This window comes from Mycobacterium sp. ACS4331 (assembly GCF_001667265.1).
In the GTDB taxonomy this organism is placed as follows: domain Bacteria; phylum Actinomycetota; class Actinomycetes; order Mycobacteriales; family Mycobacteriaceae; genus Mycobacterium.
In genome coordinates this window covers 1-93878 of record NZ_LZHW01000028.1, presented here as the reverse complement: position 1 = coordinate 93878, position 93878 = coordinate 1, and the positions used below count along the sequence as shown (strand labels likewise).

95 protein-coding genes are annotated in these 93878 nt (G+C 67.8%); 55 read left to right on the top strand and 40 right to left on the bottom strand.

What is annotated here, in order from left to right; all coding sequences use genetic code 11:
- Window positions 1-107: 107 nt before the first annotated feature.
- On the bottom strand, window positions 108-827 hold the full coding sequence (locus tag A5727_RS07650; RefSeq protein ID WP_068247069.1) for an SDR family NAD(P)-dependent oxidoreductase: 720 nt from the start codon (window positions 825-827) through the stop codon (window positions 108-110).
- Window positions 828-875: 48 nt separating this feature from the next.
- Window positions 876-1460: a TetR/AcrR family transcriptional regulator gene (locus A5727_RS07645; protein ID WP_068247065.1), complete on the bottom strand. Its 585-nt coding sequence runs from the start codon at window positions 1458-1460 to the stop codon at window positions 876-878.
- 115 nt (window positions 1461-1575) lie between these two features.
- Here A5727_RS07645 and A5727_RS07640 point away from each other — a divergent pair, with 115 nt between their 5' ends.
- Together A5727_RS07640 and A5727_RS07635 are read left to right on the top strand one after the other, a co-directional pair.
- Window positions 1576-2865: a cytochrome P450 gene (locus A5727_RS07640; protein ID WP_068247062.1), complete on the top strand. Its 1290-nt coding sequence runs from the start codon at window positions 1576-1578 to the stop codon at window positions 2863-2865.
- Between the two features lie 7 nt (window positions 2866-2872).
- Complete coding sequence (locus A5727_RS07635; RefSeq protein ID WP_068247059.1) at window positions 2873-3061, top strand: ferredoxin; 189 nt, start codon at window positions 2873-2875, stop codon at window positions 3059-3061.
- Between the two features lie 51 nt (window positions 3062-3112).
- On the opposite strand, the gene A5727_RS07630 is transcribed toward A5727_RS07635, so the two are convergent.
- The 3 genes from A5727_RS07630 to A5727_RS07620 form a co-directional block, all read right to left on the bottom strand.
- A complete protein-coding gene (locus A5727_RS07630; protein ID WP_082949655.1) occupies window positions 3113-3868 on the bottom strand; it encodes a L,D-transpeptidase in 756 nt (251 codons plus the stop codon).
- A gap of 266 nt (window positions 3869-4134) precedes the next feature.
- Window positions 4135-5136, bottom strand: a complete 1002-nt coding sequence (locus A5727_RS07625) for a magnesium transporter CorA family protein (RefSeq protein WP_157521274.1) — start codon at window positions 5134-5136, stop codon at window positions 4135-4137.
- Between the two features lie 53 nt (window positions 5137-5189).
- Window positions 5190-5897 (bottom strand): DUF427 domain-containing protein, encoded by a 708-nt coding sequence (locus A5727_RS07620; protein ID WP_068247056.1) that lies wholly within the window; start codon window positions 5895-5897, stop codon window positions 5190-5192.
- Between the two features lie 128 nt (window positions 5898-6025).
- Here A5727_RS07620 and A5727_RS07615 point away from each other — a divergent pair, with 128 nt between their 5' ends.
- Window positions 6026-7216 carry an acyl-CoA dehydrogenase family protein gene (locus tag A5727_RS07615; RefSeq protein ID WP_068247053.1) on the top strand — a complete coding sequence of 397 codons (1191 nt, stop codon included), beginning with the start codon at window positions 6026-6028 and terminating at the stop codon, window positions 7214-7216.
- Here the strand turns inward: A5727_RS07615 and A5727_RS07610 are convergent.
- From A5727_RS07610 to A5727_RS07600, 3 genes are all read right to left on the bottom strand, one after another.
- The gene (locus tag A5727_RS07610; RefSeq protein WP_068247051.1) at window positions 7206-7727 is read right to left on the bottom strand and encodes a TetR/AcrR family transcriptional regulator; all 522 of its coding nucleotides are present in this window, start codon (window positions 7725-7727) and stop codon (window positions 7206-7208) included. The genes A5727_RS07615 and A5727_RS07610 overlap by 11 nt on opposite strands.
- 139 nt (window positions 7728-7866) lie before the next feature.
- The gene (locus A5727_RS07605; protein ID WP_068247049.1) at window positions 7867-8697 is read right to left on the bottom strand and encodes a thioesterase family protein; all 831 of its coding nucleotides are present in this window, start codon (window positions 8695-8697) and stop codon (window positions 7867-7869) included.
- Window positions 8697-9509 (bottom strand): SMP-30/gluconolactonase/LRE family protein, encoded by an 813-nt coding sequence (locus A5727_RS07600; protein WP_068247046.1) that lies wholly within the window; start codon window positions 9507-9509, stop codon window positions 8697-8699. Before A5727_RS07600 ends, A5727_RS07605 begins: the two co-directional genes overlap by 1 nt.
- 78 nt (window positions 9510-9587) lie before the next feature.
- Here A5727_RS07600 and A5727_RS07595 point away from each other — a divergent pair, with 78 nt between their 5' ends.
- The 12 genes from A5727_RS07595 to A5727_RS28355 all read left to right on the top strand — a co-directional run bounded on the left by A5727_RS07595 (window position 9588) and on the right by A5727_RS28355 (window position 21026).
- Window positions 9588-10292, top strand: a complete 705-nt coding sequence (locus A5727_RS07595; RefSeq protein WP_068247104.1) for an NIPSNAP family protein — start codon at window positions 9588-9590, stop codon at window positions 10290-10292.
- A gap of 7 nt (window positions 10293-10299) precedes the next feature.
- Complete coding sequence (locus A5727_RS07590) at window positions 10300-11529, top strand: cytochrome P450 (RefSeq protein ID WP_068247043.1); 1230 nt, start codon at window positions 10300-10302, stop codon at window positions 11527-11529.
- A 2-nt stretch (window positions 11530-11531) separates the two neighbouring features.
- Complete coding sequence (locus A5727_RS07585) at window positions 11532-12509, top strand: zinc-binding dehydrogenase (protein WP_068247040.1); 978 nt, start codon at window positions 11532-11534, stop codon at window positions 12507-12509.
- 4 nt (window positions 12510-12513) lie between these two features.
- On the top strand, window positions 12514-13299 hold the full coding sequence (locus tag A5727_RS07580; protein ID WP_068247037.1) for an HpcH/HpaI aldolase family protein: 786 nt from the start codon (window positions 12514-12516) through the stop codon (window positions 13297-13299).
- Window position 13300: 1 nt separating this feature from the next.
- Window positions 13301-14233, top strand: a complete 933-nt coding sequence (locus A5727_RS07575; RefSeq protein ID WP_068247034.1) for an acyl-CoA dehydrogenase family protein — start codon at window positions 13301-13303, stop codon at window positions 14231-14233.
- A complete protein-coding gene (locus A5727_RS07570) occupies window positions 14230-15408 on the top strand; it encodes an acyl-CoA dehydrogenase family protein (protein WP_082949654.1) in 1179 nt (392 codons plus the stop codon). The genes A5727_RS07575 and A5727_RS07570 overlap by 4 nt, the downstream gene beginning before the upstream one ends.
- A 10-nt stretch (window positions 15409-15418) precedes the next feature.
- A complete protein-coding gene (locus A5727_RS07565) occupies window positions 15419-15814 on the top strand; it encodes a nuclear transport factor 2 family protein (protein ID WP_068247031.1) in 396 nt (131 codons plus the stop codon).
- Window positions 15811-16530, top strand: coding sequence for an SDR family NAD(P)-dependent oxidoreductase (locus tag A5727_RS07560; RefSeq protein WP_068247028.1), 720 nt, complete (start codon window positions 15811-15813; stop codon window positions 16528-16530). The genes A5727_RS07565 and A5727_RS07560 overlap by 4 nt, the downstream gene beginning before the upstream one ends.
- A 4-nt stretch (window positions 16531-16534) precedes the next feature.
- Window positions 16535-18049 (top strand): flavin-containing monooxygenase, encoded by a 1515-nt coding sequence (locus A5727_RS07555; RefSeq protein WP_068247025.1) that lies wholly within the window; start codon window positions 16535-16537, stop codon window positions 18047-18049.
- On the top strand, window positions 18046-18969 hold the full coding sequence (locus A5727_RS07550) for an alpha/beta hydrolase (protein WP_068247022.1): 924 nt from the start codon (window positions 18046-18048) through the stop codon (window positions 18967-18969). The genes A5727_RS07555 and A5727_RS07550 overlap by 4 nt, the downstream gene beginning before the upstream one ends.
- Before the next feature lie 424 nt (window positions 18970-19393).
- The gene (locus A5727_RS07545; protein ID WP_068247019.1) at window positions 19394-20791 is read left to right on the top strand and encodes an HNH endonuclease signature motif containing protein; all 1398 of its coding nucleotides are present in this window, start codon (window positions 19394-19396) and stop codon (window positions 20789-20791) included.
- A gap of 112 nt (window positions 20792-20903) precedes the next feature.
- Window positions 20904-21026 carry a hypothetical protein gene (locus A5727_RS28355; protein ID WP_286150035.1) on the top strand — a complete coding sequence of 41 codons (123 nt, stop codon included), beginning with the start codon at window positions 20904-20906 and terminating at the stop codon, window positions 21024-21026.
- 28 nt (window positions 21027-21054) lie between these two features.
- On the opposite strand, the gene A5727_RS07535 is transcribed toward A5727_RS28355, so the two are convergent.
- The 4 genes from A5727_RS07535 to A5727_RS07520 are packed head-to-tail and all read right to left on the bottom strand — an operon-like array spanning window position 21055 to window position 24432.
- On the bottom strand, window positions 21055-22599 hold the full coding sequence (locus tag A5727_RS07535; protein ID WP_082949653.1) for a class I adenylate-forming enzyme family protein: 1545 nt from the start codon (window positions 22597-22599) through the stop codon (window positions 21055-21057).
- Between the two features lie 7 nt (window positions 22600-22606).
- The gene (locus tag A5727_RS07530) at window positions 22607-23086 is read right to left on the bottom strand and encodes an SRPBCC family protein (RefSeq protein ID WP_068247010.1); all 480 of its coding nucleotides are present in this window, start codon (window positions 23084-23086) and stop codon (window positions 22607-22609) included.
- Window positions 23077-23973, bottom strand: a complete 897-nt coding sequence (locus tag A5727_RS07525) for a TIGR03620 family F420-dependent LLM class oxidoreductase (RefSeq protein ID WP_068247007.1) — start codon at window positions 23971-23973, stop codon at window positions 23077-23079. Before A5727_RS07525 ends, A5727_RS07530 begins: the two co-directional genes overlap by 10 nt.
- 36 nt (window positions 23974-24009) lie before the next feature.
- Window positions 24010-24432, bottom strand: coding sequence for a TIGR03668 family PPOX class F420-dependent oxidoreductase (locus A5727_RS07520; protein ID WP_231991984.1), 423 nt, complete (start codon window positions 24430-24432; stop codon window positions 24010-24012).
- A 26-nt stretch (window positions 24433-24458) separates the two neighbouring features.
- Between A5727_RS07520 and A5727_RS07515 the strand changes: the two genes are divergently transcribed.
- Window positions 24459-25382 (top strand): TIGR03564 family F420-dependent LLM class oxidoreductase, encoded by a 924-nt coding sequence (locus tag A5727_RS07515; RefSeq protein WP_068247003.1) that lies wholly within the window; start codon window positions 24459-24461, stop codon window positions 25380-25382.
- 25 nt (window positions 25383-25407) lie between these two features.
- Entirely contained in the window at window positions 25408-25881 is a 474-nt protein-coding gene (locus A5727_RS07510; RefSeq protein ID WP_231991983.1) for a YybH family protein, read from the top strand.
- Between the two features lie 109 nt (window positions 25882-25990).
- On the opposite strand, the gene A5727_RS07505 is transcribed toward A5727_RS07510, so the two are convergent.
- Genes A5727_RS07505 through A5727_RS07495 form a run of 3 tightly spaced genes read right to left on the bottom strand, consistent with a single transcriptional unit; the run spans window position 25991 to window position 29053 of the window.
- Window positions 25991-26794 (bottom strand): HugZ family pyridoxamine 5'-phosphate oxidase, encoded by an 804-nt coding sequence (locus tag A5727_RS07505; RefSeq protein ID WP_068247000.1) that lies wholly within the window; start codon window positions 26792-26794, stop codon window positions 25991-25993.
- A 14-nt stretch (window positions 26795-26808) separates the two neighbouring features.
- Window positions 26809-28392: a phytoene desaturase family protein gene (locus A5727_RS07500; protein WP_068247092.1), complete on the bottom strand. Its 1584-nt coding sequence runs from the start codon at window positions 28390-28392 to the stop codon at window positions 26809-26811.
- 31 nt (window positions 28393-28423) lie between these two features.
- Window positions 28424-29053, bottom strand: coding sequence for a TetR/AcrR family transcriptional regulator (locus tag A5727_RS07495; RefSeq protein WP_068246997.1), 630 nt, complete (start codon window positions 29051-29053; stop codon window positions 28424-28426).
- 266 nt (window positions 29054-29319) lie between these two features.
- Between A5727_RS07495 and A5727_RS07490 the strand changes: the two genes are divergently transcribed.
- The 7 genes from A5727_RS07490 to A5727_RS07460 all read left to right on the top strand — a co-directional run bounded on the left by A5727_RS07490 (window position 29320) and on the right by A5727_RS07460 (window position 36227).
- Window positions 29320-30297 (top strand): esterase family protein, encoded by a 978-nt coding sequence (locus A5727_RS07490; RefSeq protein ID WP_068246994.1) that lies wholly within the window; start codon window positions 29320-29322, stop codon window positions 30295-30297.
- 170 nt (window positions 30298-30467) lie between these two features.
- Window positions 30468-31586, top strand: a complete 1119-nt coding sequence (locus A5727_RS07485; RefSeq protein WP_068246990.1) for an ABC transporter substrate-binding protein — start codon at window positions 30468-30470, stop codon at window positions 31584-31586.
- Window positions 31579-32451, top strand: a complete 873-nt coding sequence (locus A5727_RS07480; protein ID WP_068246987.1) for an ABC transporter permease — start codon at window positions 31579-31581, stop codon at window positions 32449-32451. Before A5727_RS07485 ends, A5727_RS07480 begins: the two co-directional genes overlap by 8 nt.
- Window positions 32448-33275, top strand: coding sequence for an ABC transporter permease (locus tag A5727_RS07475; RefSeq protein ID WP_068246984.1), 828 nt, complete (start codon window positions 32448-32450; stop codon window positions 33273-33275). The genes A5727_RS07480 and A5727_RS07475 overlap by 4 nt, the downstream gene beginning before the upstream one ends.
- Window positions 33272-34348 (top strand): ABC transporter ATP-binding protein, encoded by a 1077-nt coding sequence (locus A5727_RS07470; protein WP_068246981.1) that lies wholly within the window; start codon window positions 33272-33274, stop codon window positions 34346-34348. Before A5727_RS07475 ends, A5727_RS07470 begins: the two co-directional genes overlap by 4 nt.
- Window positions 34349-34465: 117 nt before the next feature.
- Entirely contained in the window at window positions 34466-35755 is a 1290-nt protein-coding gene (locus tag A5727_RS07465; protein ID WP_068247089.1) for a maltokinase N-terminal cap-like domain-containing protein, read from the top strand.
- 16 nt (window positions 35756-35771) lie between these two features.
- Window positions 35772-36227, top strand: coding sequence for an SRPBCC family protein (locus tag A5727_RS07460; RefSeq protein ID WP_068246978.1), 456 nt, complete (start codon window positions 35772-35774; stop codon window positions 36225-36227).
- Here the strand turns inward: A5727_RS07460 and A5727_RS07455 are convergent.
- Complete coding sequence (locus A5727_RS07455; protein WP_068246975.1) at window positions 36224-36775, bottom strand: hypothetical protein; 552 nt, start codon at window positions 36773-36775, stop codon at window positions 36224-36226. The two genes, A5727_RS07460 and A5727_RS07455, sit on opposite strands and share 4 nt — an antisense overlap.
- Before the next feature lie 184 nt (window positions 36776-36959).
- Between A5727_RS07455 and A5727_RS07450 the strand changes: the two genes are divergently transcribed.
- Window positions 36960-38258, top strand: coding sequence for a cytochrome P450 (locus A5727_RS07450; protein WP_068246972.1), 1299 nt, complete (start codon window positions 36960-36962; stop codon window positions 38256-38258).
- Between the two features lie 12 nt (window positions 38259-38270).
- Here A5727_RS07450 and A5727_RS07445 read toward each other — a convergent pair whose 3' ends face one another.
- Window positions 38271-39422, bottom strand: coding sequence for an amidohydrolase family protein (locus A5727_RS07445; protein WP_068246969.1), 1152 nt, complete (start codon window positions 39420-39422; stop codon window positions 38271-38273).
- A 93-nt stretch (window positions 39423-39515) separates the two neighbouring features.
- Between A5727_RS07445 and recC the strand changes: the two genes are divergently transcribed.
- Genes recC through recD form a run of 3 tightly spaced genes read left to right on the top strand, consistent with a single transcriptional unit; the run spans window position 39516 to window position 47880 of the window.
- A complete protein-coding gene (recC, locus tag A5727_RS07440; RefSeq protein ID WP_068246966.1) occupies window positions 39516-42824 on the top strand; it encodes an exodeoxyribonuclease V subunit gamma in 3309 nt (1102 codons plus the stop codon).
- A complete protein-coding gene (locus tag A5727_RS07435) occupies window positions 42821-46126 on the top strand; it encodes a UvrD-helicase domain-containing protein (protein ID WP_068246963.1) in 3306 nt (1101 codons plus the stop codon). The genes recC and A5727_RS07435 overlap by 4 nt, the downstream gene beginning before the upstream one ends.
- Window positions 46123-47880 carry an exodeoxyribonuclease V subunit alpha gene (recD, locus tag A5727_RS07430; protein ID WP_068246960.1) on the top strand — a complete coding sequence of 586 codons (1758 nt, stop codon included), beginning with the start codon at window positions 46123-46125 and terminating at the stop codon, window positions 47878-47880. The genes A5727_RS07435 and recD overlap by 4 nt, the downstream gene beginning before the upstream one ends.
- A 116-nt stretch (window positions 47881-47996) precedes the next feature.
- On the opposite strand, the gene A5727_RS07425 is transcribed toward recD, so the two are convergent.
- The 5 genes from A5727_RS07425 to A5727_RS07405 all read right to left on the bottom strand — a co-directional run bounded on the left by A5727_RS07425 (window position 47997) and on the right by A5727_RS07405 (window position 52568).
- Window positions 47997-49004, bottom strand: coding sequence for an esterase family protein (locus A5727_RS07425; RefSeq protein WP_082949652.1), 1008 nt, complete (start codon window positions 49002-49004; stop codon window positions 47997-47999).
- Between the two features lie 254 nt (window positions 49005-49258).
- The gene (locus A5727_RS07420) at window positions 49259-50473 is read right to left on the bottom strand and encodes a low temperature requirement protein A (protein WP_068246957.1); all 1215 of its coding nucleotides are present in this window, start codon (window positions 50471-50473) and stop codon (window positions 49259-49261) included.
- 190 nt (window positions 50474-50663) lie between these two features.
- A complete protein-coding gene (locus A5727_RS07415) occupies window positions 50664-51158 on the bottom strand; it encodes a metallophosphoesterase family protein (RefSeq protein WP_068246953.1) in 495 nt (164 codons plus the stop codon).
- Between the two features lies 1 nt (window position 51159).
- Window positions 51160-51963, bottom strand: a complete 804-nt coding sequence (locus A5727_RS07410; protein WP_068246950.1) for an SDR family NAD(P)-dependent oxidoreductase — start codon at window positions 51961-51963, stop codon at window positions 51160-51162.
- Entirely contained in the window at window positions 51963-52568 is a 606-nt protein-coding gene (locus A5727_RS07405; RefSeq protein WP_068246947.1) for a TetR/AcrR family transcriptional regulator, read from the bottom strand. The genes A5727_RS07410 and A5727_RS07405 overlap by 1 nt, the downstream gene beginning before the upstream one ends.
- A gap of 108 nt (window positions 52569-52676) precedes the next feature.
- Here A5727_RS07405 and A5727_RS07400 point away from each other — a divergent pair, with 108 nt between their 5' ends.
- From A5727_RS07400 to A5727_RS07390, 3 genes are read left to right on the top strand one after another with little or no spacing between them, the layout of a single operon-like run.
- Window positions 52677-53918 carry a CoA transferase gene (locus tag A5727_RS07400; protein ID WP_068246943.1) on the top strand — a complete coding sequence of 414 codons (1242 nt, stop codon included), beginning with the start codon at window positions 52677-52679 and terminating at the stop codon, window positions 53916-53918.
- Window positions 53915-54745, top strand: a complete 831-nt coding sequence (locus tag A5727_RS07395; protein WP_068246940.1) for an acyl-CoA thioesterase — start codon at window positions 53915-53917, stop codon at window positions 54743-54745. The genes A5727_RS07400 and A5727_RS07395 overlap by 4 nt, the downstream gene beginning before the upstream one ends.
- A gap of 13 nt (window positions 54746-54758) precedes the next feature.
- Window positions 54759-55214: a MaoC family dehydratase gene (locus tag A5727_RS07390; RefSeq protein WP_068246937.1), complete on the top strand. Its 456-nt coding sequence runs from the start codon at window positions 54759-54761 to the stop codon at window positions 55212-55214.
- Between the two features lie 85 nt (window positions 55215-55299).
- Here the strand turns inward: A5727_RS07390 and A5727_RS07385 are convergent, their stop codons facing one another.
- Window positions 55300-56046: a sulfite exporter TauE/SafE family protein gene (locus tag A5727_RS07385; protein WP_197507615.1), complete on the bottom strand. Its 747-nt coding sequence runs from the start codon at window positions 56044-56046 to the stop codon at window positions 55300-55302.
- A 48-nt stretch (window positions 56047-56094) separates the two neighbouring features.
- Window positions 56095-57390, bottom strand: a complete 1296-nt coding sequence (locus A5727_RS07380; RefSeq protein ID WP_068246934.1) for an acyl-CoA dehydrogenase family protein — start codon at window positions 57388-57390, stop codon at window positions 56095-56097.
- A gap of 48 nt (window positions 57391-57438) precedes the next feature.
- On the opposite strand from A5727_RS07380, the gene A5727_RS07375 reads away from it, so the two are divergent.
- Entirely contained in the window at window positions 57439-57585 is a 147-nt protein-coding gene (locus tag A5727_RS07375; protein WP_068246931.1) for a DUF1059 domain-containing protein, read from the top strand.
- 16 nt (window positions 57586-57601) lie between these two features.
- Here the strand turns inward: A5727_RS07375 and A5727_RS07370 are convergent, their stop codons facing one another.
- The 4 genes from A5727_RS07370 to A5727_RS07360 all read right to left on the bottom strand — a co-directional run bounded on the left by A5727_RS07370 (window position 57602) and on the right by A5727_RS07360 (window position 59914).
- Complete coding sequence (locus A5727_RS07370) at window positions 57602-58489, bottom strand: alpha/beta fold hydrolase (protein WP_068246928.1); 888 nt, start codon at window positions 58487-58489, stop codon at window positions 57602-57604.
- A gap of 136 nt (window positions 58490-58625) precedes the next feature.
- On the bottom strand, window positions 58626-58967 hold the full coding sequence (locus A5727_RS07365) for a hypothetical protein (RefSeq protein WP_068246925.1): 342 nt from the start codon (window positions 58965-58967) through the stop codon (window positions 58626-58628).
- A 42-nt stretch (window positions 58968-59009) separates the two neighbouring features.
- Complete coding sequence (locus tag A5727_RS27800; RefSeq protein ID WP_197507614.1) at window positions 59010-59174, bottom strand: hypothetical protein; 165 nt, start codon at window positions 59172-59174, stop codon at window positions 59010-59012.
- Between the two features lie 41 nt (window positions 59175-59215).
- A complete protein-coding gene (locus A5727_RS07360; RefSeq protein WP_068246922.1) occupies window positions 59216-59914 on the bottom strand; it encodes an HAD family hydrolase in 699 nt (232 codons plus the stop codon).
- 168 nt (window positions 59915-60082) lie between these two features.
- On the opposite strand from A5727_RS07360, the gene A5727_RS27385 reads away from it, so the two are divergent.
- Entirely contained in the window at window positions 60083-60229 is a 147-nt protein-coding gene (locus tag A5727_RS27385) for a hypothetical protein (RefSeq protein ID WP_157521272.1), read from the top strand.
- A 3-nt stretch (window positions 60230-60232) separates the two neighbouring features.
- Here the strand turns inward: A5727_RS27385 and A5727_RS07355 are convergent, their stop codons facing one another.
- From A5727_RS07355 to A5727_RS07345, 3 genes are read right to left on the bottom strand one after another with little or no spacing between them, the layout of a single operon-like run.
- Window positions 60233-62593, bottom strand: coding sequence for a glycoside hydrolase family 65 protein (locus tag A5727_RS07355; protein WP_068247081.1), 2361 nt, complete (start codon window positions 62591-62593; stop codon window positions 60233-60235).
- Complete coding sequence (locus tag A5727_RS07350; RefSeq protein WP_068246919.1) at window positions 62593-63312, bottom strand: beta-phosphoglucomutase family hydrolase; 720 nt, start codon at window positions 63310-63312, stop codon at window positions 62593-62595. The genes A5727_RS07355 and A5727_RS07350 overlap by 1 nt, the downstream gene beginning before the upstream one ends.
- A 7-nt stretch (window positions 63313-63319) precedes the next feature.
- Entirely contained in the window at window positions 63320-63529 is a 210-nt protein-coding gene (locus tag A5727_RS07345) for a hypothetical protein (RefSeq protein WP_068246916.1), read from the bottom strand.
- Between the two features lie 89 nt (window positions 63530-63618).
- On the opposite strand from A5727_RS07345, the gene A5727_RS07340 reads away from it, so the two are divergent.
- The 4 genes from A5727_RS07340 to A5727_RS07325 all read left to right on the top strand — a co-directional run bounded on the left by A5727_RS07340 (window position 63619) and on the right by A5727_RS07325 (window position 65610).
- The gene (locus tag A5727_RS07340) at window positions 63619-64164 is read left to right on the top strand and encodes a type 1 glutamine amidotransferase domain-containing protein (protein ID WP_068246913.1); all 546 of its coding nucleotides are present in this window, start codon (window positions 63619-63621) and stop codon (window positions 64162-64164) included.
- A gap of 6 nt (window positions 64165-64170) precedes the next feature.
- Window positions 64171-64710, top strand: a complete 540-nt coding sequence (locus A5727_RS07335) for a cysteine hydrolase family protein (protein ID WP_068246910.1) — start codon at window positions 64171-64173, stop codon at window positions 64708-64710.
- A 77-nt stretch (window positions 64711-64787) separates the two neighbouring features.
- Window positions 64788-65174, top strand: a complete 387-nt coding sequence (locus tag A5727_RS07330; protein WP_068246907.1) for a heme-binding protein — start codon at window positions 64788-64790, stop codon at window positions 65172-65174.
- Between the two features lie 136 nt (window positions 65175-65310).
- On the top strand, window positions 65311-65610 hold the full coding sequence (locus A5727_RS07325; RefSeq protein WP_068246905.1) for a hypothetical protein: 300 nt from the start codon (window positions 65311-65313) through the stop codon (window positions 65608-65610).
- Here A5727_RS07325 and A5727_RS07320 read toward each other — a convergent pair.
- The 5 genes from A5727_RS07320 to glgX all read right to left on the bottom strand — a co-directional run bounded on the left by A5727_RS07320 (window position 65577) and on the right by glgX (window position 72407).
- Window positions 65577-66704 (bottom strand): glycoside hydrolase family 183 protein, encoded by a 1128-nt coding sequence (locus A5727_RS07320; RefSeq protein ID WP_082949651.1) that lies wholly within the window; start codon window positions 66702-66704, stop codon window positions 65577-65579. The genes A5727_RS07325 and A5727_RS07320 overlap by 34 nt on opposite strands.
- Window positions 66701-67726 carry a zinc-binding dehydrogenase gene (locus A5727_RS07315; protein WP_068246902.1) on the bottom strand — a complete coding sequence of 342 codons (1026 nt, stop codon included), beginning with the start codon at window positions 67724-67726 and terminating at the stop codon, window positions 66701-66703. The genes A5727_RS07320 and A5727_RS07315 overlap by 4 nt, the downstream gene beginning before the upstream one ends.
- 16 nt (window positions 67727-67742) lie before the next feature.
- Entirely contained in the window at window positions 67743-69671 is a 1929-nt protein-coding gene (locus A5727_RS07310) for a flavin-containing monooxygenase (protein WP_068246899.1), read from the bottom strand.
- 66 nt (window positions 69672-69737) lie between these two features.
- Entirely contained in the window at window positions 69738-70172 is a 435-nt protein-coding gene (locus A5727_RS07305) for a DUF2834 domain-containing protein (RefSeq protein WP_068246897.1), read from the bottom strand.
- Window positions 70173-70262: 90 nt separating this feature from the next.
- Window positions 70263-72407, bottom strand: a complete 2145-nt coding sequence (gene glgX / locus A5727_RS07300; RefSeq protein ID WP_068246894.1) for a glycogen debranching protein GlgX — start codon at window positions 72405-72407, stop codon at window positions 70263-70265.
- Window positions 72408-72572: 165 nt separating this feature from the next.
- Here glgX and A5727_RS07295 point away from each other — a divergent pair, with 165 nt between their 5' ends.
- From A5727_RS07295 to A5727_RS07260, 9 genes are all read left to right on the top strand, one after another.
- Window positions 72573-73109 carry an STAS domain-containing protein gene (locus A5727_RS07295; RefSeq protein ID WP_157521270.1) on the top strand — a complete coding sequence of 179 codons (537 nt, stop codon included), beginning with the start codon at window positions 72573-72575 and terminating at the stop codon, window positions 73107-73109.
- A gap of 130 nt (window positions 73110-73239) precedes the next feature.
- Window positions 73240-75084 carry a hypothetical protein gene (locus A5727_RS07290; RefSeq protein WP_068246888.1) on the top strand — a complete coding sequence of 615 codons (1845 nt, stop codon included), beginning with the start codon at window positions 73240-73242 and terminating at the stop codon, window positions 75082-75084.
- The gene (locus tag A5727_RS27795) at window positions 75081-75245 is read left to right on the top strand and encodes a hypothetical protein (RefSeq protein ID WP_197507613.1); all 165 of its coding nucleotides are present in this window, start codon (window positions 75081-75083) and stop codon (window positions 75243-75245) included. The genes A5727_RS07290 and A5727_RS27795 overlap by 4 nt, the downstream gene beginning before the upstream one ends.
- On the top strand, window positions 75239-75610 hold the full coding sequence (locus A5727_RS07285) for a hypothetical protein (RefSeq protein WP_068246884.1): 372 nt from the start codon (window positions 75239-75241) through the stop codon (window positions 75608-75610). The genes A5727_RS27795 and A5727_RS07285 overlap by 7 nt, the downstream gene beginning before the upstream one ends.
- Entirely contained in the window at window positions 75607-76917 is a 1311-nt protein-coding gene (locus A5727_RS07280) for a hypothetical protein (protein ID WP_068246881.1), read from the top strand. The genes A5727_RS07285 and A5727_RS07280 overlap by 4 nt, the downstream gene beginning before the upstream one ends.
- Before the next feature lie 37 nt (window positions 76918-76954).
- Window positions 76955-77998, top strand: a complete 1044-nt coding sequence (locus A5727_RS07275; RefSeq protein ID WP_068246878.1) for a phosphotransferase family protein — start codon at window positions 76955-76957, stop codon at window positions 77996-77998.
- A 34-nt stretch (window positions 77999-78032) separates the two neighbouring features.
- The gene (locus tag A5727_RS07270) at window positions 78033-79358 is read left to right on the top strand and encodes an MFS transporter (RefSeq protein ID WP_068246875.1); all 1326 of its coding nucleotides are present in this window, start codon (window positions 78033-78035) and stop codon (window positions 79356-79358) included.
- Window positions 79359-79378: 20 nt separating this feature from the next.
- Window positions 79379-79840 (top strand): PPOX class F420-dependent oxidoreductase, encoded by a 462-nt coding sequence (locus A5727_RS07265; RefSeq protein ID WP_068246872.1) that lies wholly within the window; start codon window positions 79379-79381, stop codon window positions 79838-79840.
- 2 nt (window positions 79841-79842) lie between these two features.
- The gene (locus tag A5727_RS07260) at window positions 79843-80355 is read left to right on the top strand and encodes a hypothetical protein (protein WP_068246870.1); all 513 of its coding nucleotides are present in this window, start codon (window positions 79843-79845) and stop codon (window positions 80353-80355) included.
- Here A5727_RS07260 and A5727_RS07255 read toward each other — a convergent pair.
- Complete coding sequence (locus A5727_RS07255; RefSeq protein WP_068246867.1) at window positions 80343-81506, bottom strand: serine hydrolase domain-containing protein; 1164 nt, start codon at window positions 81504-81506, stop codon at window positions 80343-80345. The genes A5727_RS07260 and A5727_RS07255 overlap by 13 nt on opposite strands.
- A gap of 15 nt (window positions 81507-81521) precedes the next feature.
- Complete coding sequence (locus tag A5727_RS07250) at window positions 81522-82133, bottom strand: TetR/AcrR family transcriptional regulator (RefSeq protein WP_068246864.1); 612 nt, start codon at window positions 82131-82133, stop codon at window positions 81522-81524.
- 113 nt (window positions 82134-82246) lie between these two features.
- Between A5727_RS07250 and A5727_RS07245 the strand changes: the two genes are divergently transcribed.
- Entirely contained in the window at window positions 82247-83590 is a 1344-nt protein-coding gene (locus A5727_RS07245; protein WP_068246861.1) for a cytochrome P450, read from the top strand.
- A 95-nt stretch (window positions 83591-83685) separates the two neighbouring features.
- On the top strand, window positions 83686-84138 hold the full coding sequence (locus A5727_RS07240; protein WP_353612244.1) for a YiiD C-terminal domain-containing protein: 453 nt from the start codon (window positions 83686-83688) through the stop codon (window positions 84136-84138).
- A 49-nt stretch (window positions 84139-84187) separates the two neighbouring features.
- On the opposite strand, the gene msrA is transcribed toward A5727_RS07240, so the two are convergent.
- Window positions 84188-84697 (bottom strand): peptide-methionine (S)-S-oxide reductase MsrA, encoded by a 510-nt coding sequence (gene msrA / locus A5727_RS07235; RefSeq protein WP_068246858.1) that lies wholly within the window; start codon window positions 84695-84697, stop codon window positions 84188-84190.
- Window positions 84694-85191, bottom strand: a complete 498-nt coding sequence (msrB, locus tag A5727_RS07230; RefSeq protein WP_068246853.1) for a peptide-methionine (R)-S-oxide reductase MsrB — start codon at window positions 85189-85191, stop codon at window positions 84694-84696. The genes msrA and msrB overlap by 4 nt, the downstream gene beginning before the upstream one ends.
- Before the next feature lie 103 nt (window positions 85192-85294).
- Between msrB and A5727_RS07225 the strand changes: the two genes are divergently transcribed.
- The 7 genes from A5727_RS07225 to A5727_RS07195 form a co-directional block, all read left to right on the top strand.
- A complete protein-coding gene (locus A5727_RS07225; protein ID WP_068246850.1) occupies window positions 85295-85801 on the top strand; it encodes a nuclear transport factor 2 family protein in 507 nt (168 codons plus the stop codon).
- Complete coding sequence (locus A5727_RS07220) at window positions 85798-86844, top strand: NAD-dependent epimerase/dehydratase family protein (protein ID WP_068246846.1); 1047 nt, start codon at window positions 85798-85800, stop codon at window positions 86842-86844. Before A5727_RS07225 ends, A5727_RS07220 begins: the two co-directional genes overlap by 4 nt.
- A 50-nt stretch (window positions 86845-86894) precedes the next feature.
- Complete coding sequence (locus tag A5727_RS07215) at window positions 86895-88265, top strand: NAD(P)/FAD-dependent oxidoreductase (protein WP_068246843.1); 1371 nt, start codon at window positions 86895-86897, stop codon at window positions 88263-88265.
- A gap of 502 nt (window positions 88266-88767) precedes the next feature.
- On the top strand, window positions 88768-89508 hold the full coding sequence (locus A5727_RS07210; RefSeq protein ID WP_231991982.1) for a DUF4190 domain-containing protein: 741 nt from the start codon (window positions 88768-88770) through the stop codon (window positions 89506-89508).
- A 60-nt stretch (window positions 89509-89568) separates the two neighbouring features.
- The gene (locus A5727_RS27380) at window positions 89569-90252 is read left to right on the top strand and encodes a DUF4190 domain-containing protein (protein ID WP_068246840.1); all 684 of its coding nucleotides are present in this window, start codon (window positions 89569-89571) and stop codon (window positions 90250-90252) included.
- A gap of 52 nt (window positions 90253-90304) precedes the next feature.
- The gene (locus tag A5727_RS07200; protein ID WP_068246837.1) at window positions 90305-90898 is read left to right on the top strand and encodes a hypothetical protein; all 594 of its coding nucleotides are present in this window, start codon (window positions 90305-90307) and stop codon (window positions 90896-90898) included.
- On the top strand, window positions 90898-93878 hold a 2981-nt coding region (locus A5727_RS07195), incomplete at its 3' end, for a VWA domain-containing protein (protein WP_068246833.1). The genes A5727_RS07200 and A5727_RS07195, both read left to right, overlap by 1 nt.

Below are 93878 nucleotides of genomic sequence, written 5' to 3'. Positions count from 1 at the left end.
CGCCCCGCCCCCCGCGTTTTACTGGCGGCCACCCGCGCCGGGCCCCCCGTCTCCCCTGGGGGGGGGGCGGCGGGGCGCCCCCCCCGCCCCCCACAGCCATCTTCGATCTAGGTGTTGCGTCCGCCGTTGACGCCGATGATCTGACCGGTGATGTAGCCGGCGTCCTCGGACACCAGGAACGCGCACGTCGCCGCGATGTCCTCGGGCTTGCCGATCCGTCGTACCGGCGTGGCCTCGATGGTCTTCTCGATGTCGCCGAGGTAGCCACGCGCCTCGGCGCCCCGCAGCATCGGGGTGTCGATGAAGCCCGGTGGCACGGCGTTGACCGTGACCCCGGCGGGGCCGAACTCCAGTGCCAGGCTTTTCGTCAGACCGTTGACGCCCGACTTCGCCGACACGTAGTGCGACATGTAGGGCGTCCCGGAGTGGGTGCTCGATGACGAGATGTTCACGATGCGGCCCCAGCCCGCGTCGATCATGTCGGGCAGCACGGCTTGGATCATGTGGAATACGCCGTGCAGGTTGACGTTGACGATGCGCTGCCAGTCCTCGAATGAGATCTTCAGGAACGGCTTGAAACCGTCGACTCCAGCGGCGTTGACCAGGATGGAGACGGGCCCGAGGTCCTCGTGGATGCTCTTGAGCGCGACATCGATCTGCGCGCGGTCGGTGACGTCGGCGGCATACGAGTTCGGGGTGTCCGACGGTGTCAGGTCCAGGACGGCCACCCGGTACCCCTCCCGGCTCAGCCGGTCGGCGATGGCTTTGCCGATCCCAGACCCGCCGCCGGTCACCAGGGCGACTTTCTCCCCGTTGCTCTTTGACATGTGGTTCCTTCCTCGTGGCTGGTGGTGGGTGTGGATGTTCTGGCCACTTCAGGGCCGAGCGCGCGGAACGCGGAGGCCGAGGGCGCGCCGGCCGGTTTCGACCAGGGTCGCGAGCAGTTCGTCGCGGTCGATACCGGCGAATGCGGGGCCGGACGCACTCGCGATGCCGCTGAGCACGACGGAGGCCTTGACGTGCCCCGCCGGGCCGGGGTTGACGTCGGTCAGCAGTGCCATCTGGCGCTCGATCAGTGCTTCCCATTCGCGACTTGCGCGCAGCATGCGTGCGACGGCGGGGTCGGACGCCAGCACCGACACCACGCGATTCTCGACCGCGAGCTGCGCGAATCCGGTCAGCATGTGGTCGGCCCGAGCATGTGCGCCCCGCAGGCCCTCGGCCTCGCTGATCACGTCTTTGAGTCGCTCGAGGAAGGGTTCGACGACCGCGTCGAGCAGCTGCTCGCGGGTCCGGAAGTGGTGGTAGATCGCAGCTTTGGTGAAGCCAAGCTCATCGGCGATCATCTGCAGCGACGTGCCGGCAAAGCTGTGCTGGATGAACAGTTCGACCGCAACGTCGATCAGCCGCTGACGGGTGTCCCGGCGAGAGTGATCGGCAGCAACTGCGGTGGTGGTCATCGTCCGCCTCCTGGCCGATCCAAATCGTTGCTCAATCCAGCTTTACGATCGTATAGTAACGTACTAGTCGATCGTAAAGGTCGAATGGAGCCCGGACGAACCTGGAAGCGAACCGATGACCGAACTCGAAAAGCTCGACTTCTTCACCGACCAGAGCCTGGTGGCCGACCCCTACCCCTACATGGAGGCGATGCGCTCAGGCTGTCCGGTCCGTCGGGAACCGCATCAGAACGTCCTCGTGGTGACCGGTTACGACGAGGCCGTCGCGGTGTTCGGCGACTCCGACACCTTCTCGTCGTGCACCGCCGTCACCGGACCGTTTCCCGGGTTCCCGGTGCCCATCGAAGGGCAGGCCGACGACGTCTCGGAGCTGATCGAGCAGTACCGCGAGCAGTTGCCGTTCAGCGACCAGGTCACGGTCATGGACCCGCCCAAGCACACCGCGCACCGCGCGCTGCTGATGGGGCTGATCACGCCCAAGCGCCTGAAGGAGAACGAGGAGTTCATGTGGCGGCACGCCGACACGGTCCTCGATCCCTACATCTCGGCAGGCGGCGGTGACTTCATCAAGGGGTTCGCGGCCCCCTTCACATTGGCGATCATCGCCGACCTGCTCGGTGTGCCCGAACAGGACCGCGCCGAGTTCGCCAAGCACATGGACCACAGCCAGGGCGGCGTCGGCGGCACCGACAACGCGACCATGTCGCACAGCCCGCTCGAGTACCTCTACGAGAAGTTCTCCGCGTACATCGGTGACCGGCGGCAGAACCCCCGCGACGACGCGCTGACGGAGATGGCCGCGGCGAAGTTCCCCGACGGCAGCACTCCAGAGGTGATGGACGTCGTGCGGATCGCGGCCAACCTCTACACCGCGGGCCAGGAGACCACGGTCCGACTTCTGAGCACCGCGCTCAAGATCATCGCCGAGGATCCCGAACTGCAGCAGCAGCTGCGGGCCGAGCGTGACCGAATCCCGAACTTCATCGAGGAGTGCCTGCGCTTCGAGAGTCCGGTCAAGGGCGACTTCCGGCTGGCCAAGCGCAACACCAATATCGGCGGCGTCGAGGTGCCGGCCGGCGCGACCGTGATGGTGATGAACGGCGCGGCCAATCGCGATCCGCGACAGTTCGACAACCCCGATGTGCTCGACATCGCGCGGTCGAACGCGCGGCGGCACATCGCCTTCGGCCGTGGGGTGCACAGCTGCCCGGGCGCACCGCTGGCGCGCGCCGAGACACGCGTGAGCATCGAACGAATCCTGGACCGCACCAGCGACATCCGGATCTCCGAGGAGCATCACGGCCCAGCGGGAGCTCGGGAGTACAGCTACGTCCCGACGTTCATCCTGCGTGGGCTGACCCACCTGTACCTCGACGTCACCCCGTCGAGTCGGCCGGAGGAGTGACGCGGCGATGAAAGTCTGGGTCAACGACGGACTGTGCCGCGGACACGGTGTGTGTGTCGCGCTCTGCCCCGAGGTCTTCGACCTCACCGACGGCGGTTATGCCGAGGCGATCGACGACGACGTCGCCCCGGAGTTCCACGCCGCGGTGCAGGAGGCCATCGCGGCGTGCCCCGAGCACGCCATCGAGCAACGCTGAGATTTCGGCGCGTTTCCCGGCGCTGGGCGCCGGAAAGCGCGCCGAAATCGCTCAGGCCTGGACGACGACCGGATCGCCGATGCCGACGTTGTTGTAGTACCAGGCCGCATTGTCGGGGCTGAGGTTGATGCAGCCGTGGCTGACGTTGGCGTAGCCCTGCGAGCCCACCGACCATGGCGCGGAGTGCACGTAGACGCCGCCCCAGGTGATCCGGACCGCGTAGTTGACGGTCAGCTTGTAGCCCTCGGGGTCGTCGAGGGGGATGCCGATCGTGCGGGAGTCCATCACGACCGGGTTCTCCTTGCCGAGCACCGTGAACTGGCCGAGCGGCGTCGGGAACTTGGGCTTGCCCATCGACGCCGGCATCTGCCGGGCGACCTCACCGTCGATGCTCACCGTGAACGTGTGGGCCGAGACGTCAGCGACGCCCACGACGGCCGCCCCGGTCTCGAAGCTGCGCGGCAGACCGCCGACCATCAGCTTGATCTGCGAGTGCGCCGGCCACAGCTGATCGGGCATGAAGTGCACGCTCGTCGGGCTGACCCACTCGTAGCTGCCGGTCATCACGGTGGGGGAGACGACGCGGATCGACCGCTCGGCCGCCGCCCGGTCGGTCACGGGGGTGCCGTAGTTCACGATGACCGGATGGCCGACCCCGACCGTCTGCGCGCCTGTCGGCTGCACGCTCACCACGTTGAGGTCCGGTTTCGGCGTGGGTACGGCGGCGGTGCCCACCGCCGTCGCCCCGCCCAGGGTGAGTGTCGCCACGCCCAGCAAAGCAAGGGTGACGCGGAGAGCATGGCGCACGGTGGTGATCCCTTCGGTTGGCCGACGTCTACCGATCGTAGTGAACGGGCGGTGTCACTGAATGAACTCGCTGATCATCCGCATTTCGTTACAGATCGTGGTCACCGCCGTGGTCGGTGCGGTGGCCCGGCGGGGTCGTCATCCCCACCGCCACGCCGCAGCGTCAGGCAAGAACTGTCGAGGACCGACGGCGGGGCTGGTCACCCACAGAACACGGCGCGGACGCGCGTGGGGTCACCGACCGGGACACACGGGCGGTAGTCGCCTCACAACCAATCCCGACGTTTGAACATGACGTAGAGCAGCACACTGAGGACGGCGATGGACGCGGTGCTGACCACGAAGCCGGAGACCATCTCGAACCCGGGGTACGGCACGTTCTGTCCGTAGAACCCCGTGATGGCGGTGGGCACGGCGATGATCGCGGCCCATCCGGTGAGCTTCTTCATCACGGTGTTGAGCCGGGCATCCTGCAGTGAAAGGTTGGTCTCGAACACCGTGGTCACCATGTCGCGCAGGGATTCGGTCCATTCCGAGGCCCGCAGGACGTGGTCGTACAGGTCGATGTAGAGCGGGTCCAGCGCGGGGGAGTGGTGTGCCTCGGCCCGGTGACGCTGGACAGCGTTGATCACCTCCCGCATCGGCAGCACGACACGACGCAGGTTGACCAGGTCCTTGCGCAGTTGGAATGTCCTGCGCTGGATCGTCGGCATCCGCGACGGTGGGTCGAAGAGCAGGTCTTCGAGATCCTCGATGCAGTCGTCGAGCACCTGGACGGCCTCGAAGTGCCCATCGACCACCACATCGAGCAGGCCGTGCACCAGCGCCCCCACTCCGTACTGCTGCCCGCCCAGTTCGTCCCAGCGACGCACCACCTCATCGATGTCGAAATGTGGTGGCAGTCGCACCGTCACCAGGCCGCGGGGCAGTACGAATGCCGAGATCCGGTGCTTGGTCAGCAGCGGATGGGGCGGCGAGTGCGGATCGGGCCGTTCGATGTCGACGGCGTACACCGTGAAGAAGGTGTGGGTGGCGTACACGCTGGCTTTGACCCGCTCCGAGGGCGCCACGGCGTCCTCGACCGCCCAGATGTTGAGTCCCAGTTCGGTGGCCAGTGCCTGCAGTGCCTCATGGTCGGGGTCGAATATGTCGACCCACACCAGGGCGTCGTCCTGCTGCAGGTGGTCCGACACGGCGTCGAAGTCGAAGTCGTCCTGCAGCACGCCATTTCGCCAGACTCGGCCTCTGATGCTGTCCCTGGGCGACACCCGTCCATCACAGCACCACGGCCGAGGTGGTGTGTGCCGACACACCGACAGCGTCAGGCGTGGCAGCCGCAGTCGCCGTCGTCGCCGACGGGCAGTTCGGCCAGGACGTCCACGCGGGTCGCGTCGAAGCTCAGGAAACCCTTGATCGGCAGTGACTCAGGGAGGGGCTCGTCGTAGCTCCATGCCACGTCCTCGATCACCGTTCCGTCGTCGAGATGTACGGCCCAGTACGTCGCGGTTCCCTTGTAGTTGCAGTAGCTCGTGGTCGAGGTCTGACGCAGCAGTTCGGTGCGCACCAGCGCCGGGCGGACGTAGAGCCGCGGCGCCAGGGCCGTCTCGAACAGGATCGTGGTGTCCGTGGTGTCGACCAGCACGGTTCCGTTCGCGGACACCCTCAGGCCGCGGTCGGTCGGCCGGCAGTCGACCCGGTGATACGGGTTCGGCGGATAGTGCACCAGCCGCCGGCCCTCCTCGAACCAGGCGTCCACCGCGTCCCATGGCACGTGTACGTAACCGGGAGCGTGCGGTTCGAGTTCGGTTGGCAGATCGGCGGTCTCGCCGGCGGGGAACACATAGCTCAAGGGCCGGCCGTTGCGGTGCACCATCAGCGCTCGCTCGGTGTCGATCACCGTTACGCCGCCGCGGACGGCGCGCACCCGCCGCGGATGCGGCTCGACGTAGACAAGGTCGTCGGGGACCGGGGCCGAGAACCATCCGGCCCGGTCGGATCCGAAGGGGCCGCGGCCCGCGACCAGGCTCACGGCTGCCCCGGTGCTGTGGATGACTGGGTCACAGTGGTCACTGTAACCCCGGCTCAGGGAGCCGCACGTATTTACAAATATCGGAGCCAGTGTCACGCTCAACGGAGGAGTTGGGAACGGAGGATTCGGTGGACTTCTCGCGCGTGGCACTGTCGGACGACGATCAGGCATTCCTGGATGACCTGCGTGCCCTCCTCAGCGAGATCGTGACCGAGGACGTCATCCGGCGCGATCGTGAGACCGGAGAGAACTTCGATGAGGGTGTGCACCTCGCCCTTGCCGAGAAGGGCTGGCTGGCGGCGGACTTCGCCGACGAGGCCGACGGCGGGTTCACCCGACTGCGCCGTCGGATCTGGGATCTGGAGATCGGCCGCGCGCACACGCCGTGGTTCCACTGGGGCACCACCGCGATGGTGGCCCACATCGTGGCGAAATTCGCCCCGCAGGATCTGCTCGACGAGGTCATGCCCGGCGTGCTCGCCGGGCGTATCCGACTGTGCCTGGGCTACACCGAACCCGAGGGTGGATCGGATGTCGCAACCTGCAAGACCAGGGCCGTGCGCGACGGTGACGAGTGGATCATCAACGGGTCCAAGATGTTCACCTCGAACGCGCAGAACGCCCAGTACGTCTTCCTGCTCACCAACACCGACCCGGACGCCCCCAAGCATCAGAGCCTGACGATGTTCCTGGTGCCGATGGACACACCGGGCATCGAGATCCAGGGCCTGCGCACCGTCGACGGCGACCGCACCAACATCGTCTACTACAGCGATGTCCGGGTTTCCGATCGGTACCGCATCGGTGCGGCCAACGGCGGCTGGACCGTGATGCGGGTGGCGCTGGACGCCGAACACGGTGTGATGGAGCGTGATTCGGACGGACTGCAGAAGATCGCGATGATGTCCGAACACGGGCTTCTGCTCGGTGAGGCTCTGGACAGCACCGCGGCGCAGGTGGGCACGCCCGGTGCGGACGGATCGCGACGCATCGACGACGCTGCCGTGCAGTCGCGGTTGGGCCGTGCCGTCGCGCGCACCGAGGCCGCGTTGAGCACACCGGAGATGTTCGGTCGGGTCGCGATCGCGCAGACCATGCGTGAGGTCGCACCCGAGCTCATGGACCTCCTCGGCACGGCCGCACTGCTGCCCGCCGACACCGAGGGAGCCGTGGACGACGGTGCGGCCGAGTACGTGTTCCGTCTCGCCGGGCCGACCGGAATCTACGGCGGCACGCTGGAGGTGTTCCGCAACATGATCGCCCAGCACGAACTGGGGTTGGGCAGACCGAACTACTCGGCGCCCAAACCTAGGACCTGAGTCCCACAGCGTGGCGCAGCTGGGCCAGGAACTGGTCGGCGTCATCGCTGCGGATGATGTAGTGCGACACCGCGACTCGCACCGCTGTGGCAGCCTTCTCGGCCCCGCCGTCGCCGGGCAACAGACGTTGCAGGCCCGACCGCATCAGCGGAATCACGCGGGAGAACCGCCGGATCGCGGCCTCGGGCTCGACGTCGATGATTCGAACTCCCGAGTACGACTGCTGATACGCGACAATGAATTTCAGGGCCGCGTCGAGGCGGGCGTTGCCGCGCAGCCCTGCGGTCGCGGCGATGATTCCCTCGTTGAACGCACGCTGCTCGAAGGCCGCGAACTCCTCCAGCAGATCGTCCTTGGAGGCGAACCAGCGATAGAGGGTCGGCCGGGACACCCCTGCGCGCGATGCGACCTCCGACAGGCTCAGTTTCGCCTGACCGTTGAGTGCCAGGACTTCAGCGGTGGCCAGCAGGATTCGCTGCCGCGACGAGGCGTCCCCGGGCGGTTCGTTCACGTGGCACCGCCTCACCCGCTGCCGGGTACCGGCGTTGGATCGCAGAATCAGCTACTTTACAAAGGTGTACCAGAATGTCACGGCTGGTGTCGCGGATCGTCGAAGGGGACCACAGTGACGGGTCAGGGTTGTGCGCGCGTCACTTTCGCGGCGGCTGCGGCCGCATCAGCACCGACTGCGCGATCGCGCCGATCGCACCCCGCTCGTCGTACAACGTGCCGAGGGTCGCGCCCACTCCGTCCGGGCCGTAGCTGGTTTCGGCTCGAATTCCCGTCCACTCCCCATCGGGCACGCGGTGGATGTGGACCGTCAGGTCGGTGTTGAGGAACGTCCACTTCCGAATGTCCAGCTTGTTGCCCAGGCCATTGGCGCAGTCGGCGACCGCGAACAGTCGCTGCAGTGGCGTCATGGACTCACCGTTGACCAGGTCGGCCAGCGGCTTGATCCAGGACATCCCGGGACCGTCGTTGAGCGGGCTGGTGAGCCAGCGCCAGTCGAGGCTGTGCACATAGTTGCGGTCCCAGTCCTTGCGCATGTCCCGGGACTTGGCCTGCGCCAACGGCGGGATCGGCTCGGCCGGCGCGTGCAGCAGCGACTGGGTGTCGAGCCTCTGCATCCGCCAGCCCGACGCCCGTGCCACCGTGCGGGGCTGCCCGTCGGGGCCGGCACCGAGCATCTCGGCGCTGATCAGTTCGATCTGCCTGCCGGAGCGCTCGAGCGTGGCGGACACCCAGATGTCTCCGTCGGCGGGGACACCGCCCAGCAGGTCCACGACCACGCGCGTCAGCCTGGTGTCCTCGCGCTGCGCGCAGCGTTCCAGGGCGCGGGCCAACAGCGCCGACACCGGGGCGCCGTGCTGGATGCTGGCCGACCACGTGCTGCGCACCAGGTCGGTGCAGGTGAACCGCTCCCACTGCCGGTCATCGTCACGGACGTCGACGCCGACGAGTTCGTAATAGCAGTCCGACATCACAGTCTCCCCGCTCCGGGCACGTCGACGGTCACAGCGTCGATGCGCGAGTTCTTCGTGCCGATCAGGCGTTCGGGATAGGCATCGGGGCTGGACAGCAGGAACAGGGTGCGACGCTCCTCCCCGCCGAAGGCGCACGCGATCGCGGCGCGCCCCTCGATGTCGATGCTCTCGGTGACCTCGCCGCCCTCGACGATCCGATCAAACCGGCCCCCCAATGTCATGGCCGCCCACACGGCGCCGTCGACGTCGAGTGCGATGCCGTCGGGTGCGGCGGTGAGACCGTCGGCGAAGACACGCCGGTCGTGCAGGTTGCCGGCGTGGTCGATTCGGTAGGCCGTCAACCGTCGGCCCAGCGATTCGGCGACGATCAGCGTTCCGCCGTCGGGCGTGATCACCATGCCGTTCGGGAAGTCGAGGTCGGCGGCCACGACGCGGGCGCTGCGGTCACGGTCCACCCGGATGATCACCCCGCCCGATCGGGCCTGCGATCCCACATAGGCGCGTCCGTGCGCGTCGATCACCAGATCGCCCAGGTTGGCCGGCGCCAGATGGGCGACGTCGGCGAATCCGGTCAACTCCTCGCCGTCGTAGTGCAGGAGCTGGCGTTTCTCGGTCGACACCACCAGCAGGCAGCCGTCTGGGCAGAACCCCAGGCCCGACGGCGCGTGGCCGGGTACGGGCACCGTCGTCATCGATCCGCAGAGGGTCACGGTGTGCACGGCCTCACCCAGCATGTCGGAGAACCACAGCAGGCCCTCGAACCACCGTGGACCCTCCCCGAAGCAGAATCCGTCGGCTATCGTCCTCACGAGATCGCGCCTTTACAAAACACGCGACAAGTGTCACGCTCGCAGGGTGCCACTGTCAACAGGCGTCCACGCATGACCATGAAGAAGTACTACGGCCACACGCTGCTGTATCTGCACGAGACCATCGCGCTGGGCTCGGGCGGTGCCGACGAGTTCACCGACGCGTTCACCGAGATCTACCAGCCGATGATGGAATCACTGGGCGCGCGGTTGTTCTCGCTCTGGGAGAGCACGCCCTACAACGGGCATTGGCCACAGGTCACCGTCATCTGGGAGATCGATGCGTTCGCCGACTATGCCCGGATCGGCCGGGCGCAGGCGCGCGGCGGCAGCCACGCCGACGCCGCGACGGCCTGGCAGAGGTATCTGTCCGGTGTCGGCGCCTCCGGCGAGGGCCGGATCATGTACGCGGGCAAGTACAACAAGACGCTGGCGCAACTGCAGGAGTCGAACTTCACGGCCGGTCTGGTGATCCAGGAGATCATGCAGACCAAACCGGGCCGACAGGACGACTACATCCGCGAGTTGGAACGGCTGTACGTGCCGTGGTCGGAATCGACCGGCAAGCGCTGGCTGGGGTCGTTCATCACGACATTCCGGTTCAACGAGGTCATCCACTACTGGGCGCTCGACGGTGACTGGGACTGCTTCGAGAACCACTATCCGTCGTGGAAGGACCAACCCCCCGCCGAGATCGTCACGTGGATGAGTGTCGCGCCGGCGTTGCGAGACGGCTGGGAGGACTCGATCCTGTCCGCGCTGCCACCCTCGCCCCTGAAGTAGGCCCGCGATGAATCAGCCCGTGCTGCAGGACTTCACCTACGATCCATTCGACCCGGACGTGATGGCGGATCCGCTGCCGTACTACCAGGTGCTGCGTGACCACCATCCGGTCTACTACATCCCCAAATGGGACACCTACGCGCTGTCGCGGTTCGAGGACATCTGGCAGGTGCTCGGGGTGACCGACGGCACCTTCGTCGCCTCCGAGGGCACGCTGCCGGCCGCCAACGTCCTGAGCGAGCACAATTCCGGTCCGGTGGCGGATCCGCCGCTGCACCCCATGCCGTTCCACGCGAACTTCGACTCGCCGATCTACGAGAACGTCCGTCGCTGCACCTCGGCCCAGTTCCGGCCACGTTCGGCTGCCAAACTGGCCGATCGGATCCGCACGCTGGCCAACGAGCGTCTCGACGAACTGCTTCCCCGCGGCAATTTCGACCTGACCCAGGACTACGGCGGCATCGTCGCGGCGTCGATGGTGTGCGAATTCGTCGGCCTGCCGGTCGATCTGGCGGCCGAGGTGCTTGCCACGGTGAACGCCGGCAGCCTCGCGCAACCCGGTGAAGGAGTCGAGGTCGGCAACGCTCGGCCCGGCTACCTGTCCTATCTGACGCCGATCATCGAACAACGCCGCGCCGAGGGCGCTGACGGCTCCTGCCCGATCGCGGACAGCCTGATCAACTTTCGGCTGCCCGACGGTTCGGCCTTCTCCGACACGGAGGCCGCCGTCCAGATGCTGGGCGTGTTCATCGGTGGCACCGAGACGGTGCCGAAGATCACGGCGTCAGGACTGTGGCAGTTGGAGCAGCGCCCAGACCAGCTGGCCGCGGTCCGCGCCGATCTGGAGACGAACGTGCCGGTGGCGGGCGAAGAGATCATCCGGTACGCCGCCCCCGCGCAGTGGTTCGCGCGAACTGTCCGCCGTCCGTATACAATCCACGGAGTCACGATCAACCCTGGCCAACGGGTCATCACGCTGCTGGGCTCGGCCGCGCGGGACGAACGGGAGTACGCCGACCCGGATCACTTCATCTGGAACCGGCCGATCGAGCGACTGCTGTCGTTCGGTCACGGCCAGCACTTCTGCCTCGGCGTGCACGTCGCCCGGCTCGAGATCACCATCATGATCCAGGAGTTCCTCAAGCGGGTGAGCGACTACCGCATCCTCGCCGAGTCGGCGTCGCGGCCACCGTCGAGCTTCCAGTGGGGCTGGAACACCATTCCGGTGGAGGTCTGACGGTGTGGGGCTATCGGCTGGTGGCGCCATACGAGTTCGAGCGCCTCGAACTGCCCGAACCGTCACCCGACTCGCTCGAACCCGATCAGGTGTTGTTGCGCTTCCTGGCCGCCGGAATCTGTGGCAGCGATCTTCCCGGCTTCCGCGGTGCGAAGGGCAGACTGCCCGGCGACACCGGCACCAGCGCCGCGGAGATGACCGGATTCCCGATCCACGAGATCGTCGGCGAGGTGCTGGCCAGTCGGCACCCGACCCACCGCACCGGCGACCGGGTGGTCGGCTGGGCCTCTGGTTTCGACGGGCTCAAAGGCGTTGTGGTGGCCGATGGCAACGGCTTGGCGGGGTACGACCCGGCGTTACCCCCGGCGTTGGCGGTCGGCCTGCAGCCGTTGGCGTGCGTGCTCTACGCCCTCGAACAGATTCCCGAGATAGCCGGGCGGCACGTGGCGATCATCGGACAGGGCTCGATCGGACTGCTCTTCGGCTATGCGGCCAAAGCCCTGGGTGCGAGTCACGTGACGGGCGTGGACCCGATCGAGCGATCCGCAGTCGGTCCACGGTTCGGGGTGGATTCGATCGTGCGCGCCACCAGCGACCGGTGGGTGAGCCACTTGGACCCGAAAGCGAAACCGGACATCGTGATCGAAGCCGTCGGTCATCAGGTGGCGACACTGCAGCACGCGGTCGAGGCCGTCGCGCCCGGTGGCACCGTCTTCTACTTCGGCGTGCCCGACGATGACAGCTACCCCATCTCGATGCGAACCATGCTGCGCAACAACCTCACCCTGAAGTCCGGTGTGACACTCGAGCGGGCGCGGGTCCTGCGGGCCGCAGATGAGTTCGCGCGCGAGCATCGCGACCTGCTGCCCAACTACGTCACACACACTTTCGGTGTCGACGACGTGCAGGCCGCGTTCGAGTTGGCGGCGCGTCCCGACCCCACTCGGGTCAAGATCGCCATCGCGGGATCGGAGGGCTGATTCGATGCCGAGCAGGATCGAACGCACGGTGGCAGAACGCTCAGTGGCGTGGGGTGGCTGGGTGGTCGGCCCGACGGTGCTGGGACCCGAGGAGTTCGCTCAGACCGGATACGACTATGTCGGATTCGACACGCAGCACGGTTATCTCAGTGATGCCGACGTCGCGTTGATGCTGCGCCGACTCGAACACGTGCCCATCGCCACGGTCGTGCGGCTGCCGTCGGCCGATCCGGCGCCCATCGGACGGGTGCTCGACGCCGGTGCCGACGCTGTGGTGATCGCCATGGTCGAGACGCCGGATCAGGCCGCTCAGGCCGTCGCCGCCACCAGGTATGCACCGGCGGGAGTGCGCAGCTTCGGGCCACTGCGGGCGAGCATGGGAACGGACGCCGCGGAACTGGAGGCACGCGCTGGCGTGTTCGCGATGATCGAAACCGCGGCAGCGCTTCCGGTCGTCGACGAGATCTGCGCCGTGCCGGGCCTCACCGGCGTCTACGTGGGTCCAGCAGATCTGGCGATCTCGATGGGCCATGCCCTCCCCGACATGTGGACGGCCCGTGAGGTCACCGACGCGATCCGATCCATCGCGGCCGCCGCGAATCGGGCCGGCGTGGTGGCCGGAATCCACGCGGGTACCGGGACGATCGGAAACATGGTGAATTCCTGGGGCTTCCAGATGATCACCCTGGCTTCCGAATCGCAGGCGCTGCGCCGGGGTGCCGCGGAGCACTTGAGCGAGGCGACGGGGACCACTGGCGACAACACCGCGGGCACGAAGGGATACAGCTGAGGTGCCCGCGGCGACCGACCACCGAGTTGGATCAGACCCGGCCGAGATCACGCTGCTGCGTTCGTCGGTCCGCGAGTCGCTCGCCACGCTGTTTCCGGGGTGTCCCGACGACGGCTGGGCACAGTCCTGGCCGCAAAGCTGGGATGCCCTCCGCGATCAGGGGCTGTGGTCGGCCATCGAACCTCCGGACGGATCGCTTGCGATGGCCGTCGTGGTCGCCGCGGAACTCGGCCGCGCGCTGTACCCCGGGCCGGGCTGTGATGCGCTCGCCGCGACCTGCCTCACCACCGAACATGATTCGGCCATCCTGGTGGTTGCACACGATCCGGCCGTGCGGGTCCCGGAGCACACCACACTGCTGATCGCCGACGAGTCCGGGCTCACGTCAGTTCGTGCCGGGGACGCCCACGTCGAGGAGCTCTCGGCATTGGACGTGACGCGGGATTGGGTGCGGTACTCGATCGCCGGGGATCAGGTGGCGGATGTTGAGCGGACAGACCGTGCGCTCGCCGTTCGTGCGCTGCTGTACTGCGCCGACACACTGGGATCGGTGCAGCAGGTGCTGGACAGGACCGTCGAATACGCCAAGCAGCGCACCACATTCGGGGCGCCGATAGGTAAGTATCAGGCCGTTGCGCACCGTCTGGTCGACCATGAGGTCATGGTTCGGCAGCTTCGACTCACGTTGGCCGCGGCGGTCGCCGCACTCGACAGTGAGTCCGCGGACTGGCGTGTGCCGGTCACCGTCGCTCAGACACTCTTCTGGGGACGGGGCGCCGAAATCATCAGCGACTGCATCCAACTGTGCGGCGGCATCGGCTTCACCTGGGAGTGGGGCCATCACTTCCACCTGCGCCGCGTGGTGGCCAATGACGCCATCGCGTGCGGACCCGGACGTCCGCACCACCGCCTGGCCGAGGAGATGGGCTGGTGAACGCCACCACGGTCGGCGCCGAGTACCGCGAGCAGGTGCGGGCGTTCATCGCCGCCAACGCCCCCGCCGGGCAGTGGTACGACGGCGTCCGTGTCCCGCGAGACGCCGACACTGAACGCGCGGTGCGGAACTGGTATGCGGCTCTCTTCGACGCCGGCTACATGGGCGGCTCCTGGCCCGTCGAGTACGGGGGCAGCACCGACCACCGCCCCGAACACGACGCGGTGGTCATGGAGGAGATCGTCCGGGCGCGCGCGCCCCGACCGATCGACCAGGTCATGCTTGCGGCCCACCTGATCGTCACCTTCGGCACCGCCTCGCAGAAGCGTCAGTATCTTCCGAGAATCCGCTCTGGGCAGGACATCTGGTGTCAGCTGCTCAGTGAGCCCGGGGTGGGCAGTGATCTCGCCCGGCTGACCACGAGGGCGATCCAGCAGGAGGACGGGACGTTCCGCGTCGACGGCCAGAAGGTGTGGACCACCGATGGGCAGTGGTCCCAGATGGGCGTCCTCCTGGCGCGGACGGATTCGCACGCGGCGAAACCCCAGGCGGGCCTGACGATGTTCGTCGTCGACATGGCCACACCCGGCATCGATGTGCGCCCCATCCGCGAGATGATGGGCTCCGAGGAGTTCTGTGAGGTCTACTTCGACGGCGCGATACTGCCCTCGGACAGCGTGCTCGGCGAGGTCAACGGAGGTTGGTCCGTCGCCAATTCGGGCCTGGCCTCTGAGCGGGCCTACGTGGGCGCCAACGCCGTCATGCTCGAACTGCTCTTCGACGACCTCGTGGAACTCGCCAGGTGCGTCGAACTTCCGGACGGCCCCGCCATCGCCGACCCCGTCGTCCGCACCGAGCTGGCCGACTTCAAGGCGCGGGTCACGGCGGTGCAACACATCGCGCGGGACGCCGTTGCCAAGGTCAGTGCGGGCACAGACACCCCGACCGACGGCATGATCGCCAAACTTCTCTACACCGAACTCAATGTTGCGCTCTGCCGCCACGCCATGACGTTGGCCACGACGGGGCGCCTGACCGAGGCGGGACACGACGTCCACCACCGCTGGCAGCAGGCTTTCCTGTGGTCTCGGGCGCTGACGATCTCGGGTGGGTCCTCCGAGATCGTGCACAACGTGCTGGCCACGCAGCTCCTCGGACTCCCCAGGTCCTGGTGAAAGGAACGAGATGACCTCTGACCGCGAGGCGATCGGTGACCTGATCGCCGAGTATGCGCTGGCCCTCGACACCGACGACATCGACGGATGCGTCGAACTGTTCACCGAGGACTCCGAATACCTCGTGTTCGGCAAGACCCTCCTCGGCCCGAACCGCGTGCGCAGGATGTTCACCCGCGCGCCGCGCGGCATGCATCTGACCGGCGTGTCCCGTGTCCATATCGACGGCGACACCGCCACCGCCACAACGCAGGTGCTCTTCGTCGACGCCGCCAGCCACACCATGCGTCCCGCCCTGTACGACGACGACCTGGTGAAGACGGACGGGCGCTGGCGTTTTCGCCGCCGTCGGTGCCGGTTCCTCACGGCGGACGGCCTCTCCGATTCACCCCAGGATCAGCAGTGACGGCAGCCGGGCCGGTCGCCCTGGTGACCGGCGCCGCCCGCGGACAGGGTGCGGCGATTGTCGCGCGCCTGGTGCGGGACGGGTTCAGGGTGGCCGCGTGCGACATCTCGGCCGAGGAACTCACCGCCAGTGTCTCCGGCGTCGAGGGCGTGATCGCCGTGGAGTTGGACGTCACCTCCGAGGACCAGTGGAAGGCTGCCGTCGAGCGGACCCTGACGTCGTTCGGTTCGTTGACGTCCTTGGTGAACAATGCCGGTGTGCTGCACCGAGCGGCGCTGCCGGACGAAACCGCGGAAGGTTTCGAACGTGCCTGGCGGGTGAACTGTCTGGGTCCGTTCCTCGGCATTCAGGCCTGCCTGCCCGCGCTGCGGGAGGCGTCTGGCGCGGCCATCGTCAACACGTGCAGTACGGGGGCTGTCCGTGCCTTCCCGCACCACGCTGCGTATGGGTCCTCGAAGTGGGCGCTGCGCGGGCTGACTCAGATCACGGCTGCCGAAGTGGCGGCCGACGGCATCCGGGTCAACGCCGTACTGCCGGGTCCGGTGCAGACACCCATGCTCGATGAGCACACGCAGGCCAGGCTCGCCGCGTCGGGACGGTTGGGCACGCCGAGCGAGATCGCCGACGCCGTGGCCTTCCTGCTGTCCGAACAGGCCTCCTTCATCACCGGTTCGGAACTCGTCGTCGACGGCGGCCAGACACTGCGGATTGGATGACATTGTGGCCAAGAGTCTTTCGGTGGGAATCATCGGCGCCGGGCCCGGCGGGCTGGCACTCGCGGTGTTCCTGAAGAAGGCGGGATTCGAGGACTTCACGATCTTCGACCGTGAGGACGGGGTCGGCGGCACCTGGCGGACCAACACCTATCCCGGTCTGGCCTGCGATGTGAAGTCGCATCTGTACTCGTTCTCCTTCGATCTGAACGCCGACTGGACCCGGTTGTGGGCCGGCCAGCCGGAAATCCTGCGGTACTTCGAGGACTGCGCCCGACGCCACCGCCTGGCCGCGCACCTGCGGCTGAACACCGACATCGTGTCTGCCTCGTGGGACGGGGCCACGAAGTCGTGGCAGCTCACCACCGCGACCGGAGAACAGCACACGTTCGATGTCGTGGTCTCGGCGGTCGGGGTGTTCAACCAACCGCTCACCCCTGAGTTCGTTGAGGAGGAACCGTTCGAGGGCACGATCATGCACACCGCGCAGTGGGACCATTCGGTGAGCCTGACCGGTGCCCGTGTCGCGGTGCTGGGTACCGGATCCACTGCATCGCAGGTGCTTCCGGAGATTGCCAAAGAAGCCGCGCACGTGTACTCCGTGCAGCGTTCGCCGACGTGGATTCTGCCCAAACCCGACCGGCCGTACACCGAACGCGAGCGATGGCTGTTCAGGAATGTGCCATTGGCCAAGCGGATCTACCGAACCAGGCTGTGGCTGCGCAGCGAGAAGAACATCTCGGTGATCGAGCACGGCAGCGACAAGACACAGGAGTTCAAGGCCGTTGCCCTGCGGCAGTTGGAGACCCACATTGCAGATGCCGCCCTGCGTGAGCGCCTGACACCCGATCACCCGCTGGGGTGCAAGCGGCTGGTGTTCGCCACGGACTACCTGCAGACGCTGGCGGGCGACAACGTCGAAGTGGTGTCCTCACCGGCGCGGGCGCTGCGGTCCAGGTCTTTGGTCACCGCGGACGGCACCGAACTCGACGTCGACGTGGTGGTCTGTGCGACGGGGTATGCGGTCGCGGACTATCTGGCTCAGATTGAGGTGCGCGGCGAGGGCGGGGTCTCGTTGCACGACACGTGGCGCGACGGCGCGTACGCATACATGGGTATGGCGGTGCCTGGGTTCCCGAACTTCTTCATGCTGTACGGCCCCAACACGAATGTGGGATCGAACAGCGTGATCTTCGTGCTCGAGGCGCAGGCCCGCTATATCGTGCAGGCTGTGCGGAGGATGCGACGCAGGGGACGGTCGTACGTGGCTGTGCGGCGCGACGCCACCACCGATTACATCGCCAAGATTGATCGCTGGATGGTGGGCACGGTCTGGACGACGCGGTGCAGCAACTACTTTCGCGCGGCCAATGGACGGGTGGTCACGCAGTGGCCGCGCAGCGCCCGAGTGTTTTGGGCCATGACACGGAGATTCCGGGCGCGCGACTACATCTTTGAACCGTCGGCCACCCCGGACGTGCGGCCGATCGTCGTGACGTCGCATTCGGCGGCTGTCTCTTGATCACGCGACTGGCGCCCCCGCTGCTTCCGTTCGCGGAGTTCCGCACCAACCTGGCGCCAGAAGTGCTCGACGCGGTGCGCGAGTCGTTGGACTCGCGACGGCATGAGATCGCGGCGGCACTTGAGTCTCCGGGGGTGACCGTCGTCGACGACGCGGTGCCCGTCGATGACGGGGGCGTGGTTCCCATTCGGATCTACCGTGGCGGACCTGATCCCGCGCCGGCGGTGGTGTACTGCCACAGCGGGGCATTTGTGTTGGGCAACCTCGACACCGACCACCTGCAGTGTGTGGAGTTTTCCCGACTCGCGGAGTGCACCGTGATCTCAGTCGATTACCGGCTGGCTCCAGAGAATCCGTTCCCAGCTGGCTTCGAGGATGCGGCAGCGGTGTTGGCCTGGTTGGTGGCGAATGCTCCGGCGCTGGGCGTTGATGCCGACCGCGTCGCGGTGGCCGGCAGCAGCGCTGGTGGAGCGCTAGCTGCCCGGTTGGCGCAGTGCTCTGCCGCCGGTTCCCTTCCGCCGGTGGTGTTCCAGTTGCTCCACCAGCCCGTGCTCGATGACCGGCCGAGTCCGTCCAAGGAGGAGTTCACCACCACGCCGGGGTTTGATGGGATTGCCGCACAACAGATGTGGAAGCACTATGTGCCTTCGGGGAGGGTGTCCGTCGCAGCCGCGCCCGCGCGGTCGGAGTCGCTTGATGGGCTTGTGCCAGCGCTGATCACCTGTTCGGAACTCGATCCATTGCGGGACGAGGCGGTCGACTACGCGCTGCGGTTGATGTGGGCCGGTGTCAGCGTGGAACTGCACGTCTTCCCGGGCACGTGCCACGGGTTCGATTCTCTGGTGCCGCAGTGGGAGGTCAGTCGCCAGTTGTTCGACATCCAGGGCGCTGCCCTGCGGCGGGTGTTGCACGGGGTGTGAACTGAGCGCGTAGTGCGGCGTTCGTTCGGCATCCGGTGGCCTGGGGCGTCGGGGGGCTGTGTCTCCGGGTCCGTTGTTTGAAATGCCCGACTATGAGCGAATTTCAGGGATTCATGTCACTTTCTGGTGTGCCGTAGGTGGGAGGGTGAGTCGCCCGTTGTTCGACATTCGGGGCGCTGCCCTGCGGCGGGCGTTGCACGGGGTGTGAACTGAGCGCGTAGTGCGGCGTTCGTTCGCCATCCGGTGGCCGGGGCGTCGGGGGGGCTGTGTCTCCGGGTCCGTTGTTTGAAATGCCCGACTACGAGCGAATTTCACGGAATCATGTCACTTTGGCCACGTCGACACCTGAAATCTCTTTCGCCCCTTGGATTTCTCCTGTCACGTCGCGACGATTTCTGTCGGTGGGTCGAACTACTGTTCGAGTATGACTTCGGCCCTGGTGACTCGCGAGGACGTGCTCGACGCCCTTGCCGACGTCGCCGCCGCGCAGGAGAAACTCGCCGCGCTGCCGGTCGACGGACTCACCGCCACCGAGGTCCTCCACGTCCTGGACGTCCGCCAGAAGTTGGCCTGGGCTGATGCGGCTGTCGACCACAAACTCATTGCGCGGTTGCAGGAGTGTGGGCCCGACGAACTGGGTGGCGACAAGGTCGCCAAAGTCCTGACGCATCGCCTGCGGATTCCGGCCGAGGAGGCTCGCCTACGCGTCGCCGACGCTGAAGTCCTGGGACCACGACGGGCGATGACCGGCGAGGTGTTGGAACCGGTGCTGCCGAACGTCGCCGCCGGTGTGGCTGAGGGCCGGGTCGGACCCGCGCACGTGGACAGGATCCGCGAGTTCTTTCGGGCCCTGCCCGACCATGTCGATCTGAGTGCCCGGGTGGAGGCGGAGCGGTTGGTCGCCGACCATGCCGCCACGATGGGGGTGCCCGACCTGCGGGCCGCGTTGGAGCGGATGCTGTTGTGGCTGGATCCCGACGGGTCGTTCAATGACGCCGACATCCAACGCCGCCGCGGTATCACCTTCGGCAAGCAGGGTCCGGACGGATTGACCGAACTTCGGGGACACCTCACCCCCGAAGCCCGGGCGGTGCTGGAACCGGTGATGGCCAAACTCGCCGCACCCGGGATGTGCAACCCCGACGACGACAATCCGTGCGTGTCGGGGCGGCCGTCGGAGGAGCAGATCCAGGCCGACCAGCGCACCACAGCCCAACGCCAGCACGACGCCCTGGTCGCCGGCGGCCGCATGCTGCTCGCGTCGAAGAAACTCGGGAAGCTCAACGGGCTGCCCGTCACGGTCATCGTCTCCACGACGTTGAAGGAACTGTCCTCGGGGGCGGGGTTGGGGATCACCGCTGGCGGGTCGTTGTTGCCGATGCGGGATCTGATCCGGATGGCCTCCCACGCGTTCCATTACCTGTCGGTGTTCGACGACGACGGGCAGGCGTTGTATCTGGGGCGGGCCAAGCGGATCGCGACCCCGGCCCAGCGGATCGTGCTGCATGCTCGCGACCGGGGCTGCACCGCACCCGGCTGCACCGCCTCGGCGTATCAGTCCCAGGTTCACCACGCCACCCTCGATTGGGGCGAGGGCGGGGAAACGAATATCGATGAGTTGGCTTTGGCGTGTGGGCCCGACAACCGCAAAGTCGGCCCCACCAAATGGCGGACCCGCATGCGTCGCGGGCGGTGTGAATGGATCCCACCACCCCACCTCGACAACGGTGGACCACGGGTCAACGACCACCACCACCCCGAAAACCTCCTCGCACCCCGCGAGGAGGACGATGCCAGCGGCCCCGACCCCGACCTCGGCTGACAGGTGGACAGCGCACGCGTCCCCCGACCCCTGGCAGCGGGAGCACAGCGCACGCGGCCCCCCGACCCCGGCTGGCGCGAGGGCAGTGCAGGCGGTGCTGATCCCGGCTGGCTTGAGTGCAGTGCAGGCGGTGCTGATCCCGGCTGGCGCGAGGGCAGTGGGCGGCGGGCCCGACCCCGACCCCGACCCCTGGCAGCGGGATGACAGTGCGCACGGCGCCGACCGCGATCCGTGAGGCACGGACGTTCCCGACCTCGATGCGACTAGCGCAACCGTGGCGCGAGGAGGGTGCGCAGGTGCCGGCGTGGGTCGGCGAGTTCCCGGCGGATGACCTTGCCGCTGGCAGTGCGGGGAAGCTCACCGTCCCAGAGAACGATCTGCTCGGGCAGCTTCCAGCGGGCCAGGCCGGTCGCGAGCAGTGCGTCGACCACAGCGGCATAACTCAGGTCCGATGAAGCAGGAGCATGTACCGCCAGCGCCACTCGCTCACCGGTGACGTCGTCGGGCACGGCGAATGCCGCGCACTCGCCGAGGACTGCTGCTGCGGCGTCGACCTCAGCGAGCGAGATCTTCAGACCCTTGCGGACGGCCACATCCTTAAGGCGACCGGTGATGCGCACACGGGCACCGTCGACCTCAGCCTGGTCGCCGGTGCGCACCCAACCGTCACAGAACGCATCGGCGTTGTCCGCGGGGTTGAGGTACCCGTGAAATTGATGGGGTCCACGGACCAGCAGCTCGTCGGCGCGGAGGGAAACCTCGACGTCGGGAAGCGGTGTGCCGTCATGGTCGGAGCAGTTGAATTCGGTGGCGGTCGAGAACGGCACCTCAGACGATCCGTAGACGCGCACATAGTCCACCCTCAACCGCCGGGCCGCCGCCAGGACACCGGGCCCGATCATCGACCCGCCCAAGGCAATACACCGCAGCGGCAACTCTGTGATCCCGAGACGGTCACACTCGGCGAAGATCGTCTCCGAGATGATCGGCGCCCCGCCTATCACGCTGACGCCATGTCGGAGCACGGCCTGCAGCGCATCCTCGGGCGAGAATCGATCCGCGAGCACGACGCTCGCCTGTGCCATGATCGCGGACTCGACCTGCAGCACCCCGGTGATGCTCGCGAGTGGGCTGGACAGCAGGAAGGTGTCGTTGGGGCGCAGGCTCAGGGCTTCGACCATGTTCTGGGTTCCGCAGCGCAGACTGTTCAGGGTGTGAAGCACGCCTCGCGGTGTGCTCGTGGTGCCTGACGTGAAGAGCACCAGGTTCGGGTCGTCGGGATCGAGCAGCGCACGGGCTCCCTCAGCGGGACGCGCTCCCGCAAAGGGATCGGCACCCTCAAAGAGGTTGCGCACGACGAGGAGTCGCTCGACCGACAGCACAGGCCCGTATGTCGCCAGGGACAACTTCTCGGCGTCTGCGTCGTAGGCAAGGATCACACGCGGCGGCAGTGCCGCGCACGCAGCGGCCACGTCGGCGGCGCCCGCCCTGCGGTCCACCAGCACCGCGACGCATCCGGCCAACCGACTGCCCAGCAGCGCGGCCACCGCACCGATGCGCAGTGGTGCCACGACGAGGACGGGATCCCCTGGGCCCGCGCCGGCGTCAATCAACGCTGCGCGGACACGGTCGGCCAAAGCGGCCAGTTCGCGGTGGGTGCAGGTACCAGTCTCGTCGATCAGGGCAGTGCGATCGCCCCCCGCGGCCAATTCCGCCAGGTGCCGTTCCACCGACTGCGGTGCACGCCAGCGACCCGAGGCGCGGAACCGCGCGGCGTCGGAAGGTGCGGGCGGGTGTGTAGCGCGCACGAAAGCCTCAGCCGGCCGACGGTACCGCCGCGAGTTCCCGGAGGATCGCGTCGTGATAGCGATCGATGTAAGCCGGATTCACCACGCGGAAAAGCCGATCCGGCAGGGGCGTGTCCCGGTAAGCCTCGATCGTCATGGTCCTGGTGAACAGTGTGTCCGGTCCGGGTTGGGTGAAGTGGTACTGCACCGTGATACGACCATCCACACCTCCGTTGCCGTCCCGGTCGTGGCCCAACCGTCCGACGGAGGTGAACATCCAGAGTTTCGGACGCGTCGCCATCGCCAAGTGCCAGGTGTAGATCTGGTCACCGTCCGCGCCGGCCTCCTCCCAGGTGTCGCCAACCTTGAGCGGGAGGTCGTCGAGGTTGCCGACATAGTTGCTGCCCGGATAGGTCTTGGTCCAGTTCGCCGGGTTGGTGACGAAGTCGTACACCACTTCGGGCGGGTACGGGAATGTGGTCGACGACGTGGTGGTGACTACGCCCACTGAAGAGTTCCTTCCTGGTTGGGGTCGAAGACGTTGAGGTCGCGGGCCCGGCGCAGCACGACATCGGCCTGCGGCGGGGGAATGAACTGCAGGACAAGGTGATCAGCGCCCGCCGCGCGGTGCTCCGCGATCCGATCACGCAGGGCGAGCGGTTCGTCGGGAACCGCGAGAGCGTCGAGGAGCCTGTCGGCGACCGAGTTCAGGTCGTCGTCGGAGAACCCGAAGCGGCGAAGGTTCTTCCGGTAGTTCGGCATCCCAAGGCACAGCCCGAAGTACTCACGGGCCCGTTCGCGCCACTCAGACTCGGCCGCACCGATGCAGACCAGTTGCGTTGGTGCGAGCCAGGGGCCTTCGCCCACGGCGGCGCGCGTGGCGGCGGTGTGCTCGACGGGGGAGAAATAGCTGTGCACGCCTCTCGTCAACTCCGCGCCGAGTTCGGTCATTCGCGGACCGAGGGCGCCGAGGAAGATCGGCGGCAACACGCGCCGTCTCGCCACCGCCGACATGTCGGCCAGGTAGGCCCGCATGGTCTCCAGCGGTGCACGGTAACTGTGGCCGCGAGATTCGGTGAGATGTCGGTGACTCACGCCCAGACCGAGCACGAACCGTCCGGGGAACGCCTCGTGCAGCGTGCTGGCCGCGGCGACCATGGCCTCGGGGTCGCGGGCATGGATGGTGGCGACGCCGAGGGCGACCGTCAGCCGTGAGGTGGCACCCAGGTAGAACGCCGCGCGGATGAACGGGTCGACCCCGCTGTACTCCTGCAACCAGATCGTGGTGACACCGGCGGCCTCGAGTTCGCGTGCGCCCGCCGCTGCGTCGGCGGCGGGGAGGCGATCGAGGAACCCAGCCCACAGTCCCAGGCCGCGCGGCAGCGATGAAGTCACCGAGAAAGCTTTACAGATCGACGATAAAATGTCACGTCATTGGCTGGCTGACCACGATGACCAGTGCCGCACCGTGACCGCAATGACCGGACCGTCGACTGAGACCGTGCGGTACTGGGGATATTTCGCCCGGAGCAGGACGCGGGCATGGTCGGCGACAGCATCGGCGCTGTGAATCACAGCGGTCCCGTCGGCACGCACCCACCAGAGCGTCGACCAGTCCTCCTCATAGTGGTCGACCAGCACACTCACGGCGGTGTTGCGCTCGATGTTCGCCAGTCGACGCAGGCGGTTGGTCGACTTCGGCTTGCCGTCGACCGCGGTGTAGACGACATCGCCGTCGATCGCGAACACCACGGGAACCATATGGGGCGAACCGTCTTCGGTCACGGTCGCCAGGCGCGCGATCCTGGCGCCGGAAAACCGGCGAAGGGCGTCGTCGGAGATCGCCTCGGGCACCAGACCAGGGTAGGTACCGTGGGCCGATGCGGATCAGCATCTTGGATTATCCGACCCGTGCCAAGGGGCAGACGATTGTCGACGCCTTCGTCGAGCAGGCCGCACAACTGCGCGCAGAGGGATTCAGTCGCATGTGGTGCTCGCAGATGCCGTACGAGCGGGACCTGCTGACGGTTCTTGCGGTGGCGTTTCGCGAGGTCGACGGGATCGAGATCGGCACCGGCGTGTTGCCGATCCAGAACCAGCACCCCATGCTGATGGCGCAGCGGGCCCTGACCCTCAACCTGATCGCGGGTGGGCGGTTCATCCTCGGCCTGGGCATGACGCACCGGGTGGTCACCGAGGACATGTGGGGTATTCCCTGGGACAAGCCGATTCGGCGGATCAGTGAGTACCTCGACGGTCTGCTGCCACTGCTGGCGGGGGACGGTGCGGACGCGGTGGGTGAGACGGTCACAACCCGCGGGTCGCTGGTCATCCCGGATGCCACACCACCCGACGTCTATCTGGCGGCGCTGGGACCGCAGATGCTCAAGGTCGCGGGACGTCGCCTGGCAGGCACGATGACCTGGATGACCGGACCGCGCACACTTGCCGAGCATGTCGGACCGACCCTGCGTGCGGCGGCCGCCGAAGCCGGTCGCGAATCCGACGTCAGCGTGGTCGCCTCGTTGCCGATCAGCGTGACCGATGACCCCGACAGGGCACGTGCGGTGGCCGCTGAACAGTTCGCGATGTACGGGCACCTGCCCTCGTACCGCGCGATGTTGGACCGCGAGGGGTATGCCGGTCCGGAGGACGCCGCGCTCATCGGCGCCGAGGAGGAGGTCGGTGCGCGTCTCGATGCGCTGCGGGACGCCGGAGTCGACGAGTTCGTCGCCGCCACGTTCGACCCGGATCCGGAAGGCAGGGCCAGGACGCGGGCACTGCTGCGGCGTTGGGGCGGCTGAGGAGTGCTGCCGCTAGCCTCGACAGGTGTTCAAGGGGATGACCGGTTCTGCGGTCGTGGTGGCCGTTGCACTGCTGGCGGGGTGCGAGCACGCCACGTCCGCGCACGATCCGGAGAGTGACCGCCAGGCCATCGAGCGCACGCTGCGGCAATGGCCACACGATTTCAATGACCGCAACCTGCCCGCGGTGTGCGGCATGTTCGCAGACAGCGTCGTCCTGGCCTTCCCTGACAGCGCCGATCGCGATCACCGGGCATTCTGTGAGCAGATGCGAGCAGTGCTCGGTGACACTGAACGGCATTACGTCTACGACGAGCCGGACATCAGGGAGATCCTTGTCGACGGTGATCTGGCGACCGTCCGATTGATCTGGACGCTCACGGTGGCCGATGCTTCGGGCAGGGTTCTGGAGACCACCCGCGAAGACGGTGTGGATGTGTTCCGACGCCAACCCGACGGCAGCTGGAAGATCCACATCTCACATGCGTTCCCGCTGTAGCGGTTCGCGGCGTGTCGCAGCGCGCCACCGAGCCCAAGTGGTTCGGGTCGAGGCAGCTGACGAGGGTGATCGCCAGCCGGTGTCGCAAACCATCCCCAAAGGTTCGAAACTAACTCGCCGCGCGGGCCAGCTTCACCAGATCCACTGTTGCCGATCGCATTTCGTCGGGAGCGTGCAACGGACCCGGATAGCCGATCCTGGTGTAGGCCACTCCGCGCGCAGTGGTGACCTTGAGATCCAGACCGTAGCGGTCGGCACCCGTGCAGACCGCGGTGTCGGTGTCAGGGTAGCCGCCCAGGACCCGCGCGATGAGCGCCAGGGAATCGGCGTGGTCGGCGTTCAGGTGCGCGATGGCACCACCGGCGTATGGTGCGACAGGGTCCGGTTCGGCCAGCGAATAATCCTCTCCGGCAGCCGAATCCATTCGACCGTAGCCGCCGACCCACCGCACGCGCTGCACCCGCAGCACCCAGAGGGCGAAATCGCTGTAGTCGACGTAGTACTTGGCGGCGGGGACGGCGGCGATGTGGGCGTCGCGTGCCGCGTCCCGTTCTGCGCCGGTGGGTCTCTCGACGACACCGGCCAGTGTCACCCGCGCGTTGGCCAGCGGGTCTGATTCGGTGGCGGCGGCCACGATCGCGATGCTCGCGCGCGGGTCACCCGCGAGGTTGCGACCGTGCTCGGCCATATTCGACACGCACAGCACTGGCGCACCGTCCAGCAGGCCGTAGGTGATGAAGGACGCCCACGGGTCACCCGAGCCGGTGAGGCTCGCGAGCGTCCCGGTGTTGGTGGAGGCGACGATGGTGCGGGCCTCCTCGGCCGCCGACGGGCGCGTCGCGTTGGCGATGGGGGTCAGCGGTGGCGGAACGGACGGCGCGTCGCCGGGGTCGCCGTGGTCGCGAGTGGCCATGGCCGCACGATACGTCACCCCGACGGCTGGTCCGCCTCGACGGCGGCCCGGCCGGCGTTGTACCCGGGGATGAAGGTGATGCCTGGCCCGCCGTGGCACCCGGCGCCGCCGAGGTAGAGGCCCGCCACCCCGAGCGGTTGATCGAGGAATCCGGTGGGTCCGGGCCGGTTCGGCCCGATCTGATCGGAATGCAGAAGGCCGTGGCAGTAGTCGCCGCCGGGGGCGCCGAACATCGTGCCCATGTGCTTTGGAGTGAATGTGGTGTGCCGGATGATCGACTTCTCGAAGTTGGGCGCGATACGGCTGATCTTGTCGATCACCCGCTGTCCCATCTCGGCCTTCAACTGTCCGTAGCTGGCGTCGTGTTCCTCGATGGGGAACCACAGCGAGAACGCCGAGGCCGCGTGCCGGCCCGCGGGTGCCAGGTCGGGGTCGTGCACCGACGGAATCTGCAGTGCGATCGCGGGATCGGCGGGCACGATCCCGCGCCTGCTGTCCTCCCACTGCTGCTGCAGTTCCTCCGGGGTGCTGAACAGGCCTATGGCGGACTGCATTTCGGGATCGTTGAGGAGCTCGTAGGGTTCTGCGAACCGGGGGATCTCCTCGAGCGCGAAATGCATCTGCAGATAGCTGCCGCGGTGGTCGATGCGGGTGAAGCGCTCCCGCACCTCCGGTGCGACGGCCCCGGAGTCCACCAGGGTGTTCACCGTCAGGTCCGGAGCCAGGCTCGAGATCACCACCGGCGCGGACAGGACCTCGCCGTGCTCGGTCCGGACACCGGTGATCCGGCCCTCGCGCACCAGGATCTCGTCGACCCGATTGCGCAGCCGCAACTGCCCGCCCGCGTCCTCGAAGAGTTGCCGCAGATGCATGGTGAGCGCCCCGATGCCGCCGCGCAACTTCTTCATCAGCGCCGCGTTCTCGTCGGGCACCGCCAGGCCATACGCCAGGGCGGCCGCGGTGGCCGGGACGGCGGGGCCGCGATAGGTGGTGTTGACCGCGAGGAACGCCAACATTCCACGCAGCGCGCCGTGCTTCTCCTTGTCCGGGAAGTGCCGATCCAGCACGTCGGTGACCGAGGCGAACAGCAGGTCGTTGATCGCCGAGCGCTCGTGGGCGTTGCCCGCACAGGCGAACATCTCGTCGAAGGTCTTGGGTGCCTGACCCGCATCGAAGCGTCCGAGTGCGCGCGTGGGTGCCAGGCTCCAGGCCATCAGGCCGGCCATGCCGTTGACGGCGTCCGCACCGTGCACGTCGTTGAGGTGGGTGAGGAGCTTGACCGGGTCCGTGTAGTAGATGACGGGATCGTCGCCGACGCCGCGCAGCGACACGGACATCACGTCAAGATCGACTGTGGGCAGGGTGTCCAGGCCCAACTCGCGGCTCACCGCCAACGACGTGGGGAACTGCAGAGAGCCGGCGATCTCGAACTGATAGCCGTCGAAGAGTTCGACCGTGGAGGCCATGCCGCCGGCGTACAGCTTGGCGTCCAGGCAGACGGTGCGGCGGCCGGACTGCGCGAGCAGCGTGGCCGCGGTCAGGCCGTTGTGTCCCGCGCCGATGACGATCGCGTCGAAATCCGAGTGCTGTTCGGACACGGTCCACCCCTCCACGCGCAGGTTTTGTCAATTATGACAAAACAAGGGGCGCCAGGATGCCGGTTTCCAGAGATGTCACGGCGGTCTGGCACATCCGGGACAATTCGTCGAGGGATGGGGCGCCGGGGCCGCTCTGCAGCATCCACACCTCCATCGCGCCGAAGACCGCGGCGGCGATGCAGCGCGCGGCCACGGTGATGTGCAGCTTGGCGTCTGCCACCTGCTCGAACGTCGCAGCGTGGGTGCGAGTCAGGCGGGCCTCGACGACCTCCGCGAATTCGGCCTCCACCTGCCGAATGTGACGAACGATGCGATTGGGGTCCACTTCGGCAGTGCGCAGTTCCGCGATCTTTCTGACCGCCTCGTCGTCGAACGGAAATGCGTGAATGGCGGCCTGTACCGAATCCATCACCGGCTCGTCGGCGGGTCGTGCCAGCAGTGCGGTGCGGAACCATTGCAGTCCGGCGTCGTAGCCGACGAAATGCAGATCGTGTTTCGAGTCGAAATGCCGATAGAACGTCCGCAGCGAAACTCCGGCGTCGGCCGCGATCTGCTCGGCGGACGTCTCTTCGACACCCTGGGCCATGAACCGCACCAGTGCGGCCTGCCGCAACGCCTCCCGCGTGCGTTCGCTTCGGGCTGTTTGCGCAGGTCGGGGCATCCGGCCACGCTAACCGCCCGGCCTGTGAATGTCACGGCCGGTGGCCTCGAACGCGCGGCGACGCGCTTCGAACTGGGCACTTTCGACTATCGAATCGAGGAGTCGCCCTGTAGGGTCACCGGGCGAGGGGAACTTATGCATCAGTGCGCAGACGTAATGAAATGGTCGTTGACCGCGATGAATCGGTCGTCCACCGCTTTGCGGTGCGGCGGGAACCACACGACGGCGACAACTGCGTCGTACACACAGATTGGCTGGATATCAGTATGAAATTCGTTGAGAACCTGCGTGGGAAATGGGCCCGCCGGATTGGTGTCGCCGCCGTCGCGACGGCCGCGCTGCCCGGCTTGATCGGTATCGCCGGACAGTCGGCGACCGCGGGCGCTTTCTCCCGTCCGGGACTGCCCGTCGAATACCTCGACGTGCCGTCGCCCTCGATGGGCCGAAACATCCGGATTCAGTTCCAGAGCGGCGGCGAGAACTCGCCGGCCGTGTACCTGCTGGACGGCCTGCGGGCGCAGGACGACTACAACGGCTGGGACATCAACACGCAGGCCTTCGAGTGGTACCTGGACTCCGGCCTGTCGATCGTGATGCCGGTCGGCGGTCAGTCCAGCTTCTACTCCGACTGGTACGCACCGGCCCGCAACAAGGGACCCACGCAGACCTACAAGTGGGAGACCTTCCTGACGTCGGAGCTGCCGCAGTGGCTGTCGGCGAACCGCAACGTGCGTTCCACCAACAACGCGGCCGTGGGCCTGTCGATGGCCGGCTCGGCCTCGCTGACCTTGGCCATCTGGCATCCGAACCAGTTCACCTACGCCGGTTCGATGTCGGGCTTCCTGAACCCGTCCGAGGGCTGGTGGCCGTTCCTCATCAACATCTCGATGGGTGACGCCGGCGGCTTCAAGGCCGACGACATGTGGGGCAAGACCGAAGACCCCAACAGCGCCTGGAAGCGCAATGACCCGATGGTCAACATCGACCGCCTGGTCGCCAACAACACCCGCATCTGGATCTACTGCGGTAACGGCACGCCCAACGAGCTGGGCGGCGGCGATCTTCCCGCCACCTTCCTCGAGGGCCTGACGATCCGCACCAACATCACCTTCCGCGACAACTACATCGCCGCGGGCGGCACCAACGGTGTGTTCAACTTCCCGGAGAACGGCACGCACAACTGGGCGTACTGGGGCCGGGAGCTGCAGGCCATGAAGCCCGATCTGCAGGCACACCTGCTCTGATCGACGGCAGACCAGACGCGAAATCCCCCAACGCACAGTTGGGGGATTTCGTGTCTGGGCCCCGTTGTCTTGTGCTGCGGAGCCTTTGTAGGGAACATGTCGGTTTCAGTTCAAGCAGTGGACAACCCCGCGACACCACCCGGTCTCGTGCTCCTCGGAAGGTTTGGGTCATGACGACATCTCGGCACCTCGGCGCATTCGCCGCGACGGCGGCCTCTGTGCTGACGCTGGGGCTGGCCTCCTGTGCGCCCCCTGAGCGCAGGGCCGACGACGGTGGCGCATCGGAGGCGACCTCGGCGGCGGACTTCGGCGGTATGGAGAAGCTGATCGAGGCGGCCCAGGCCGAGGGTGAGCTCAATGTCATCGCCCTCCCGCCGGATTGGGCCAACTACGGCGCCATCATCAAGGCGTTCAGCGACAAGTACGGCATCAAGGTGAATTCGACCCAGCCGGAGGCTTCGTCGCAGGAGGAGATCAACGCGGCGACTCAGCAGAAGGGCAAGAGCACCGCTCCTGACGTCTTCGATCTGGGCCAGGCGGTCGCGTTGGCCAACACGTCGATGTTCGCGCCCTACAAGGTGACGCATTTCGACCAGATCCCCGCCGGAATGAAGGACCCCGACGGCCGGTGGGTCAACGACTACGGCGGATACATGTCGATCGGGTACGACTCGGCGGTGCTTCCCGAGATCACCGCGATCGACGACCTCCTCGATCCGGCGTTCAAAGGCAAGGTCACCCTCAACGGCGATCCCACCCAGGCCGGTGCGGCATTCTCCGGCGTCCTGATGGTGGCTCTGTCACAGGGGGGATCCGCGGACGACATCGCCCCCGGTGTCGAGTTCTTCAGCAAGCTCAAGCAGATCGGTAACTTCCTGCCGGTCGACCCGACGCCGGCGACCATCGAATCCGGACAGACCCCGGTCGTCATCGACTGGAACTACCTCAACGGTGCCGTCAGCGAGAAGAAGCCGACCTGGCGCATCTTCGTGCCCAACGACGCCGCGGTGGCGGGTTACTACCACCAGGCGATCAACGCCGACGCTCCCCATCCCGCGGCCGCGCGGCTGTGGCAGGAGTTCCTCTTCAGCGACGAGGGGCAGAATCTGTTCGCGGCCAGCGGAGTTCGGCCAGTGCGCGCGGACGCGATGATCCACGCCACCACGTTCGACCCCAAGGTGTTCGACCGGTTGCCCGCCATCGACGGTCCGGTCACGGTGCCGACCAAGGAGCAGACCGACATCGCGGCGAAGTACCTGGCGGAGAACTGGGCCAAGGCAATTGGCTGACGTCGTCGACGCCCCGAGGGTCGCGCGACGACTGCGGGACGCGTTGGTGCTGCTGCCGTTTCTGGTGTTCGTCGGGATCTTCCTGATCATCCCCACCGTGACGGTGATCATCCACGCGTTCTACCTCGACGGCGCCTTCACGTTCGATCGTGTCGGTGCGCTCTTCTCGGCGACGGCACTGACGGCGCTGTGGCGCAGCATCGTTCTGTCCGCCGCCACCGCCGTGATCGGGGCCGTCTTCGGCGCCGCGTTGGCCGGACTGTTCGTGGGCAGACCCGCCGAGTCGACTCTGCGGCGGGTGGTCCTGGCGCTGTCCAGCGTGCTGGCTCAATTCGGTGGCGTCGCTCTGGCCTTCGCGTTCCTGGCCACGATCGGTCTCAACGGCGTCCTGACGGTGTGGGCCGCCGAGCACCTGGGATTGGACCTGGCCGGTGACGGATGGCTGTACAGCCTGCCCGGTCTGATCCTGGTGTACACCTACTTTCAGATCCCACTCATGGTCATCGTCTTTCTGCCCGCGCTCGAAGGCCTTCGCGCACAGTGGCGCGAGGCGGCCGTCAGCCTGGGCGCCAGCCCGTGGCAGTACTGGCGGGAAGTTGGTTTCCCGCTGTTGGCGCCGGCGTTCTTCGGGTCGATGCTGCTGCTGTTCGCCAACGCCTTTGCGGCGTACGCCACCGCGGCTGCCCTGGTCAGCCAGGGCAGCCCGATCGTGCCGCTGTTGATCAGGTCGGCGCTCACCAGCGAGGTCGTCCTGGGGCAGGAGGGCTTCGCCTACGCGCTCGCGCTGCAGATGATCGTCGTCGTCGCGCTGGTCATGACCGGCTATCACGTGCTGACGCGGCGGACCGCGAGGTGGCTGCAATGAAGCCGAAGATCCAGGGCTTCACGGTGTTTCGAGCCGTGCTGGTGGCGGCATTCGCCCTGTTCTTCTTCTTTCCGCTCTACGCGATGGCTGACTTCTCCACGCGGAATCTGCGTGGTGAGGGCCGCACGCTCACAGCGTGGACGAACCTGGTTGCCGACGATGCGTTGTACTCGGCGATCGTCGTCTCGCTGCTCTTGTCGGTGCTGACCGTGGTGGTCATGCTGCTGATCCTTCTGCCGACGATGATCTGGGTGCGGTTGCGCGCGCCGTGGGCCAAAGGGCTGATCGACTTCCTGTGCCTGCTGCCGTTGACCATTCCCGCACTGGTGATCGTGGTGGGGCTGCGCAACGTGTACCTGTGGGTGAACTACCTGCTCGGCGAGTCCGCGCTGACCTTGACCTTCATCTACGTCATCGTGGTGCTGCCCTTCGCGTACCGCGCACTGGATGCCGCACTGTCGTCGATCGACCTGCAGACACTGTCGGAGGCCGCCCGCTCACTGGGGGCGGGGTGGCCCACCACGGTCCTGCGCGTCGTGGTGCCGAATATCCTCTCCGGTGTGGTTTCGGCGGCCTTCATCTCCATCGCGGTCGTGCTCGGCGAGTACACCATCGCGTCGCTGTCGGGCTTCCAGACCCTGCAGGTGCAGATCGTGGCCATCAGCAAGAGCGACGGACCCACCTCGGTGGCGGCCTCACTGGCGGTGCTGCTGTTCGGCTTCGTTCTGCTCCTGGCCCTGTCGCTGCTCACCAAGTGGTTGCGACGCGGCCGCGACGTTGACGCCCAGGAGGACGCCGACCTGCCCATGGGAGTGCCGCGATGAGCCCGCGCCGCGCCGGAGTCGCCGTCGACCTGGTGAACCTGAGCCGGGTGTTCGGCACCGTGAAGGCTCTCGACGGCCTCACGCTGCGGCTGGAACCGGGCGAGTTGGTTGCGCTGTTGGGACCGTCGGGATGCGGTAAGACCACGGCACTGCGGATTCTGGCCGGCCTTGATGAACCGACGTCCGGGCGCGTCGCGGTCGGGGGCCAGGACGTCACCGCCACGCCGCCCAACCGACGTGACATGGGCATGGTGTTCCAGGCCTACAGCCTGTTCCCGCATCTGACCGTCCTCGACAACGTCGCGTTCGGGTTGAAGGTGCGGGGTGCGGCCAAGGCCAAGCGAGACGCGCGCGCGGCCGAAATGCTCGACCTGGTCGGATTGTCCGCGCACCGGGACAAGTACGCCAGCGAGCTGTCGGGCGGCCAGCAGCAGCGGGTGGCGTTGGCGCGTGCCCTGGCCATCGAGCCGCAGGTGCTCCTGCTGGACGAGCCGTTGTCCGCCCTGGACGCCAAGGTGCGCGTACAACTTCGCGACGAGATCCGGCGGGTGCAGTCGGAGGTGGGGACGACGACCCTGTTCGTGACGCACGACCAGGAGGAGGCCCTGGCGATCGCGGACCGTGTCGGCGTGATGAACCGGGGCAGGCTCGAGCAGATCGCCGCTCCGGTCGACCTGTACGCGGCCCCCGCGACACCGTTCGTCGCCGACTTCGTCGGCTTGAGCAATCGCATCCCAGCACGCGCGGCCAACGGCGCGGTGAAGGTCCTCGGCGCCGTCGTTCCCGCCCTGCCCGGGTCGGTGTCGGGCCCGGGAACCGCGCTTGTGCGCCCCGAAGCCATTGACGTGACCCCGGATCCGGAGGGGGATGCGATGGTGGTCGAGATCGCCTTCCTCGGACCCATCTCGCGCGTGAAACTTCAACTGCGCGGCGGTGTCCGGCTGATCGCCCAAACCTCGGGAGTGCGGGCGAGACGGCTCGCCACCGGGATGAGGGTGCGCCTGCGGATCGATCCGGCACCTGTGCTCGTCGTCGCCGGCCCCACTCGCCGAGCCCGGAGATCAGCTCCCTGATCTTCGCGTTCGGCGGCGCCGAGCCGGACTGGGGCGCGCGCGACGGGCGACGGGACGCCCTACGATTGAGGGCCCGCATGCGTGGGTAAGCCCAGACCGATGGATGACGTGATTCCGATGGACCTGCTGTTCGCTGACTGGTTACCCCATCAACGTTGGTACGCCGGGCGCAACCGGAGGTTGACGGCAGCGAAAGCCGTTGAGATCACCGCGCTGGCCGAGGATCTGGATCTCATCCTCGTCGACGTCACGTATGCGCAGGGAGCGCCGGAGCGTTATCAGGTCGTCGTGCGGTGGGCGGACGAGGTGATCGACGGAGTTCCCGGCCCTGCCGTCATCGGCGCCGCTGGCGGGCGCATCGGTCACGACGCGCTGCACGATCCGGAATCGGCCTCGCTGCTGATGCAGCTGTGCGCGGCATCGGCGGTGCGTGGCCGGGTGGTGTTCACCGCCGAACCCAATGTGAGGCTGCCCGGCGACGGTGTCACGCCCCGCGTGTCCAGTGCTGAGCAGAGCAACACCAGTGTGGTGTTCGGCACCGAGGCGATCCTGAAGGTGTTCCGTCGCGTGCACACCGGTGTCAACCCCGACATCGAACTCAACCGAGTGCTCGGCCGGGCGGGCAATCACAACGTGGCCCGCCTGCTGGCGTCGTTCGACACCACGTGGGACGACAGGCCCTGCCCGCTGGGCATGGTGACGGCGTTCGCCGAAGGGGCGTCCGAGGGTTGGGCGCTGGCGACGGCGGCGGCCCGCAGTCACTACAGCGGACAACCGGGCGGCGACTTCACCGAGCAGTCGCGACAGCTCGGCCGTGCCGTCGCGTCGGTGCACGCGGCGTTGGCAGCGGAGTTGGGCACCGCCCGAGGGCACTACCCGGTTGACGTCGCGCTGGCCCGGCTCGGTGCCGCAAGCAGTCAGGTTCCGGAGCTTGAACCGCTTGCCGGGAAGATCGAGCAGAGATTCAGATCGCTTGCCGCAGAGCCCATCACCGTGCAACGCGTGCACGGGGACCTGCACCTGGGGCAGGTGTTGCGCACGCCGCGAGACTGGTTGGTGATCGACTTCGAGGGCGAGCCCGGAGCGCCGCTCGCCGAGCGACGCAGGCCCGACTCCCCGCTGCGGGACGTGTCCGGGATGCTGAGGTCCTACGAGTACGCGGCGTTTCAGCCGCTCGTCGGGACCGACGGGCAGCATCAGGACGCGGCGGTGGCGTTCAGCGCCGCCAATCGCGCAGCATTCTGCGACGGCTACGCCGAGGTCGCGGGCGCGGATCCGAGGGACTCCGAGCGGGTGCTGATCGCGTATGAATTGGACAAGGCAGTCTATGAAGCGGCCTATGAAGCGCGCTATCGTCCAGACTGGCTGCCCATTCCGCTGCGATCGATCTCCTCCCTGGTGGACTGAACGAGAGGGCCATTCAATGCAGGCATCTGTGACGGTGCACATGGACGCACCCGCCGACAAGATCTGGGAACTGATCGCCGACGTGCGCAACACCGGTAAGTTCTCGCCCGAGACGTTCGAAGCCGAATGGCTCGACGGCGCCACCGGACCGGCGCTCGGGGCGAAGTTCCGGGGGCATGTGCGGCGCAACGAGATCGGTCCGGTCTACTGGACGACCTGTCGTGTGACGTCCTGTGAACCGGGGCGGGACTTCGGTTTTGAAGTGCTCCTCGGTGACCGCCCCGTCAACAACTGGCGCTACCAGTTGGTTCCCGCAGGCGACGGCACCGACGTCACCGAATCGTTCCGCATGAACGAGTCGCTGTTCAGCACGCTGTTCGGACTGTTCGGCGGACAGCTGCGCACGCGCCGGAACCGTCGCGATATGACCAAGACCCTCAACCGCATCAAAGCCGTGGTGGAGGCGGGTTAGAACACCGTCGCGGTGCAGTACGTCCGGGCCGGCGACGGGTACGGCCAGGCGTACTGGCCGGCCGACGACGGGCAGGCACCTCGGTCCCGGACGTCGAGGCGTTGCTTGACCTGCACCAGCACGCCACTGCCGGCACTTCTCTCCGCGCAGTTGGCCTTCTCAACCACCCCTATCGGCATCCCGAGGCGGTAGCAGTGGTCGGCGACGAGGTTGGGCACCAGACACAGGCTGGCCGTGGCGCGGTCCGCCGCGGGTCCTGGGAAGTGCTGGTATTCCGCGCTGGGGCATTCGCCGGTGGACGTCGCCAGGGCGCCGACTGTGTAGCTGGGGTCCTCACCACATGACGATCGGCGGGCCTGCACCTGATCCGGGGGACCGGCGTCCACCACCACGCAGTCCCCGACCGCAAGGGGCCGCGTGTGCTCGGTCTCGAAGGCCTGCCTCGCGTCGTTGAGTGCCACCACCGTGGCAACCGAGGCCATCACCGCCGCGATCGCGCACAGCACGACGGCGGACAGGGCCCAGCGGGAGCGCGGCGTCGGATTCATCCCTCAGAGGGTGGCAGACAACGCCCCACTTGTCTCGCCTTTCACTCGCGTATACACCGAAGAGTGGCCGATCCGGGCCAACGACACGCGGAATCCTCAGCTCGCGGCCGGTGGCGAGGCCACTTGGCCGCGAACGTGACAGATGTCACACTCAAGTCTGACGTACCCAAAAAGGGGGGACCCCATGACCGCCATCCTCGATTCGGCCATCTCGCCTCGCCGCAACGGGACGCCCCCACCCGCCGTGCCACTCGCCGACATCGACCTCGGCTCCCTGGAGTTCTGGGGATGGGATGCCGACCGGCGCGACGGCGCGTTCGCGACGCTGCGTCGGGAGGCCCCGATCACGTTCTTCGACGTCGTCGAGATGCCCGGCTTCCCCACCGGGGCCGGGCACTGGGCACTGACGAAGCATGAGCACGTGCACTTCGCGAGCCGGAACCCCGAACTGTTCAGTTCCAGTCCGACCAGCACGTCGCTCAACGACGTCGCCCCCGAAATCGCCGAGTACCTCGGGTCGATGATCACGCTCGACGATCCTCGGCATCTGAGGCTGCGTTCGATCGTCAACCGTGCCTTCACGCCGAAGGTGCTGGCCCGGATCGAGCAGAGTGTGCGGGATCGCGCGCGCCGCCTGGTCGCCGACATGCGGGCTCAGCATCCTGACGGGCGTGCCGACTTCGTCGAGGCGCTGTCTGGTCCGCTGCCGCTGCAGATCATCTGCGACATGATGGGCATTCCCGAGGAGGACGAACCCGATGTGTTCCACTGGACCACGGTCCTGATGGGCACGGGTGACGAGGAGGCGTCGGGCGACTTCGACGACATCGTGAAGGTGGTGTTCGAACTCGGCCAGTACGCGGTGAGACTGGCCGAGTCGCGACGGACGCGCCCGACCGAGGATCTGATGACGAACCTGGTGAACGCCGAGGTCGACGGTGAGCGCCTGACGACCTCCGAGATCGAGTCCTTCTTCATCCTGCTGTTGGCGGCCGGGAACGAGACCACCCGCAACGCGATGAGTCACGGGATGGTCGCCCTGACCCGCTATCCCGACGAACGGGCCAAGTGGTTCAACGACTTCGACGCGTACGCGGGCACCGCTGTCGAGGAGATCGTCCGGTGGGCGTCGCCGATCATCTTCATGCGCCGCAACCTCACCGCGGACTACGAAATGGGTGGCGTGCAGATGAAGGCCGGTGACAAGGTCTCGATGTGGTACAACTCGGCCAACCGCGACGAATCGGTGTTCGCTGACCCGTGGACCTTTGACGTGACACGAAACCCCAACCCGCAGATAGGTTTCGGCGCGGGTGGGGCGCACTTCTGCCTGGGGGCAAATCTGGCGCGTCGCGAGGTGCGGGTGCTGTTCGACGAGCTGCGTATGCATCTCCCCGACATCGTCGCCACCGAGGAACCCTCGATCCTCCGCTCGGCCTTCGTGCACGGCATCAAGAGACTGCCGGTCGCCTGGACGCCCTGAGGGACAGGGCTTTCAGAACACCCGGACCTGTCCCTCGAGGGCGGGGACGGTGTCGGGCAGGTGGTAGGTGGCGATGCCGTTGCCGAACATGATGGCCTCGCGGGCGTGTTCGGGCAGGTGTTTGACCAGCCAGCGCGGGTCGTCGAAGGTCCAGTGCGGGTAGTCGCTGCTGTAGAGCAGGATCTTCTCGCACTCCATCCACTCGAGGGCCCGGGAGAGTTCGGTCTTGTCCTCGGGGTAGTCCAGCGGCTGGGTGGTGAATTTGATGTGGTCCTTGACGTAGTCGCTGGGCTTGCGCTTGATGTCCATCCACTGCTTGCGGGCTTCGTAGATGGCGTCCATGCGCCACATCAGCGGCAGGATCCAGGTGAAGGCGTGTTCGACCAGGACGATGCGCAGGGTGGGAAAGCGGTCGAAGACGCCGTCGAAGATCAGGCTCATCACCTGGTTGGCCGCCAACAGCGAGTAGGTGACCATGAAATCGTGGTTGTAGCTGGGGAACCCGACCGGCGGAATCGGCAGTTCCTCGAAATGGCTGCGGGACAGGTGGCAGGACACGGTGATGTCGTGTTTGGTGGCCGCGGCCCAGACCGGGTCGTACATCGGGTCGCCCCAGGATGGTCTGCGTTCGGCTTTGATCAGGACTTGGGCCATGTAGGGGTGGCCGGCCCATTTCTCGATTTCGGCGGCCGCGAGTTCGGGTGTCTCGATCGAGACGCAGATGGACCCGCGCCAGCGCTGGTGCCAGTTGTTGTGTGAATCCAGCCAGTGGTTCGCCTGCCAGTCGTTGAGCGCCTGGCTCATCGCGTGGTCGGCCGCGGGGATTCGGCACGGGTAGGCGCCGGGCTCCAGGATCGCGATGTCGGACCCGGCCTCCATGATCAACTGGCGGAACGCCAGATCGGGATCACTGCCGGCGAACTCGCCGTCGGCCGGAAACGTGTCGGTGCGCATCGCGAACGCGTGCGCGTAGTCAGGAGCGTCGTAGTAGATGAGGTCGCCATACCGGTGTGTCAGGAAATAGTTGCTGCGCCAGGGCTCCGGGAGGTACTGCGCCAACTCCCCGCTTCGCGGCACCGGATGCACATCGGAGTCGACGCATCGAACCGCGACGTGTTCTTCGGCGGGTCGCCGTGCGCTGATCTGGGCTGACTGCTGGATCATGGCTTGGCCTCCTGACCCGAGTCTGCCCCGCGGTCGACGCCGGAGACAAGGGTTCGAACCACTCGTCGGGGGCAGGCCCTAGATTGAGCTGCGATGGGCCTTCACCTTCACCGCGCCACACGCACGGACCTGCTCGCTGACGGACTCGCCGACCTGCTGGCGGTCCCGCAGCCGGATCCGTTCGCCCAAGAACTGGTGCTCGTGCCGGCGCGGGGTGTCGAACGGTGGCTCTCGCAGCGACTGTCGCACCGGTTGGGCTGCGGCAGCGGATCCGACGGCGTGTGCGCCGGGGTGTCGTTCCGATCGCCGCGGTCGCTGATCGCGGAACTGACGGGAACCGGTGACGACGACCCCTGGTCGCCCGACCGCATGGTGTGGCCGCTGCTGGACACGATCGACGGCTGCGCCGAGGCGCCATGGTGCCAGGCGCTGGCACAACACCTCGGATTCCACCGTGACGGTGAGGACGCCGAACTGCGGCTGGGCCGTCGATATGCGGTGGCGCGCAGAATCGCGGGCCTGTTCGCGTCCTACGCCAGTCAGCGCCCCCAGCTGCTCACCGACTGGCTGGACGGCACGGACAGCGACGGTATGGGCGGAGCGCTGGATTCCGACCTGCGCTGGCAGCCGCAACTGTGGCGACAACTGGTGGGACGTATGCAGATCGCGCCGCCGCACGCTCGGCATGCCGCCACCGTTGCGTCCCTGCGCTCGGCTCCGGCGCCGCTGCCGCCCCGAATTTCGCTGTTCGGCCAGACCCGGCTCGCCGCAACCGATCTCGACCTGTTGGAGGCGCTGTCCACACATCACGATGTGCACCTGTGGCTGCCGCATCCCAGCCCGTCGTTATGGGAGAACGGCAGGAGGCAGCCGGTGACCAGGTTGCGCCGTGCCGCTGCGCGCGGATCCGAGGGTGACCACCCGCTGTTGGTGACCCTCGGCCGTGACGTCCGCGAGCTTGCGCAGTCGCTGCCCGCGGTTGCGGTGGATCACGGAGACCTGGGCCGGGTCACCCGGCCCGACACTCTTCTGGGCTGGCTGCAGTCGGATGTGGCGGACAATGCCGTGCGCCCCGATGCGCGCAGGTTCTCGCTCGACGACAGATCGGTCCGGGTGCACAGCTGTCACGGCCCCGCTCGCCAGATCGACGTCCTGCGGGATGTGCTGCTGGGTGCCCTGGCGGACGACCCGACATTGGAACCGCGCGACATCCTGGTGATGTGCCCGGACATCGACACCTACGCGCCGCTGATCATCGCCGGGTTCGGCCTCGGTGAGGAGAACTCGGGCGCCGGCCATCCCGCGCACCGCCTGCGTGTCCGGTTGGCTGACCGCTCACCGGTGCAGACCAACCCGCTGCTGGCGGTCACGGCGGCCCTGCTCGACCTCGTCGGCGGCCGCGCGACTGCCAGTGAGGTGCTCAACCTCGCTGAGGCGCCACCGGTGCGGGCCCGGTTCGGATTCACCGATGACGATGTGGACACCCTGGGAACCTGGGTCCGGCAGTCCGGGGTGCGCTGGGGCTTCGACCAGGCCCACCGCGCACCGTTCGGGGTGGGCGCGTTCGTGCACAACACGTGGCAGTTCGGCCTGGACCGGGTGCTGTGCGGGGTCGCGATGTCTGACGATTCGCAGGACTGGCTGGGAATCACGCTTCCGCTCGACGACGTGGGGAGCAACCGCGTCGAACTCGCCGGCAGGTTCGCCGAGTTCGTCGACCGCCTGCAGTGGACCGTGGACTCGCTGTCGGGCATCAAGACACTGGCCGAATGGATGAACCTGCTTCGCGAGGGCGTCGAGCGGCTGACGAAGGTCGGCGCCGACGACGGGTGGCAGTCCGCTCAGTTGCACACCGAGTTCGCTGACGTCGTCGCCGACGCCGCTGATCACGCCGCGAATCCGCTGCGGCTCAACGATGTCCGCTCGCTGCTGACACGTCGACTGGCCGGCCGCCCGACGCGTGCGAACTTTCGCAGCGGGAGTCTGACGGTCTGCACGATGGTGCCCATGCGGTCCGTGCCGCACCGCGTGGTGTGCCTGGTGGGACTCGACGACGGGGTGTTCCCCCGAGTCGGGGCGACCGACGGTGACGACGTGCTGGCGCGCGAACCACTCGTGGGAGAACGCGACATCCGGTCCGAGGACCGTCAACTGCTGCTCGACGCGATCGGCGCGGCAGGCGAGAAACTGGTCATCACCTACACCGGAGCCGATGAGTACACCGGCCAGTCGCGGCCCCCGTGTGTTCCGCTCGCCGAGGTCCTCGACGCCCTGGACCGCACCACCGGTGTGCCGGTGCGCGAGCACGTGTTGGTCGCGCATCCGCTGCAACCGTTCGACCGCAGGAATGTCACACCGGGCGCGCTGGGGGAGCCCACACCGTTCACGTTCGACCCGACGGCACTGGTCACCGTGGACGAGGCGAGCAGTGCCCGGCAGACCGAGACCCGCAGCTTCCTCGACGCGCCTCTGCCCAGCATCGAGCCCGGAGATGTTGGGCTGCAGGAGCTTCTGGCATTCTTCAATGATCCCGTGAAGGGATTCTTCCGCAGTTTCGAGGTGGCGCTGCCCTACGACGCCGACGTCATCGAAGATGCGATCCCGGTGGAGATCGACCAGCTGCAGACGTGGGCCGTCGGCGACCGGATGCTCGACGACCTCCTGCGCGGGCACGACGCCGAGTGGGCGCTGCATGCGGAATGGCGTCGCGGTCAGCTGCCGCCTGGACAGTTGGGCTGGCGTACGGCGCAGCGGACCCAGGAGATGGCGAAGCGCTTGGCTGATACGGCACTCGCATACCGGATCGGGTCGGCGGAGGCCGTCGACGTGGACCTGGAACTGCCCTCGGGGCATCGGCTCACCGGCACGGTGAATCCCGTGCACTCCGGGCGCTACGTCTCGGTCACCTACTCGACCCTTGCGCCCAAACACCTTCTGCAGGCCTGGATTCGGCTGCTGGTGCTCACCGCGGCCGAGCCCGCCCAGGACTGGGCCGCGGTGTGCATCGGGCGGCGGCGCGGAAATGCCGTCAGCGTGCGCACCTTCGGCCGCCCCGCCCGACCAGCCGCAGACCTGCTCAGTGATCTGGTGGCGCTGTACGACACCGGCCGATGCGAGCCGCTTCCTTTGCCGCTCAAGACATCCTATGCGTGGACCGAGGCCCGCCGGACTCGATCCGATCCCGTCCGTGCAGCCTCGTACGCATGGAAGTCCGGTAAGTATCCCGGCGAGGACGCCGCACCGGCGCACAGGCGAGCCTGGGGTGAGTCCGCCCCATTGGAGGTTCTGCTCGGCCCGCCCGCTGCCGGTGAGGAGACGCGCGGGGAGGGCACGCGCCTCGGGGCACTGGCCGACCGGGTCTGGGATCCGATGCTGGCGGCCGAGCGCGAGGCGGGCTCGTGAAACCTTTCGACCTGTTGGGCCCGCTGCCAGAGCCGAATTCCACCACGGTGCTCGAGGCAAGCGCGGGAACCGGAAAGACCTTCGCCTTGGCAGCGCTGGTCACCCGCTATCTCGCCGAGCAGGACGCGACGCTCGATGAGATGCTGCTCATCACCTTCAGTCGCGCCGCCACCCGGGAACTGCGCGAACGTGTCCGCGCCCAACTCGTGGAGGCGGTCGAGGCCTTCGACACCCCTCCTGCACCGGGATCGTCGAACGCCCTGATCACACACCTGCTCGACGCGGCGCCCGAGGAGCGTGCCATCCGCGCCCGCCGCCTGCGGTATGCGCTGGCGAACTTCGACTCCGCGACCATCGCCACCACCCATCAGTTCTGCCAGATCGTGCTCAAGTCTCTCGGAGTCGCCGGTGACGGCGACCCGGACGTGCAGTTGGTGGAAAGCCTCGACGATCTCGTCCGTGAGATCGTCGACGACGTCTACCTCGCGCATTTCGGACAGCAGAAGGTGACACCGCCGATGTCCCGGGAGGAGGCGCTCGAACTCGCCCGCGACGTCGTCGAGAACCCGGGCGCGCAGATCCGCCCCGTCGAGGCGTCTGCGGGTACCGACGCCGCGGCCAGGTTGGACTTCGTCCGTCGAGTGCTCACCGAACTCGAACCGCGCAAACGCCGGCTGCGCATCCAGGGGTACGACGACCTGCTGAGCCGACTCGCGGATGCGCTCCGGGACGACGACGCCCCAGCCCGAGCGCGTATGCGCAGGCGCTGGCGCATCGTGCTCGTGGACGAGTTCCAGGACACCGACCCGATTCAGTGGCAGGTGATCGAGCGGGCGTTCGTCGGGGCCGCGACCCTGGTGCTGATCGGGGATCCCAAGCAGGCCATCTACGCCTTCCGCGGGGGCGACATCGTCACCTATCTCGCCGCGGCGCACGCCGCGGGCGATCGGCGGACCCTGGCGACCAATTGGCGCAGCGACCGTCCACTCGTCGACGCCGTCCAGGCTGTGCTCCGCGGCGCCGAACTCGGGGACGCCGACATCGTCGTCGGCGAGGTCGCCGCGCACCATGGGAAGCATCGTCTGGCCGGTGCTCCGCACAACGCCCCGTTCCGGCTGCGGGTCGTGGGCCGCGATCGGTTCGGCCGTCGCGACGATCAGATCATCACGATCGGGGACCTGCGCCAGCACATCGCACGGGACCTGGCCGCCGACATCGCCGAACTCCTTTCCAGCGGAGCAACTTTCGACGGTGAACCGATCACCGCAGGTGATGTCGCGGTGATCGTCGAGAACCGCTGGGACGCCGCGCCGTGCCGCAGGGCGCTGGCTGAGGTCGGCATCTCGTCGGTGTATTCAGGCGATGCCGACGTGTTCAGCTCCGAGGCGGCGGCGGACTGGTTGTGCCTGATCGAGGCGATGGAGCAGACCCACCGTCCGACACTGGTTCGTGCCGCGGCCCTGACCAGCTTCTTCGGCCACACCGGGGGCAGTCTGGCCGAAGGCGGGGACGCCCTGACCGATCAGATCGCCGAGACCCTGCGGGACTGGTCGGATCGCGTGCGCCGGTTCGGGGTGGCCGCGGTGTTCGAGTCCGCGAACCTCGCGGGAATGGGGCAGCGCGTGCTGGCCGCCGCGGACGGGGCCCGGCGCATGACTGACCTGGCGCATCTGGCCGATCTCCTGCAGGAGGCCGCACACCGTGACGGGCTGTCCCTGCCCGCCCTGGCCGCGCTGCTGCGCGGACACCGAAACAGCAACGGCATGGAGCGCACGCGGCGACTCGACAGCGAGGCGTCGGCCGTGCAGGTCATGACGTATTGGGGCAGTAAGGGTCTCGAGTACCCGGTGGTCTATCTGCCGTTCATGTTCAAACGCAATGCCAAGTCCGGCGAACGGGTGCTGTTCCATGACGACGCGGGGATGCGGTGCCTGCACATCGGAGGCAGTGCAAGTCCCGACTTCGCGGACGCTGCGGCGCGGGGCGCCGCCGAAGCGGCTGGCGAGGCGCTGCGGCTGACCTATGTCGCGATCACCCGCGCTCAGTCTCAGGTCGTCGCCTGGTGGGCGCCCGCATACGACGAGCCCAACGGGGGACTGTCCCGCCTGCTCCGGGGCCGACGCCCCGGGGAGTCGGCGGTTCCGGATCGTTGTGTGGGCACCATCAGCGACGACGATGCGCGCCGCTGCTTCCTGGACTGGCAGGCCGTGGGCGGGCCCACGGTCGAGGATTCGGTCATCACCCGCGTGTCGAAGGTGCCGCCGTCGCCGCCGCCGCAGGGCCTGGCGATCAGGACCTTTGACCGCGCTGTCGACACCACGTGGCGGCGTACGTCCTACTCGGCGCTGGTGCGGGCGGCGCAGGACGTGTCCGTCGGCGTGGGCAGTGAACCCGAAACCGTGGGCAAGGATGACGAGACAGACGAGGCGGCACTGGAGGGCACCGAGGTGGCGATGTCCGCCGAGGGCCCATCGTCGCCGATGGCGGATCTGCCAGGGGGTGCCACCTTCGGATCGCTCGTGCACGCCGTCCTGGAGACCGCCGATCCGGCGGCCGCCGACCTCGAGGCCGAACTCACCACCCAGTTGGAGCGGCACTACGCGTGGTGGCCGGTGGACGCACCGATCGCCGGGATCGCTGCCGCGCTGATTCCCGTGCACGACACCCCGCTGGGCCCGCTGGCCGACGGGCTGACCCTGCGCGACATCGGGCTGCCCGACAGGTTGCGGGAGCTGGACTTCGAAATGCCCTTGACCGGAGGCGATCTGGAGTCGCAGGGCGGACCCGTGACGTTGGCCCACGTGGCGGACCTGCTGGATGATCTGCTGCCTGCCGACGACCCCCTCGCCGGGTACTCCGGCCAACTGCGGGCGCCGGCGTTGGGAACGGCACCGCTGCGGGGCTACCTGTCCGGTTCCATCGATGTGGTCCTGCGGATCCCAGACCCCGTGGTGGGAAGCAGGTTCGTGGTGGTCGACTACAAAACCAACAGACTGGGCGACAACGACCGCCCCGTCGCGGCCGACTATGGACCCGGGCAGCTTGCCGCCGCGATGTTGCATTCGGACTATGTGCTGCAGGCGCTGCTGTACAGCGTGGTGCTGCACCGGTACCTGAGGTGGCGGCTTCCCGGGTACCAGCCGGAGCAGCATCTCGGTGGCGTCATGTACCTGTTCCTGCGGGGTATGTGCGGGGCGGCGACGCCGGTGATCGACGGACATCCGGCGGGCGTCTTCAGTTGGCGTCCCCCGGCGCGACTGGTGAGTGCACTGTCGGATCTGCTCGACGGGGTGGTGCCGTGACTGACACTGTCGAGGACGTCTTCGACTGGCGCCGCGCGGTCAACGCCGGGGGTCTGCTGAGGGTCTTCAACGAGGCGGGGGTGCTCGAGGTCGCCGACGTGCATGTGGCGACCCGGCTGACGGTCCAGGGCGGTGAGGGCAGCGAACTCGTGGCGTTGGGGGTCGCGCTCGCCGTGCGAGCGTTGCGTTCGGGCTCGGTCTGCGTCGACATCCTCACTGTGGCAGGGGATCTCGATGACACCGAACAGGGCGAGGTGCCGTGGCCCGACCCGCAGCTGTGGTTGACCGAACTGCGCGGCAGCCCACTGCTGACCCAGCACTCCGTTCTGCACCTCGAGGAGGACCGGCTTCTGTACCTGGACAGGTACTGGCGGGAGGAGCAGCAGGTCTGCGGTGACCTGCTGGCACCTCGACCCGCGCCGCCGGTCATCGACGAGGCCGCGCTGGCGGCGGGCTTGAGCCGGGTGTTCCATCGTCCGAACTCCGACGAACATCGCGACGCCGCCCGCATTGCGCTGTCGCAGTGGATCACGGTGCTCACCGGGGGCCCCGGCACGGGGAAGACGACGACGGTGGCGGGTCTGCTGGCATTGGCGGCGGAACAGGCCGACATCGCGGGCGGGCCGCCGCTGCGCATTGCGCTGGCAGCACCGACCGGCAAGGCCGCGGCCCGCCTGCAGGAGGCGGTGCGCGCGGAGATATCCGGACTCGGCGACTCGGACCGTGCCCGGCTTCAGGGTCTGCAGGCCCTCACGTTGCACCGCCTGCTGGGCTCGAAGCCTGACAGTTCGACCCGCTTCCGGCATCACCGGGGCAACCGGCTTCCGCACGATCTGGTGGTCGTCGACGAGACCTCGATGGTGTCGCTGACGATGATGGCCCGGCTGCTCGAGGCGCTGCGGCCGGATACGCGGCTGATCCTGGTCGGCGATCCCGACCAGTTGGCCTCGGTGGAGGCGGGGGCGGTACTGGCCGATCTGGTGGACGGCCTGGGTGCTCGGGCGGACCGCCGAATCGCCCAACTGTCGACCTCACACCGCTTCGGGGAGGCGATCGGGCTGTTGGCCAACGCGATTCGCGTGGGTGACGCCGACCGTGTGCTGGAGATCCTGGCGGGCGGTGGCGACCACGTCGAGTTCGTCGACAGCGCCGACCCGACCGAGGCCCTGCGGGAGGTGCTGGTGGCGCACGCACTGGCGGTGCGCGACGCCGCCGCGGTGTCGGCAGAGGTGGCACTGGACGCCCTCCAAGCGCATCGACTGTTGTGTGCGCACCGCGAGGGTGCATTCGGCGTGCGCCGCTGGAACCGGCAGATCGAGCGGTGGTTGGCTGAGGAGACCGGTGAATCACTGTGGGGTGAGTGGTATCTGGGCCGGCCCGTGCTGGTGACGGCAAACGACTACGGGCTGGGCCTCTACAACGGTGACACCGGGGTGGCGGTGCTGGCAGGTGGCGCACTGCGCGCGGCGATCGCCGGTGCGCGTGGCGTGGTGGACTTCGCGACCAGCAGGCTCGCCGATGTCGAGACCGCGCACGCGATGACGATCCACAAGAGCCAGGGCAGCCAGGCCGACGAGGTGACGGTGCTGCTGCCGCCGGAGGATTCGCGTCTGCTCACACGGGAGTTGTTCTACACCGCGGTCACGCGCGCGAAATCGAAGGTGCGGGTCGTGGGCACCGAGCAGCAGCTGAGGGCAGCGCTGGCGCGTCGCGTGGTCCGGGCGACGGGGCTGCGGCAGCGCCTGAGTTCCTGAGTGTGCCGAGATCGACGAAATGGCGGCAACATCTCGCACTTTCGCGCCCATACGTTCGTTTGGGCGCAATGAAAAAGTGGCCCCCCCCGTAGCGGGGGCCACTTGGGTGACGCGCTCTAGACTGCGCCGGGGGTGCCGTTGAGCACCCGCTGCATGTCGGGGATCATCTGCTGAAGCTGCTGTCCCCAGTAGCCCCAGCTGTGGGTGCCGTTGGCCGGGAAGTTGAACACGCCGTTGGTGCCACCGGCCGCGAGGTAGTTGTCGCGGAAGGTGATGTTGGTCCGCAGCGTGAAGCCCTCCAGGAACTGAGCGGCCATCAGGTTGGCGCCGTTGGCTCCGGTGTCGAGCTCAGACGGGGTGCCGGTGCCGCAGTAGATCCAGATGCGGGTGTTGTTGGCCACCAGTCGGTTGATGTTGACCATGGGGTCGTTGCGCTTCCACGCCGGGTCGGACGACGGGCCCCACATGCTGTTGGCGTTGAAGCCGCCCGCATCGTTCATCGCCAGGCCGATCAGGGTGGGCCACCAGCCCTCGGACGGGTTCAGGAATCCGGAAAGCGAAGCGGCGTACTTGAACTGGTCGGGATGCCAGATCGCGTAGGTCAGCGATGCGCTGCCGGCCATCGACAGACCCACCGCGGCGTTACCGGTGCGCGACACGCCCCGGTTGGCCTCCAGCCAGGCGGGGAGTTCGGAGGTCATGAACGTTTCCCACTTGTAGGTGTAGTTCTGACCGTTGCCCTGTGAAGGCTGGTACCAGTCGGCGTAGAAGCTCGACTGTCCGCCGACCGGCATGACGGTGGACAGGCCCGAGTTGTGCAGCCATTCGAAGGCCGGGGTGTTGATGTCCCAACCGTTGTAGTCGTCCTGGGCCCGCAGACCGTCGAGCAGGTAGACCGCGTGCGGTCCGCCGCCCTGGAACTGGATCCGGATGTTGCGGCCCATCGACGGCGAGGGGACATCGAGGTACTCCACGGGCAGTCCCGGACGCGAGAACGCCCCGGCGGGCGCCGCGCTCCCAGCCACCCCAATCAACCCGGGCAGCGCGGCAGCCGCAACTGCGGCGACCGTCAGCCGGCGAAGGGATGCCTTTGCCGTACCGCGCATCTTCTCAACGAACTTCACGACTGTCGCTCCTCCGTGTGTAATTACATGCCTGTGTTACTGATGTGACGCAAGTGAATCATGTGTTTCCCGGCGTCCGCGCTCGGAAAACCCCGTGACGCTGTCGCGGTTAGGAAACGATTGGGATAAAGCCCGGAGGCCGATTCGTCACCGCGTTGTGACCATCACCCGGCGTGTTCGCCTGGCCGCGTGGCCTTTCCGGGCAGCATTCGCCCAGCACACGTCGGGTCTGCAGCACCGGGTGCGGACGGGGGTCACAACTCCCGTGACATGGCCTCGTCGACGGCGTCGACGGCACGCCCATGTCCGATGAGCTCGTAACCGATGACCACGACGATGGGCGCCGCCATGACCACCAACAGGCACACCGCCATGTCGACACCCCGGTCGGCCAGCACCACGGCGGCCACCAGCACCAGCGCGGCACCGACCAGCAGCAGCACATGGAACGCGTCGAGGCGGCGGACCAGATACATGTAGAGCACGAAGACGCAGAGCAGATACACGGCGACCGGGACCGCGACCGTCAGCACTGTGTCGACGGAGTTGAGTTCGGAGTGATGCTCGATGTAGTACGCCGCGACGTGCAGTCCGGCGCCGGTGGCGACGATCGCGCCGAAGATCGGGATGTGCCCGTAACCGAACACGAACGATGACGCGGGGCGCGCGTCGAGCAGCGGCGCTGCCGGTACGACGAAGTACACCCACCACAGGCCGAACGTGAGCCCAGTCCCGGCCACGGCGAGCAGTGCGGTGTCGACGGTCCAGCCCCGCTCACCGATCAGCGCCGACAGCGACGCGACCGTCCCCACCACACCCTCGCCGAGGGCGATGATGACGAGCAGGCTGTAGCGCTCGGCGATGTGATGGGGGTGCCACGGGGTGCCGCCCTTGACGCGTTCGGCGATCCGCGGGCCCGCGAACTCGACCGCGGCGAGCACCACATAGAGCAGCAGGGTGACCTCGACCGAGGTGTTGAGGATGATGACGGCGATCCAGCCGATCTGTGCGACGGTGATCGCCACGGCGTAGGTCAGGCACGCCGCCCGGCGGGCACGATCCTGGCGGGCCGCGCGTAACCACTGGAACAGCAGGGCGATCCGCATCACCACGTAGCCGGCGATCATGACCCGGTTGTCGACGTGCTCACCTGCGGCTATCGAGCTGTACGTCGGCGGAATGCCGAGAGCCAGGATGATCACGCCGACCATCTGGAGCATGGTCGTGACTCGATAGGCCCAGTCGTCGGTGTCGTAGGCCGAGGCGAACCACGTGAAGTTGATCCACGCCCAGCAGACCGCGAACACCGAGAACACGAAACCCGCCAGGGCCGCGCCGACGTGGTTGGCAGCCAGCAGATGCGCGAACTCCGATGCGGCGACACCGAATGCGATGACGAAGGTCAGGTCGAACAGCAACTCCAGAGGCGTTGCGGCCCTGTGCTCCTCGTGGGGGTCACGGCCCGACATTCGCCGCAGGTGGTGGGCGGGGGACAGGTGTCTGCGGTCTGGTCCGACTCCGGTCACCGGTCCATGGTGCCACCGGCTGGCAAACCGCACCATGGACGCCGAGAAGAGCCTGCCGAACAGAAACTCCCAGGTCGACTGTTCTCGCGCCTCTTCTCGGCGGCGGGTGTCGCTACCGCACGAGGCCATACCCTCAGGGCAGGGTGTGCAGCGTGACGTCGGACAGCGCGCCCTCGGACGCTGTCGCCGTCATGTACGTGTGGGCCGGCTGCCGGCGCCGGTCGGTGGGCGATCCGGGATTGAGCAGCCGCAACCCGGTCGAAGTGGTGGTGTCCCACGGGATGTGGCTGTGGCCGAACACCAGCACATCGGTGTCGGGGTAGAGCTTCGACATGCGCGCCTCACGCCCGGCCGACGCACCCGTCTCGTGGGTGACGGTGAACCGGACCCCGCCCAGGATGACGTCGGCGCGCTCGGGGAGACGCGCTCGCAGGTCGGGTCCGTCGTTGTTGCCCCAGCAGGCGACGAGCGCCGACGCGCGGGCCTCAAGCGCGTCGAGCAGCGCGACGTCCACCCAGTCACCCGCATGAATGACGACGTCGGCGCGGTCGACCTCGTCCCACACCGCGGCGGGCAGGTCCTTGGCGCGCTTGGGCACATGCGTGTCGGAGATGAGCAGCAGGCGCATGTCAGCACGGTCCGAGGACGTAGTCGCCGGTGCTGGGTTGGTGGTACCAGCCGCCGGCGGCGTGGGTGCCGCCATCGACGTGCAGGGTCTGACCCGTGATGTAGGACGACAACGGGCCGGCCAGGAACACCGCCGCGCCCGCGAGGTCGTCGACATGGCCGGGGCGGCCCGCGGGGACGATCTGGGCCATCCTGTCGGCGTGGTTCTCGGTGGCCAGTGCCGCCAGTCCCTCGGTCAGCGTGATGTCCGGGGCCAGTGCGTTGACCCTGATGCCGTGCGGCGCCAGTTCGAGTGCCGCCGTCTGGGTGTAGTTGATGACGCCGGCCTTGGCCGCGGCGTACGCCGCGTAACCCGGCGCGGCGCGGACCCCCTCGATCGAGGTGACGTTGATGATGCTGCCGGGCAGGCCGGCGGCCGCCATAGCGCGGGCCACCCGCTGCGTGCACAGCAGGACGTGTCGAAGATTGCTGCGGTACAGCGCATCCCAGCCGTTGGCGGAGGTGTCCAGCAGTGCCGAGCGGAACACGCCGCCCGCGTTGTTGACCAGGATCGACGGTGTCCCGAGTTCGGCCTCGGTGCGACTCAGCGCGTCATCGACTCCCGCCTCGTCGCGGACGTCGACGGTGATGCCCAGCGCCGACATGGATTCGGCCGCCGCGCCGCAGCTTTCGGGATCCCCGCGGCTCGCCACCTGGGCGCCGAAGGCGCGAAGCCCCTCGGCGATCCCGCGTCCGATGCCTGCTCCGCCGCCGGTGACGATCGCGACTCGGCCGGCCAGTGACACCTGTCCGGGATTGATCGCCATCACTGTGTCCCTTCGGTGTCGACGGCCGCCAGGCAGAAGCGCACCAGATGGTCGATCTCCTCGGCCGTCGGTGAGGTGATCGCCGCGGCGTGGCGCCGAATCACCCCGCTGACCGTCGTGAACAGCGCGTCTGCGTCGCGTTCGGGGTCGATCGAGCCGAGGGCGATCAGTGGGGCCACCAACAGGTCACGCATCGGCGCGGTGATCTGACCGTCCGGGATCGAGGCGAACTGGCTCAAGACGGCGCGACTGCGTTCGGTGCGGCGCAGGTCCCCGACCTGGCCGAGAGCGCCTACGACCCACGCCCGGATCTTGTGTGCTGGGTCGTCGTGGCGGCCCATTTCCCGCTCCAGATAGGCCGCGGTGATGGCGACGCCGCGCTCCATCACGGCCAGGAGCAGTTCATCCTTGCCCGTGAAATACCGGTAGAACGCGGCGTTGGAGGTGCCTGCGGCGGCCACGATGTCACTGACCTTGGGCGGAGCGGGTGCAGTGCGCTCGACGACCGCGAGCGCGGCGGTCAGGATCCGCTCGACCTCCTCGGTGGCCTCACGCTGACGCGCATCGAGGGCACGCTCAATCGCAGCGTCAATCCGAGACCTCACGAGGGAAGGATAGGCGCCGGTGGTACCGGTATGTCAGCTGTCACGCCCGTGCTGGTTGACTAACGCCGAAGTGATGTCGGCCTCATTGGATCCGCACAGGGAGTCAGAATGACTGAAGCCCCGATATCGATCAGTCCACTCGCGGGGGTGCGGGTTGTCGAGATCTCGAGTTTCGTCGCCGTGCCGTTGGCCGGCATGACGCTGGCGCAACTCGGCGCCGAGGTGATCCGGGTGGACCCGATCGGCGGCGCCGCGGACTATCGCCGCTGGCCCCTGACCGACGACGGCACCAGCATCTACTGGGCCGGTCTCAACAAGGGCAAACGGTCGGTCGCGGTCGACATGCGCTCGACCGAGGGCCAGGAGGTCATCGCCCGGCTGATCGCCGAGGGCGGTCCCAAAGGCGGCATCCTCATCACCAACGTGGTGGGCCGGGACTGGCACGGCTACGACGCGTTGGTCGCCCGCCGACCGGATCTGATCCATCTCGAGGTGTCCGGTAGGGCCGACGGCGGCACCGGCGTGGACTATACCGTCAACGCGGGCGTGGGGTTCCCGCTTGTCACGGGCCCCGCGACCGAGGCCGGCCCGGTCAACCATGTGCTGCCGGCCTGGGATGTCGCGTGCGGTCTGTACGCGGCGCTGGGCATCGTCAGCGCCCTTCGGCACCGCGACACCACCGGAGCGGGCAGTCGGATCAGGCTGCCGCTCGAGGATGTCGCACTGGCCACGGCCGGGAATCTCGGATTCCTCACCGAACCCATGGTCACCGGATCGCAGCGGCAACGGCTGGGCAACTCGCTCTACGGCCAGTACGGGGCTAACTTCACCAGCGCCGACGGTGTCTCCTTCATGCTGGTCGCGCTGACACCGCGGCACTTCCGCGACCTGACCGAACTCACGGGCACAGCCAAAGCCGTTGCCGCCCTTGCCGAAGCACTCGAGGCCGACTTCAACGACGAGGGCCAGCGCTACCGGCACCGCGAAGCGCTGACGGGCCTGTTCAGCGTGTGGTTCGCCGAGCACACGGGCGAGGAGGTCGCCGCGGGCCTGGCCGGCACGTCGATTCTCTGGGAGCGCTACCGCACCTTCACCGAGACCAGTGCCGATCCGAAAGTCACAGCCAATCCGTTGTTCTCGTTGCTGGATCAACCCCGCATCGGCGAGCACCTTGCGCCCGGTCTGCCGCTGATCATCGACGGCGTCCACGCACCCGCTGTGCCGGCACCGGCCCTCGGGGACCACACCGAGACCGTGCTGACCGAGCGCTTGGGGATGTCCGCCGCGGACGTCGCGGCGCTCGCCGAGACCGGAGCAGTGGCAGGGCCGTCCGGCGAGGGGGCGTCATGAGCGCACTCCTGGACGTCCTCGCCCTGCGTGACGCGGGTTCCGACGTCTGGGTCGGCTTCGGCCACGGACCCGCGGGCAAACGAGCCTACGGCGGTCAGTTCCTGGCCCAGTCGCTGGCCGCCGCGGCCCGCACCGTCGATGACGCCGGGGCGCTGCCCACGAGCCTGCACCTGACGTTCCTGCGCGGCGGTGACCCGACCGAACCCACGGACTACGAGGTCGAGCGCACGTATGACGGGCGCACCGCCAAGACCCGGCGGGTGGTGGCGCGTCAGGCGGGGCGCGTCATGACCACCGCGACAGTGTCCTTCTCACGCGCCATGGACGGGCCCGAGCACGGCCACATCGAACAACTGCCGCAGGATCCCGAAGGACTCGAGCCCACCGGTCCCGCGGGTCCCGCGCCCGGACTGCCGCTCGACGAACTCGACATCAGGGTGTCGGACTCCGGCGAGGGTCAGGACTTCCTGCGCCGGCTCTGGTGGCGCACAACGGTTCCGGTGCCTGATGACGCGCTCACTCATGCCTGCCTCGCGCTGTTCGTCACCGACGTCTACATGATCGACCCGGCCCTTCGGGTCCACGGTCACACGATGCGCGACCGCACACATCGCAGCGGCACGACCGACGCATCCGTCTGGTTCCACCGACCGCTGCGGGCAGACCGGTGGAACCTGCTGGAGTCACGTTCGCCCGCGGGTGCCCGCGGGCGCGGCGTCGTCACCGCGAGCCTGATCGGGGACGACGGCGACGTGTGCGCGACTCTGGTCCAGGAGGGCGTCATTGCGGCGCGCGATCCGGAAAATTCACCAACCCCAACAAAGTAGAGAGGAACCGCTCATGCGCACCTTCACCTCCGCAGCGGAACTGCAGGCCGCCGAAGGTCAGGAACTGGGCACCAGTGACTGGTTGACCATCACCCAGGAGGCCGTCAACCAGTTCGCCGACGCCACCGGTGACCACCAGTGGATCCACGTCGACCCCGAGAGGGCCGCGAAGGGGCCGTTCGGCCAGACCATTGCGCACGGCTTCATGACGCTGTCGCTCGTGCCGGTCGTGATGCACCAGATCTTCTCGGTCGAGGGCATCAAGCTGGCGATCAACTACGGCCTGAACAAGGTTCGCTTCCCGTCGCCCGTGCCGGTCGGATCGAAGGTCCGAGGGACCGCCACGCTGCAGAAGGTCGAGGACCTCGGCAACGGCGCACTGCAGCTGACCGTCGCGACGAGGTTCGAGGTCGAGGGCAGCGACAAGCCGGCCTGCGTGGCCGAGAGCATCCTGCGCTACATGTTCTGACTCTGGATTTGTCGCCGAGAAGAGCCTGATGCACCGCCGACCTGGTGGTTTGTGTACAGCAGGCTCTTCTCGGCGTCGGTGGGCGTCAGTAGGCCTCCAGGCCCAGCGAGATTGCCAGTGCCACGCCGGCCGCCCCGATCAGCAGTCGCATCGGCGTCGCCGGTGCATGGCGCACCACGACGGGGCCCAGTCGCGACCCCAGCAGGCAGCCCGCCCCCAGCGCTGCCACGGCGCCCCACTGGACCGGCGCGACCACCGCGAAGATCAGCGCGGCGACGCCGTTCGACAGGCCCAGCAGGACATTCTTCGACGCGTTGGCGTGGGCGAGCGTGGCATGCCCCATCCGCAGGAACAGGGCCAGCAGGAGCACACCGGCCGCGGCGCCGAAATAGCCGCCGTACACGGCGATCGCGAAGACCGCCGCGCCCTCGAGGATCAGGGCCAGCCGGCTGCGCCGGCCCATGTCGTCGGTGGCCGGCGGCCGGTGGGGCAGGAGGATCGCGAGCGCCGCACCGCCCAACAGGATGGGCACGATCTTCTCGAACCCCTCTGCGGGAGTGGACAACAGCAGAAGCGCGCCCGCCGCACCGCCGAGCAGAGTCAGCGGTGCGATGCGCAGCAGGAAGCGGCCCTGCCCCTTCAACTCGGGCCGCGAGCCCAGAATTGAGCCGACCCCGTTGAACACCAGGGCCACGGTGTTGGTCACGTTGGCCGTCACGGGCGGCAGGCCCACGGCGAGCAGAGCGGGGTAGGTGGCCACCGAGGCGAGGCCCGCGATGCTGCCGGTCAGTCCGCCGGCGACGCCCGCGACGAACAACAGCAGCCAATTCATGTCATTGGCCAGCGTGTCACAGGTTCGGGCCGGCTGCGAAGCGGGGCGTCAGAGTTCGGCGACGTCGAGTTCGAGGAGTTCGGCGAGTCGGGCCCGCGCCTCCTCGCGCAGCGTGGGGATGTGCGCGGACGGGAACATCGTGTCGACGGGCTCGTACTCGCGCAGCGTGCGACGCGCGAGGGTGAGCTTGTGCACCTCGGTGGGGCCGTCGGCGATCGCCAACGACTCCGCGGCCACCATCATTCGCACGAACGGCATCTCGTTGGACACGCCCAACGCACCGTGCAGGTGCATCGCCCGCTGCACGACGTCGTGGAGCACCTGGGGCATCGCGACCTTCACGGCCGCGATGTCGCGGCGCACCATCTGATAGTCGTGGTGTTTGTCGATCAACCACGCGGTGCGCAGCACCAGCAGCCGAAACTGCTCGATCTGCAGCCAACTGTCGGCGATCTTGTCCTGTGTCAGTTGAAAATTCGACAGCGGACCCTGTCGTGTCTGTCGCGACACCGCGCGTTCGCACATCATGTCGAACGCTCGCCGGGCCATCGCGATGGTGCGCATCGCGTGATGGATACGGCCGCCGCCGAGCCTGGTCTGCGCGATGGCGAACGCCTGCCCCTCGCCGCCCAGCACATGGTCGAGCGGCACCCGGACATCGGTGTAGCGCACGTAGCCGTGTGTGCCGTGTTCGGTGCTTTCAGACCCCACCGCGACATTGCGGACGATCTCGATGCCAGGGGTCTGCGCCGGGACGATGAACAGTGACATCTTGTCGCGGGTGCGGGCTTCGGGGTTGGTCACGGCCATCACGATGAAGAAGCTGGCGTGCCGCGCGTTCGATGAGAACCACTTCTCGCCGTTGATCACCCACGAGTCCCCGTCCCGCTCGGCCCTCGTGACGAACAGGCCGGGGTCGGATCCGCCCTGCGGTTCCGTCATCGAGTAACACGAACTGATGTCGCCGGCCAGCAGGGGTGCCAGGTAGCGCTGCTTCTGCTCGTCGGTGCCGAACAGCGCCAGGATCTCGGCGTTGCCGGAGTCGGGGGCCTGACTGCCGAAGACCGTCGGAGCCCACCGGGATCGCCCGATGATCTCGTTGAGCAGGGCCAGCTTGACCTGGCCGTAGCCCTGCCCGCCGAGTTCAGGTTTCAAATGCGCGGCCCACAGGCCCTGGTCCCGGACCCGCTGCTGCAGGGGGCGCAGCAGTGTCATGACGCGTGGGTTCTGTTTGTCGTACGGATCGAGTGGAAGCAGGTCCAGGGGTTCGACATCGCGCCGCATGAACTCGTCGACCCAGTCAAGCTTGGCCTGATAGTCCGGGTCGGTTTCGAAGTCCCACATGGGTACCGTGTCTACCGCACACGACAGCGGTCAGGTAGACACTTAGGCATGAAGACTCACCTGAACTGCCCCTGCGGCGAATCGATCGTCGGAACCGACGAAGACGACCTGGTCGAGAAGACTCAGAAGCACCTCTCCGAGAACCATCCCGGGCACGAATACTCGCGCGACGAGATCCTGTTCATCGCGTTCTGACCCGCCGCCTCATGGGCTAGCAGCGGGTCAGCGTGATCGATCGCCGCTCGGTCGAGGCGAGGAAGTCCCGCAGGATGTCGGCGACGCGTTGCGGGGCCTCGATGTGCGGATGGTGGCCGATGCCGGGCATGACCTCGAGGCGGCTTCCGGGCAGTGCCAGATGCGCGTCGCGGCCGTGCGCCACGGGGATCACCCCGTCCTCCTCTCCCCACACCAGCAGCACCGGCATCGGGGCGGACTCGCTGAGCCGAGTCAGGGCCGTGACCGGTTGATCGCGGACGTCGAGCACCGACCGCAGCGTGCGCATGAGCGAGTACCGGGTGTCGGGATCGGCGATCGCGCTGTAGGTGCTCCACATCTCGGCGGCACGCGGCGCGCGGACCCCGGCGGCGGTCAGCCAGTCCCGCACGGCATTGCCCGCCGTCACGACCGGTTTGGGAGTGACGGCCGGGATCAGGTGTTCGGCGCCCGGTGCCGACAGCACCCGCAGCATCCAGCCGAGATCCTGGCCCAGGCCACCGCTGCCGATCAGGACCACGCGATCACAGCGGTCACGGTGCTGGTGGGCGAACTGCATGGCGATGCCACCGGCCAACGAATGACCGACCACGGTCACGCGCGGGACGTTGAGCGCGTCGAGGAGGTCCCGGACCCACACCGCGAGCGTGCTCAGGGAGCAGTCGCCGCGCGGTTTGTCCGACAGGCCGTGTCCGAGCAGATCGGGGGCGATGACGCGGGCATCGCGAGCGAGGGTGGGAAGCACTCCCAGCCAGTCGTCTGAACCTCCGGCCATGCCGTGCAGCAGGAGCAGCGTTTCGGGGCCGCTGCCTGCACCGGAGTCCCGGTACGCGACGCGCGAACCGTGCAGGTCCACGAAAGCAGGACTGAAACCGAGATCATTCATGCCCACCGACGGTAACCGAGCGGCCTGTACGTTTGGTTACTGGCGGGTAACCAACACCTGTCCGGGGTGCTGGGGCAGGCCCGTGACCAGGCAGGATAACGATTCGATCACTGTCTGGGCGGACCCAGGAAAAGGCTCAGGGAAAGCTGACGACGAGCACCAGGAACGCCGCGAGCAGAAGGGCCCAGGCGATCACGGGGACCAGGATGGCCTTGGGGTGTCGCGCGGTGGCGAACGACAGCACGATGGCCAACACCGCGACGATCGGCGCGCCGTAAACGATGACGGTGTAACCGATTTCGCCCGGACCGAGCCGCGGGCAGGCGCGGTCACTGCACCCTGCTGTGCCGAGAACCTGTACATAGGCGAAGATCTCCACCGCGGCCGCGCCCAGGATCGTCGTCAGCGCCAGCGCCCAATTGAGCACCGCGTTGGCACGTCTGGGACGTTCGGTCGCCGTGCCGGTCTGTTCAGTCACGTGATCGCCCGCTCCTGTCGGTGTGGCACAACAGACTCCCGCTCAGCTCTCCGCGCGCCTCTCAGCGCCGGTCTCGCCGGCGTCGAAGTCCTCGTCTGACGACCTCCGGCCGACGTAGGTGTCGTCATCGCCGCTGTCGCGCGACCCCGCGACATGCGGATCGGTTTCCACATCCTCTTCGGCCTTCTCATTTCGGGGACCCGACATCCTGCACCTCCTTGCTGCCGCGTACCACGTGGCCGCCGAGGTCAAACCCGCTGCGTTGAGCCGGTCAGGGTGGAGATCGGTGTGCTGGCCAGGTGGTCGAGCAGGTCCTGCGCATTGTCGAACACCGACTCGGCGCCGGCCTCGAGAAGTTCGTCGCCGACACCACCGCTGCGGACGCCGATGCAGCGCAGTCCCGCACGCACACAGGCCTGCATGTCCCACACCGCGTCGCCGATGAACACCGCGCGATCAGCTGTCGCACCGACCCGGTCCAAGGCCACCGCGATGATGTCGGGCTCGGGTTTGGCCGTGTCCACGTCGGCCGATGACGTCACGGCGGTGACCACGTCATCGCAGTCCAACACGTCGCGCAGAATGGCGAGTTCGTCCTCGGGTGCAGACGTCGCGAGCACCACCTGTGCGCCATCGTGGGCGAGGTGGTGGAGCAGCTCACGTGCACCCGGCAGCGGCCGCAGCAGGCCGCTGGCCTCGCGGTGAAAGAGGCTGTGCCGCTCCTTGAGTCGGCGACGGACCTCATCCGACTCGTCACCGGCGAGGGTCTGCAGCAGGGTGTCGCCGTCCATGCCGATGCTGCGATGAATGCGCCAGGCCTCGACCGGCACGTCCTCTGCGGCGAAGGCGCGCACCCACGCGTGCACGTGGACGTAGTTGGAGTCCACCAGGGTGCCGTCGACGTCGAACAGCACCGCCGGAGCGTCCATCCGATTCTGGCGATGCATGGTCGTCGAGTTCGTGTCCAGGATGCGCTCCGATGTTCGGCCTGCCGTCTGGGCAGGGATTCCCCCGGCGGGCCCGTGCAAAACCGTCGTTTGGGCCGGGCGGAATCGCTATCCGCGTGAGCCATGACCGGCTGCTGGGTAACCGTTGTCGCGACGAAAGGGGATACCATGCCGCGCGGACGCGGAATCTATCTCGACGAGGACGACCACGAGGACAAGGACCGCACCGCCGCCGACACCTCGGCGACCCAGGGCGAGGACGGTGCGGTCGACGGCGAGACCACTCCACAGGGCGGGCAGGAACCACCCGACTGACGGTCAGTTGCGCTCGCCGTGCCGGTGCGCGGGAGCGCGTCCCGGTGGTTGTTCCGGCGTCGGAAGCAGTGGAGTTCTGCGGCGGACCGGCAGTGTGACGGGGGCGTCGGTCGTCAATTCGACGTCCTCGCCGGAATGCCGGATGGCCAGCCGACCGTGCGGACCGTCACGCAGCGTGTAGGTCGCGGTCTCATGGCAGACGTCGGCGGTGACGCGGAAGCTGCGCCAGCGCAGGCGGAACGTCAACCGGGAGATCCCCGAGGGCAGCTGAGGGTTCAGCGTCAGAATCTCCGCGTCGTCGCGGAGTCCGCCGAACCCACCGACCAGCGCGGTCCACGCACCGGCCAGTGACGCCATGTGCAGGCCATCCCGGGTGTTGTGGTGCAGATCGCGAAGATCGATCATGGCGGCCTCGGCGGTGTAGTCGTGCGCGAGCTCGAGATGTCCCACCTCGGCGCACAGCACGGCTTGGGTGCACGCAGACAGCGAGGAGTCGCGCGTGGTTCGTCGCTCGTAATAGTCGACGTTGCGCGCCTTCTGCTCATCGGTGAAGTGATGCCCGAGCCAGTGCATCGCCAGCACCAGGTCGGCCTGTTTGAGCACCTGCGACGAGTACAGCCGGACATAGGGTTGATGCAGCAGCAGCGGATAGGCCGTGTCGGCCGTGAAGTCCCATTCGCGCATCCGGGTGAACCCCTCGCACTGCTGATGCACCCTCAGTTCCTCGTCGTAGGGGATGTGCACCGCGTCCGCGGCATCGCACCACGCCGCGGTCTCCTCGAGAGTCACCGAAAGGCGTTGTGCGATCTCGGGATGGCGGTTGCAGGCCGCCGCGGCGGCCCGAAGGTTGTGCGCGGCCATCAGGTTGGTGAACACGTTGTCGTTCACGACGGCGGTGTACTCATCGGGGCCGGTGACGCCGTCGATGTGCCACCTGCCGTGCCGGTCGTGGTGGCCCAGCGAATGCCACAGACGGGCGGTCTCGACGAGCACGTCGACGCCGCACTCGGCCTCCAGCGACTGATCGCCGGTGACGATCCGGTAGCGCTCGAACGCCAGGGCGATGTCGGCGTTCACGTGCCAGGCCGCCGTACCGGCAGGCCAGTACGCGGAGCACTCCTGTCCCCGGATGGTCCGCCACGGGAACGTCGCACCCTCCAGGGTGAGTTCGGCGGCTCGGTCCCGGGCCAGATCCAGAGTCGAAGCGCGCCAACGGAGGGAATCCGCGGCGGCGCGGGGGGCGGTGTAGGTGAGGACCGGAAGCACGTAGCCCTCGGTGTCCCAGAACGCGTGCCCGTCGTAGCCGGTGCCGGTGAGTCCCTTGCCGGGAATGGCGCGACGCTCGGCGCGGGCGCTGGCCTGCAGCACGTGGAACAGCCCGAACCGCACCGCCTGCTGGCAGTGCGGGTCACCTTCGACTTCGACGTCGGCGCTGTCCCAGAAGTCGTCGAGGTAGGCGCGCTGCGCGTCGAGCAGGCCCTCCCACCCCGTGTACCGCGCACCCGTCAATGCCCCGGCGACCTGATCGCGCAACGCGGGGCGAGAGCGCAGGCTGGACCAGCCGTAGGACAGGAACTTGACGATGCGCAGCGTCTGCCCTGGCCGCAGGCCGCAGATCACCGTCGTGGGGGCCAGGTCGGCGCTGGTCATGGTGGACACCTCGACCCGGCCCGGCACCTCGACGATGTGGTCCATGGCCGCGGCCATCGTCAGGCCACTGGCCCGCGTGCGGTGAACCAGCATGGCGTCCTGATCTCCGCCCTCGTGGGCGACCGCCTCAAGCGGCGCGCGCAGCACCGCCGCCACCCGCGGGTCGGCCGAGGGCTCCGGCTGGTCCTCGTTGGCCACCAGTTCGGATTGGACTGTGACACGGGTGAACTGGTCCACCGCCGTCACGGTGTACTCGATGGCCGCGATGCTGCGCTGCGTGAGCGACACCAGGCGCGTGGACCGCACCTCGACCTGTTTGCCCGCCGGGGAGCACCACCGTGCCCGCCGCCGGAGCACGCCCGCCCGAAGATCCAGTGTCCGTTCGTGTTCGGGCAGTTCGCCGTACCGGACGTCGAACGGTTCGTCGTCCACCAGCAGGCGCAGCACCTTGCCGTTCGTGACGTCGATGATCGACTGTCCCTCCTCGGGATAGCTGTACCCGGCCTCGGCGTAGGGCAGCGGACGCACCTCGAAGAACGAGTTCAGGTAGGTCCCGGGCAGGCCGTACGGTTCTCCCTCGTCAAGGTTTCCGCGTAAACCGATGTGCCCGTTGGACAGCGCGAACACTGATTCGGTCTGCGCCAGCACGCTGAGGTGCAGCGCGGTCTCGCGGACACACCAGGGCTCTATGGGGAACGACTCCTCGGAGATCATCATGCCGCCAGAAGATCTCCCAGATCGGCGACGACGACATCGGCTCCGTTGCGCCGCAACGACTCCGGATCGCCGACTCGGTCGACTCCCACCACCAGACCGAATTTCCCGGCCCGTCCCGCCTGGACGCCGGAGATCGCGTCCTCGAAGACCGCGGCGTCGGTCGGTGCGACGTGCAGCAGTTCTGCGGCGCGCAGAAACGAGTCCGGGGCCGGCTTGCCGGCCAGACCCTCGGTCCGGATGGTCACACCGTCCACCCGGCAGTCGACGTACTGCGCGAGGCCGGTGATGTCGAGGATCTCGGCGGTGTTGGCGCTCGAGGACACCACCGCGACCCCCAGTCCCGCTTCGGTGACGGCCTGAAGGTAGGGCCGGGTGCCCGGGAACACCGTGACGCCGTGCCGGAGGCGTTCGTGGAACTGCCGGTTCTTGCGGTTGGCCAGGCCGTACACCGTTCCCGCGTCGGGGCCATCGTCGGCGCTGCCCTCCGGCAGCGTGATGCCCCGGCTGGTCAGGAAGCTGCGCACGCCGTCCTCACGGGTGCGGCCGTCGACGTGGGCGCGGTAGTCCTCGTCGTCGAAGGGGCGCTGGTCGCCGCGGGTGCGCAGGAAATCGTCGAACATCGCTTTCCATGCCTGACGGTGCACGCTCGCCGTGTCGGTCAACACACCGTCGAGGTCGAACAGACACGCCCGGATGGTGTCCGGCAGACCCAACACGTGCGCCTCACTTCTGTCGTTTGACCGATTCGGTTCCGTTGAAGGTGACCCGGTCGTCGGGGCCTGTGCCGTAGAAGCTGAAGGCGCCGCTCGCCGAATCGGAACTCAGCTGGATCCCGTTGACCGTCACCCAGCGGTGTCCGACCGGATCCTCGATGACATCGCCCCGGCGGATCTCCGGGGGCGCGACGTACTCGACCGACGAGTCGGTGCTCATGGTCCGAGGCTACCCATCAGGGGCGACTACGACACGTCAGGTGTGAACGGCCCAGGAGTGGGTAGGTGAGGGGTCGAGGAGGTGCAACCATGTCCGAGAGCCTGCGCACCAAGAGAATCGCGATCCTGGCGACCGACGGGGTTGAGAGGCGTGAACTCGAAGAGCCGCGGACCGCGGTCAGCGACGCGGGAGCCGATGTCGAACTGTTGTCGCTGGAGTCGGGCAGCATCGACGCGCGTGACCATGATCTGGAGCCGGCCGGTCAGTTCCCCGTCGATCGCGAGGTCGGTGCCGCGACGGTCGACGAGTTCGACGGGTTGATCGTCCCGGGTGGGACGGTCAACGCCGACAAGCTGCGACTCGATGAGGCGGCGGTGTCGTTCGTACGCGACTTCGTGCAGTCCGGGAAACCCGTCGGCGTGATCTGTCACGGCCCGTGGACCCTGGTCGAGGCCGGGGTGGCCGATGGGCGAACCCTGACGTCGTATCCCAGCCTCCGCACCGACCTCCGCAACGCCGGTGCCACCGTGGTGGACAAGGAGGTCGTGATCGACGGCAACCTCATCACGAGTCGCACGCCCGACGACCTGCCCGCGTTCTGTGCGGCCGTCGTCGACGCCCTCGCCCGCGAGTGACCCGCCGTGGCTGACACTGCGGTGCTCGTGATCGACATGATGAACGCTTACCAGCACCCAGACGCGGAACTGTTGATCCCCAACGTCGCTGACATCGTCTCGCCGCTCGCCGAACTTGTGGCGACGGCCCGACACCGCGAGGACGTGGACCTGATCTACGTCAACGACAACTACGGGGACTTCGCGGCGCAGCCCAGCGATCTGGTGCAGGCCGCACTCGACGGCGACCGACCGGACCTGGTCCGGCCCGTGGTCCCCGACCCAGGGGTGAGATTCCTGACCAAGGTCCGGCACAGCGCCTTCTATGCGTCGCCGTTGGCGTACCTGTTGGGCCGGTTGGAGACCCGGCGGGTGGTGCTGACCGGGCAGGTGACCGAGCAGTGCATCCTCTACAGCGCACTGGACGCGTATGTGCGCCATTTCGACGTGGTCGTCCCGAGCGACGCCGTCGCCCACATCGATGCCGGCCTGGGCCGATCCGCGCTGCAGATGATGGAGCGCAACATGGGTGCTGAGATCGCGAAGGCCGCCACCTGCCTGGACTGAGCCGAGTTTGCCGGTGTCGGCACCGGGGTACCTGCAGTTGCAGTTGCGGGTCGGGGTACGGATGTGAAGGACTGCAGATGAACATCGGTTCGTGCCGCCGGGTGGGCGGTTTCCTCATTGGATCCATGGCCGCGGCGGGGGCCGTCGCCACGTTCGTCGCACCTGCCGCGGGCGCGGCCCCGTGCACGGTCTCGGAGGCGGCGGGCACCATCAGTTCGGTGTCCGGTGCGGCCAGTCAGTACCTGGTCGCGCATCCCGAGACCGACCGGGTGCTCAGTGAGGCCCGCGCTCAACCGATGGATCAGGCACGGGCGACCGTGCGCGACTACTTCATGGCCAACCCGGGCCAGTATCTGGATCTCAAGGGCATCACCGCGCCTCTTGTGGACCTGCAGAACCGCTGCGGCACCGGCGGATTGCCCAGCTACCTGGTGGACGCGTTCAACGAGTTCCAGGCGGGCTGAGTTCTGAGACCGAATTGTCGCTGCGGGCTGTGATCTCTGCTGGATCACCGCCATTTCAGATCCGCGCGCCGTTCTGGGCAGGATGCACGGGCCTGGACCCTGGTCGCGGGCCCAGGGAACTCCTAGACTCGGCTGAATGGACGGCGACTATGACGACGACGGTCCGGACGGCACTCTGAGTCCGAGCGAATCCCTCGATTCCGACGAGGTGCGCAACGACGACGGCGACACCGTCGTCGATCCGCCCGAACGCTGGATCGACGCGAGTGAGGATCAGACCCTCGACGAGAAGTTGGCGGCCGAGGAACCCGACACCGTGCGGCGATCCGAGGCCCCGCCGGCTCGGCCGACCCGCAGGCACCGAGGGCAGATCGACGGTACTCCCGAGGACGGAGAGTCGTTCTACGACGTGGTCGACGAAGACTCCGCGTACTGACGCCCGGTGGTGTCGCGCAGCGTCGTGCGGAACTGCATGACCCGATAGGGCCAGCCCCGGTCGGTGTGCCAATGCGACACCACCAGACCCACTCCGCCGGGGGCGCCGGGTCGGGACCCGGGCAGGACATACCCGCCGTACAACTGCGCGACCCGGCAGTCGATGTGGTTCTCCTCGTGCCACCGGCAGCCCAGCACGGGTTTCTGCAGGGGCGTTCGGTGCAATGACGACGTCGGCGCGGACAGGGTCCGGTATCCCAGCGCGTATTCGGAGGCCAGGAAGCCGCCCAGCACCCACATTCGGGGACCCAGTCGTCGAAACGACAGTTCACCCCACCGCTCGCCGTCGGGTGTCAGCACCGACGCGTCGGTGCCCCAACTCCACCGGTTGCCGGTGCGGCCCCAGGCCTGATATCGGCTGCCGTCGCCGATGTGACCGGGGCGCACCCGGCGCAGGATGACGCCCTTGTCACGCTGAAAACCGGTGGACATCACGTAGACCCAGCCGTCGTCAGGGTCGTAGTCCCACGACCACAACTGCGCGTGTCCGTCGTAGAGGTCGGACGGGAACTTCGCGGCCTCGCCCATGTGCTCCCACGTCACGCCGTGGTCCGCCGAGGACCAGATTTCGGTCCAGATGACGTGTGGGAAGCCACGATTGACGATGACGTGCAGGTAGAGCATGTCCTCCACCCGCAGCAGGTCCGAGGGCAGCACGGTGCTGATGCCGCCTCGGTCCCAGCGTGGGCCGCAGTCGTGGATGTAGTGCCGCAGTTGACGGGCGTAGTTGGGATCCGGACCGCCGGCCTTCTCCCAGACGATCGGGGTGCGGGCATCGCCCGACCCGATGAGGATCACCGGTGAGCGCCAATCGCCTTGGCCCACAGCGCGTCCGGAGAACGTGTCGCCGAACACCGCGACGAGTCCGCCGTCGGCGGCGCGCACCACGGCACCGAGGTCGGTGGCGGTCACGCCCCACCTGTCGGTGATCCCCGGCCCCGTGAGGTCGGCGATCTTGCCGTCCGCGGTGGACGACCGCGGCAGCGCGGCCTGTGCGAACGGGTCCCGTCCGCGCAGCCGCGAGAACAGGCTCATGGGGTCAGGGTCACCTTGACGCAGTCCGCGGTGCGCGCCGCCACCGCTGCGTAGCCGGCCGCGGCCTCCTCGAGGGGCATCGTGTGGGTGAAGATTCCGCTGGTGTCGAGGCGACCCGACTGAACCAGCGGGATCAGCTCCGGCCAGGTGCGCTGCACGGGTGCGGTGGTCATGCGCAGTGTGATGCTGCGGATCAGGCTCAGTGTCGCGGGGAACGGGAACGGATTGAGGTCGTGCACACCCACCACCGACACCGTGCCGCCCGCGCGGACCAGTGTCAGCGCGTCGTTCATGGTGGTGTCATTGCCGACGGCGTCGATCACGGCGGCCGCACCGCGACCACCGGTGGCGTCGAGCACCGTCTGCAGGGCCGGGGGCGCCAGCGGGGTGGCGCCCGACCGCGCGGCGCGCTCGCGTCGTCCCTCGACCGGATCCACCGCGAACACCGCACCCGCGCCCTGCGCGATGGCGCTGCGTACCGCGCACAGGCCCACCGCGCCGAGTCCCAGGACCACGACGGTCCCGCCCGGGGGGATGTCGGCCCGCTGTGCGGCGGCCCATCCGGTGGCCAGATTATCGGTCAGCAGCAGCGCCTCTTCGGTGTCGATGCCGTCGGGGATCCGCAGAAGTTGGAAGTCGGCAGCGGGGACGGCCAGCAGTTCGGACTGCGCGCCGCCCAGGCCACCCGAGCCGAACACCTGTGGCCCGGACAGGCAGGTGATCGGGTCCTGGGTCGCGCATCCGACGCACTGACCGCATCCGGCGACCGACGACACCAGCACGAGGTCGCCGACCTCGACCGTGTGGACGTCGGGGCCCTTGTCAACGACGGTGCCGATGGCTTCGTGCCCCAGCGCCACGGGTTCGATCAGGGGATAGTCGCCTTCGTAGAAGTGCAGGTCGGAACCGCAGATCGCGGCGGCGGTGACCTGGACGACGGCCCCGTTCGGGCCCGGAAGTCCGGGATCGGGACGGGTGTCGACGCGGATCTGTCCGGGTGCGTCAATCACGACGGTGCGCATTCACATTCCTTGCTGGTCAGGAGAACACGAAGTCCTCTGGGTCGGGCCGGCGCGTCCATGTCCAGTAGTCGACGAGCCGCCAGGGACTCAGCGAATGGACGAGTCCGGCATCGTCCTTGTAGAAGCTGTGCTTGACGCTGGGCTGCGACCAGACCAGGGTCGCCAGTTCGGCCTGGGAGCGCGCGTACCAGTCGTCACAGCTCTCCTGACGCGGTTCCATCGCGTGCTGACCGGTCGCCAGGAGGTGGTCCAGGCAGCCCATGATGTAGCGAACCTCGCACTCGGAGTGGAAGATCAGGCTGCCGCCGCTGGCCAGATTGGTGCCGGGACCGTAGAGGCAGAAGAAGTTGGGGAAGCCGGGGATGGTGATTCCCAGGTGGGCGGCGGGGCGGCCGGCCCACGCGTCCTGCAGTTCCACCCCACCGCGGCCGTAGACCTTCATCGACGACACCATGTCGTTGACGCGGAAACCGGTCGCGTACACCAGGATCTCGGCGGGGTGGGCGACGCCGTCGGAGGTGACCACGGCATCGGGCTCGATGTGGTCGATCGGAGTGCGCACCAACTCGACATTGTCACGCCTGAGGGTGCGCAACCAGCTGCCGTTGTCCTGCAGCGTCCGTTTGCCGGTCGCGGGATAGTCGGGGATGACCTTGTCCAGCAGGTCGGGGTCGTCTCCGACCTGACTGGTGATCCACTCGGTGAACATCATCCGGGCAAGATCGTTGGCCGCGCTGACCGCGCGCTGCTGGTCTGGCCAGTCGGGGTCGACCTTGGCCGCGGCCAGCCCGGTGTCACAGCCGGGCCAGAAGATCAGGAAGCGGTACCACCGGCCGTAGAACGGCAGGTGCCGCAGTGCCCATCGCACGCCGGGACCGACGGCGGCGTGGTAGTTCGGATTGGGGAACATCCACTGCGCGGTGCGCTGAAAGACCGTGAGGCTCTTGACCTCCTCGGCGATCGCCGGGGCCACCTGGAAGCCGGTCGCGCCTGCGCCGATCAGGGCGACGTGCTTGCCGGTCAGGTCGACGTCGTGCCGCCAGCGGGCGGTGTGGAAGGCGGGGCCGGAAAACCCCTCGGCGCCGCGGAATTCAGGGATGTGCGGAGTGTTGAGCTGGCCGACGGCGCTGATCACGGCCCGGGCGCGCAACGTCTCGACGGAGCCGTCGGCCGCGCTGGTGAGCACCGACCACGTGCTCGTCGTCTCGTCCCAGGTGGCGCTGTGCACCGTGGTGCTGAACCGGACGTGCTCGGTGATCCCGTGGCGTTCCATCACGCCCTGGAAGTAGGCCTGCAGTTCGGGCTGCTGGGCGAAGAACTCGGTCCAGTGGTCATCGGGTTCGAAGCTGTAGCAGTAGAAGTGGTTTCCGACGTCGACGCGGGCACCGGGATAGGTGTTCTCCCACCACGTTCCCCCGACACCGGCGTTCTTCTCGATCACCGTGAACGGGATACCCGCCTCGCGAAGCCGGATCGCGGCCAGCAGGCCAGACTGGCCGCAGCCCACGACCAGCACCGGGAAGTCGGCGCGCACCTGGGCATCCGACTCGAAGCCGGTCGCACGCGCGTCACGGCCGTCGAGTTCCATCTCCTCGAGCATCATCGGCACGTACTCGTCGGGGACCTCAGCGCAGACAAGCCACTCCATCATGCGTTTGAGCAGTGCCGGGTCGACGGGGTCGGGTTCAGGGCAGCCACGGTCGCGGTAGTCGCGGATCACGTCGAGCGCCAGCGCCCGTGCGGCGGCCTTGTCCTCCTCCGACATGTAGCCCTGCACCTCGTTGAGGAACAACCCCGCCGGGTGCAGGGGCCCGTCGAGCAGGCTGGGATCGCCGGTCATGTGTACGCACGACAGCAGGAGTGTCGGAATCGACACGTCGTGGAGCGCAGCCGCGATTTCCGCGTCGGGGGTGTCGAACGGGACGCCGGCGTGCGGGTTACGCATCAGCCGAGGTTAGTGGACGGCGCATCATCTGTGAACAGACTTCGTAAAGTGTCTACTGCGGGCTGGTCACGCGATGTCCACCCACACCACCGCGACGGCCGCGAACACCGTGAACACCGCCAACAGGGCCCTGTCGAGGACCGGCAGCGCGGGGTTGACGTCCCCCTTGGCGGCCAGCCTGCGCTCCCGGGCGATGAGGAACAGCGGGAACGTCACGCTGATCGCGATGAGCATGCCGCCGACGATGTAGAGCCACACCAGGGCGATGTCGTGCTTGCGTGCCTCGATCACCATGAAGATCGCGGCGGCCAGGAACAGCAGCACGATGTCGACGGTGATCGACTGCGAGGCCTCGTTGGCCCTGGTGTCCCCGAAGAAGTTCGTGAGGAACCGCAGCGGGTTGGCCTCCAGATAGGCGATGTTCTGGCTCCAGGTCGCGATCAGGGCGGCAACGGCGATCACGCCGTAGAGGGCGCACAGCGTCTTGCGGGATGTCGACATGCCTCACAGGTTGCGTCGAATGTGCAGGATTCCGTGGCGAAACGCTCAGAAATCACCGGAAGGCCGCACATTCGACGCGGACGGGCTGGGTCAGGCCGCCTGCAGCACCACCAGCGCGCGGCCCTCGACCTTGACCGTGGCGCCCGCGGCCACCACGTCCTCCCCGTGCCCGTTCTCCGGAGTCGCGGTGTCGATCACCACGGTCCACTGTGCGCCGAACTCCCTGGGCGGCAACGTGAAGTCGATGGGTTCGTGATGCGCGTTGAAGCACAGCACAAACGAGTCGTCGACGACGCGGTGGCCGCGCGGGTCCAGATCCGGAATGCCCTGTCCGTTGAGGTACACGGCGACGGACTTGCCGAAGCCGGAATCCCAGTCCTCGTCATCCATCTCCGAACCGTCCGGCCGGAACCACGAGATGTCGGGCAGACCCTTGGCGCCACGCCGGCGCACCGGGCGACCGGTGAAGAAGCGGCGGCGGCGGAACACCGGGTGCTCGGCGCGCAGGTTCGCGACCTTCGCCGTGAACGCGAGCAGATCCTCGTCCGGTTCGGACCAGTCCACCCATGTCAACGGGTTGTCCTGGCAGTACCCGTTGTTGTTGCCGTCCTGGGTGCGGCCGAGTTCGTCACCGTGGCTGATCATCGGCACGCCCTGCGACAACAGCAGTGTGGTCAGGAAGTTGCGCTGCTGACGGGCCCGCAGGTCGAGGATGTCCTTGTCGTCGGTCGGCCCCTCCACCCCGCAGTTCCACGACCGGTTGTGGGACTCGCCGTCGTTGTTGTCCTCGCCGTTGGCCTCGTTGTGTTTCTCGTTGTAGGACACCAGGTCCCGCAGCGTGAATCCGTCGTGGGCCGTGACGAAGTTGATCGAGGCCACGGGCCGGCGCGCGGTGTGTTCGTAGAGGTCCGCGGATCCGGTCAGGCGGGAGGCGAATTCGCCGAGGCTGGCCGCCTCGCCGCGCCAGAAGTCGCGGACCGTGTCGCGGTACTTGCCGTTCCACTCGGTCCACTGCGGCGGGAAGTTCCCCACCTGGTATCCGCCCGGACCGACGTCCCACGGTTCGGCGATCAGCTTCACCTGGCTGACGGTCGGATCCTGTTGCACGAGTTCGAAGAAGGTGCTCAAGCGGTCCACGTCGTAGAACTCGCGGGCCAGCGTCGAGGCCAGGTCGAACCGGAATCCGTCGACGTGCATCTCGGTGACCCAGTAGCGCAACGAGTCCATGATGAGCTGCAGGGAATGCGGATGACCGACGTTGAGGCTGTTGCCCGTGCCCGTGTAGTCCATGTAGTAGCGCTTGTCATCATCGACCAGGCGGTAGTAGGCCGCGTTGTCGATGCCCCGCATCGAGAGCGTCGGTCCGAGGTGGTTGCCCTCGGCGGTGTGGTTGTAGACGACGTCGAGGATCACCTCGATGCCCGCCTCGTGCAGGGTGCGCACCATGGCCTTGAACTCCTGCACCTGCCCCCCGGGTGTCGCGCTGGAGGAGTACTTGGCGTCGGGGGCGAGGAACCCGATGGTGTTGTAACCCCAGTAGTTCGACAGTCCCTTGTCGATCAGCGTGGAATCGTTCGCGAAATGGTGCACCGGCATCAGTTCGATGGCGGTGACGCCCAACGCCTGCAGGTGGTCGATGATCGCGGGGTGGGCGATGGCCGCGTACGTGCCGCGGCTCTGGGCGGGGATGTCGGGGTGTGTCTCGGTCAGGCCCTTGACGTGCGCCTCATAGATCACCGAATCGGCGTACTCGCGCTGCGGCGGGCGGTCATTGCCCCAGTCGAAATAGGGATTGATCACCACCGACTTCGGCATACTCGCCGCGGAGTCGTCGTCGTTGCGGCTGTCGGGATCGCCGAAGTCGTACCCGAACAGCGACTGATTCCAGTCGAAGGTGCCGTCGATGGCCTTCGAATACGGATCGAGCAGCAGCTTGTTCGGGTTGCAGCGGTGTCCTTCGCCGGGGTCATAGGGGCCGTGGACGCGATAACCGTAGCGCTGACCTGGTTCGATGCCCGGCAGGAAGCCGTGCCAGACGAAGCCGTCGACTTCGGGGAGGGGCACCCGGGTCTCGGTGCCGTCGGCATCGAAGAGGCACAGTTCGACCCGCTCGGCGACCTCGCTGAACACCGCGAAGTTGGTCCCCGACCCGTCATATGTCGCCCCGAGAGGATAGGCCTTACCTGGCCATATCTCGGTGACTGTCGAGGAGACTGCTGTCGTCGACTTGTCCAACCGGGCTCACCCACTTCCAAGTAGACCTTCGCACGGCGCGCTCGTCACGGTAGCGACTCGGCGACGTTGCCGCGCACCACGCCGAACGTGCCCCCTTTTGACCTCCGGGAAACCTCGAGCCCTCGCCATGCGGCACCGACTGCGCTAGCCTGGAGAACAGGTTGAGTGCAACAGCCGATCGGAAGCGTCAGCTGCATCGAGACGGCTAGTGGGGTCGCAATTGCCTGCCCCTGGCGAATCCACAGGACGAATTTTCATCGACTGATGGGGGCCATCATGACTGTCACCACATCCGTGGACGCCGCGGAATACATGGGCACAGCGGAGCCGATTCAATGCCGCACCGCACGCCTGTCCACGCGCGACTGTGACACCGACACCGTCGCCGTGTCCGCGACGGGCGAGATCGACGCGGCGAATGTGATCGCTTTCGAACAGTGCATCCGCCGCGCCGGGCGGCCGAACAGGCGCCTGGTCATCGACTTGGGGGAAGTGAAATTCCTTGGAGTTCAAGCTGGTTCGATGTTGGCCGCACTGTACGGCGATCTCGAGCTGCATCGGACGGAATGCGGTGTGGTCGCCAGCGCGGCGGTGCGGCGCACGCTGCGGGTGTGTGATCCCAAGGGTGTGATTCGCACGGCCGGATCGGTGGACGCGGCTCTGCGGATTCTTCGTCGGGAGACGACTCCCGCGGCGTCATGACCGCACGCCCGCCTGCGTGGGCTCCGCCTCGGCGACGCGAATTGTCGCCTGCGTCAACGGTATACCGGCGATGTGAGCAGATTGTGGCGAACCTGCCAGAAACGCGGACCGACACCTCCATACTCGGGTTATGAACATCACACTCCGGGCCGCGACCACGGAGGGCGGGGGGGCCGCGCTTGACCAGGTGATCGGACTGTCGGTCGCCGCCGCCGTCGTCACCGCGATCCTGCTTCTGATCGGATGGCAGCACCGCCAACGCCGCATCACGTGGTTGAACACCCTGGCGGAACGTTTGGGGCGACGATTCAAACGGCCACCGTGGGTGGCACTGCAGATCGTGCTGTTCACCGCGACGCTGATCTGCGCGCTGTTCGGCTTCATCTGGGACGTCAGCCTGCACATCGGCAACGGCCGGGACTCCGGTCCCCTGGCCAACCCGGCGCACTACTTCATTCTCGTCGGGTTGTTCATGCTGTTCATCGCCGGGCTGTCGGCGGTGGTCCTGCCCTATGACAAGCCCGGTGCCTCCGCGGTGCGCATCACCCGCACCTGGTATGCGCCGGTCGGTGGGGTGCTGATGACCGTGTGCGGTCTGTACGCGCTGATCGGCTTTCCGCTCGACGACATCTGGCACCGGATCTTCGGGCAGGACGTCACCCTCTGGGGGCCGACGCATCTGATGCTGATCGGCGGCGCCGGTCTGTCGTTGATCGCGGTGCTCTTCCTCGAATACGAGGGGCGCCGGGCGATGCGCGACGACCTGGGCGACGACGCGCCACAGGATGGGCGCGGCATCACCTTCATGCGGTACCTGTCGTTCGGCGGCCTGGTGGTGGGCCTGTCGGTCTACCAGATCGAGTACGACTTCGGTGTCGAGCAGTTCCGCCTGGTGCTGCAGCCCATGATGATCGCCGGCGCGGCCGCGCTGGCACTGGTTGCCGCGCGCATCGTTCTCGGACCGGGTGCCGCGATCGCCGCCGCGCTGCTGTCGGTGCTGCTGCGTGGTGCCGTGGCTCTGGTGGTGGGACCGGTGCTCGGTGCGCCGATCAACTGGTTCCCGCTGTACCTGGGGCCGGCGATCGTCGTCGAACTCGTCGCGCTCACACCACTGCTCAAGCGGCGCATCGCCTTCGGTGCGGTCGCCGGCGTTGCGGTGGGCACGGTGGGGCTGTGGCTGGAGTCCTTCTGGATCGCCACGGTGTATCACTATCCGTGGTCGGTGAGCATGTGGCCCGAAGCGGTGGCGATGGCGGTGCCGGTCGCGGTGTTCATGGGAACCTGCGGCGCTCTTCTCGCGAAAGTGTTGACGGGTGAACGGCTTCCGCGCCCCGCGGTCGGCATCGCGTGCGTGCTGCTGGCCGTGCTGGCCATCGGCGGCGCGGTGGCCAGCGGCCTGCGCACCGAGGTGCCCGAAAATGCCTCTGCCGCGTTCACTTTGACCGAACTGCCGGCCGAGCCGGGCCAGCGGATGGTGTCCGCCGACGTGCGGATCACGCCACCGGACCTGATCGGGGACGACCCCGAATGGGTGACGATCCTGTCCTGGCAGGGCGGCCTGGCCAACAACCGCGGCCTGGTGATCGACAAGCTGGAGCGTGTCGGGGACGGTCACTACCGTTCGACGCAGCCCATCCCGGTGTGGGGGACATGGAAGACCCTGCTGCGCGTGCAGGACGGTGCCACCATGGCGGGCGTGCCGATCTATCTGCCGGCCGACCCGGGGATCGGCGCCGAGGGGATACCGGCGGAATCGGTTTTCAGTCGCGACTTCGTCCCCGAGATCACCATCCTGCAGCGGGAACGCAACTTCGACCACCCGTCCTGGTTGTTCAGCGCCGCCTCATTGGTGGTGCTGGTGTGCACCCTGGCGCTCATCGCGGCGCTGAGCTGGGGTGCGGGCCGCATCAATCGCGGTGATCCGGCCCCGGCGCGTCTGCAGGCGCCGCGACCAGAGGTGTTGCCGCGAACGTGACGATTCTGGCTGACCACACGCTGCTGCTGGCCCTGCCGGCGCTGGCGCCCGCCGTGGTGGTCGTCGGCGTGGTGCTGTTCATCGCGCTGCGCGACCGGCGCTCCGGGGCCAACTCCGACCCCAATCCCGGCCCCGATGAAACCGACGAGAATTCATGGTGATTCGTGGCGCGCTGGGTGCGCTGTGCATCGTGATGCTGGCAGCATGCGGCACCACATCCACCGAGCCCGCACCGACCAGTGCCTCGACCGAACATCGCAACGCCGCGGTGCAGGTCACGATCGCGGGCGGCACGGTCACTCCCGTCAATCAGCGGCTTTCGGCCACCGTGGGGGAGCCCATCACGTTCACGGTCGACAGCGACGCCGCCGACGAACTGCACGTGCACGCCGTGCCCGAGCGCACCTTCGACGTGGCCGTCGGTCCGGACCAGCACTTCGAGTTCACCGTGGAGGTGCCGGGACGGGTGGAGGTAGAACTGCACCATCTGCACCGCACCGTGGCCGTCATCGACGTCCGCCCGTGACGCTGCTGGCGCACGGGCTCGGTGGCTCCACCGACCTTCCGATCCCGCTGACCTATGCCCTGATCGGTGCGGCCTGGGCGTTGACCGCGACGTTCGCGGTCGTGGCACTGGCCTGGCGCCGGCCGAAGTTCGATCCGGACGCGCCCGGGCGCCCGTTGCCCGCCGTGGTCACCAGGATCGTCGACTCGCGTGGGGTGCGTGGGGCGGCCGCGGTGCTGTCCTTGGCGTTCACGGTGTGGGTGGTCTGGGGCGCATTCGCCGGGCCGCAGGACGACCGCAACGTGCTGCCCGGAGCCTTCTACGTGCTGCTGTGGGTGGGTCTGGTGGCGGTGTCGGTGCTGACCGGACCGGTGTGGCGAGTCATCTCACCGGTGCGCACCGTCTGGGACCTCTCCGGCGCCGGGCGTCGCCCGGCGCGATGGACCTACCCGGGTACGTGGGGCTTCTTCCCTGCTGCGCTGGGCCTGTTCGCCTTCGTCTGGCTCGAACTGGCCAGCCCCGAACCGGGTTCGGTGACCGCGATCAAGATCTGGCTGCTCGTCTACGTCCTCGTGATGGTCTGCGGTGCAGCGGGATTCGGCAGGACGTGGTTCGCCCGCGCCGATCCGTTCGAGGCGTACAGCATGGTGGCGTCGCGACTGTCTCCCCTTCGGCGAAACCCTGCGGGGGCGCTGGTGGTGGGTAATCCGTTCGACCACCTGCCGTCGCTGCCGGTGCGCCCGGGCACGGTGACGATGCTGGCGGTGCTGCTCGGATCGACCGCCTTCGACAGCTTCTCGGCCACGCCCGCGTGGCGCGATGTCATCGACGCCAACCCCGCCTGGGCTGCGACCCCGTTACGGACGCTGGGACTCGCAGCGTTCATCGCCACGGTCGCGGTGACCTTCTCCTTGGCGGCCCGCGCGACCGGCGGCCTCGACCGTGTTCGGCGGCGCGCGCTGCCCGGCCAACTCGCCCACTCGTTGATCCCGATCGTCATCGGCTACGTGCTGGCGCACTACCTCACCTATCTGGTGGAACGCGGTCAGGCCGCGGTGATCCGGTTGGCCGATCCCCTGGGGCACGGCTGGAACCTGCTGGGTCTGGGCCACGCCGACGTGCACTACGTGCTCTCGGCGCATCCCGGGGTGTTGGCCACGGTCAAAGTCGGCTGCGTGGTGGCCGGACACATGGCGGGGGTCATGGCGGCCCACGACGCCGCACTGCGGCTGCTGCCCAAGGGACACCAGCTCACTGGGCAGCTGGCGATGATGCTGGTGATGGTGGCTTACACGTTCACCGGGCTGTATCTGCTGTTCGGCGGGTAACGTGTGCAGTTCGCCACCCCCCACGGAGGACCTGTCGATGCCGACCGCTCCGCTCGCCGCGGATCAGCTGCCCGCGGCGCTGGAACCGATCGTGCGGCGGCGCATCGCGGGAGCCGCGCGGGCCGAGATCGTGGACTGGCGCGTGCCGGTGGCGGGGCACTCCAACGAGACCTTCCTGTTCGACCTCGTCGGAGTGGACGGGCCGCAGCCGACGTTGGGGCTGGTGTTCCGCCGGCCACCCGAGCACCCGATGCTGCCCGAATTCGATCTGCGCAGGCAGTACCTCGTCATGCAGCGGCTGGCGTCGTCGCCCATCCCGGTGCCCGCGGTGCGCTGGCTCGAGACATCGACCGACGAGTTGGGCACTCCCTACTACGTGATGGACCGGGTGGACGGTGTGCTCGGGTTGACGGACATGCCGGCCTACCACTGTTCGGGTCCGTTCGCCGACGCCGACGAGGCCGGCCGGGCGGCGATGTGGAACGGGTGTGTCGATGTGATCGCGGACATCCATGCGATCGATCCCGACGAGTACGGACTGGGATTCCTGCAGCCCGACCGGCTCGGTGGGCCGTCCGTCGCGGACATGGTCGGGTACCTGAGGTCGGGCCTGGACTGGGCGCGCGGTGACCGCCCCCTGCACCCGAGTCTGGTGCGCGGCCTGGACTGGCTCGAGGCGCACCCACACAACCCGGTGTCGTGGGTCCTCTGCTGGGGTGACAGTCGGATGTCGAACCTTCTGTATCGCCCGGACCACACCGTGGCCACGGTCTTGGACTGGGAGATCGCCCATGTCGGTGACCCGGCCGCGGACCTGGCCTGGATGTTGATGACGGACTGGATGCTCAGCCCGCTCGACGACAACGCACCGGCGGCGGGCACCCCCACTCGGGAGGAGACGCTGGACCGGTACCGCGAGCGCACGGGCAACGACCTCACCAACCTGACGTTCTACGAGGTCGCCGCGCCGCTGACGCTCGCCATCGGGATGTTGAGACTCAGCACCAGATGGGGTCTGCCGGACACCGATCTCAGCGGCATCTGCGCGCGGCGCATCGAGAAGATCCTGGACGGCGACTGACGCAGGAATGACTTCACCCGGCTTCCCGAAGGGGATGGCGCTCCTGGTCGCGGGCGCCCTCTTCATGGAGATCCTCGACGCGACCATCATCGCGCCCGCGATTCCGCTCATCGCCGACTCGTTCGGCGTGGCGCCCGTCAGCGTCAACGCGGCCATCTCGGCGTATCTGGTGACGGTCGCGGTGCTCATCCCGGTCAGCGGTTGGCTGGCCCGCCGATTCGGCGTCCGCCGCGTCTTCATCGCCGCGGTCGCGATCTTCACAGTGGCCTCCCTCGGGTGCGCGGCCAGCACGTCGCTGCCCATGCTGGTGGCGATGCGTGTGCTGCAGGGTGTCGGCGGGGCGATGATGGTTCCGGTCGGCAGACTCGCCGTGCTGCGGTCCACGAGCAAGACCGACCTGGTACGGGCCATCGCGCTGTTGACCTGGCCTGCGCTCACCGCGCCGGTGGTGGCTCCCGCGCTCGGCGGTGCGATCGCCACCCTGGGCTCATGGCGCTGGATCTTCCTGATCAATCTGCCCATCGGCCTGGTGGGATTCCTGTTGGCGCTCAAGCTGATCCGAGGAGGCCCCGAAGAATCCGTCAAGCCGCTGGACTGGCGCGGCACCGTGCTCGTGGGCGCCGGAATCGCATCGCTTCTGCTGACCTTGGAGAGCATCCGGATCAGCGGCACCGACTGGTGGCACGTCGGAGTGGGTGCCGTCGCCGCGGTGACGCTGCTGTCCGCGGCGCTGTGGCACCTGCTTCGGGCGGCGGCGCCACTGGTGCAGTTGAGGGTGCTGCGGGTGCGGACGTTGCGCACCACGGTGTCGGCCGGGTCGCTGTACCGCCTGGTGATCACCGCGGTGCCGTTCCTGCTGCCACTGCAGTTCCAGCTTGAGTTCGGCTGGTCGCCGTTCGCGGCCGGCCTGATGGTGACCGCACTGTTCCTGGGCAACATCACGATCAAACCCGCGACCACTCCGCTGATGCGGCGCTTCGGTATTCGACGTGTGCTCGTGGTGAACGGTCTGGCATCGGTGGCGACCTTCGCGCTGCTGGCCCTGCTGCAGCCACAGCTTCCCGTCGCGATCATTGTGGTGATCCTGTTCCTGAGCGGGGCGCTGCGGTCGATCGGGTTCACGGCCTACAACAGCCTGGCGTTCTCGGACGTCGACGGCGACGACCTGACCCACGCCAACACCCTCAACGCCTCGGTCCAGGAGTTGGCCGCCGGTCTCGGTGTCGCGGTCGCCGCCCTGGCGGTCAGCCTGCTGACCTCGTACTCCCTGACGTACCTCGTGTTGGGTGCCCTGATGGCGGTGACGCTGGTGGAGTCCGTGCGCCTGCCGCGCAACGCGGGCAGCCACGTCAGCGGCTGACGGCTCCTACAGTGGGTGGCATGGCCAGAACCTACGCGACCGCGAACCGGGTGGACCTCGACCAACTGCTCGACTTCGTCCGGCCCCGGCATCGCATGGTGCTCACCACGTTCCGCGCTGACGGCACACTGCAGAGTTCGCCGGTGACCGGTGGAGTCGACGATGCGGGCCGGCTCGTGATCGCGAGTTACCCGCAGCGGGCCAAGAGCACCAACATCCGGCGCAGCGGTCGCGCGTCGGTCGTGGTGCTCTCCGACGAGTTCAACGGCCCGTACGTGCAGGTCGATGGGCCCGCGGAGGTGATCGACCTGCCCGAGGCCGTGGAACCGCTCGTCGAGTACTTCCGCGCGGTCGCCGGTGAGCATTCCGACTGGGACGAATATCGTCGCGCCATGGTCGAGCAGGGCAAATGCCTGATCCGGGTGACCCCGCAGGCGTGGGGGCCGGTCGCCACGGGTGGGTTCCCACCGCCGCAGGAGTAGCCGTGCGGTTCGAGCATCTGCGCCTTCAACAGCGCGACGGCTTCACGTGTGGTCCATCGGTGGCGATCGTCGCCGCGGCCCTGCTCGACGACCGCTACGCCGAGGAACTGGGGCGGCCCGGGTGGTTCGACGCCGAGCAGACCCGACTGCACCGAAGCCTGAACCGGTGGTGGCCACGCCTGCTCGGCACGACGCCACTGGGCATGGTGCGCGCACTGCCGGGCAACACCTACCGGTGGCGGTGCCGCCGGCTTCGTGGCGATGCGCTGCTCGACGTGCGTGAGGCTGTGCTGCTCGGCTATCCGGTGCCGATGCTGGTGGGCCGGTTCGTCCCGCGACACTGGGTGCTGTTGACGGAGTGGCGGGCGGGTGGATTCGCCTGCTGGGAACCGTCATCCGGTGCCACCCGCCTGGTCCCGGCTGCCGATATCCGGCACGGCCGGCTGCGCGGGGTGGGCTTCCCGCGCCCCTTCGGGTTCGTGCTGCCGTCCCGAATGTCGGCTCAGCGCAACTGATCCGCAATCGCGTCGAACGCCGCGATCGTCGGGGCCAGCTTTGCGGGTTCCTCGGGAAGCGGCCAACTCGACAGCTTGGCCGCCACCATGTCCGCAGCCCGGTTGATGTAGATCATCTGCCCGTGGATGCCCAGACACAGCAGCACCTCGCCGCCGGGACGGGGTGACCAGAACTGGTTGCGATACATCCCGCCCGGCATCCCGTTGCGGGCCGCCGCGGGTTCGAAGGCCGTCCGAGAGTCGGTGCCCCCGACTAGGGTGTCGGTCACCCAGGCGGGGGAGATCACCTGCGCGCCGGTGAGCGAGACTCCGTCGCGCGCATACACCCAGCCAAACCGGACCAGGTCGCGCAGGCATGCGTTGATGCCCCCGTCGAACATTCCGGTGCCGGCGCGGTCGACACCGATGACCGCATCCCGCTGCGCCCCGATCCGGGTCCACAACAGCCGAGACATCAACTGCGGCATGGCCTCACCCGAGGCCGCCTCGCACACCCAGCCCAGCACGTCCGTCTCGCAGGAGCGGTACCGGAACGGTCCGCCGTGCGGACCCTCCTGCCGCAGCGTGACCAGATAGTCATACATCGAGGTGGGCAGGTCGGGCACCGTCCTCGGTGCCCAGTCGATGGCCTGCTCGATCAATCGCACCTCAGCCATCGGGTCCAGGTAGTCCTCGGAGAACCTGATGCCGGAACGCATGTCGAGGACATGCCGCACGGTGGCACCCGCATACCCGGACTCTGCCAGCGGCGGAACGTAGCGGCTCACCTCGGCGTCGACGTCGAGCTGCCCCGAATCCGCCAACGCGCCGGCCACGGTGCCCACAAGCGACTTGCTCACCGACATCAGCAGATGAACGGACTGCGGGTTCATGCCGCCGAAGTAATGCTCGGCGAGCACACGTCCGCGATGCGTGACGATCCACCCGTCGGTGTCGGTCGAGGCCATCACGTCGGCCACGGTGCGCTCGGTGCCCTGGGCGGGATCGAGGAGCGTCACCTGGCTCAGTTCCACAGGGGTGGACGGCAATTCGGCCACCGGTCCGCTCCCGTGGGAGATGTCGGCGGTGGGCAGGACCGCAGCCAGGTTCTGAAAGGCCCAGCGCAGATGCGGTGCCGTCTGCCAATTCGCCAGGGTCACCTCGGATGTCACGTGAGCTCCTCGCTGTCAGCGGCTGATCAGGCCCATGCAGGCGTGCACGGCGGCCTCGGTGATACCGCGGATCTCCTCACCGTCCTCCATGGTGTGCGCGGTCAGTTCCCGCAACCCGCCGAGCAGGATCAGTGCGGTCTGCCGGGGCACCGTGGGCAGGCCCGCGTTACGGAACCCCGGGCCGGACGTGATGTCGATCAGCAGATCGATGAAACGGCCCATCCCGCGCCGCTGTACGGGGCGTGCGGCCTGGCCCAACGCGGGAAACTCCCGGATCCAGGCAAGCGTGATCGCGGGATGCGCCTCGATGGCGCTGACATAGGCATCGATGGCCTGCGCGATCTGGGTGCGCCAGTCGGCCTCGGGATCGACGGCGGCGCGGATGGCCGCAATGGTGCGGATGTTGTCGTCGTCGAGCAGTTCCAGTAGGCAGTCGTCCTTGCTGGCGAAGTGCGCGTAGAACGTGCGCTTGGAGGTCTTGGCGTGCCGGACGATGTCGGCGACCGTGGTTTCGCGGTAGTCGCGTTCGTTGATCGAGGCGACCAGGCCGCGGAAGAGGCGTGCGCGGAACGGATCCGCCTCAGAGGTGATGACGCCCGGGATCGGAGTGCCGGCGACCGACGTCATCCCTGTCCTCCAATCCTCGGTAACCCTTGCGGCAACGTGGTACCACCCGGTACCGTACCTCGAAATCGCAGCGGTACGCATCGGTACCACGAACCGCCCCGGGAGGCGTCGGCATGAGCGAAACCCTCATCGGCCTGGGCGCCGATGATGCAGTGGACACCGCACTTCTGCCCCCGAGTCCGCGTCGACTGCCGACGGTGCTGCAGGGCCTGGGGTACGCGCTGTTCCGGCGGCAGACGATCGGCGCGCTGACCAAGCGCTACGGCGAAGCCTTCACCCTCAAGGTCCCGGTGTTCGGCCACATGGTGGTGGTCACCGATCCCGCGCTGGCCAAGCAGGTGTTCACCGCCAGCCCAGAGGATCTGGGCAACATTCAGCCCAATCTGAGTCGCGTCTTCGGCCCGGGTTCGGTGTTCGCGCTCGACGGCGTCGAGCACCGGCGGCGCCGCAAGCTCCTGACGCCGCCGTTCCACGGCAAGGCGATGAAGAACTACGAGACGATCGTCGAAGAGGAGACCCTGCGTGAGTCGGCCTCCTGGCCCCTGGGCCGCGAGTTCGACACGCTGGAACCGATGATGCGGATCACGTTGAACGTGATCCTGCGGGCCATCTTCGGTGCCGACGGAGCGGAGTTGGAGAGGCTGCGCGAGGTGATTCCGCCGTGGGTCACGCTCGGCTCACGTCTGGCCGTGCTCCCCACGCCGTCGCGCACCTACGGGCGGTGGACGCCATGGGGAAGGTTCGCCGAGTATCGGCGCCAGTACAACCTCGCGATCGACACCCTGATCGAGGTCGCCAGGGCGGACCCGCACCTCGACGAGCGCACCGACGTTCTGGCGCTGCTGCTGCGCAGCACGTACGAGGACGGAACACCCATGTCGCGCAGCGAGATCGGTGACGAGCTGCTGACCCTGTTGGCGGCCGGGCACGAGACCACAGCCTCGACGCTGGCGTGGGCCTTCGAGCGGATCTCGCGTCATCCCGAGGTGCTGGCCAAGCTGGTGGCCGAAGCCGACACCGATGAAGGTGAGTACCGCGCCGCGACGATCCTGGAAGTGCAGCGCAACCGCACCGTCATCGACTTCGCCGGGAGGCATGTCTACGCGCCGCACGTCGAGCTGGGGCAGTGGCGCATCCCGCGCGGTTTCTCGGTGTCGGTGGCCATCGGTGAGGCTCACCGCAATCCCACCGAGTTCCCGGATCCGGACCGCTTCGACCCCGACCGGTTCATCGGCGCACGGCCCAACGTCTTCGCCTGGATTCCGTTCGGCGGCGGCACGCGGCGATGCGTCGGTGCGGCGTTCGCCAACATGGAGATGGATGTGGTGCTGCGAACAGTGCTGCGGCACTTCACCATCGCCACCACGTCCGCGCCGCCGGAGAAGTGGCACTCGCGCGGTGTGGCGTTCACCCCGAAGAGGGGCGGGCGCGTCGTGGTGCACCGCCGAGTGCGCTGACGGGCACGCGCGAGGGGTGCAACCCAGCCGCACGGACGCTCGCACGGAGGCCGAAAGAGTGCACTGAAATAACCCGGCATGCCACTATCGAGTGCGTGACGGAATCCGTGATCGACCAGATGAACTCCCGGATGGCGACGACCATCCCGGCCGCGCACCAGATGGGCGTCCGGGCCGCGGAGTCGCGCCGCGGGTTCGCCGCCGCGACGGTCCCCGTCGAGGGCAACGGCAACCACTTCGGCGTCGTGTACGCCGGCGTGGTGTTCACCGTGGCCGAGATTCTGGGCGGCATGCTGGCGCTGTCGAGCTTCGACGCCACCAGGTTCTTCCCGTTGGTCAAGGGAGTCGACATCAGGTTTCTCGGGATGGCGACCACCGACCTGCGGGCCGAGGCGAGCCTGGACGAGGACACCATCGTGGCCGTGCAGGCCGAGGCCGACGAAAAGGGGAAGGCCGACTACATCGTCGAGGCCGTGGTGACCGACGCGGGGGGCAATGTGGTGGCCAAGACGCACGGTCAGTACCAGATCCGCAGGCACCCCAGTTAGGCCGACGGCGCGCGTGAACCGCGGTTCACGCTCGCCGCTGGACAACTCGTCAAACCGTTTCGCGCTTGGGCAGCTTCCAGCCCGGGCGCGGGAAATGGCACGTGTAGCCGTTGGGGTAGCGCACCAGGTAGTCCTGATGCTCGGGTTCGGCTTCCCAGAAGTCGACGGCCGGGGTCACCTCGGTGACCACCTTGCCGGGCCACAGACCCGAGGCGTCCACATCGGCGATGGTGTCCAGCGCGACCTGCTTCTGCTCCTCGTCGACGTAGAAGATGGCCGACCGATAACTGGTGCCCACGTCGTTGCCCTGGCGGTCCTTGGTGCTCGGATCGTGGATCTGGAAGAAGAACTCCAGGATGTCGCGGAAACTGGTCTGGGCGGGATCGAAGACGATCTCGACGGCCTCGGCGTGGCCCGGGTGATTGCGATAGGTCGGGTGATCGTTGCGACCGCCCGTGTACCCGACGCGCGTCGAGATGATCCCGGGTTGCCTGCGGATCAGGTCCTGCATGCCCCAGAAGCAGCCGCCGGCCAGAATCGCGGTCTGGTTGTTGCTCACTTGTCGTCCTCCCTGCTGACGTGCTCGGTGTTGTCGGGCTCGTGGGCGCCGGACTTCCCCGCGAAGAGTGCGGCGTACTCGCCGTATCCCTGGGCTTCGAGGTCATCGGCACCGATGAATCTCAGCGAAGCCGAGTTGATGCAGTAGCGCAACCCTCCCGCCTCACGCGGGCCGTCGTTGAACACGTGCCCGAGGTGGCTGTCGCCGTGTGCGGAACGCACCTCGGTCCGGATCATCAGATGGCTGAAGTCACGCTTCTCGATGATGTTGTCCGCGGCCACCGGTCTGGTGAAACTGGGCCAGCCGCAGCCGCTGTCGAACTTGTCGAGCGAGGAGAACAGCGGCTCCCCGGAGACGATGTCAACATAGATGCCGGGTTCGTGGTGGTCCCAGTACTCGCCGGTGAACGGCCGCTCGGTGCCATTGCGTTGAGTGACCTGGTACTGCTCGGGTGACAGTGCGTCGACCGCGGCGGGATCCTTGGTGTAGGCCATGCGTCCTTCCTTGATGCGGTGCTTGTATAACCGCTCGCGGTCCCCGAATAGTTCCGCGGTCAGGCCCTCGACAAACCGCGATAGAACGTGTTCTAGTTCTGGTGTGACGGCCACGGTTTTCACCAGAGATGAACTCGCCGCCGCCTTTGAGATCTTCGAGCAGGACGTGGCGGAGGCGGCCCGCACGCAGGACTGGGACGCGTGGGTGGAGCACTACACCGACGATGTGCTCTACATCGAACACGCCGCGGGCACCATGCGCGGCCGCGACGAGGTGCGCACCTGGATCCGCCGCACAATGTCGGTGTTCCCGGGCAGTTACATGACCGCGTTCCCGTCGCTGTGGACCGTGTACGACGAGGCCACGGGCCGGGTGATCTGCGAACTCGACAACCCCATGCGCGACCCCGGGGACGGCACGATCATCAGCGCCACCAACATCTCGATCGTCACCTATGCCGGTGACGGCAAGTGGTCGCGCCAGGAGGACATCTACAACCCGCTGCGCTTCGTGGCGGCCGCGTCCAAATGGTGCCGCAAGGCGCGGGAACTCGGCACGCTCGACGATGAGGCCGCGGCCTGGTACGAGAAGTTCGGGGGAGGTCGGTGAGCACCCCCGAACGCGCCCCGAAGCTCGTGATCGGCGGTAACGGCTACCTCGGCTCGCACGTCACGCGGCAACTGGTGCAGGGCGGCGAGGACGTGCGGGTGACGGTGCGCGGCACCGCCAACACGGTGGCCATCGACGACCTCGACGTGACGCGGTTCGTCGGCGACATCTTCGACACCGACACCATCCGCGCGGCCATGACCGACTGCGACGTCGTGTACTACTGCGTGGTCGACACCCGGGCCTGGCTGCGTGATCCGTCGCCGCTGTTCCGCACCAACGTCGAGGGCCTGCGCGGGGTTCTCGACATCGCGGCCGAGTTCGCCGCGGCGGGCACGCTCAAGAAGTTCGTGTTCACCAGCAGTTACTCGACCGTGGGCCGCAAGCGCGGCCGGGTGGCCACCGAGAACGACATCATCGACCCGAAAGGCCTGACCGCGTATGTGCGTTCGCGTGTGCAGGCCGAGGATCTGGTGCTGCGGTATGCCCGCGAACGTGGTCTGCCCGCGGTGGCCATGTGCGTCTCGACGACCTATGGCCGGGGCGACTACGGCATGACGCCGCACGGGGCGCTGATCGCCGGCACGGTGTTCGGCAAGCTGCCGTTCATCCTCGACAGCATCGAACTCGAGGCGGTCGGCGTCGAAGACGCCGCCCGCGCGATGATCCTGGCCGCCGAATGCGGCCGGGTCGGTGAGCGGTACCTGATCTCGGAACGGATGATCAGCAACCGTGAGGTCGTCACCCTTGCGGCCGACGAGGCCGGCGTCGCTGCGCCGAAGCGGTCCATCCCCGTGCCGGTGCTGTACGCGATGGCCGCGTTCGGATCGATCCGAGCCCGACTGAAGGGCACCGACGAACACCTGACGTTGCCGTCGGTGCGACTGATGCGGGCCGAGGCCCCCGTGGACTGCACGAAGGCCCGCACCGAACTCGGTTGGCAGCCACGGCCGGTGCAGGAGTCCATCCGTGAGGCGGCCCGATTCTGGGCCGAGATGCGTGAGGCCCGGCGAAAGGCCAAGGGCGTACCGTCCAACCCGTGATCCCGCCGGTGGTGCGCACGGACCACCGGGGTGCGCTTTAAGGTCGTCCAATGCCGACGATCAATGGCCGGGTGTCGCACTGGTTCTCACAGCTGCCGACTCCGCGCAGCCCACTGCCCGGTGACACCGATGCCGATGTGTGCATCGTCGGGGCCGGATACACGGGACTGTGGACCGCGTATTACCTCAAGCGGGCGGCACCGGACCTGCGGATCACGATCCTGGAAGAACGGTTCGCCGGGTTCGGCGCCTCGGGACGCAACGGAGGCTGGCTCTCGGGACTGGCGCCGGGACACCGTGGGCTGCTGGCCGCCGCCCACGGCCGTGACGCCGTCGTCGCCTGGCAGCGCCTGCTCAACGGCGCCGTCGACGAGGTGATCGACGTCGCGCGGCGCGAGGGTGTCGACGCCGACATCGTCAAGGGCGGCACGCTCGAGATCGCGCGCAACCAACCGCAGGCGCAGCGGTTGCGTGCCGAGGTCCAAGCCGACCGGGACTGGGGCAACACCGACACCGTCCTGCTCACCGCGGACGAGGCGCGACAGCGCGTCGCGATCGGTGACCTGGTGGCGGCGAGCTGGACGCCGCACTGCGCACGCATCCAGCCCGCCAAGCTCGCCCAGGGATTGGCCGAGGTGGTCGAGCGGATGGGGGTCAGGCTGTATGAGCGGACCCGAGTCACCGACATCGCCGCGGGCCGCGCCACGACCGAGCACGGTGTGGTGCGGGCTCCGGTGGTCCTGCGCGCGACAGAGGGATTCACCACCAACCTGCCCGGGCTCAAACGCCGTTGGCTGCCGATGAGCTCGGCGATGATCGCCACCGCACCACTTGACACCACGGTGTGGGACGCAATCGGTTGGGAAGGCCGGGAAACGTTGGGGGACACCGCACATGGCTTCTTCTACGCCCAGCGCACGGCCGATGACCGCATCGCGATCGGTGGACGCGCGATGCCCTATCGGTATGGGTCGCGCCTGGATCGCGACGGCGAGGTCAGTTCGGCGACCATCGCGTACCTGACCGGGGTGCTCAACTCGCTGCTGCCGCAGACCCGGGGGGCCGAGATCGCCCACGGGTGGTGCGGCGCGCTGGCGGTCCCACGGGACTGGACGGCGGGGGTGGACTTCGACCGCGGCACCGGCCTGGGGTGGGCGGGTGGCTACGTCGGCCACGGCGTCACCGCGACCAACCTGGCCGGGCGCACGCTCGCCGACCTGGTGCTGGCTCACGACACCGACCTGGTCCACATGCCGTGGGTCGCCCACCGGTCGCGGACCTGGGAACCCGAACCGCTGCGCTGGCTCGGCGTGCGGGGGATGTATCAGGCGTACAAGGTGGCCGATGCGCATGAGGCGCGGGGCCGCGCGAGCACGTCGCCGGTCGCGGTCGTGGCCGATCGGATCGCCCGCCGCCCCTAGGTGCGGTGGCACTTTCTGTCATCGTTTCGCTGCCGTCGCCGACCACGCGGGCGCGGACGGCGTTTTCGGTGCTCCTCAGTGGCCTCCCGGACCAAGTCGAGGGCCGACGCTGCCGAACGCGCCCAGCGCGTGACGGTGCCGTGGCGGACTGTGTGCGCCCACGATCGCCGCTGAGGGACCCAGTGCGTTCGCGCAGAAAACTGTAGCTCAGCTCGATCGCCATGCCGCATGATTGCCCAGTATGTGAGGGCGTTCCCCATTGACATGTTGCGATGCTACGGTTTAAACCGTAGCATTTGTGTCTGGGTCCGGCGGCGGCGAAAGGTGGGTGGGTCATGCGGTCCTCGGCATCACCGGCCCGCGCATTCGGCACCGCGCAGGTCACGATGCAGAGCCTGCGCGCAACTCCCGCCCCCGCGCTGTCGGGTGTGCCACTAGGCTTGCTGAACGATTGCTCTGCGAGCACCACGGCGGTAGGGGGTTCAGTGGCTCAGCAGATGAGGTGGGAGCTGCTGCTCTGTCCGTGCTGGGTCGGCGGCGGGACAGCGGCATGACCTTCGGTGGACATCAACACGATCCCTTCGGCGGCGACCCCTTCGGAAGTCCAGGTGCGCCGCCGGTGACCCAGAGTGGGTTCGGCACGCCGATGGGGCCCGGCGGGTACTCGCCGTATCCACCCCCGCCCCCGGCGCAGGGCGAGGTCAACACGCTGGCGACGTTGTCGGTGTTGTTCGCGATCCTCTTCGCGCCGGTCGGCGCGGTCCTCGGGCACATCGCGCTCTCCCAGGTGAAGCGCACGGGCCAGCGTGGCCGGGAGCGCGCCCTGATTGGGGTGACGCTGTCGTACCTCGTCATGGTGCTGGCCGTGGTGGCGCTCATCTTGTGGCTGGTGCTCGGGGGCGACCCCGATCCCGAACCGGCCGCCGTCGCCCCGACCACCACCACGACGTCGGCCGCACCGCCCACGACCCGCACCACCGTGGTGACTCCGCCACCCACGGCGCGGCCGACCGTACGTGTCGAGGAGCTGCGGATCGGCGACTGCGTCGAGGTCGTCCAGGAGCGGCCCAAACCCGGCGAGCAGGGCGTCGATCTGATCAACATCTACCGGACCCCCTGCCAGATCCGCGACGGGGTGCTGCGGGTTGATCTGACCGCCAGCTACGCCGATGCCTGCAACGGTTACACGCTGCGCAACCCCGACATGACCGCCTTCGCCTGCGTATCGGACTTCCGCGGATGACGGGTTCGGGGGGATTTTGTCGGAGATTCTGCGCGGCACAGGTTTTGGGAGGGTGGCCAGATGTATCCCGGGGGTGATCCCTTCCAGCAGCAGTCGCACGACCCGTTCGGCGCGCCGTCTGGACCCGGGTACTCCACACCGTACGGCGGTGCGTTCGGGTATCCCGCGCCGCCCGGGCCTCAGACGCCCGCGCCGCAGAGACCGCCGCTCAACACCTTTGCGGTGCTGTCGCCGGTGCTGGCCTTCGTGCTGCCGCCCGCGGGTGTTGCGCTGGGTCATCTCGCGCTGCCCCAGATCAGACGCACCGGCGAACGGGGCAGGCCGGCCGCCGTCGCGGGCCTGATCATCGGCTACCTGATGTGCACCGCGCTGATCGCCGCCCTGATCTGGTGGCTGACCACCGATGACGAGTCGGGCACGAGCACGGCCTCGACGAGCCCCACCATGATCACGGCCGGCACCACGCCACCGCGCCCCACGACGATCACCCAGACCGCCGATCCCACGGCGCCGCCGCGGGTCAAGGTCGACCACGCCACCGTGCCGATCGGCACGTGCGTCGAGGTCCAGCGGCGCAGCACCGAATCCGACGATGCCCTAGACCTTTTCAAGGTCGACTGCCAGCACCGAGACGGCGTCTACACCGTCACACAACGCGTCGCCGACAGTGGGCAGTGCGGCACCGTGTACGCCGCGGCTTCCCCGAACCGCGCTGTGACCGTCTGTCTGGACCCCTACCGATGACCACACGTAATCCCCGACAGCGGCGCCGTCGTGCGCCCATGACGAGGTGGGCATGAGCCAGAACCCATTCGACTTCAGCGACTTCGGTCCCGCCCGTCAACCGGGCGGCACTCCGCCACAGGCATTCGGCGGCGCGCCCGCGCCGCATCAGGGACCGCCCTCGATCCCCGGCGGTGGCTTCGACCCCTGGGCCGACCAACCTCCGTCGGCGCACGCGCCTGCGGGGCCCAACCCGGAGAGTGCCTTCGGGCACCCGGGCGCCTTCGGGCAGCCGGCCGGGGAACGAGACGTGTTCGGACTGCCGGGGTCGGGCGTCGCGCCGGGCGGGGCGCTGACGACGTCGGGTCCGCCGATGATCTGGTTCGTCATCGCGTTGGGCCTGGCGATCGCCGGGGTCGTCGTCGCGCTCGCCGGGGCACTGGCGGGCGGCCTGCTTGTCACCGCGTTGACCGGGTGGCTGCTGGCCGGCCCCGTCGCCATCGGCGCCCTGGCCACCTACACCCGGATCGACACGCGTAGGCGCACGGAGACCATCTATTCGGCACCCGGCTGGGCGGCCAACCTGTACTGGGCCGTGCTCGCGGTGTGCCTCATCGGAATCGCGTTGGGCGCGTGGCAGATCGCGTTGTGGGCAGGCAGACTGTGATGACTCGACTGACGACTCTGTGTGCGCGGGTGACCGTGGGATCTCTGGTCGCCATGCTGATCCTCGCCGGGTTCACCCCCGCCGCGAACGCCGCGAACACCGGCGGCGCCAACCGGTTCGGCGCGTGTCTGGCGTCGGCCAAGGCCGGAGACCTGCTGCTGTTGTTCGACGAATCCAGCAGCCTCCAGCAGTCCGACCCGAATGCGGCGCGCGTGGCCGCGGCCAAACCGCTGCTGCAGACCCTGGGCCGCTACGCCGACCGCGTCGGGGCGAACCTCGACGTCGCGGTCGCCGGTTTCGCCGACACCTACACACCCGAGAAGGACTGGACCCGACTCACCGAGAGCAGCGCCGACGGCACCGCGGCAGCGCTGTCCGACATCGCGTCGAAGAACACCGGCATAGACACCGACTATTGGCTGGCCCTCGACGGTGCGCGGCAGGCGCTGGCCGGACGTGGTGCGGACCGTTGCCAGGCGATCGCGTGGTTCTCCGACGGAAAGATCGACTTCACACCGCGCCCCGGCTCCAAGCCCTACGCCGACGGGATCGATCTCGACGACCCCGCGAACGTCGAGCAGATCCGCCAGCGCGCCATCGAATCCATCTGCCGGCCCGGCGGACTGGCCGATCAGGTGCGCTCATCCAACATCGTGATGCTCGGAATCGGCCTGGGCGCCAACAACTCTCCCGCCGACTTCGATGTGATGTCAGCGATCAGCACGGGGACCGGGCTCAACGGCAAAAGGTGCGGAGAGATCACCGATCCGGTGCCGGGCGACTTCTACCCCGTTGCCAACATCGACGACATGCTGTTCGCATTCGACTCGCTCAACCCCGATCCGGGGGTGAACCGGCAGGGCCCGGTGTGCCAGCTGCAGGTGTGCCCGGAAGCTCGGCACAACTTCGTGCTGGACCGCTCGATCAAGTCCGTCAACATCCTCGGATCCGGCGGAATGCCCGGTGTCGTCCCGTATCTGGTGGCACCGGGCGGCGAGACGCTGGAACTGCCGAAGAGGGACGGCAGGTCCGACGCCGAGATCGCGGGCATCGCGGTCCACTATGAGTGGCAGTCCGAGTCCGCCCAGACCATCTCGATCGTCAATTCGGGCACACCGGCCTGGGCCGGGCAGTGGGCGATCGTCTACGTCGACACCACCGGTGAGCACGCCGACGCGGTGTCGCGCGTCAACATTCACATCACCACCGACATCTTCCCGGCCCTGTCGAACGCCAAGGACGTGTCCTGGCGCAGCGGTCAGGTGGTCGAGGATCTCGAGTTCGGACTGGTGGACGGTAAGGACAAGCCGGTGTCGGCCGCCGACCTCGCCGGCACCGCGACGCTGTCGGCCACGCTCGTGCCCGACGGTGCGGAACCCATCGGCATCGTCGACGCCGCGACCAAAGAGGATTTGGGCAAGCCGGTCTCGGTGGACCTCAGTGCGGTCGAACCGGGGCGGGCCGTGCTGAGGATGTCGCTGGTGATCACGACGGCGCCCGCGCTGGATCCGCAGGGCGGCCAGATCGCCCCCGGCACGGAGTTGTCGCCCCAGGACGTCGAGGTGCCGGTGCAGATCCTGCCCAAGCTGGGTCTGCCCACACCGGGTGCGCGCATCGACTTCGGCACCGTGCAGGCCGCCGAGGGCGCCACCGCGACGCTGAGCGTCACCGGGCCCGGGTGTGTCTGGATCGCCGACGCCGACGGCGTCACGATCACCGCCGGTCCCGACGACATCGGGACCCCGCGCGTGACGGCGCAGGCCAACTCGCCCGAGTCGTGCCTGAAGGTGCCGTCCGGTGAGACCGGTGCCCTGACGGTCACGTTGCGCACCGACCGCGACGGACACGGCGGTCTCAACGGCACGGTGCCGGTGCACGTCGCCGCACTCGACGATCCGGGCGACTCGCAGGTCGTCGAGGTGGCGTTCGTCGCATCGCTGATCAAACCGCTCAACACCACCAACTTCATCCTGGTGCTCATCGCGGCCCTGCTGCTGGGCCCCGGCATCCCACTGGCGCTGCTGTACGCATCCAAATGGTGGGTGACCCGGATTCCGGACACCCCACTGCTCGCCGAACGGATCCCGATCCAGGTCCGGGGTGACGAAGTGCTGCGCGACGGGGAGCCTTTCGCGATGCGCGACAAGGACCTCATCCAACCGGTGCCGGGCCTGACCGGTGGGGGAGTCCGCCGACTCGAGGTGCTCGGCGTCGTGCTCAGCGCTGTCACGGGGCGCAGTCCCTTCGGTGCCGGCCATGTGACCGTCGACGCGGACGGCCGGCTCAGCGTCGGCTCGGAACTGCCCGGCAGCGACCAGTCCGGCCTGCGCGCCGTGCTGCCGCTCGCGGTGCACAACAAGTGGGTGGTGCTGCACGATCCGCAGGGGCCCGCGGATCAGGCCGAGGTCCTGCTGCTCGTCAGCGGCAACACCGACACCGCTGCGCGCGAACAGATCTACGCGAAGATCGCCGACAGGCTGCCCGACCTGCTCAACGGACTGCGGATGCGCGCGACGCACGCCGGACTCGCGGTGCCCGCCGAAGCGGGCGCCCACGTCGCCTCGCCGTTCGGCGGTGATTCAGGCGGCGCGGGGGCAGCGCCCGGATTCGACCCGTTCGGCGGTGCTGCGCCGATGCCGCCTTCGGCCCCTGCGGATGCTCCCGCGCACGGGCCCGGACCGTCGAGCGGTGACCCGTTCGGCGCCGCGGATCCGTTCGGCGGGTACGGCTGCGCGCCGACCGCGGCGCCCAGCCCCGCGCAGTCCGGGCCGGCAGTGCCGGCGCGACCGGGTTACGACGCGCCGACGCCGGCGCCTGAGGGGCCGGATCCCTACGAGCGCACCCGTCCCGCCCCGGCGGGCTACCGGCCCGGAGGCGAACAGAGGGGACCGCGGCCCGAACACCGTGCGCCACAGGGCCCGCCGCAGCAGGGGCCTCCCAGACCCGTGCCGGGCCCACCCCAGGGCCCCTGTCTCTTATA

Bases quoted from the DNA above. Each gene is read 5' to 3' on its own strand.
- A5727_RS07650 (WP_068247069.1), bottom strand. From the start codon at position 827: ATGTCAAAGAGCAACGGGGAGAAAGTCGCCCTGGTGACCGGCGGCGGG.
- A5727_RS07645 (WP_068247065.1), bottom strand. From the start codon at position 1,460: ATGACCACCACCGCAGTTGCTGCCGATCACTCTCGCCGGGACACCCGT.
- A5727_RS07640 (WP_068247062.1), top strand. From the start codon at position 1,576: ATGACCGAACTCGAAAAGCTCGACTTCTTCACCGACCAGAGCCTGGTG.
- A5727_RS07635 (WP_068247059.1), top strand. From the start codon at position 2,873: ATGAAAGTCTGGGTCAACGACGGACTGTGCCGCGGACACGGTGTGTGT.
- A5727_RS07605 (WP_068247049.1), bottom strand. From the start codon at position 8,697: ATGTCGGACTGCTATTACGAACTCGTCGGCGTCGACGTCCGTGACGAT.
- A5727_RS07595 (WP_068247104.1), top strand. From the start codon at position 9,588: ATGAAGAAGTACTACGGCCACACGCTGCTGTATCTGCACGAGACCATC.
- A5727_RS07590 (WP_068247043.1), top strand. From the start codon at position 10,300: ATGAATCAGCCCGTGCTGCAGGACTTCACCTACGATCCATTCGACCCG.
- A5727_RS07580 (WP_068247037.1), top strand. From the start codon at position 12,514: ATGCCGAGCAGGATCGAACGCACGGTGGCAGAACGCTCAGTGGCGTGG.
- A5727_RS07565 (WP_068247031.1), top strand. From the start codon at position 15,419: ATGACCTCTGACCGCGAGGCGATCGGTGACCTGATCGCCGAGTATGCG.
- A5727_RS07545 (WP_068247019.1), top strand. From the start codon at position 19,394: ATGACTTCGGCCCTGGTGACTCGCGAGGACGTGCTCGACGCCCTTGCC.
- A5727_RS07515 (WP_068247003.1), top strand. From the start codon at position 24,459: ATGCGGATCAGCATCTTGGATTATCCGACCCGTGCCAAGGGGCAGACG.
- A5727_RS07505 (WP_068247000.1), bottom strand. From the start codon at position 26,794: ATGGCCACTCGCGACCACGGCGACCCCGGCGACGCGCCGTCCGTTCCG.
- A5727_RS07495 (WP_068246997.1), bottom strand. From the start codon at position 29,053: ATGCCCCGACCTGCGCAAACAGCCCGAAGCGAACGCACGCGGGAGGCG.
- A5727_RS07490 (WP_068246994.1), top strand. From the start codon at position 29,320: ATGAAATTCGTTGAGAACCTGCGTGGGAAATGGGCCCGCCGGATTGGT.
- A5727_RS07485 (WP_068246990.1), top strand. From the start codon at position 30,468: ATGACGACATCTCGGCACCTCGGCGCATTCGCCGCGACGGCGGCCTCT.
- A5727_RS07475 (WP_068246984.1), top strand. From the start codon at position 32,448: ATGAAGCCGAAGATCCAGGGCTTCACGGTGTTTCGAGCCGTGCTGGTG.
- A5727_RS07470 (WP_068246981.1), top strand. From the start codon at position 33,272: ATGAGCCCGCGCCGCGCCGGAGTCGCCGTCGACCTGGTGAACCTGAGC.
- A5727_RS07465 (WP_068247089.1), top strand. From the start codon at position 34,466: ATGGACCTGCTGTTCGCTGACTGGTTACCCCATCAACGTTGGTACGCC.
- A5727_RS07460 (WP_068246978.1), top strand. From the start codon at position 35,772: ATGCAGGCATCTGTGACGGTGCACATGGACGCACCCGCCGACAAGATC.
- A5727_RS07455 (WP_068246975.1), bottom strand. From the start codon at position 36,775: ATGAATCCGACGCCGCGCTCCCGCTGGGCCCTGTCCGCCGTCGTGCTG.
- A5727_RS07450 (WP_068246972.1), top strand. From the start codon at position 36,960: ATGACCGCCATCCTCGATTCGGCCATCTCGCCTCGCCGCAACGGGACG.
- A5727_RS07445 (WP_068246969.1), bottom strand. From the start codon at position 39,422: ATGATCCAGCAGTCAGCCCAGATCAGCGCACGGCGACCCGCCGAAGAA.
- recC (WP_068246966.1), top strand. From the start codon at position 39,516: ATGGGCCTTCACCTTCACCGCGCCACACGCACGGACCTGCTCGCTGAC.
- A5727_RS07420 (WP_068246957.1), bottom strand. From the start codon at position 50,473: ATGTCGGGCCGTGACCCCCACGAGGAGCACAGGGCCGCAACGCCTCTG.
- A5727_RS07415 (WP_068246953.1), bottom strand. From the start codon at position 51,158: ATGCGCCTGCTGCTCATCTCCGACACGCATGTGCCCAAGCGCGCCAAG.
- A5727_RS07410 (WP_068246950.1), bottom strand. From the start codon at position 51,963: ATGGCGATCAATCCCGGACAGGTGTCACTGGCCGGCCGAGTCGCGATC.
- A5727_RS07400 (WP_068246943.1), top strand. From the start codon at position 52,677: ATGACTGAAGCCCCGATATCGATCAGTCCACTCGCGGGGGTGCGGGTT.
- A5727_RS07395 (WP_068246940.1), top strand. From the start codon at position 53,915: ATGAGCGCACTCCTGGACGTCCTCGCCCTGCGTGACGCGGGTTCCGAC.
- A5727_RS07390 (WP_068246937.1), top strand. From the start codon at position 54,759: ATGCGCACCTTCACCTCCGCAGCGGAACTGCAGGCCGCCGAAGGTCAG.
- A5727_RS07385 (WP_197507615.1), bottom strand. From the start codon at position 56,046: ATGAATTGGCTGCTGTTGTTCGTCGCGGGCGTCGCCGGCGGACTGACC.
- A5727_RS07380 (WP_068246934.1), bottom strand. From the start codon at position 57,390: ATGTGGGACTTCGAAACCGACCCGGACTATCAGGCCAAGCTTGACTGG.
- A5727_RS07375 (WP_068246931.1), top strand. From the start codon at position 57,439: ATGAAGACTCACCTGAACTGCCCCTGCGGCGAATCGATCGTCGGAACC.
- A5727_RS07370 (WP_068246928.1), bottom strand. From the start codon at position 58,489: ATGAATGATCTCGGTTTCAGTCCTGCTTTCGTGGACCTGCACGGTTCG.
- A5727_RS27800 (WP_197507614.1), bottom strand. From the start codon at position 59,174: ATGTCGGGTCCCCGAAATGAGAAGGCCGAAGAGGATGTGGAAACCGAT.
- A5727_RS07360 (WP_068246922.1), bottom strand. From the start codon at position 59,914: ATGCATCGCCAGAATCGGATGGACGCTCCGGCGGTGCTGTTCGACGTC.
- A5727_RS27385 (WP_157521272.1), top strand. From the start codon at position 60,083: ATGCCGCGCGGACGCGGAATCTATCTCGACGAGGACGACCACGAGGAC.
- A5727_RS07355 (WP_068247081.1), bottom strand. From the start codon at position 62,593: ATGATCTCCGAGGAGTCGTTCCCCATAGAGCCCTGGTGTGTCCGCGAG.
- A5727_RS07345 (WP_068246916.1), bottom strand. From the start codon at position 63,529: ATGAGCACCGACTCGTCGGTCGAGTACGTCGCGCCCCCGGAGATCCGC.
- A5727_RS07340 (WP_068246913.1), top strand. From the start codon at position 63,619: ATGTCCGAGAGCCTGCGCACCAAGAGAATCGCGATCCTGGCGACCGAC.
- A5727_RS07330 (WP_068246907.1), top strand. From the start codon at position 64,788: ATGAACATCGGTTCGTGCCGCCGGGTGGGCGGTTTCCTCATTGGATCC.
- A5727_RS07325 (WP_068246905.1), top strand. From the start codon at position 65,311: ATGGACGGCGACTATGACGACGACGGTCCGGACGGCACTCTGAGTCCG.
- A5727_RS07320 (WP_082949651.1), bottom strand. From the start codon at position 66,704: ATGAGCCTGTTCTCGCGGCTGCGCGGACGGGACCCGTTCGCACAGGCC.
- A5727_RS07315 (WP_068246902.1), bottom strand. From the start codon at position 67,726: ATGCGCACCGTCGTGATTGACGCACCCGGACAGATCCGCGTCGACACC.
- A5727_RS07310 (WP_068246899.1), bottom strand. From the start codon at position 69,671: ATGCGTAACCCGCACGCCGGCGTCCCGTTCGACACCCCCGACGCGGAA.
- A5727_RS07305 (WP_068246897.1), bottom strand. From the start codon at position 70,172: ATGTCGACATCCCGCAAGACGCTGTGCGCCCTCTACGGCGTGATCGCC.
- A5727_RS07290 (WP_068246888.1), top strand. From the start codon at position 73,240: ATGAACATCACACTCCGGGCCGCGACCACGGAGGGCGGGGGGGCCGCG.
- A5727_RS07285 (WP_068246884.1), top strand. From the start codon at position 75,239: ATGGTGATTCGTGGCGCGCTGGGTGCGCTGTGCATCGTGATGCTGGCA.
- A5727_RS07275 (WP_068246878.1), top strand. From the start codon at position 76,955: ATGCCGACCGCTCCGCTCGCCGCGGATCAGCTGCCCGCGGCGCTGGAA.
- A5727_RS07270 (WP_068246875.1), top strand. From the start codon at position 78,033: ATGGCGCTCCTGGTCGCGGGCGCCCTCTTCATGGAGATCCTCGACGCG.
- A5727_RS07265 (WP_068246872.1), top strand. From the start codon at position 79,379: ATGGCCAGAACCTACGCGACCGCGAACCGGGTGGACCTCGACCAACTG.
- A5727_RS07250 (WP_068246864.1), bottom strand. From the start codon at position 82,133: ATGACGTCGGTCGCCGGCACTCCGATCCCGGGCGTCATCACCTCTGAG.
- A5727_RS07245 (WP_068246861.1), top strand. From the start codon at position 82,247: ATGAGCGAAACCCTCATCGGCCTGGGCGCCGATGATGCAGTGGACACC.
- msrB (WP_068246853.1), bottom strand. From the start codon at position 85,191: ATGGCCTACACCAAGGATCCCGCCGCGGTCGACGCACTGTCACCCGAG.
- A5727_RS07215 (WP_068246843.1), top strand. From the start codon at position 86,895: ATGCCGACGATCAATGGCCGGGTGTCGCACTGGTTCTCACAGCTGCCG.
- A5727_RS27380 (WP_068246840.1), top strand. From the start codon at position 89,569: ATGTATCCCGGGGGTGATCCCTTCCAGCAGCAGTCGCACGACCCGTTC.
- A5727_RS07200 (WP_068246837.1), top strand. From the start codon at position 90,305: ATGAGCCAGAACCCATTCGACTTCAGCGACTTCGGTCCCGCCCGTCAA.